We start from the raw sequence: 113,988 nt of genomic DNA on the forward strand, positions 1-113,988 counted from the left end.
CGCCTTCATCGCACATTCTGTACACCCCTCCCGGCACCAAAGGCCAGTTGTTATCCGGGCCGTAAACGCGACGCATGGCTGTCAGTGCATTAGTTAAAGGTACTGAGCCGGCGATGGTATTTCTCCAGCTGATTGCTTGCTGATAATTATATCCAACTGTACTTATATCCAGCCGGAAGATGTTGCTGACATATACGTTGTAAGTAAGAGTGCTTAACTTGTCCTGAACGGTGATGACTACGTTGTTACCGTTGCGAAGGCCGATAACCTTGCCATTCATATCCACTGTAGCGATGGCTGTGTTGCTGGACATATAAGTGACTGGGCTTACTCCATAAGAGGCGGTTCGAGTTGCGGAGTTGTTTAAAAACTCCAAGCCCGTGGTCGCCCATCCGGTGTATATCCGGTAGCCGTTGAGAATCATATTGGATTGGTCAATTTGCAGGGGCTGGTGAACGGTAAGTGACCTGGGTTTTGATGTTGGGTTGTCAGCGTATTGTGCCTTAGCAACAAAGGTGTACCTGCCCTTGGTCAGTTCTGTAAGGGTCAGCCTCCATTCTCCATCTGTCGGACTAGCGACGGGTTTACCTTTTGATACGTCGCCTTCTATTACATCAACTTGTTGGCCTTTGGCGGCTGTGCCGATGAGAATTATTGAGTTTTCTACTGTGTCGTCATTGTCAGGGATTTCGATGTTACTGGGTAAGCCTTTGATTGAGTCTATTGTCGGTTCTACATTCTCCACGGTCCTGACGGTATACACCTGATCCGGAAACCGCGTGGCGCTAGCAAAGTTATTGCTCTTGTCCTCCGACACCCAGAATTCCAGTTTCAACTCCGATCCGTCGTTCAATTCTCTCAGGAAAGCGATGAGCAGCGGTTTATCCCAGAACCTCTGACTGACCCAGGTCGCATTCACCTTGTGGGTGCCACCATTCCAGAATTGCAGGACGTGCGCCGAGCCGTCGGGTTTCTGGCCGGTGAATTTCAACCACACCTGCTGACCGACCTGTAATCCTGTCCAGTCGCGTGCTCGTAGCGTGGCGTCCTGACCTTTCAGTGCGGCCACATCCAGCATGCCGTCCACGGCCTCAAGGATTATCGGCGAGTTGTACACCTTCTGATTTGCAGTGATATTAATCGGGGTCTTCGCCGACTCGTTGTTGTTGGTCAATTGATCGCGCACCGTGGCGAAGACCGAATGGGTGCCGTCGCCAATCAACAGCAGTTCGGCAGCCGTCAAGGTGTGGTTGATCGGGTTTGTGGGGTTGGGAAATGTGATGCTCCAGGTGCCTATGGTGAGCTTGACCGTGTCGTGAGGCCGTGGGTAAGTGACAGTAATCGTGAGGACTGCCGTCTGCCCCGGTACGACGCTGGGTGGATGGCTGACGGTGACGGTAGGCGCCGGGTTGTTGTAAAGCAGCTTGAGTGTGGGTGAGTTATCGTCGTTGCCGCTGGCTCGGGCCACTCTGTAGCGGACATCGTTGACACCGTTTGTGAACCAGCTCGCCGGCACGCGCAAAAGAATGCGTTCCTGCTCCTCACCGGGATAGATGGTTTTGCTGATGCCGGTGCTGACTCCGTTGACAAGAATAGTCACGACGTCAAAAGCCGCCATGACCCAATTCCGCAAGCCGGTTATGGGGTCGATGACAAGTTCTACGCCAGATGGAATGAATGCCGAGAGAGGAAGGCCACCATCAGCAGTACCTGGAGGCAGCACCGGTGTTATCCATTGCGGTGGGTACACGGGATACAAGGCCAGGGCTGCGTTGGCTTCGAGTGAATTGACTTGAACGCTCATTCTGTTCTCCAAGGACAATGGTGACGAACAATGGCAGGCAAGGTTCATCACAACGCAGAACGAGGCGTCCGTCACCTGTCACATCTGACAGGTGGTGATGATTTTCCGACGTGTGGTATTGCTGGGTGGCTGCGCGCCCCTGCCTGCCGTGAGGCAGGCTCGAGCAAGCTGCGTCCCGCAGGATCTTCCGTCGCTGCAAGGTTCGCATCCAAGAGGATCAAAATGTGGGAGCGAGCTTGCTCGAAGAGGCCGGCAGGAGCACCGAATATCTCAGCCTGCCCGCATCACCCCGGGATCTCCAGATTATCCATCACCCGATTCACCGCCAGCTCGCCGAGCATGATCAACTGCGCAATCCCCAACAGCGTCCTGCGCTGCGATGCCGGTATGAGGTGGGCAAAGTCATGGGCGATGGTTCTGGCTGAAGCGAGGGTTTCGCTGGCATCGGCCAGCAGTTCCTCGTTTTTGAAGTCTGCGGTGACGGCGTACATCCGGCGGGTCTTACGCGGTGGTGGCGTGGAGCCGGGTGGGCAGAGGTAGTGATCGAGGGCGCGGTCGGCGGCTTCGTGGAGTTTTTTTGAATCGAGGGATTCGTAGGGGGAGGTGGGGTCGGTTTCGGGTGGGTTGGGTGTTGGTTTGATCATGGTGAAGCTCCTTTGAGGTGGAGCCGCGACAACCTGTCGCTAAACAGGAGAGGTGGCGGCTGTACGCAGGTTAGCGAACCGGTCAAAGGCACCCGGCAGACCCGAGGGTCTCCCGCATACAGCCACCATGACGAAATCGCGAAAATACAGATCCGCAACGAAGCCTGGAACGCTGATGCACCTTTGACTTGAGTTCGAGTCGCTAAACCCGATCGCTGATTCGTCAGCGACCGACCCACAATAGAACCCGCCCCCAAAGCGCACAAGCCGGCGGATTCTGGCGTAGCTGTAGGCAATGGCGCAAGAATTTGTAGCCTGGAAGGCGTGTCTGGAGGTGTCTTTTAAACGCCTGAGTTTAAAAGGCGATTTGCGCTGACTTCACTGGCCCCTTCGCGAGCAAGCTCGCTCCCACATTTGGAATGCATTTCCCAGTGGGAGCGAGCTTGCTCGCGAATGGGCCATCCCGGTCAGCAGAAAAATCTCGATCAAGCCCCGCTCACTGGTTAAATAAATCCGTCCCCCTGTGCGCATCCGCCAGATTGTATTTTCCTCCTCGGGTGTCAGCGCCGTTTGTCTGAAAAACCCGCGCACCTGTTAGTTCTGACAGTGGTCGAATGTTGTCGTGAGGTTTTCAATGGCCTCTGCAGATCCTTGGCAAACCGCTACGGAATTTTTCAGGAGCAGGGCGATGATTGGTTTGATGGTGATGCCGATTGAGGACGATATCGACGATACGCAACATGACATAACCCCTTTTGACTCCAACGGAGGTATGGGGCTTTTTTCGTTGTTCCCGGCCAATATCCCCGGGCAGTTCACAGGTATCGATTTTCCGCCGGCGCAAGTGGGGGCTAACCGCCCCATGCTTTATACGAGTGCCAACGGACTTCGGGTGCTGGTACAGGCCTATCTGAATATGGCCGAAGGCGACACCATTCGACTGTACGTCGGTGAGAATTTGGTTGACACGTCGGTGCTGCCTGCTGACCACGGTAATCTCGATGTGGTGATGCACATCGCTGCGAAGCTGGTTCCGGCCGGCGTGCATACCTTGCGCTACGAGATTCTGCGCAAAAGCGGTCAGCCCCCTGAGGGGGCGCAGATCGAAGTCTGGTTCAAGATCGATCCGCCGGGTGGCAACGATCCCGAGCCGGACTTGCCCGGCCATCAACGACTCAAGCCGGCTCGACTTCAGTTGAAGCCCGGGCAGGTCATTGACGAGGAAGTGGCTGCCGAGGGCGTCACGGCGGTTATCCCTCCCTGGCCCTTCATGACCAAAGGGGACAAGTTGAAACTCTGTTTCCACGGCATTGCTGTCACGCCCTACACGGTGCTGGAAAGCGAGGTCGGAAAAGAGATCAGTGTTTTCATTTCGCCAGAGAATATCCGGGATGCGGGCCCCGCAAATCCGGCGGTGGTGGTCTATCAGATCGAAGATCAGGTAGAGAACGTCAGCGACTTTTCGGAGCGTACGACCGTCATCAGCGATCCAGACAAAAACTGGCTCGATCCGGTATTCGTTCCTCTCGCCGATGAAGATCTGGTCAGCCTTGATGAGGTTGGATTCGACGACCTGGAAGTTCAGATCATTACGCGCACTGGTTTTGTGAAGGGGCAAAAACTCCGGCTTCAATGGACGGCTACGGCGCAAAGCGGAGAGGTGGTCGAGCACAATGAAGAGCAATCGATTACTCGTATCGGGATTCAGTCTTTCAAAATTCCCAATCCGATAGTGCTTGCCAGTGCGTCCGGGCAGGTGCAAGTGGATTACCGGCGCATCAAAGATGAGGGGGAGCCGGATCGTTCAGAGATCTATATTTTCACCTTGCAAGGAAAGACGTTGCGACTGCCGGCGCCGTGGATGACGGATCTGGTGGGCGGCACTCTGGATCCTGCGCTAAGTCAGACCGTGGTGTTGTGCGGTCCCGATGACCGGATCAAAAAGGGTTTCAGAGTCACATTGACTTGGATGGGGACCAGTGCTTCCGGACGCCCGCACCTGTATCAGACGTATCGCGACGTCAGCGACCGGTTGGTAGGGCAGGCCATTGCCTTTAATGTCACTGGCAACAACATCGCTCCATTGATCCGAGGGTCGGTCGGTGTCTCGTATGAGGTCAGCCATGCCACGTTGAATCCTGCGTTGGTATCGGAAAAGCTGTATGCACGTGTAGACGATTTCAAACCTGTCTTGCCTGCGCCGGTGGTCATTAGCGCCATTGATGGTGTGCTCAATCCTGCGCATGTGCCGTACGGAACGGATATTCAGGTTGCAGCAGCTTCGTATACCCGCCTGGGCGATGTGGTGCATGTGGAGGGGCGGGGCGATGCGGGCGGGGTAGTTTTTCGGGACAAGTTGCCGATTGATCAAACCCGGGCAGACAAAGATCTGGAATTTTGGCTGGACGGCGAAGCTATCAAGTTCTATCGGGAGCAGTTTTTCAGTGTGCTCTGGTGGATCGAGCGGCCAGACGAACTGCCGCAATCATCCGCGTTGCTCGAGTTGTATATCGGCGATCCGGCGCAGTCGTTGCAGCCGCCAACTGTACGCCGTGCGCCTGATGGCGTACTTGACCCGCTGGAAAATAATGACGGTGCCCGAGCGCGAGTCCATGTGGCCAGTCCGCGCCCGGGTGATCAAGTGCGTTTGCTGGTCAAAGGGGCGCCGGGGGAGGGTTCGCCGACGTTTGCTCCTCTACCGTTGAATGCTGACAACGTTGCATTCTTTGTGCTGCGGCCTTCATTCATTGCGGAAAATCTGGGAAAACTGGTTGAAGTCCTTTACGAGCTGATCAGAAATGGCAAGACGATCCAGTCCAGGCCGTTGATGTTGACGGTCAAGACAATCAGTGACGGTGATCCCGTCCTGACTCGGCCGCATATCGTCGAAGCCGGTGCTGTACCGCTGATCGATCTGAGAATCATCCAGACTGACCTCACATGTGTGGTCAAGCCGCCGCTGCCGATTGCCGAGGTCGGGCAGCGCGTCTGGATCATGGTCAGCAGCGAGGGCGTTGAGCCGTTGGTATTGCGCCCCGGTACCGCGTTGACTGCCGAAGAAGTGACTCAAGGCATCAGCGTCAAGGCGGCGCGAAGCTGGTTCTACTCTCTGAAGGATCTTTCTGGATGTGCGTTGACCTGCAAAATAGCACTGAAAAGCACGGATGATGAGGACACGGCATTGGTGCTTCCTGTGGCGCGGTATACCGTCAAAGTCACAGAAAAACTGGCAATTGATACGCAAACGATGCTTTTGAATGGCTGGAAACTGTTGGGCGGCACAGCGTATGGATTACGCGAGCGCGAGGTTGTCAACAATGTGCAAGTGCGCGTTCCAACGGGCGGGCGGCCGCCTTACACCTATCGTTCAGCCAATGCGGGCATAGCATCGGTCGATGCCAATGGCAAAGTGTCGGGGCTAAGTAATCAATCAACCACTATCACTGTGACGGATGCCGATGAAAACCAGGTTTCTTATCCGGTGCGGGTGATGAATGTCTACCGGCTGATATTGAACAATACCTTCATGACTGCAGCCGAGGCCGGCGCCTGGTTCAGGCAGTTCGGTGCCGTTAGTATGGACAACAGTGGACAACCCATGGGATGGGGGATTTTGCATAACAACTTTGTTGACGTGACGCCCATCTATGGCGGGCGGGGCTTGTATTACGGGCGGTTTGTGTCGGTCAATCTTTCATACCCGCACTTGTATGCAATCGAACATTCGTTGCTGGTGAGCAACGGGGCCATGGGCAGTCGCAACGTGTTTTTATCTGATGGGGCGACTCGCTCTCGGGCAATGGGGTATTTCCCGACGTAGTCAGATAGGCGTCATGGCTGAAAGTGGCGGCGATCAACGCTTTCAGCGGCTTTCCGGGCGGGGCAAGCCGTTCTGGAGCCATCACTGTGGATCGTTCCCGCGCATAGTACGGGAACGATTTTCTGCACGGTAGTCAGGCGTTAATTCGGCAATTCCAGATTATCCATCACCCGATTCACCGCCAACTCGCCCAGCATGATCAGTTGCGCAATCCCCAGCAGCGTCCTGCGCTGCGACTGCTCCTAGAGTCATTGGAGCTGCCAACGTTCGCTGCGAGACGAATGAAGGTGGCAGCTATACGCGGGTCGCAGACCGGGACTCTAGAACCGGCAGACCCGAAGGTCTCCCACGTACAGCCGCCATAAAAAAAGCGGGTGTTGTGCGTCCAGAGATCGACGGGCTGCGAGACCCGATCGCTGATTCGTCAGCGACCGGACCACAATAGAACCCGACCCCAAGGCGCACAAGCCGGCGGATTCTGGCTTGGCTGTAGGCAATGGCGCAAGGATTTGTAGCCTTGAGACCGTGTCTGCAGGTGTCTTTTAAACAGCTTCGTTTAAATCGAAAAATTTGTGCCGGACATAAGGGCCCCTTCGCGAGCAGGCTCGCTCCCACATTTTGGAATGCATTTCAATCTGACATCTGGAATGCAATCCCCTGTAGGCCTTCGCCTGCTCGCAATGAGGATTTTTCAGTCGATCAATTCGAACCAGACAAACCGCTACCGCGAGCAGGCGAAGGTCTACATTGGTCATGTTTTCTCTCCCCGGTCAAAGTTGGAAAGCTTCTTGCAGTACCCGCCGTGAGCCCGCTCTGGGCGTCAAAAGTTTGCTTTAAAGGAACGGGGAAAACCGGTGGATCGCTCTCAGTTATTCAACACTGCTCGCACAAACGTTGCCGACCTCAGTCGAGGCAATCTGGGCGTGCCGTTGTTGCTGCTGGTCATGCTGGCGATGATGATGTTGCCGGTGCCGCCGTTCCTGCTCGACGTGTTCTTCACCTTCAACATTGCCCTGTCGATCGTCGTCCTGCTGGTCTGCGTGTATGCGCTGCGGCCGCTGGATTTCGCCGTGTTCCCGACGATTCTGTTGGTCGCGACGCTGTTGCGGCTGGCGTTGAACGTGGCCTCGACGCGGGTGGTGATGCTCCACGGTCAGGACGGCCACGCCGCTGCCGGTAAGGTGATTCAGGCCTTCGGTGAGGTGGTGATCGGCGGTAACTACGTGGTCGGTATCGTGGTCTTCGCGATCCTCATGATCATCAACTTCGTCGTGGTCACCAAGGGTGCCGGACGGATTTCCGAGGTGAGCGCGCGCTTTACTCTCGATGCGATGCCCGGCAAACAAATGGCGATCGACGCCGACCTTAACGCCGGTCTGATCGACCAGAACCAAGCCAAGATGCGCCGTCAGGAAGTCGCCCAAGAGGCCGAGTTCTACGGTTCGATGGACGGTGCCAGCAAATTCGTCCGTGGTGACGCCATTGCCGGCCTGCTGATTCTGTTCATCAACCTCATCGGCGGTATGGCTGTCGGTATCTTCCAGCACAACATGAGCTTCGGCGATGCCGGCAAGGTTTACGCCTTGCTGACCATTGGTGACGGTTTGGTGGCGCAATTGCCATCACTGTTGTTATCAACAGCGGCGGCGATCATGGTGACCCGTGCTTCCGGTTCGGAAGACATGGGCAAGCAGATCAATCGCCAGATGTTCGCCTCGCCCAAAGCGCTGGCGGTGGCCGCCGGGTTGATGGCGGTCATGGGCCTGGTGCCGGGCATGCCGCACTTCTCGTTCCTGAGCATGGCTGCGCTGGCCGCTGGCGGCGCGTACCTTTTCTGGAAAAAGCAGAACGTCGCTAAAGTCGTGGCGTTGGAAGAGGTCAAGCGCCAGCAGGATTTGCTGCCGTCGCCGGCCCGCGCCATGGAAACCAAAGAGCTGGGCTGGGACGACGTGACGCCGATCGACATGATCGGTCTGGAAGTCGGTTATCGCCTGATTCCGCTGGTGGATCGCAACCAGGGCGGGCAATTGCTGGCGCGGATCAAGGGCGTGCGCAAGAAGCTCTCGCAGGATCTGGGCTTCCTGATGCCTACCGTGCACATCCGCGACAACCTCGATCTGGCGCCAAGCGCCTATCGCCTGACCCTGATGGGCGTGATCCTCGCCGAAGCCGAGATCTACCCGGACCGCGAACTGGCGATCAACCCAGGCCAGGTCTACGGCACGCTCAACGGTATCAACGCCAAAGATCCGGCTTTCGGCCTCGAGGCGGTATGGATCGAAATCAGCCAGCGCGCCCAGGCACAATCGCTCGGTTACACCGTGGTCGACGCCAGCACCGTGGTCGCGACCCACTTGAACCAGATTCTGTACAAGCACTCCAGTGAGCTGATCGGCCACGAAGAAGTGCAGCAACTTATGCAATTGCTGGCCAAAAGCTCGCCGAAACTGGCAGAAGAGCTGGTGCCGGGCGTGGTCACGTTGTCGCAGCTGCTCAAAGTGCTGCAAGCGCTGCTTGCCGAACATGTGCCGGTGCGCGATATCCGCAGCATCGCCGAAGCCATCGCCAACAACGCCGCGAAGAGTCAAGATACCGCCGCGCTGGTGGCTGCTGTGCGGGTCGGCGTATCGCGCGCCATCGTCCAAAGCATTGTAGGCACTGAGTCCGAGCTGCCTGTGATCACCTTGGAACCAAGGTTGGAACAAATATTGCTCAATAGTCTGCAGAAGGCAGGACAAGGCTCGGAAGAGGGTGTTCTGCTGGAGCCAAGCATGGCCGAGAAGCTGCAGCGTTCGCTCATCGAAGCGGCGCAGCGTCAGGAAATGCAAGGTCAGCCGGTGATCCTCTTGGTAGCCGGCCCGATCCGCGCGATGCTCTCGCGCTTTGGCCGCCTCGCAGTCCCTGGATTGCATGTGCTGGCCTACCAGGAAATACCGGACAACAAGCAAGTGACCATCGTTGCGACAGTAGGGCCCAACGGCTGAGGTAGTGGTTTATGCAAGTTAAGCGTTTCTTTGCCGCCGATATGCGTCAGGCCATGAAGCTGGTTCGTGATGAGCTGGGCGCTGATGCCGCCATCATTGGCAACCGCCGCATTGCCGGCGGCGTCGAGCTGACGGCGGCACTGGATTACAAATTGTCGGCGCTGGCGCCACGGGTTCCGAACATGGAACTCGAGGACGAGCTGCGCAAGACCCAGTCGCGCATCGTCACCGCTCAGGCCGAGTTGAGCCTGCGTGGCGAAGCCGATGGCAATAGCAATCGCCAGATCTTTGCCGGCTTGCCGTTGACGGCTGGCCTGCCGCTGACCGCCGCTGAACCGCTGACCGAGCCGACTTACGCCGCTCCGGCGCGTCCGGCCCCGGCACCTGCACAGTCCTCCGGCGGTGTCGATCCGCGTGCACTGGATTCGATGCGCTTTGAATTGAACAGCCTGCGCGAGCTGATGGAAGTTCAGCTCGGCACCCTGGCCTGGAATCAGCTGCAAGGCAGCCGTCCGGCGCAAGCCAACCTGTATCGCCGTCTGCAACGTATCGGTCTGTCCGGCCCGTTGTCGCGCGATCTGCTGGCGATGATCACCGATATCGAAGAACCGCGTCAGGCCTGGCGCATGTTGCTCGCGCACCTGGCACGGATGATTGCCGTACCGGAAGTCGAGCCGTTGGAAGAGGGCGGGGTGATTGCCATGGTCGGCCCTGCCGGCATGGGCAAGACCACTACACTCGCCAAGCTTGCCGCGCGTTACGTGCTCAAATACGGCGCGCAGAATGTCGCGCTGGTGAGCATGGACAGTTTCCGTATCGGCGCTCAGGAACAACTGAAGACGCTGGGCCGCATTCTCAATGTGCCAGTGACCCACGTCGATCCGGGCCAATCGCTGGTGCAAGCGCTGGATCCACTGCTGCGCAAACGCGTGGTGTTGATCGATACTGCCGGCCTGCAAGCCAGCGATCCGGCCCTGCGCATGCAGCTGGAAAGTCTGGCCGGGCGTGGCATTCGTTCAAAAAATTATCTGGTCTTGGCAACCACCAGCCAGAAACAGGTTCTAACCGCCGCTTATCACAGTTACAAGCGTTGCGGGCTTGCCGGCTGCATCCTGACTAAACTGGATGAAACGGCCAGCCTTGGCGAAGTGTTGAGCCTGGCGATCAGTCATGAATTGCCGGTCGCGTACCTGACCGATGGCCCACGGATTCCGGATGATTTGCATCTGCCGCGCCGTCATCAACTGGTCAGCCGCGCCGTCAGCGTGCAAATGCAGGAAGAACCCAGCGAAGAAGCCATGGCTGACATGTTCGCTGATATCTATCACAGCCCGACCAAGCAGGTAGGCTGAGGTATTCATGAACAGTTTTTGTACCTACATCGATGGTCTGCCATGCATTGTTCCGGTTGTGAACGCGCAGCCAGTAATGTGGCCTCCGTCTATGCAAGACAAGGTAAAGAAATAACATGGGCAGCATGCATCCCGTACAGGTGATCGCGGTGACCGGCGGCAAAGGTGGCGTCGGCAAGACTAACGTGTCAGTGAACTTGTCGCTGGCGCTGGCAGAGCTTGGCCGTCGGGTCATGCTGCTGGACGCCGACCTGGGTCTGGCGAACGTTGACGTATTGTTGGGGCTGACCCCTAAACGCACGCTGGCCGACGTCATCGAAGGCCGGTGCGAGCTGCGCGACGTGCTGTTGCAAGGCCCCGGTGGCATTCGCATCGTGCCGGCGGCGTCCGGCACGCAAAGCATGGTGCACCTGAGCCCGGCGCAACATGCCGGCCTGATTCAGGCGTTCAGCGACATCGGTGACAATCTCGATGTACTGGTGATCGACACTGCTGCGGGTATTGGTGACTCGGTAGTCAGTTTTGTTCGCGCCGCGCAAGAAGTGTTGCTGGTGGTCTGCGATGAGCCGACCTCGATCACTGACGCTTACGCGCTGATCAAACTGCTCAACCGCGATTACGGCATGAACCGCTTCCGCGTCCTCGCCAACATGGCGCAGAGCCCGCAGGAAGGGCGCAACCTGTTCGCCAAGTTGACCAAGGTCACGGATCGCTTTCTTGACGTGGCCCTACAATACGTCGGCGCCGTGCCTTACGACGAAAGCGTGCGTAAAGCGGTGCAGAAGCAGCGCGCGGTGTACGAAGCCTTTCCGCGTTCCAAGTGCGCGCTGGCGTTCAAGGCGATCGCGCAGAAGGTCGACACCTGGCCGCTGCCCGCCAACCCGCGTGGCCATCTTGAGTTTTTCGTCGAGCGCCTCGTGCAGCAAACGGCAGGGCCCGTGCTATGACCGCAAGCGGTATGAACTACTACAAGAAGTCGGCACGTGACGCGCAGTACGAGTTGATCGAGCGTTACGCGCCACTGGTCAAACGCATTGCCTACCACTTGCTGGCGCGCTTGCCGGCGAGTGTGCAGGTCGAAGACCTGATCCAGGCCGGGATGATCGGCCTGCTTGAAGTCTCGACCAAATACGACGCCAGCAAAGGCGCCAGTTTCGAAACGTACGCGGGCATACGAATCCGCGGTGCGATGCTCGACGAAGTGCGCAAAGGGGACTGGGCGCCACGCTCGGTTCACCGCAATACCCGTATGGTCAGCGACGCGATTCGCTCAATTGAAGCTAAAACCGGCCGTGATGCTAAAGATCACGAGGTTGCGGCCGAACTCCAATTGAGTCTCGACGATTACTACGGGATTTTGAATGACACCTTGGGCAGTCGCCTGTTCAGTTTCGACGACCTGTTGCAGGACGGCGAACACGAAGGGCTGCACGAGGATGGCGCGAGTGCTCATATGGAGCCGTCACGCGATCTGGAAGATGAACGTTTCCAGGCAGCGTTGGCGGACGCGATTGCCAATTTGCCGGAGCGTGAGCGACTGGTGTTGGCGCTGTACTACGACGAAGAGCTGAACCTCAAGGAGATCGGTGAAGTCCTTGGCGTCAGTGAATCGCGGGTCAGCCAGTTACACAGCCAGTGCGCGGCCCGTTTGCGGGGGCGTTTGGGGGAGTGGCGAGCGCGCTGAAGGCAGTGTGGGGACACTGCGAACGAGGCTGGTGCGGTGATGAACGGCACCGGTCTTGCTCTGTTGTGCTCCAGACAGTCTTCGAGTGCTGCGCCGATTGATTGAAGTGGCGCGTCCAGGTGCTGGGCGCGTTTAAGACTGCTTGGAGGTCGAATTGAACAAAGACATGAAAATCCTCATCGTTGATGACTTCTCAACGATGCGGCGGATCATCAAGAACCTGCTGCGTGATCTTGGGTTCACCAACACCGTCGAGGCTGACGATGGCGTGACTGCCATTCCAGTGCTCAACAGCGGAAGCATCGACTTTCTGGTAACGGACTGGAACATGCCGGGCATGACCGGTATCGACCTGCTGCGCCACGTGCGTGCCGATGAAAAACTCAAGCACCTGCCAGTGCTGATGGTGACTGCAGAAGCCAAGCGCGAGCAGATCATTGAAGCCGCTCAGGCCGGTGTAAACGGCTACGTAGTCAAACCTTTCACGGCTCAGGCGTTGAAAGACAAAATCGAGAAGATTTTCGAACGCATCGGCTGATGAACGCGCGGGGGAGCTATGGAGCATAACGAATCTTCACAGGGCGATTTCGAGTCGACCCTGAAAAAACACGCGGTCGAACTGGTCGAAAGCCTTGAAAAAGGCAGGTTCGGCGACGCTGTGCAACTGATCCATGAGCTCAATCAGACCCGTGACCGTGGCCTGTACCAGGAAGTCGGCAAGCTCACACGTGAACTGCACAGTGCGATCGTCAACTTCCAGATCGATCCGAACATGCCGCAGGCCGAGGAAGTGTCGCAAATCACCGACGCCACCGAACGCCTGGGCTATGTGGTCAAGCTGACAGAGGCCGCGGCCAACCGCACCATGGATCTGGTGGAAAGCGCCACGCCGGTGGTCAACAGTCTGGCTGATGAAGCGCAGACCTTGAGCGCCGATTGGGGTCGCTTCATGCGACGCGAGGTCGGGGCTGAAGAGTTCCGCGAGCTGGCGCGCCGGGTCGACGGTTTTCTGTCACGCAGCAGCACGGACAACCGTGCGGTGTCGAGCAATCTCAACGACATCCTGCTGGCCCAGGATTACCAGGACCTGACCGGTCAGGTGATCAAGCGTGTGACCCAACTGGTCACCGAAGTCGAAAGCAATTTGCTCAAACTCGTCCTCATGGCCAGTCAGGTCGACCGCTTTGCGGGCATCGAACATGACCGCGCCGCGATGCTTGCAGAAAAAGATCCACAAAAACATCTCTCGCAGGGTGAAGGTCCGCAGATTCATGCCGATAAACGAGAAGACGTTGTGTCCGGTCAGGACGATGTGGACGATTTGTTATCCAGCCTCGGATTCTAGAGTTGTGGAATTTTAGGTTTTTTGGGTTTTTAGACCTGTAGGAGCACCCCATTAATGAGCTTCGGCGCCGATGAAGAGATCCTTCAGGATTTCCTGGTTGAGGCCGGCGAGATTCTTGAGCAACTGTCCGAACAACTGGTCGAGCTGGAAAGCCGTCCGGATGACGCAGATCTGCTCAACGCAATTTTTCGCGGTTTCCACACTGTAAAAGGGGGCGCCGGCTTCCTTCAGCTCAATGAGCTGGTGGAGTGCTGTCACATCGCCGAAAACGTGTTCGACATCCTGCGCAAGGGTGAGCGTCGCGTTGATGCAGAACTGATGGACGTTGTCCTCGAAGCACTGGACGCGGTGAACAGCATGTTCAGCGAAGTCCGTGAGCGTGCACCGATCACCGCTGCCACCCCGGAACTGCTGGCCGCCCTGGCGCGTCTGGCCGAACCGCAATCGGCGGATGCCGCCCCGGCATCGCCGGTGGCCGAGATGATCGAAGAACTGGTCGTCGAAGGCGACGCGTCTGGCGACATCACCGATAACGAATTTGAACAACTGCTGGACTCGCTGAACGCCGTCAAGGCTGAAGCTGAAGCCCCGGCCGCTGTTGCACCTGCGCAAACGGCCGCTGAAGCCGCGAGCGACGAAATCACTGACGCCGAGTTCGAGTCTTTGCTCGATCAGTTGCATGGCAAAGGCCAGTTCGCGGCGGATGCCGTGGCTCCGACCGCAGCGGCTGCGGTAGCCCCGGCGGCGGGCGACAGCTCGGATATCACCGACGACGAATTCGAAGCCCTGCTCGATCAACTGCATGGCAAGGGCAACTTTGCCGTTGAAGCACTGGAATCGGCGATCGCCTCGGCACCGGCTGCGCCAGCCGCGCCGGCAGCCGCCGCAGCCGGCAGCGATCTGATCAGCGATCACGAGTTCGAATCGCTGCTCGACGAATTGCACGGCAAAGGCAAGTTCACTGACGTTGGCGCCGCGACTGCCGGCGCTGCTTCCACGGTGGCTGCGCCTGCCGCCAAGGCTGCGGCCGCTCCGGCTGCTGCGCCAAAGGCAGCTCCCAAGCCTGAGCCGAAAGCCGAAGCGCCGAAACCGGCTGCCGCTGCTGCACCGGCTCCGGCCCGTGCCGCCGCTGCGCCGCCACCGGAAAAACCGGCTAGCGAAGCCGAGACCACCGTGCGGGTTGACACCGCGCGTCTCGACGAAATCATGAACATGGTCGGCGAGTTGGTGCTGGTGCGTAACCGTCTGGTGCGCCTGGGCCTCAACAGCGGCGACGAAGCCATGTCCAAGGCCGTGTCGAACCTCGACGTGGTCACGGCTGACTTGCAGACCGCGGTGATGAAGACGCGGATGCAGCCGATCAAGAAGGTCTTCGGGCGCTTCCCGCGTCTGGTTCGCGACCTCGCGCGTCAGCTCAAGAAAGAGATCAACCTGGAACTGGTGGGCGAAGAAACCGACCTCGACAAAAACCTTGTCGAGGCCCTGGCCGACCCGCTGGTCCACTTGGTGCGCAACGCTGTTGACCACGGCATCGAGTCGCCGGAAGAGCGCGAGGCATCGGGCAAGGCCCGTGGCGGTCGTGTTGTTCTGGCCGCCGAGCAGGAAGGCGACCACATCCTGTTGTCGATTTCCGATGACGGCAAAGGCATGGACCCGAACGTCCTGCGCGCCATCGCGGTAAAACGCGGTGTGATGGACAAGGACGCAGCCGATCGCCTGAGCGATACCGAGTGCTACAACCTGATTTTCGCCCCGGGTTTCTCGACCAAGACCGAGATCTCCGACGTGTCCGGCCGCGGTGTCGGCATGGACGTGGTGAAGACCAAGATTTCCCAGCTCAACGGTTCGATCAACATTTACTCGACCAAGGGCCAGGGCTCGAAGATCGTCATCAAGGTGCCGCTGACCCTCGCGATCATGCCAACCCTGATGGTCATGCTCGGCAATCAGGCGTTTGCGTTCCCGTTGGTCAACGTCAACGAAATCTTCCACCTCGACCTGTCGACCACCAACGTCGTCGACGGCCAGGAAGTGGTGATCGTGCGGGACAAGGCGCTGCCGTTGTTCTACCTCAAGCGCTGGCTGGTCAGCTCCGCCGCTCACGAAGAGCAGCGTGAAGGCCACGTGGTGATCCTTTCGGTGGGCACCCAGCGGATCGGCTTCGTCGTCGATCAACTGGTCGGTCAGGAAGAGGTGGTCATCAAGCCATTGGGCAAAATGCTGCAGGGCACTCCGGGCATGTCCGGCGCCACCATTACCGGTGACGGCCGCATCGCGCTGATTCTCGATGTTCCAAGCATGCTCAAGCGTTACGCCGCACGGCGTATTTGAATCCGGGGCGGCGGGGCGACAACGTCCCGCTGCACCTAATGGAGTGTTTATGGCAGTCAAAGTCCTGGTGGTGGACGATTCGGGTTTTTTCCGCCGCCGCGTCTCGGAAATTCTTTCAGCGGATCCGAGCATCCAGGTGGTCGGCACCGCAACCAACGGTAAAGAGGCGATTGATCAGGCGCTGGCGCTCAAGCCGGACGTGATCACCATGGACTACGAGATGCCGATGATGGACGGCATCACGGCGGTGCGGCACATCATGCAGCGCTGCCCGACCCCGGTGTTGATGTTCTCCTCGCTGACGCACGAAGGCGCCCGGGTCACCCTGGATGCGCTGGACGCCGGCGCGGTGGATTTCCTGCCGAAGAATTTCGAAGACATCTCGCGCAATCCCGAGAAGGTCAAGCAACTGCTGTGCGAGAAAGTGCATAGCATCTCGCGCAGTAATCGTCGTTTCAGTGCTTACAGCGCGCCTGCGCCGGTTGCGGCACCAGCGCCGACGCCTGCTCCGGCAGCGTCGAGCTTCAGCAGCCACAGCACCAGTGCACCAACGCGTCCGGCTCCAGCTCCAGCGCCGACTCGCGCCCCGGCCGCCAGCGCTTCGTCGCCCGCGCCGAAACGCAAGGCCTACAAACTGGTTGCCATCGGTACCTCGACTGGCGGCCCGGTTGCCTTGCAACGCGTGCTGACTCAGTTGCCAGCGAACTTCCCGGCGCCGATCGTGCTGATCCAGCACATGCCGGCAGCGTTCACCAAGGCCTTCGCCGAACGTCTCGACAAGCTCTGCCGCATCAGCGTCAAGGAAGCCGAGGATGGCGACATCCTGCGTCCGGGCCTGGCGTTGCTCGCACCGGGTGGCAAGCAAATGATGATCGACGGCCGTGGCGCGGTGAAAATCCTCCCGGGCGACGAACGTCTGAACTACAAGCCGTGCGTGGACATCACCTTCGGTTCGGCGGCGAAATCCTACGGCGACAAAGTTCTGGCGGTGGTGTTGACCGGCATGGGCGCCGACGGCCGTGAAGGCGCGCGTCTGCTCAAGCAGGGCGGCAGCGCGGTGTGGGCACAGGATGAGGCAAGCTGCGTGATCTACGGCATGCCGATGGCCATCGTTAAAGCCGACCTCGCCGACGCGGTGTACAGCCTCGACGACATCGGCAAGCACATTGTCGAGGCGTGTCTCTGATGGATGTTTTAAGCCTTATCGGGATCATCATGGCGTTCGTCGCCATCATCGGTGGTAACTACCTTGAAGGTGGTCACCTCGGTGCGCTGGCCAACGGCCCGGCGGCATTGATCGTACTGGGCGGCACCATCGGTGCCGCACTGCTGCAATCGCCGATGAGCGCGTTCAAACGCGCCATGCAGATTCTGGCGTGGATCCTGTTTCCGCCACGGGTCGATCTGGCCGGTGGTATCGATCGCGTCGTCAACTGGAGCCTCACCGCGCGCAAGGAAGGCCTGCTGGGTCTGGAAGGCGTGGCTGATGCCGAACCTGACAACTACTCGCGCAAAGGCCTGCAACTGCTGGTCGATGGCGCCGAGCCGGAAGCGATCCGCAGCATCCTCGAAGTGGACTTCTACACCCAGGAAGCCCGCGACATCGAAGCGGCGAAAGTCTTTGAAAGCATGGGCGGCTACGCGCCAACCATCGGCATCATCGGTGCGGTGATGGGCCTGATCCACGTGATGGGCAATCTCGCCGATCCGACGCAATTGGGCAGCGGCATTGCCGTGGCCTTCGTCGCGACCATTTACGGCGTGGCCAGTGCCAACCTGGTGTTGCTGCCAGTGGCGGCCAAGCTGAAGTCAATCGCGTTGCGGCAGTCGCGTTATCGCGAAATGTTGCTGGAAGGGATCTTGTCGATCGCCGAAGGTGAAAACCCTCGCTCCATTGAGTTGAAGCTGCAAGGCTTCATGGATTAAGGGAATAACCTCATGGCACGTCGTCGCCACCAGGAAGAGCATGTAAACCACGAACGCTGGCTGGTTTCCTACGCTGACTTCATCACGCTGCTGTTCGCGTTCTTCGTGGTCATGTACTCGATTTCGTCGATCAACGAAGGCAAGTACAAAGTCATTTCCGAAGCGCTGATCGGCGTCTTCACCGACTCCGACCGCTCGCTCAAACCGATCCCGATTGGCGATGAACGACCGAAGACCGTGACCCCGGCCAAGCCGCTGGTCAAGGACGCTGAGCAGGTTGACGCCGGTATTGCCGGTGCCAGCGATCCGCTGAAAAGCATCGCCGATGACATCAGCGCCGCGTTCGGCGATTTGATCAGCTCCAATCAGATGACCGTGCGCGGCAACGAGTTGTGGGTCGAGATCGAACTCAACTCCAGCCTGTTGTTCGGCAGCGGCGACGCCATGCCGAGTGACATCGCCTTCAACATCATCGACAAGGTTGCAGCGATTCTGAAACCGTTCGATAACCCGATCCATGTCGAAGGTTTCACCGACGATCAACCGATCCGCACCGCGCAGTACCCGACCAACTGGGAGCTGTCCTCGGCGCGCTCGGCGAGCATCGTGCGCATGCTGGCAATGCAGGGCGTCAACCCTGGTCGCCTGGCCTCGGTCGGTTACGGTGAGTTCCAGCCGGTGGCCAACAACGCCACCGCTGAAGGCCGCGCGAAGAACCGTCGCGTCGTACTGGTGGTGTCGCGAAACCTTGATGTGCGCCGCAGCCTGACCGGCACTGGAACCGCTCATGCGCAACCGGATGCTGCGTTGAAGCGTGCTGGCACACAAACTGCACCGACCCCGGTCAAGACGCCGGGACGCGAGAGTGCCGTCAATTCTCCGTCACCCGCATTAACACGCTGAGCTATGTCTCGGTCGAGCATATCGGCCGGGAGGAACGAACCGAATGAGAGTCTGGGCAGTCGCCAATCAAAAGGGTGGTGTCGGTAAAACCACATCTTCCATCGCTTTAGCCGGATTGCTGGCGGAGGCGGGCAAGCGCGTGGTTGTGGTCGATCTCGACCCGCACGGCTCGATGACCAGCTATTTCGGCTATGACCCCGACAGCCTGGAACACAGCAATTACGACCTGTTTCTGCACAAGGGCAGCGTGCCGCAAGGCCTGCCGGGGCAGTTGCTGTTGTCGACCAGCGACGAACGCATTTCCCTGCTGCCATCGAGCACCGCGTTGGCAACCCTTGAGCGGCAGTCGCCGGGACAGAGTGGCTTGGGTCTGGTGATCGCCAAGAGTCTGGCGCAGCTGTGGCAGGACTTTGATTACGCCGTCATCGACAGCCCGCCGTTGCTCGGCGTGCTGATGGTCAACGCCCTCGCGGCGAGCCAGCAACTGGTGATCCCGGTGCAGACCGAACACCTGGCCGTCAAAGGCCTGGAACGCATGGTCAACACCCTGGCGATGATCAACCGCTCGCGCAAACAGGCGCTGCCGTTCAGCATCGTGCCGACCCTGTTTGATCGTCGTACCCAGGCATCGATGCATACCTTGCGCGTGCTGCGCGACAAATTCCCCGACGAGATCTGGCAGGGTTACATCCCGGTCGACACCCGTCTGCGCGACGCCAGCCGTGCCGGTGTCACGCCTTCGCAATTCGACGGCAAGAGCCGTGGCGTGCTGGCGTATCGCGCGCTGCTCAAGCATCTGTTGGCGCAACAACTTGTTCCGCAGGTGGCTTGAATGACGTTGAACCTTGTAGGAGCTGCCGCAGGCTGCGATCTTTTGATCTTGCTTAGTGGCGCTCCTGAAAAGATCAAAAGATCGCAGCCTGCGGCAGCTCCTACAGGGGACTGTGCATGAACCGGCCTTTGAAGTTGACGTCGAAGCCGCAGTTGGCCTTGCAGTCGTATCTGGACAGTTTGCTCCAGGAAATTCCTGACGCGTTGCCGACGCCAGTCGAAGTTGTCGAAGAAAGTACCGAGGCGCTGGACGAGTTTCAGGCCGCAGTGCTGGAAGAGCAGGCGCGTGACGCGCAGAAGGCTGCCAAACCTGTCGCACCGGTTGTTGCGCCTGCCGCCGCACCGGTCGCCAAGGCATCGGTTACATTGATTGAAGAAGCCGAGCCGGTTCGCGCGCCGGTCTCGACATTGGCACCGCTGCTGCAAACCCAATTGCTGAAAACCGCGCCGGAACCGGTAGTGGTCGAACCGGCCCCAGCTCCGGTTGCACCCGCGCCTGTCGAACAGACGCTGGTCCCGCCGCTGGTGGAGGTACATCTGCCGCCGAGCAATACGCCGCCACCGGTGGAAACCGATGGTCGCCCGGCCTGGGCCTCGGAAGCGTTCGAATGCCTGCTGTTCGACGTCGCCGGGCTGACCCTCGCGGTGCCGCTGGTGTGCCTCGGCTCGATCTACTCGCTGGCCGGCCACGAGCTGACGCCGCTGTTCGGTCAGCCGGAATGGTTCCTCGGCATCCTGCCGAGCCAGGCCGGTAATTTGAAAGTGTTGGACACCGCGCGCTGGGTCATGCCGGATCGCTACCGCGATGACTTCCGTCAGGGCCTGCAGTACGTGATTTCGGTACAAGGTTACGAGTGGGGGCTGGCGGTGCATCAGGTCAGCCGCTCGTTGCGTCTGGACCCGAATGAAATCAAATGGAGAAGTCACCGGGGTCAGCGGCCATGGCTCGCCGGCACCGTGATTGAGCACATGTGTGCATTGCTTGACGTTTCCGCACTGGCCGAGTTGATCGCCAGCGGTGGGGCAAAGCACCTCGGCGGCCACAAGCCGCTACATAAACCGACATAGCAGCCGACATAACAATCAGGCGACGGCATTGTTGAATGCCGCCACACAGAACACACACCGCTCAGAGCGGTTTTTTCGAGGGGTCAGGGTATGAGTAGTCAGGCGACGAATGCAAAAGGTTCTGAAGATCCGATCCTGCAATGGGTGACCTTCAAACTGGACAACGAGACTTACGGCATCAACGTAATGCGCGTTCAGGAAGTGCTGCGCTACACCGAGATCGCTCCGGTGCCGGGCGCGCCAAGCTACGTGCTGGGTATCATCAACCTGCGCGGTAACGTGGTCACCGTGATCGACACCCGTCAGCGCTTCGGCCTGAGCACCGGTGAGATCAGCGACAACACCCGTATCGTCATCATCGAAGCCGACAAGCAAGTCGTCGGCATCATGGTCGACAGCGTGGCCGAAGTGGTTTATCTGCGTCAGTCGGAAATCGAGACGGCGCCGAACGTTGGCAACGAAGAGTCGGCCAAGTTCATCCAGGGCGTGTGCAACAAGAACAACGAGTTGCTGATCCTGGTCGAGCTGGACAAGATGATGAGCGAAGAAGAATGGTCGGAACTGGAGAGCATCTGATTGATTCTCGAGGTCGCGGTCATTGTCCTGTTCCTCTTCTGGGCAGGCACACTGGCAATGTTTGTGTCGTACATCAAGGCGCAGCGGGTGATCGCTGCGCAACAGGCTCAGGGCGATGCGTTGCGTGACCAGCGCATCAAAGACTTGGCCAAGCGTGTCGACGACTACCAGAACGGCAACGTGCGCATGGGCGACGCCCTGCACGAGTTGCGCGCGGTGGTGAATCCGTTGCCGGACAAGATTGTCGCGCTTGAACAACGCGACCCGTCGAGCCTGTCATTCGCCCAGGCGGCGAAACTGGTGGGCATGGGCGCAAGCGTGGATGAACTGACTCAGTCGTGTGGGTTGACCCAGGCTGAGGCGGAGTTGATGCGCAAGTTACATAAGGGCAGCTAAGAGCTTCGAGCTTATAGCGGCAAGCAATATCAAAAGATCGCAGCGTTCGGCAGCGCCTACAGGGGAAACGCTAATCCTGATGTAGGAGCGGTCGAAGGCTGCGATCTTTTCATTTATGCATAAAGTACCGCCTGTCGGGACTGTCAGATCTGACAGTAGATAACAATCTTCGATGCTCAACATACTCAAGATGAAATCAACTTCATCAGGGTGTGAATATGAAACTCTTACTGTTCTTGACTTTAGTTTTTTCCGCTGCTGTTAATGCCATGTCTGGTCCGGCGTTAGTGGCAGACTTGAATGCAAAATATCAAAACAATGTTGCGCAGTGTTCAAATGGCACTCCTGCCTATTATTGTTCCGGTGTTCTTTTGCGGGCGGTAGACTACAGCACATTTTTCAAATTCTGGGATTATGGTTCACAGGCGACAAAGCTTGGATCCGTTGCATTCACTTATATCCGCTCGGATGTCGGTAGTACTGCACTTAACGGAAACAGAAAAAGCGGCTTTATCTTGAAGGACCAGACTTCAGCATTGGCGGTGGGTAAGGCCGTGAGTCTGCGTTGTATTTTCCCTTTTCCGACCGAATCACTCAATGAACGGGCAGACCACGGTTGTGGATTTGCACCGAAAGTGGCACAAGCGGATCCTGATCTTGCCAATTGTGCAAAGTTATGGGGCTCTCCCACTACGGCTGCGGCATGGTTGAAAAATTTCAAGGAACATGATTCTTTGCCAAAGAACCAATGTTCGTTAAGTACGGTTGTCGCTGCGCAATTCAAGGCTAGTCTGGAAGCACACAAGCTCATGGATGCAACGTGGACGGCCAAGCCCACTGAGGTCCTGGTTGAAACCTGGGATGAAAGCAAGCCTGAGAAACTTCCAGTCGAGGCCGTGTTTTACGAGGCTTCATCACCGGCTAAATTGGCGGACGCGCAGAAATTTCAACGTGAGTATTATCTTGAGACGTCTTTGTACGTCCCTATTGTGAAAATCAATATGGCCGCAGCCAACAAGCAGATATTCAGTTTTGATGCGAAAGATCAACGATTCGGTCAGTTGGTCGCGGAAAGGCTGAACAGCCGATACAACAATGTTTCAAATAACTGTAGCGCAAAGCCTGCGTATTATTGCAGTGGTGTGATAGTGCGTACCACTGGGGCCAAGCCGTCTTACCATTCCTGGAATCCAAGCCCTACGGCAATCAACAAGAAAGGGGTTCCTTTTTCTTACCTGCGTAAGGATTTAGGCATCACAAAACTGGCGTGGGGAGATCTTCACGGTTTTATTTTCAAGGACTTCGCCACTGCAGAGCGGCTGGGCACCTATCCGATCAGCCTACTGTGCTCGTTTCCTACGGATGCCGCGAGTTGGTACCGCGCAGGCGTTGGTGGTTGTGGAGCGCACAGTTCCTATCCCGCCAACAGTCGTTCCTGCCCCGAAGAAGGTGTCACCACTCTAGAGAAGTGGAAAACACATTATCGATCAGTGGCGGGTTCCGGATCTTTTTCAAACAGAAATAAACATCAATGTGGATTCACTTCTAGTGTTGAACAGTTTGCCATCAGCCTTGAAGCGCGAGCTCATTTTGAGCCGCCTGCGGGTGAGCGCCCACAGCACAACGAGATAATCATGTCTCTTTGGCCCCAGGATATTCCGAAGCAACTACCGCTTTACGCGTTTTTCTATCTTCAACGCCAAGACGGTGGTTCAGGGGTGACGGGGGCCAAGTACATCCAGCAGGACTATTTCAACATGACCGGTGATGTGTTGCCTGTTATCAGAGTGGATCTTGCACCCGGGGCAGCGGCCGCGTTCAGTTTTCATGAAGCAGATCAGGCCACAGCGGTGAAAGGACGTTAAGCGCGCTCGTCGCGATTGAGGTTGAAAGGCATAAGGTGTGGATTATCTGCACTTTATGCCTTTTTTTTCGGGGGGATTCAAAGCGTGACGCGCAATACACGAGAAAACATTAGATTATCGTTAGAGCCTGAGCGGTGAACGCTGTAGTTTATCGGCACGACCTTGCCCGCATTTTCTGTTACCCAGTGTGCCGGAATGTTAAAGGTCATCGACGAACTGTTTTGAATCGGCTGGCTCTCGGTATCCCGGACCACCACGCCATGCCACCTTACTCTTACGGTATAACCGGAAGTCATGTTCAAGAACTTGACGGTTACATTTTTTCTGTCTGCGGAAAGTCGCGGCTGACTGAGATCAAATAGTTGTGGGTCGATACTCAATGAGAGTGATTTGGAAATGAGCAGCGGCGCGCCAGGGGTCGGGCGGACGCTATAGTTGACAGTGACAAGGCTGTCAATGGAATCGATAACTTCCAGGCGAGGAATTCTAAAGTTCAGCTTTCCGGGGATGCCTACGGTCAGTGTCTCGGTGTCATATTTATAACGGCCATTTGTCCAGCGTACCCTCACGGTTTGCCCGCCGAGCATGCCGACGTAGTGTGGCACCTGCACATTGACATGTGTGCTGTTATAAACGTCGTTGAAGTTCAGACGTTTACCGTCAGCACCGTAGGCCTCCAGAACTTTGGGGGCAGTAAGGTCCAATGCATTGAGTTCAGTACTCATCTCTTTAACTCCTTTTGGGGGACATCAAGTGCGCGGCGGATTGCCTGCACTGCTTACAGCTCTACTCTCAATACCTGAGAGAACTGGCTTTGCTCATCGATACCGATCTGATTCACGCTGTAGTTGATCAATACGGTTTTTCCTTTGTTTTCTGATACCCAGTCCGCGGGGATTGAAAACTCTGCAGTGACCCCTGTTTTCATATCCTGCCATTGCGTCCGGCGGGTGATGATTCCGCCGAAACGGACGCGTGCCTGATATCCGTTGGTCATTGCCGGATATCGCACCGTCACTGTGGTTTGGTCGGGGGTAAGCCTTGGAGGGGGCAGCACGAATTCCTGGGCGTCTACCGCCAGGCTGAGCGGATCGGATCGGTGCAATGGGCCGTTCGGGTAGGTACGTACCGTGAAACTGACGGGAACGGTACTGCCTATGGAATCCACAACTTCCATGCGTGGAACGTTCAGGTTCATTGCGCCAACGGCCGTCACCGGTGTGATTGCACTGTCGTAGACATGGCGCGCGGACGCGTAACGGACACGAATGGTCTGCCCAATCGCCATTCCTACATATTGTTCAATCTGAACTGTTATGTGCCTGGCAGTGTAGATGTCGGACATTTTCAGGCGATCACCTTGCGCGCCATAGGCTTCCAGGACTTTGGCGGGCTTCAAGATGATTGTGGTTTTGACTGTGAAGGATTTAGCCTCGGACTCGGGCGATGCACTTCCACGAGCCACGCGCAAGGTGACATTGACCGCGCTTTGGTCGCTTTCGTTGGCCCAAGCCAACGGTATAGGGAACTCTAGTGCTCCGTTTCCTGAATAGGTCTTGGGCGTAGTCTCGCGCTCTATTCGCCCCTGCCAATGAACGCGGACGCTGTCGTCGGCCAATAGACCGGCACCTGAGGCAACAACCTGAATGCTGGAAAGGTAAGCAGGATCCAGTACATCTCCTTGTTCGCCTGTAACCGTGGGTGCAGGTATGCGATTCACGTTTACGCTGACTTCAGTGGGAATGGCCCAAGGGGCAAAGGCATGTGGACGGTTGCCACAGCGATCAATCACCTGGAAGGTAATTGAGTGCTTACCATCCCCCGCACGCTTGATCAGCTTCTCATCGAACAAGATTAAAATCGGATGGTTTTTCGGGTCACTTATTTGCTCAGGAGTGACGGGATAAAACATCACCTGTTCTTCATTGCCCCATCGCGCCATTATGCGGTCGAATGGCGTGATGTTCGGATAAGGTTCGATAAGCATGACAATGCCGTTTTTTGCCATTGCGGCATCGACACCCTTCCCGATATCGGGAATGAAGCTATACAACAGGCGGGGATGACCTTGTGGTTCGGGTTTATCGAGCACACCACCCGGAAGTGTTCGCTTGATCAGAATGTTGAGCTTGAACGAGTCGGCTTCGTTGTGGCTGGAACGGATAATACGATAAAAAACCGGAAACGCCCTTCCATCCAGTATCTGGCCCGCCGGTACATGGAAAAAAACGGGGGCTGTAAGTTTTTCGGAGGTGTCGAGGATTTCCGTCAGTACGGGAGTTACGTCGTCGCCCCAGAAGAGCTGGCACCTTTGGCCTATTGCGTTATCGAGCCACGGATCAACGCTGACGAGCAGATCGGCATTAAGGGGGGCGGCGCCAATGCCGCCGTGGTAACCCTCATTACCACCAATCGGTGAAATCCATGCGGGAATATCTGGTGCTCCTAGGGCCAGCGTATTGCTGTCCGTGGAGTTCTCATCGGTCTCGGGGGGCAAAGTCATCGGAGTGCTCCTGTCAGGGCAGCGCCGAGAACTATTCCATCGGAGCTGTCACTTCATCAGGCGACAACCGCGACTTTTCGCGCAACTGTCAGATCTGACAGTTGCGATGAACGGTATAACTGGGTGGGGCTTCGAGTCAGAGCCGGGGCGATCGCGTCGCTAGAAGATTCAAGCGGCAAGCAAAATCAAAAGATCGTAGCCTTCGGCAGCTCCTACATCAGGATTAGCGTTTCCCCTGTAGGCGCTGCCGAAGGCTGCGATCTTTTGCTTTCAGGGCTTAATAATCATCCCCACGCTCGGTAACATCCTTCTCGACCATCGGCGCATTCGGGTCCTGCCCCTCGGGGAATTTGCCCTTCAGGTTCCACGCAAACGCGATGATTTCGGCGATGGTGCGGTACAACTCTTCGGGAATGCTGTCGCCCAGTTCCATCCGCGCCAGCAAGCGCACCAACTCGGCGTTCTCGTAGATTGGGACTTCGCAATCGCGAGCAATGCGCAGGATTTCTTCGGCCAGTTCGTCATCACCTTTGGCGGTGAGGGTTGGCGCGTGGTTGCCGTCGTATTTGAGGGCGATGGCCTGGCGTGGGGCAGTGGAGTCGTTCATGCGGTTTCGTCGACCCAGCGATGTTCAAGACGGGTTTGGTTGCCTTGCGGCGGAGTGCCATGGTGGCAGTCGATGTCGCCGACGTTCAGCCCGCGATCGAGCAGGCGCTGGCGCAGGGCAAACAGGTTGTTTTCGATGAGTTCGGCGGTGTATGGCCGTTCGGCCCACAGTTGGCTGGACAGGCTGCCGGCGATCAGTTGCGCCTGAATCTGCATCGGCCCGAGCGGTTCCATGTCGAACGCCAGATCGACGCGCCACAGTTGCTGCTTGGGCTCGCGCTCGTCGCGGCGTTCGTTGGGTTGCGGTTCTCGCTCCGGCGCTTGTTCACGCTGAAACTTGACCTGCAACGGCACGATGTCCTGCAGATTGCGCATGGGGATTTCCAGTTGCCAGGTGCTGAGCAGGCGCCCATCGTCGGTGACGCCGGTCTGCTCCAGGCTCGACAGTTGATGGCTTTGCAGGCGCGAAACAGCGGCAGCAGCGAGGCGCAACAACTGTTCCAGATCGCCTTCGCCGTCCAGACTTTGCAGCAGGCGGTCGGGCAGCGGGAAGCTGCTCGGTACAGGTTTGGCGCTGACCTGGCCGAGCATGCCGAGGGCGTTACGGACGAAACTCGGCAGCGCTTGCGCCAGGGTGTTGGCGGCGATGATTGCGTTGAAACTGGTGCTGCTCGGCAAACCGGGGGTCAGTTGTGCGATCAGCTTGAGCAGATCGGCTTTCATGTCCGGTGCCAGCGTCGGGTTCTGCCCGGTCAGCAGTTTGCCTTCGAGGAACACGCCGCTGTTGGCCAGGGCAAGGGCCACGCCTTTGGCGGTGCTCAGTTGTTGCACGTCCGGGAGGCTGGCAAGGAGCTTGTCGACCACCGCGCGTAGATCCGCAGAGGTTTGGTCGGTGGCGGGTGGCAGGTTTTGCAGCGCGTTCAACAACCCGCTCAGTGACGCCTGACGACTTTGCTGGCCGAGCAGTTGCTGACTCACGGCCAGTTGTTCCTGGCGACTGCTCATCGGCAGGAATTTCAGGGTTTGTGCGTCTTCGACCAAGGCCGACAGCAAAGTGCCGATGCGCAGCGGCTGCGGGCTGTCGATGGTCAGTGTGCTGCCGCTCTGCGCGGTGTTGAGCAAACTGACCAGCGAGCGGAACACCGCTGCCTGCCCCGGCGTCTGCGGCAGCGCCTGCGAGGTCAGCACCTTGCCTTGCAGCAGGGTGCCGACCGGCAATTGTGCGGTGTCGATGCGGGTGAGGGTGGCGACGCTGTTGGCAATGGCTTGTTGCACAGTAATCGCCAGATTGCCCGCCGAGGGCTGAGTGATCGCCAGACTGGTGCCTTGGGGTAGCGGCAGATTGCTGGTCGCTTGCACGGTGGTCTGGCGGCCGCCGTCGACGGTCACCTTGAGCAATAACTGAAAAGTCTGATCCGCCTGCTTGAGCGACAACACCTCGGCCTTGGCGCTCTGCCCGGCGCCGATCAGGCCTTCGACCGGGGTCAGCAGCTTGAGCAGCTCACCGACCTGCGGGCGAACGGTCGCCGGGGGGGTGGGCGGGAGCGGGAGGATGTTTATTTCGCCTGTCATACGCGGACACAACCTGAGGAAAATGCACTCTTGAGAGTAAGGCACGACATGTATAATGCCGCCCGTCTTGCGCTTCGAATAAAAAACATAGCAATTGTTTGACCCAGCTCTCTAGATCGAGCCGTCAATGCATCTATGCTGCATCTCTTTAACGGCCGCGCCAGAGCCGACTTGAACCGTATAAGGCCCGTGATCCCTTGACCAGTCCTGTCCTGCAAACCGTTGCCCTCGCGTGTGAACGTGATCTGCGGCTGCTCTTCGAAAATCTCGAATTGAGACTCGCCAGTGGCGATATGGTGCAGATCAGCGGTCCCAACGGCAGCGGCAAGACCAGCCTGTTGCGTCTGCTTTCAGGGCTGATGCAGCCGACCGCCGGGCACGTCCTGCTCAATGGCCAGCCGCTGACCGAACAACGTAGCGAACTCGCACGCAACCTGCTGTGGATCGGCCACGCCGCCGGGATCAAGGATCTACTGACCCCGGAAGAGAACCTGTCGTGGCTCTGCGCCCTGCATCATCCCGCCGAACGCGAGGCCATCTGGCAAGCGCTGGCAGCCGTAGGATTGCGCGGTTTCGAAGATGTTCCCTGCCACAGCCTGTCCGCCGGTCAGCAACGCCGTGTGGCGCTGGCGCGTTTGTATCTGGACAGCCCGCCGCTGTGGATTCTCGATGAACCGTTCACCGCCCTCGACAAACAGGGCGTGGCGCAGCTCGAAGAGCATCTGGCCGGACACTGCGAACGCGGTGGCCTGGTGGTGTTGACCACGCATCACACGCTGAGCCGGATGCCGGCCGGTTATCGCGATATCGATCTGGGGAACTGGGCAGTATGAGTGTGTTTGGCCTGCTGGTTGCCCGTGAATCCCGACTGCTGTTTCGCCGCCCGGCGGAACTGGCCAATCCGCTGATTTTCTTCGCCATCGTCATCGCGTTGTTCCCGCTGGCCGTCGGCCCGGAAACTCAAGTGTTGCAAAACCTGTCCCCCGGGTTAGTCTGGGTGGCGGCGCTGTTGTCGGTCCTGCTCTCACTGGACGGGCTGTTCCGCAGTGATTTCGAAGACGGATCCCTGGAACAGTGGGTCCTTTCGTCGCACCCGTTGCCACTTCTGGTCTTGGCCAAGGTGCTGGCACACTGGCTTTTCTCCGGTCTTGCGCTGGTTTTGCTCTCACCGTTGCTGGCGTTGATGCTCGGTTTACCTGCCGCCTGCCTGCCGGTTTTGCTGTTTTCGTTGCTGCTGGGAACACCGGTGCTGAGCTTGCTCGGCGCGGTGGGCGCGGCACTGACGGTCGGTTTGAAACGTGGCGGCCTGTTGCTGGCGCTGCTGATTCTGCCGTTGTACATCCCGGTGTTGATCCTCGGCAGTGGCGCTTTGCAGGCAGCCCTCCAAGGCATGCCGGCGACCGGGTATCTGCTGTGGCTTGGTAGCCTGACCGCTCTGGCGATCACCCTGACACCGTTTGCAATAGCTGCTGGCCTGAAGATCAGCGTCGGCGAATAATGAGGTCTGGTTAAAATTTAACCAGCAAAGACCCTGAGACTGCTCACACCGATGAGCGGCACCCGTGATGGAAACAGTATGAACTGGACCTGGTTTCACAAGCTCGGCTCGCCCAAGTGGTTCTACGGCATCAGCAGCAAATTCTTGCCATGGCTGAGCATCGCAGCGTTGCTGTTGATTGGCGTCGGCGTCGTTTGGGGCCTGGCCTTCGCGCCGCCGGATTATCAGCAAGGCAACAGCTTTCGCATCATCTACATTCACGTACCTGCTGCGATGCTCGCTCAGTCGATCTACGTGATGCTGGCGGTGTGCGGCGTGGTCGGGCTGGTGTGGAAGATGAAACTGGCCGACGTCGCCCTGCAATGCGCCGCTCCGATCGGCGCGTGGATGACCGCCGTCGCGCTGGTCACCGGGGCGATCTGGGGCAAACCGACGTGGGGCTCGTGGTGGGTCTGGGACGCGCGCCTGACCTCGATGCTGATTCTGCTGTTCCTGTATTTCGGCGTGATCGCGCTGGGCAATGCCATCAGCAACCGTGACAGTGCCGCCAAGGCCTGTGCGGTATTGGCCATCGTCGGCGTGATCAACATCCCGATCATCAAATACTCGGTGGAGTGGTGGAACACCCTGCACCAGGGCGCGACCTTCACCCTGACTGAAAAACCGGCAATGCCTGCCGAAATGTGGCTGCCACTGCTGCTGACGGTGCTGGGTTTCTACTGCTTCTTCGGCGCCGTGCTGTTGCTGCGCATGCGTCTTGAAGTGCTTAAGCGTGAGGCCCGCGCCAGTTGGGTGAAAGAAGAAGTGCAGCACAGTCTGGAGGCCGCTCGATGAGTTTTGCTTCATTCGGCGACTTCCTCGCCATGGGCCATCATGGCCTGTATGTCTGGTCGGCCTACGGCATCTGTCTGGCGGTGCTGATCCTCAACGTGGTGGCGCCGATCGCGGCCCGCAAGCGTTATCTGCAACAAGAGGCGCGTCGTCTGCGCCGGGAGAACGGCAAGTGAATCCGCTGCGCAAGAAACGTCTGATCATCATTCTGGCCATTCTGGTCGGGGTCGGCGCTGCCGTCGGCCTGGCGCTCAGCGCCCTGCAGCAGAACATCAATCTGTTCTACACCCCGACCCAGATTGCCAACGGCGAAGCACCGCAAGACACGCGCATCCGTGCTGGCGGCATGGTCGAGAAGGGTTCGCTGCAACGCTCGCCGGATTCGCTCGACGTCAAATTCGTCGTCACCGACTTCAACAAATCCGTGACTATCACCTATCGCGGCATCCTCCCGGACTTGTTCCGTGAAGGGCAGGGCATTGTCGCCCTCGGCAAGCTCAACGCCGATGGCGTGGTGGTGGCCGATGAAGTGCTGGCCAAGCACGACGAGAAGTACATGCCACCGGAAGTGACCAAAGCCTTGAAAGACAGTGGTCAATCGGCACCAACGCCTGCGAAGGAGGGTTGATCGATGACGTCGACGATTTTTATTCCTGAGCTCGGCCATCTGGCGATGATTCTGGCCCTGTGTTTTGCCCTGGTGCAGGCCGTGGTGCCATTGGTCGGTGCTTGGCGTGGCGACCGTTTCTGGATGAGCCTGGCCCAGCCGGCGGCGTGGGGCCAGTTTGCTTTTCTGCTGTTCGCGTTCGGCATTCTGACCTACGCGTTCATGACCGATGACTTCTCCGTCGCGTATGTGGCGAACAACTCCAATACCGCGTTGCCGTGGTATTACAAATTCAGCGCGGTGTGGGGCGCCCACGAAGGTTCGTTGCTGCTGTGGGCACTGATTCTCGGTGGCTGGACCTTTGCCGTGTCGGTGTTCTCGCGGCAGTTGCCGCAAGTCATGCTCGCTCGTGTACTGGCGGTGATGGGCATGATCAGCACCGGTTTCCTGCTGTTTCTGATCCTGACGTCCAACCCGTTCAAACGCATCCTGCCGCAAATGCCCAGCAATGGCGCCGACTTGAATCCGTTGTTGCAAGACATCGGCCTGATCGTGCATCCGCCGATGTTGTACATGGGTTATGTCGGCTTTTCGGTGGCGTTCGCTTTTGCCATCGCGGCATTGATGGGCGGTCGCCTTGATGCGGCGTGGGCACGCTGGTCGCGTCCATGGACCATCGTCGCCTGGGCCTTCCTCGGCATCGGCATTACCCTCGGTTCGTGGTGGGCCTATTACGAACTCGGCTGGGGCGGTTGGTGGTTCTGGGACCCGGTGGAGAACGCCTCGTTCATGCCTTGGCTGGTCGGCACCGCGCTGATTCACTCGCTGGCGGTCACGGAAAAACGTGGCGTGTTCAAGAGCTGGACGGTGTTGCTGGCGATTGCCGCGTTCTCGCTGAGCCTGCTCGGCACCTTCCTCGTGCGTTCCGGCGTGCTGACCTCGGTGCATGCGTTTGCCTCTGACCCGGAGCGCGGCGTGTTCATCCTGATCTTCCTGTTGTTTGTGGTCGGCGGCTCGCTGACGCTGTTCGCCCTGCGCGCACCAGTAGTCAAGAGTCAGGTCGGTTTCAACCTGTGGTCGCGGGAAACCCTGCTGCTGGGTAACAACCTGGTACTGGTCGTTGCTGCATCGATGATCCTGCTCGGCACGCTGTACCCGCTGATTCTCGATGCCCTGAGCGGCGCCAAGATGTCGGTTGGCCCGCCGTACTTCAACGCGCTGTTCATCCCGTTGATGGGATTGCTGATGGTGGTGATGGCGATCGGCGTGATCGTGCGCTGGAAAGACACGCCGGTGAAATGGCTGGCCGGCATGCTGACCCCGGTATTGCTCGGCAGCGTCGCGCTGGCCGTGGTGGCTGGTGTCGCTTACGGCGATTTCAACTGGGCAGTGATCGCGACCTTCCTGCTGGCCGCGTGGGTGTTGCTCGCGGGCGTGCGCGACATCGTCGACAAGACTCGCCACAAAGGTTTGATCAAAGGTCTGCCGACGCTGACTCGCAGCTATTGGGGCATGCAGATCGCGCACCTGGGCATCGCCGTGTGTGCGTTGGGCGTGGTGTTGTCGAGCCAGAACAGTGCCGAGCGCGATCTGCGTCTGGCGCCGGGCGAGTCGATGGACCTGGCCGGTTATCACTTCATCTTCGAAGGCGCCAAGCACTTCGAAGGGCCGAACTTCACCTCCGACAAGGGCACCATTCGGGTGATCCGCGACGGCAAGGAAATCAGCGTGCTGCACCCGGAAAAACGCCTGTATACCGTGCAGAGTTCGATGATGACCGAAGCCGGGATCGACGCTGGTTTCACTCGCGACCTCTACGTTGCCCTCGGCGAGCCGCTGGACAATGGCGCATGGGCGGTGCGCGTGCACGTCAAACCGTTTGTGCGCTGGATCTGGTTCGGCGGTTTGCTCACAGGTTTGGGTGGTTTGCTGGCGGCGCTGGATCGACGTTATCGGGTCAAGGTGAAAGCCAAGGTGCGTGAAGCACTGGGCATGACGGGAGCGGCTGCATGAGACGTTGGTTGATGCTGGTGCCACTGGCGATTTTCCTGCTGGTGGCGGTATTTCTTTATCGCGGTCTGTACCTCGATCCGGCGGAACTGCCGTCGGCGATGATCAACAAGCCGTTCCCGGAGTTTTCGTTGCCGGCAGTGCAGGGCGACAAGACCCTGACCAAGGCTGACATTCTCGGCAAACCGGCGCTGGTCAATGTCTGGGGCACCTGGTGCATTTCCTGCCGGGTCGAGCATCCGGTGCTGAACAAACTCGCCGAGCGTGGCGTGGTGATCTACGGCATCAACTACAAAGACACCAACGCCGATGCCTTGAAGTGGCTGGCCGAGTTCCACAATCCGTATGCGCTGGATATCCGCGACGAAGAGGGCTCGCTGGGCCTCAATCTGGGTGTGTACGGTGCACCGGAAACCTTCTTCATCGACGCCAAGGGCATCATTCGTGACAAGTACGTTGGCGTGATCGACGAGCAGGTCTGGCGCGAAAAACTCGCCGCCAAGTATCAGGCGCTGGTCGACGAGGCCAAGCCATGAAGCGCTTTCTGGCTGCCGTGGTTTTGGGCTTGAGTCTGGCCGGCGTCGCCCATGCCGCGATCGATACGTATGAGTTCGCCAAAGAAGGTGATCGCGAGCGTTTCCGTGAACTGACCAAGGAACTGCGCTGCCCCAAGTGCCAGAACCAGGACATCGCCGACTCCAACGCGCCGATTGCCGCGGACCTGCGTAAAGAGATTTTCCGCATGCTCGGCGAGGGCAAGGACAACCAGCAGATCATCGACTTCATGGTTGATCGCTACGGTGATTTCGTCCGCTACAAACCGGCGCTCAACGCCAAGACCGCACTGCTGTGGTTCGGCCCGGCCGGGCTGTTGCTCGGTGGTTTGGTGGTGATCGCGGTGATTGTCCGTCGTCGTCGCGGCCAGCGCGCCGAAACCCCGCAAGCGCTGTCCAGCGAAGAGCGTCAGCGCCTCGACCAACTGTTGGATAAAAACCAAGAATGATTGATTTCTGGCTTGCCGCAGGGCTGTTGCTTCTGGTCGCCCTGAGTTTTCTGCTGATCCCGGTTTTGCGTGAGCGTCGCGCCCAGCGTGAAGAGGATCGCACTGCCCTGAACGTCGCGCTGTATCAGGAGCGTGTCGCCGAGTTGCAATCGCAACAGGCTGAAGGTGTACTCGACGCGGCACAAATGGACAGCGGCCGTGCCGAGGCGGCGCGTGAGTTGCTGGCGGATACCGAAGGCGTTGCCGCACCGCGTGTGTCCAAGCTGGGTAAACCCTTGCCGTTGTTGGCGGCTGTGCTGGTTCCGGTGTTGGGCCTGGGTCTCTATCTGCATTTCGGCGCTGCCGACAAAGTCGAACTGACCCGCGAATTCGCCCAGGCACCGCAGTCCATGGAAGAGATGACCCAGCGTCTGGAACGTGCTGTCGCGGCGCAACCGGACTCTGCGGAAGGCCTGTATTTCCTCGGTCGTACTTACATGGCTCAGGAGCGTCCGGCGGACGCAGCGAAGATGTTTGAACGCGCCGCGAATCTGGCCGGTCGTCAACCGGAACTGCTCGGCCAGTGGGCGCAGGCGCAGTATTTTGCTGATGGCAAAAAGTGGTCGGCGAAGATTCAGGCCCTGACTGACGAGGCGCTGAAGGCCGATCCGAAAGAGGTCACCAGCCTTGGTCTGCTCGGCATCGCTGCGTTCGAAGGCGAGCGTTATCAGGAAGCCATCGATTACTGGAACCGCTTGCTGGCGCAATTGCCGCCGGACGACAACTCCCGCGCCGCGCTGCAAGGCGGGATCAAACGCGCCGCCGAGCGTCTGGAAGCCAGCGGTGGCAAGGTTGCTCAGGCGCCCGTAGCCGCGAAAGCCGCGCTGTTGAAAGTCAGCGTCAATCTGGCCAGCGAACTCAGAAGCAAAGTGCAACCGGGCGACAGCGTGTTTATCTTCGCCCGCGCCACCTCTGGCCCGCCGGCACCGCTGGCCGCCAAGCGTCTAACCGTGGCCGATCTACCGGTGACCGTCGAACTGGGCGATGCCGACGCAATGATGCCGCAGTTGAAACTGTCGAACTTCCCTGAAGTCCAACTGGTTGCGCGCATCTCCCGCGCCGGCCAACCGACTGCCGGCGAGTGGGTCGGTCGCAGCGGCCCTCTGGCCAGCAGCACCACTGCGCTACAAAAACTGACCATCGACAGCCCGGACAAATAACCGGACACAACAGGAAAGCACCGCCATGCACACCATCGCCCGAATCACAGTCCTCACACTGGCCCTGGGCTTGAGTGCATGTGCGGTGCAACGACCGGAACCGACGACCAACCTGCCGCCGATTCCGCCGTCACAACCGAGCCCGACGCCGTCGACCTCGCCAACCCCGGGCAAAAGCATCCCGGCGAAACCGGCAAAACCCGTCCCGCGCACCTCAGCCAGCTTCGCCCCACCACCGGGCGGCCACAGCCACTGGGACCAGAAACTCGGCGTCTACGTCCTCGACGACCAGACCAACACCTTCTACCGCCAGCGCACCTACTACCGCTGGAACAACGGCTGGAGCCGCTCGGTCAGCCCCAATGGCCCGTGGGAAGACACCAACATCCACGGCGTGCCACCGGGGTTGGGCAAGCAGTTTGGGCAGTAAACGAAAACGGCGATCTTTGGATCGCCGTTTTGCTGTGTGCCTGCTGGGTTCGCACAGAAATTGCTCAAGGAAGTGCTGCGTAAAGCTCAGGATCTAGCGTTTCAATCACACTCTGTAAAACAACCGGACGTCGCTCTGTGGATTTTCGTGCTTGAGTAAAGATAACTCTAGGGTTACTTTTAATGGGCCGGGGCAAGGAGGCGATTGGTGCAAAGCAGGTTATTGATCAAGGAGCTGGAGGAGGCGGGTTGGACGCTGGACCGGATTACCGGCAGTCATCACATTTTCAGGCACCGTTACAACCCTTACACGATTCCCGTTCCTCATCCGAAAAAGGATTTGCCGTTGGGGACAGTCAAAAGCATCAGGAGACGTGCCGGGTTGTACAACCCGCCAGCCAGTTTCGAAGGAGATCCATAATGCAATATCCAATCTGTATCGAGTGGGGAGACGAGAACACTGCCATCGGTATTCAGATCCCCGATATTCCCGGCGCCGTTACAGCAGGGGATAGCTTTGAAGATGCCTACAAGGCGGCAGTTGAAGTCGCCCACATCATGCTGCAGGAGATTGCGGCGGACGGGGAGTCGATTCCTATGCCGACTTCGGCATCCGCTCATCGCAGTAATCCGGACTTTGCCGACATGGGATGGGGCATGCTCGAGCTGGACATTTCGCCCTATCTCGGCAAGACCGAGAAGGTCAACGTAACGCTGCCCGGTTATGTGATTCAGCGCATCGATCGTTATGTGCGCGAACACAACGTCAAAAGCCGCTCCTCCTTTCTGGCAGACGCGGCGATGGAGAAACTGGTTCGCTATTAAGCTTCATCGCTCCTCCAGGTTCAATCAATAACCTGTGGGAGCGAGCCTGCTCGCGAAGCTTTTGGCGCCTTATGCCGTCGCTAATGAACCACGCTGCGAAACACTCAAAAACCGCAACAACGCCAACAGCGGGAACGCACTTCCCACAGTCACGATCCACAACCAGCCGCCATGCTCGAATACCGCGCTGGCCACCGACGAGCCGAAGGCGCCACCGATGAAGATGCTGGTCATGTACAGCGCGTTCAGACGGCCACGGCTTTTCGCGTCCAGCGAATAGACCGCGCGCTGGCCGAGGACCATGTTCATCTGCACGCAGAAGTCGAGCACCACGCCGGTCACGGCCAGACCGATCACGCTGTAGGCCGGGTGGATGAAGGCGGGCAGGAAGCTCAGGCTGGCGAAGACTATGGCCAGCAGCGAGGCGATGCGGGTGTGGCCAGCGTCAGCCAGACGTCCGCTGATTGGCGCGGCGATGGCACCGATGGCGCCGACCAGGGCGAAGATCGCGATCTCGCTTTGCGACAGACCATGGTTACGCGCCAGTTCCAGCGGCACGGCAGTCCAGAACAGGCTGAACGTGGCGAACATGCAGCCCTGGTAAAACGCCCGTTGGCGCAGTAACGGTTGCTGGCGCAGCAACGTCCACAGCGAACCGATCAGTTGGCCGTAGGTGGCGCTATGATCCGGTTGGCGCTTGGGCACGGTCAGCGCCAGCACTACGCTGATCGCTGCCATCAGCGCTGCGGCAATCATGAACATCGCCCGCCAGCCCAAGTGGTCGGCAACCACGCTCGACACCGGTCGCGCCAACAGAATACCCAGCAGCAAACCACCCATGATCCCGCCGACGACCCGGCCACGGGATTCTTCCGGTGCCAGATGCGCCGCCAGTGGAATCAGGATCTGTACCGACACTGAGCTAAAACCGACCAGCAACGAGATCAGCAGAAACACATTCGGCTGATCGGTAAACGCCGCCGCCAACAGGCTGGCAATCGCCACCACGGTGGTGATGATCATCAACCGGCGGTTCTCCAGCAGATCACCCAGCGGCACCAGAAAGAACAGGCCCAGCGCATAGCCAATCTGCGTCAGCGAGACGATGAAGCTGGCCATGGTGTCGCTCAGGCCGATATCGGGCGCGATGAGGCCGATGATCGGCTGTGCGTAGTAGATGTTGGCAACGATGGCGCCGCAGCAAAAGGCGAACAGCAGCACCATGCCTCGGGTCATTGCGTGAGTGGTGGTGGTCATAAGGTTTCTCGATCCAGCGAAAGAATGCGCTAAGGCTATGGGGCAAACCGGGTGGGCAGAAGACGCCTTCGGTTGATATCAGTTATTCCGTTGCGCAATGACGGGGTGCTAGCGGCGTGTCATCCATCGGCGGACCTTGCGTCCGACCGTTGCGGGTCGATGATACATTCACTTACATCCTGTTCGATAGCGTGCTTATGTTTGCATTGGCTTGTTCAACATTCATGACCGGAGGATTGCAATGTTTCGACAGACGCTTCGCCACACCGCAACGATTGCCCTGATCAGCCTGCTCGGCGCGATGAGCGCACAGGCCGCCGACGCACCGGGGATGCGCCTCGGCGTGCGCGGCGAGATCACCGGGGTCAGCGCCGACAGCCTCAAAGTCCACGTCAACAGCGGTGAGAACGTGGTGATCCAGTTGACTGGTGACACCAAAGTTCGCGCGGTCACCCTGGCCAATATCGAGGACATCAAACCCGGCAGTTACATTGGTTCGGCGGCGATGCCTCAGGAGGATGGAACGCTCAAGGCACTGGAGGTGCATGTGTTTCCGCCGGAACTGGCGGGCAGCGGCGACGGCCATCGGCCGTTCGATCTGGCCAAGGGCAGCAGCATGACCAATGGCAGCGTCGGCGACCTGGTGGTGAGCAACGGGCGGGTGCTGACGGTGAACTACAAGGGCGGGCAGCAGAAGATTCTAGTGCCGGAGGATGTGCCGATCGTCAATCTGGTGCCCGGGGATCGGAGTTTGCTGAAGGTTGGGGTGAAGATTGTTACGTTCGTCACGCAGAGTGCGGATGGCACGCTGACGGCGCAGTCGATTTCTGCGGGTAAGGATGGGGTGACGCCGCCGATGTAAAAGCCCCTCACCCTAACCCTCTCCCAAAAGGAGAGGGGACTGATTGGGGGATGCTTGAGAGGTACACCGACCTGAACGTGCTGTGGTGAATCCATAATCGATAAGGTCTTTCAGGTCGATGTAATTCGCCAGACACCTCGGTTGGCTCCCTCTCCCTCCGGGAGAGGGCTGGGGTGAGGGTAAGGCGGCCACAAAAAAGGCGACCACTGTGGGTCGCCTTTTTATGTCAGCTCAAGCCTTACTGCCCGCTATAAATCTGATCGAAAACCCCACCATCATTGAAGTGAGTCTTCTGCACCGTACGCCAGTCACCAAACGTTTTCTCCACCGAAAGGAAATCAACTTTCGGGAAACGATCGGTGTACTTCGCCAGCACCGCCGGATCACGCGGACGCAGGTAGTTTGCCGCCGCAATCTCCTGACCTTGCGGCGACCACAGGTACTTCAGGTACTCATCCGCCGCTGCACGCGAGCCTTTCTTGTCGACCACTTTGTCGACCACCGATACCGGCGGCTCAGCCTCAGCCGAAACGCTCGGGTAAACCACTTCGAACTGATCACGACCAAACTCGCGGGCAATCATCTCCGCTTCGTTTTCGAAGGTCACCAGCACGTCGCCGATCTGGTTGGTCATGAAGGTCGTGGTGGCGGCGCGGCCACCGGTATCCAGCACCGGCGCTTGCTTGAACAGTTTGCCGACGAAGTCTTTGGCCTTGTTTTCGTCGCCACCGTTCTTCAGCACATAACCCCAGGCCGACAGGTAGGTGTAGCGGCCATTGCCCGAGGTTTTCGGGTTTGGCACGATCACTTGCACGCCATCCTTGAGCAGATCCGGCCAGTCTTTCAGGGCTTTCGGGTTGCCTTTGCGCACGATGAATACGGTGGCCGAGGTGAACGGTGCGCTGTTGTTCGGCAGACGCGTGACCCAATTCTCCGGGACCAGTTTACCGTTGTCGGCGAGGGCGTTGATGTCGGTGGCCATGTTCATGGTGATGACGTCAGCCGGCAGGCCATCGATCACCGAACGCGCTTGCTTGCTCGAGCCGCCGAAGGACATCTGCACGGTGATGTTTTCGTTGTGCTCGGCCTGCCAGTGTTTCTGGAACGCAGTGTTGTAGTCCTTGTAGAAATCGCGCATCACGTCGTAGGAAACGTTGAGCAGCGTCGGGGCTGCCTGAGCGATGTTGGCCAAGGCCAGGCCGGCGGCGAGAAGTGAGGCGCCAAAGAGTTTTTTCACTGCGCATTCCTTGTTGTCTATTTATGTAGGAGCTGCCGAAGGCTCGGGCCGCGTTCGGACGATCTTTTGATTTTGTTTTTACAACATCAAGATCAAAAGATCGCAGCCTGCGGCAGCTCCTACAGGTTCGGGGGTGATGTTCAATTGCCACTGACTATAACGGCGCGCGCATAGTCGTTTAAAGATTAAAAAGCTCTTTGCTTATTCCAGTTTCTTAAACAGCGCATTGCCGCATCGCGAGCAAAACGCGGCGCCATGTTCATGGCTGTTTTTCTTGCACACAGGGCAATCGTGTTGCAGCTGTTCGCCGCGCATGGCGTTGGCCAGTTCGGCGGTGAAAATCCCGGTCGGCACGGCGATGATCGAGTAACCGGTGATCATCACCAGCGACGAAATCACCTGGCCCAGCGGGGTCTTCGGCACGATGTCACCGAAGCCCACGGTGGTCAGCGTGACGATCGCCCAATAGATGCCTTTGGGAATGCTGGTGAAGCCATGCTCGGGGCCTTCGATCACATACATCAAGGTGCCGAACACCGTCACCAGGGTGCAGACGCTGACCAGAAACACCACGATCTTCTGCTTGCTGCCGCGCAGCGCCGACATCAGATAATTGGCTTGCTTGAGGTACGGGCTGAGCTTGAGCACGCGGAAAATCCGCAGCATGCGGATGATCCGGATAATCAGCAGGTACTGCGCATCGCTGTAATACAGGGCGAGGATGCCCGGCACGATCGCCAGCAAATCCACCAGCCCATAAAAGCTGAAGGCGTAGCGCAACGGCTTGGGCGAGCAGTACAGACGCAGGATGTACTCGCCGAGAAAGATGATCGTGAAGCCCCACTCGATGTAGGCCAGCACGTCGGCATAGTTCTGGTGAATGCTGTCGATACTGTCGAGCATCACGATCACCAGACTGGCGAGGATGATCAACAGCAGGATGCCGTCGAAGCGACGCCCGGCGCGGGTGTCGCTCTGGAAAATCATCACGTAAAGCCGTTCGCGCCAACTGTTGCTGCTGTCCATGGATAACGCCTGAATCGAAGATCAGCGCAGCCTAGGTTGATTCTCCCCATGAGCGCAAGGCGCACGCCCGACGCTGGCTTTGCCGAGCATCTGAATCCCGGCGCGGATCAGCCAGCCGGCGAGGATGAACGGCGCGGTCAACGTGGCGAGGCCGACGGCGGCAAACAGCGGTGTAACCAGCAGCGCTAACACGATGCCGACCAGCGGCAGCCACGGTTGTTGGCGTTGCGCGGAGAAGGCGAGGGCGGCGAGCACGGCGTTATAGCTGCCGAGGCCTAAAAGTGCAGCGCTGGTTTCGTGGTGTAGCAGACTGGAGCCGAGGCCGATCGCCGACGCCAGCAGCGCCCAGCAGAATGCACGGCGATCAGCGATCAGCAAACCGACGGCGATCAATGCGCCGGCCAGTGGATGACCGAGGAACATCACCTGACCCAAGCCGCGCAGTTCAGCGGCGAGCAGGTTCAGCGTGTTCATCTCGATGTGCGCCATCGGCGCCGACGGCTCGGCGAACAGTAGCAGGATCCAGCTCATGGCCACGAACGGTGAGGTGTAGGCCGGTATGGAGCGGCTGCTGTAGACGTGTTTGAGCCATTGCTGCGTGACCATTGCGCTCAAGCCGCCAGCGGCAAGAATCAGCGGTGGCAGCATTGGCGACCAGGGGAAATACAGGCTCAGCAGCAGGCCGAGCAGCACGCCGTTGTAGCTGAACAGTCCGGCCTGGCGATCAGCCTTGGCGTAGTTGCGCCGTTGTGCGGTGAGCAAACCGGCGACGGCACCGAGCAGCGCACCGGCGAACAGCACCGGCGCGGTCAGCAGGATCGCCAACAGGCACAGCAGGCCGCACAGCGGATGGCGCTGGAGGAATATTTGACTGAAACCGTTGAGCAAAGCCTCGGCCCAGTCGGGGCAGTGGGTGTTGAAGTGATTGGCAGGCATGGCATGTCATTCGATACTGATCGTTCCCACGCTCTGCGTGGGAATGCCTCATAGGACGCTCTGCGTCTGCTCTTGGGACGCAGAGCGTCCCGGGCCGCATTCCCACGCAGAGCGTGGGAACGATCATGGTGGGGGGCTTAAATCAATGTTTCGATCCGCAGCGAGTTAGTCGACCCAGGCTGCCCGAACGGCACCCCCGCAGTGATCAGCAGTGTGTCGCCGCGCTCGGCCATACCCTGCGCCTGGGCGATTTCCAGCGCGGTGGAGCAAACCTCATCGACCTGACGCAGGCGATCGTTGACCACCGAATGAATGCCCCACGCCACGCTCAAACGCCGTGCGGTCTGCAGGTTCGGCGTCAGGTTGAGGATCGGCGCTTTCGGCCGTTCCCGCGCTGCACGCAAACTCGACGCACCGGACTCGCTGTAGTTGACCAGCACCGCCACCGGCAGCACGTTGCTGATACGACGAATCGCGCAGCTGATCGCATCGGAAACGGTCGCTTCAGCTTTCGGCCGGCTGACGTCGAGTTGGGTCTGATAATCCGGGCCGTTTTCCACCTGGCGAATGATCTTGCTCATCATCTGCACCGCTTCGAGCGGGTATTCACCGGACGCGGTTTCCGCCGACAGCATCACCGCATCGGCGCCTTCGGCCACGGCGTTGGCAACGTCAGTCACTTCGGCGCGGGTCGGGGCAGGGGAGAAGCGCATCGACTCAAGCATCTGCGTCGCCACCACCACCGGTTTGCCGAGTTCGCGGCAGGTGGTGATGATGTTCTTCTGAATCTGCGGCACGCTTTCGGCCGGCACTTCAACGCCGAGATCGCCACGGGCAACCATGATCGCGTCGCTCAGTTCAGCGATTTCGCGCAGTTGCTCAACGGCCGAAGGCTTCTCGATTTTCGCCATCAAAAAGGCTTTGTCGCCGATCAATGCGCGGGCTTCGATGATGTCTTGCGGGCGTTGCACAAACGACAGCGCGACCCAGTCCACACCCAGTTCCAGACCGAAGCTCAAGTCACGACGATCCTTGGCAGTCAGTGGGCTGAGGTCGATCACTGCTTGCGGCACGTTGACGCCTTTGCGATCCGACAACTCGCCGCCGTTGAGCACGGTGGTGTCGATCGCGTCAGCGTATTTGGTGACCACACGCAGACGCAGTTTGCCGTCGTCGAGCAGTAGATCCATGCCGGCTTCCAGCGCGGCAATGATCTCCGGATGCGGCAGATTCACTCGGCGTTCATCGCCCGGTGTTGCGTCCAGATCAAGACGGAACGCCTGACCACGATGCAACTGCACCTTGCCGTCGGCGAACTTGCCGACGCGCAGTTTCGGTCCCTGCAAGTCCATCAGAATGCCCAGCGGGTAGTTGAGCTGGCGCTCGACTTCGCGGATCCACTGATAGCGCTTGGCGTGGTCGGCGTGATCACCGTGGCTGAAGTTCAGGCGGAAGATGTTGACCCCGGCTTCGACCAGTTCACGGATGTCTTCGATGCCATCGACAGCAGGCCCGAGGGTGGCGAGGATTTTGACCTTTTTATCAGGCGTCATGATTTGCAGCTCTCAAGGATCAGGATGGCGCGGAAGTCGTTGACGTTGGTGCGGGTCGGCTCGGTGACGATCAGCGCATCAAGCGCCGCGAAATAGCCGTAGCCGTTGTTGTTATCCAGCTCGTCGCTGGCGCTCAAACCGAGGGCGGCGGCACGGGCGTAGCTGTCCGGGGTCATGATTGCGCCGGCGTTATCTTCCGAGCCGTCGATGCCGTCGGTGTCACCGGCCAAGGCGTAAACCCCGGGCTGGCCTTTGAGGCTGTCGGTGAGGCTAAGGAGGAACTCGGCGTTGCGTCCGCCACGGCCATTGCCGCGCACGGTCACGGTGGTTTCGCCGCCGGAGAGAATCACGCACGGTGCCGCCAATGGCTGGCCGTGATGGATGATCTGGCGGGCGATACCGGCGTGGACCTTTGCCACTTCGCGCGATTCGCCTTCGAGGTCGCCGAGGATCAGCGTGCTGAAACCGGCCTGACGGCATTTCACCGCCGCAGCGTCCAGCGATTGCTGAGGGCGAGCGATCAACTGGAAGTGGCTGCGCGCGAGGCTTGGATCACCGGGTTTGACGGTTTCCGACTCAGGGCTTTGCAGCCAGGTGCGTACCGAAACCGGAATCTCGATGCCGTAGCGTTTGATGATCGCCAGCGCTTCGGCGGAGGTGCTTGGATCGGCCACGGTCGGGCCGGAAGCGATGACCGTGGCGAGGTCGCCCGGTACATCGGAAATCGCGTAGGTGTACACAGTGGCAGGCCAGCAGGCCTTGCCGAGGCGGCCGCCCTTGATCGCCGAGAGGTGCTTGCGCACGCAGTTCATCTCGCCGATGGTCGCGCCGGATTTGAGCAGGGCTTTGTTGATCGATTGCTTGTCGGCGAGGGTGATGCCTTCGGCCGGCAACGCCAGCAGGGCAGAGCCGCCACCGGAGAGCAGGAAGATTACGCGGTCGTCCTCGGTCAGGTTGCTGACCAGTTCCAGCACGCGTTTGGCCACGGCCAGACCGGCAGCGTCCGGTACCGGGTGGGCGGCTTCGACCACTTCGATTTTTTCGCACGGGGCGCCGTGACCGTAACGGGTCACCACCAGGCCTGTGACTTCACCTTCCCAGCAGCGCTCGACCACTTGCGCCATCGCCGCGGCGGCTTTACCGGCGCCGATGACGATCACCCGACCGCTGCGATCAGCAGGCAAATGGGCTTCGAGGACTTGGTTCGGATGAGCCGCGTCGATGGCTGTGGCAAACAGCTCGCGCAGCAGTTGTTGCGGATCGACCGACATGGCGGGCTCCCGGAATTCTTGTTATTGGAGTGGAGCGACAACGGTGCAGCGACCCGGTCCTTGTGGGAGCTGGCTTGCCAGCGATTCAGGCACCGCGGTCATTCAGGCTGACCGAGTCGATGCCATCGCGGGCAAGCCCGCTCCCACAGGGAGCGAGCCATAGGCGCAGATTATTTTTTGTCGCGAATCGAGAAGTTGGCCATGTGTTCCAGACCCTTGATCAGCGCCGAGTGGTCCCAGTTGCTGCCACCGATGGCCGCGCAGGTGCTGAACACTTGCTGGGCGTTGGCGGTGTTCGGCAGGTTGATGTTCAGCTCTTTGGCGCCTTGCAGGGCCAGGTTCAGATCCTTCTGGTGCAGGCTGATGCGGAAGCCTGGATCGAAAGTGCCTTTGATCATGCGCTCGCCGTGCACTTCAAGGATCTTCGAGGAGGCGAAACCACCCATCAGTGCTTCACGCACCTTGGCTGGATCGGCACCGTTTTTCGAAGCGAACAGCAGGGCTTCAGCAACGGCCTGAATGTTCAGCGCGACGATGATCTGGTTGGCGACTTTGGCGGTCTGACCGTCGCCATTGCCACCGACCAGGGTGATGTTTTTGCCCATGGCCTGGAACAGCGGCAGCGCGCGTTCGAAGGCATCGGCGTCGCCACCGATCATGATGCTCAGGGTCGCAGCTTTGGCGCCGACTTCACCACCGGACACCGGTGCGTCGAGGTACTGCGCGCCTTTCTCGTTGATCTTGGCGGCGAACGCCTTGGTCGCGGTTGGCGAGATCGAGCTCATGTCGATGACGATTTTGCCTTTGCTCAGGCCTGCGGCAACGCCGTCGGCGCGGAACAGTACGTCGTCGACCTGCGGGGTATCCGGGACCATGACGATGATGAATTCAGCTTCCTGCGCCACTTCGCGCGGGTTGGCCAGGGCGACGGCGCCAGCGGCGACCAGGTCGGCCGGGGCGGCGTCGTGGTGCGCGGACAGGAACAGGCTGTGACCGGCTTTCTGCAGGTTCGAAGCCATTGGGTGGCCCATGATGCCGGTGCCGATAAATCCGATTTTAGCCATGAGAAAATCCTCTTGTTTTTATTGCTGCTTCAAGCAAAAAGGGAGCTGCTTTTATGTAGGAGTGAGCCTGCTCGCGATTCAGGCGCTGAGGTACATCAGGTGTACCGAGGTGAATTCATCGCGAGCAGGCTCACTCCTACAGGGGATCTGCGTCAGATTGCGTTGTGGGTTTTCAGCCAGCCGAGGCCTGCTTCGGTGGTAGTCAGCGGCTTGTACTCGCAACCCACCCAACCCTGATAACCGATGCGATCGAGGTGTTCGAACAGGAACCGATAGTTGATTTCACCAGTGCCTGGTTCGTTGCGCCCCGGGTTGTCCGCGAGCTGCACATGGTTGATCTCGCCCAGGTGCGATTGCAGGGTGCGGGCCAGATCGCCTTCCATGATTTGCATGTGATAGATGTCGTATTGCAGGAACAGATTGGCGCTGCCGACCTGCTCGCGAATCGACAGGGCTTGCGCCGTGTTGTTCAGGTAGAAACCCGGAATGTCGCGGGTGTTGATCGCTTCCATCACCAGTTTGATGCCCGCTGCCTGCAGCTTGTCGGCGGCGTATTTCAGGTTGGCGACGAAGGTCTTTTCCACCGTGGCATCGTCAACGCCTTGCGGACGAATACCGGCCAGGCAGTTGACCTGGGTGTTGCCCAGCACTTGCGCGTAGGCAATCGCCAGATCGACCCCGGCGCGGAACTCTTCGACCCGATCCGGCAGGCACGCGATACCGCGCTCGCCCTTGGCCCAGTCACCGGCCGGCAGGTTGAACAGCACTTGGGTCAGGCCGTTGGCGTCGAGCCTGGCCTTGATTTCAGCGGAGCTGAAGTCGTACGGGAACAGGTACTCGACACCGCTGAAACCAGCCTTGGCGGCGGCGTCGAAACGGGCAAGGAAATCCTGTTCGGTGAACAGCATGGACAGGTTGGCTGCGAAACGCGGCATGGTGGTCTCCCGTTCTAGATTCTCGTTCCCACGCTCTGCGTGGGAATGCCTCAATGGACGCTCTGCGTCCGCTTTGGGACGCAGAGCGTCCCGGGCTGCGTTCCCACGCAGAGCGTGGGAACGATCAGCGGTCAGCAGTTAATCGAGCAGCGAAATCGCCGTTGGCGCATCGTTGCCGACCAGCGCCAGGTCTTCGAATTCGTTGACGGCGTTGATCTCGGTGCCCATGGAGATGTTGGTTACACGCTCCAGAATGATCTCGACGATCACTGGCACTTTGAACTCTTCGATCATCTGTTCGGCCTTGCGCAGGGCAGGGGCGATTTCCGAGGGCTCGAATACACGCAGCGCTTTACAGCCGAGGCCTTCAGCCACTGCGACGTGGTCAACACCGTAACCGTTGAGTTCCGGCGCGTTCAGGTTATCGAAGGACAGCTGCACGCAGTAGTCCATTTCGAACCCGCGCTGCGCCTGACGGATCAGACCCAGGTACGAGTTGTTCACCACGACGTGGATGTACGGCAGTTTGAACTGAGCGCCGACCGCCAGTTCTTCGATCATGAACTGGAAGTCATAGTCCCCCGACAGGGCCACGACTTTCCGGCTCGGATCGGCCTTCACCACGCCCAGCGCTGCCGGAATGGTCCAGCCCAACGGACCGGCCTGGCCGCAGTTGATCCAGTGACGCGGCTTGTAGACGTGCAGGAACTGCGCGCCGGCAATCTGCGACAGACCAATGGTGCTGACGTAGCAGGTGTCCTTGCCGAACACCTGGTTCATTTCTTCGTAAACGCGCTGTGGTTTCACCGGCACGTTGTCGAAGTGGGTCTTGCGATGCAGGCTGGCTTTGCGCTGCTGGCAGTCTTGCAGCCAGGCACTGCGGTTTTTCAGCTTGCCGGCGGCTTGCCATTCACGGGCCACTTCGATGAACACGGTCAGTGCAGCAGCGGCGTCGGAAACGATGCCCAGATCCGGCGTGAACACGCGGCCGATCTGCGTGCCTTCGATGTCGACATGGATGAACTTGCGACCTTCGGTGTAAACGTCAACCGAACCGGTGTGACGGTTGGCCCAACGGTTACCGATCCCCAACACCACGTCGGATTTCAGCATGGTCGCGTTGCCGTAACGGTGCGACGTCTGCAGACCGACCATACCGACCATCAACGGGTGATCGTCCGGGATGGTGCCCCAGCCCATCAGGGTCGGGATCACCGGGATGCCGGTCAGTTCAGCGAACTCAACCAGCAGATCGCTGGCGTCGGCGTTGATGATGCCGCCGCCGGCCACCAGCAATGGACGCTCAGCCTGATCCAGCAAAGCCAAAGCCTTCTCGACCTGAACGCGGGTCGCGGTCGGTTTGGCCAATGGCAGCGGCTGGTAAGCGTCGATGTCGAATTCGATTTCGGCCATCTGCACGTCGAACGGCAGGTCGATCAGCACCGGGCCAGGACGGCCGGAGCGCATTTCAAAGAACGCTTTCTGGAACGCGTAAGGCACTTGGCCCGGTTCCAGAACAGTGGTCGCCCACTTGGTGACTGGCTTGACGATGCTGGTGATGTCGACAGCCTGGAAGTCTTCCTTGTGCATACGGGCGCGGGGTGCCTGGCCGGTAATGCAGAGGATTGGAATCGAGTCGGCCGAGGCGCTGTAGAGCCCGGTGACCATGTCGGTACCGGCAGGGCCGGAAGTACCGATGCACACGCCGATGTTGCCGGCCTTGGTGCGGGTGTAGCCCTCGGCCATGTGCGAGGCGCCTTCCACGTGGCGAGCAAGGACGTGATCGATGCCACCGACCTTCTGCAAGGCGGAGTACAGCGGGTTGATGGCAGCGCCCGGGATGCCAAAAGCGGTATCAACCCCTTCACGGCGCATCACCAGAACGGCGGCTTCGATTGCTCTCATTTTGCTCATGGTTTTGTGCCTCTTTACGTTTTGTAATTGTATACAAGTGGCTTTGCGCAGAGTGTATTCACGGCGGACGGCGCAGGTCAATCCATTTTCTCAAGCGCCTGTTTCATTCGTCGGAAGCCTGTCTGACTGTGGCTTTTCGTCGCGTGTGGCGCTTTTCGAGAATTATTGTATACAAAAAAATAACTCATTGTGTTCTATTTGTTGCATCGGGCTGCGGCAGAAAACCGCAGGCCCACGACTTTCCCTATAACAAAATGAGGACGGCACCATGAGCGCTTTAACCTTGAAAGTCGCAGTCAACCTGGTCAACCAAGCCATCACTGCAGGGCGCGGCATCAACGCCGCGCCGCTGACCATCGCGGTACTCGATACCGGCGGCCACCTGATCACCCTGCAACGCGAAGACGGCGCCAGCCTGCTACGTCCGAACATCGCCATCGGCAAAGCCTGGGGGGCGATTGCCCTGGGTAAAGGCTCACGCCTGCTGGCACTGGATGCACAACAACGCCCGGCGTTTATTGCCGCACTCAACAGCATGGGCCAAGGCAGCGTCGTGCCGGCACCGGGTGGTGTGTTGATTCGGGATCAGGCGGGGAATGTGCTGGGCGCGATCGGCATCAGCGGGGATTTGTCGGATATTGATGAGCAGGTGGCGATCAGGGCGGTGGAGGCGTTGGAGTTGCGGGCGGATGCGGGGGTGGCTGCCTGAATCTGCGTTGATTGAATAACCGCTATCGCGAGCAGGCTCGCTCCTACGGGGATTTGTGTTCAGACACAAAATGTTTGAACACCCCTGATCCCCTGTAGGAGTGAGCCTGCTCGCGATTGCTATCTACCAGACACATCCTGTCAACAGTTGACCGCTCCATTTGTCTTTCCCGGTACTAGCCTTTTCATGACCTGATCACAGAGGGCAAAGGAATGCCGGATCTACCTGCTGCACATAAATTGCGAGTCGGGCGCTATACCGAAGTCAGTCGAATCTATCTGTTAACCAGCACCACTTATCAACGAAAGCCGATTTTCACGAATTTTGCCTTGGGAAAATTGGTCGCTGATCAATTCCGACACGCGCAAGATTCGGGGCTGGTGAGCTCATTAGCCTGGGTAGTCATGCCAGATCATTTCCATTGGCTGATTGAATTGCGACGAGGTTCATTGAGTGAGGTGATGCAAAAAACCAAATCGCTGAGCACCAAGGCTGTCAGGCACGCTTCCGGTGGAAACAGCGTTCTCTGGCAGAGAGGGTTTCATGACCGCGCGCTGAGACGGGAAGAAGACTTGGTGAGGATGGCGCGTTATGTCGTGGCCAACCCCTTGCGGGCCGGGCTGGTGGAGAAGCTTGGCGACTATCCGCTGTGGGATGCCATTTGGGTTTGAGCTGAAACCGAGTCGCCTCGATCGCGAGCAGGCTCACTCCTACAGGGGAACGCATTCCAAATGTGGGAGCGAGCCTGCTCGCGAAGCGGTCACCGCGGTCTTAGTGATCCGGCTCACACCCCTTCAACACCAACCGGATTATCGTCTGCGCCGCCGCTTCATAATCTGCCTCGTCCAGCTTGTCCTTGCCGGTCACCGCAGAAATCTGCCAGTCGAAGTCGGCGTAGGTCTGGGTCGCGGCCCAGATGCTGAACATCAGGTGATTAGGGTCGATCGGGGCAATTTGCCCGCGGTCGATCCAGCTCTGGATGCAATCGATGTTGTGCTTGGCCTGGCCGTTGAGTTGCTCGACCAGGTCGGCGCTCAGGTGTGGCGCGCCGTGCATGATTTCGCTGGCGAATACTTTCGAGGCGAAGGGCAGGTCGCGGGAGATGCGGATCTTCGAGCGGATGTAACCGCTCAGCACTTCGCTTGGCACACCATCCGGATTGAACGGAGTCGAGGCCTGCAAAATCGGCACGATGATGCTTTCCAATACCTCGCGGTAGAGGTTTTCCTTGGACTTGAAGTAGTAGTAGACATTGGGCTTGGGCAATCCCGCCTTGGCGGCGATGTCGCTGGTTTTGGTCGCAGCGAAGCCCTTGTCGGCAAACTCCTCACTGGCGGCACGCAGGATCAGTTCTTTGTTGCGCTCGCGGATTGTGCTCATAAACCCGGTGGTTCCTTGCCTGTTCTGGCGGTTGCGCATGGTAGCACCGGCCTCGCGCAGCGCTCAAGAATGCCCCGCGTGGTCTAAGGTCGCGTTATGCTTCGCAACATTCATACATAAAAGGAAACAGGATTCATGGCAGGAAGCAGTTTGCTGGTGCTGGTCGACGATATTGCCACCGTGCTGGACGACGTGGCGTTGATGAGCAAAATGGCCGCCAAGAAGACCGCCGGCGTACTCGGCGATGATCTGGCGCTCAACGCCCAGCAGGTCTCCGGCGTGCGTGCCGAACGGGAAATCCCCGTAGTCTGGGCCGTGGCCAAGGGCTCGTTCGTCAACAAACTGATTCTGGTGCCATCGGCGCTGGCGATCAGTGCGTTCGTGCCGTGGTTGGTCACGCCATTGTTGATGGTCGGTGGTGCGTACTTGTGTTTCGAGGGCTTCGAGAAGCTCGCGCACAAGTTTTTGCACAGCGCGGCTGAAGATGAAGCCGAACATGCGCAACTGACTGAGGCGGTAGCGGATCCGGCGACCGATCTGGTGGCGTACGAGAAGGACAAGATCAAAGGCGCGATTCGCACCGACTTCATTCTCTCGGCAGAGATTATCGCGATCACTCTGGGCACCGTGGCAACTGCCTCGCTGACTCAGCAAGTGATTGTCATGTCCGGCATTGCGATTGTGATGACGGTGGGCGTTTATGGCCTGGTGGCGGGCATCGTCAAACTCGACGACCTCGGCCTGTGGCTGACGCAAAAGCCTGGGCAGTTTGCGAAAAAAGTCGGCAGCGCCATTCTCAGCGCCGCGCCATACATGATGAAAACCTTGTCGGTGGTGGGTACGGCGGCGATGTTCCTGGTCGGTGGCGGCATCCTCACCCACGGTGTGCCGGTAGTGCATCACTGGATTGAAGGCGTTGGCGCAGCGGCGGGGAGTGCCGGGTTTGCGGTGCCGATGTTGCTCAATGGTGTGGCGGGGATCATCGCTGGTGCTGTGGTGTTGGCGGTGGTTTCCGTTGTCGGCAAAATCTGGAAAGCCCTGAAAAACTGACATTCAACACAAAACCCTTTGTAGGAGTGAGCCTGCTCGCGATAGCGGTGTGTCAGCACTGCAAATGGTGGCTGGTACACCGCTATCGCGAGCAGGCTCACTCCTACAGTTGATTTGTGTTGTGCCAATAAAAAGGGCCATTCAATTTTCATTGAATGGCCCTTTTTTGTGCCTGCCGTTTTTACTCGGCGATCTGCAACTTACGCGCCTCGGTATACACGTAACGCACCTTCTCGTACTCGAACGGCGAGTTCATCTGGCCGTAGCGGAAGCTGGTCTGGTAGCGCTTGTCGACCGCGCGCAGGGCCCAGATTTCCGGGTGGTTGGAGCTGACTTCCGAGACGTTGAGGAAGTTGATCGCTGATTCGGCGGTGTAATCCACAGCAAGACCGGCGGTGTCGCGGATGTTCGACGGGCCGAGGATTGGCAGCACGAAGTAGGCGCCGCCCGGTACACCGTAGAAGCCCAGGGTCTGGCCGAAGTCTTCGCTCTGGCGCGGCAGGCCCATGGCGGTCGCTGGGTCCCAAAGGCCGGCAATGCCGATGGTGGTGTTGAGCAGCAGGCGCGCGGTGGTTTCCATCGAGCGCTGACCTTTGAACTGCAACAGGCTGTTGACCAGGTTCGGCACGTCACCGAGGTTGTTGAAGAAGTTGCTTACCCCGGTACGCACAAAACTCGGCGTGATGTAGCGATAGCCATCGACCACCGGCAGGAACACCCATTGGTCGAAGCGGTAGTTGAAGTGGTAAACCCGGCGGTTCCACGACTCCAGCGGGTCGTAGACGTTCAGCGCGTTGAGCGTCGAACGCTCGAACTCGCGCTGATCCAGCCCCGGGTTGAACTTGAGTTTGGACAGCGGCTCTTTGAAGCCGTCGCTGTCGACGACGACCGGCGCGTTGGCTTTACTGTTGTCGGCCTGGGCCACGCCTGCGCAGAGGAGCGCTGCCATCAGCAGGAGATATTTAGCCACGGAAGAACTCCAGCATGGCGTCGCTGTTGACGCGGTAGTTAAGGTTGCCACAATGGCCGCCCAGTGGATAAACGGTCAGGCGATCACCGAATGTTTTACGCAGGAAACCGAGGTCGCCCGGGCCCAGGATTACGTCGTCGGCGTTGTGCATCACGGCGATTTTCGGGCTGTCATGCAGGTAATCCTTCAGCGCATACAGACTGACCTGATCGATCAGTTGCAGCAGGCTGCCGCCGTCAGTGCGCGCACGCCACATCGGGATCACCTGTTCGGTCAGGTAGCAGTCGAAGTCGCACTGCAGCGCACGCTTGAGGAACGGCGTGAGGCTGGTGCCTTCGGTGATCGGGAATTTCGGCGGAGTGATCAGGCCGCGGCGGTTGATCAGATCCGAGGTGAAGGCAATGTCGGCCGCCGAGAAGCGGAACGAGGTGCCAATCAACATCGCCATCTGTTCGTTGGTCAGGTGCTGCTTGGACTGCTGGAAGTCGTAAAGCAGTGCATCGTTGAGGTCGATGTAGCCTTTCTGCTGGAAGTAGCGGGTCAGCTTCGACAGCACCAGTTCATAGAACGTGGTGCTGGTGTTGATGCCTTTCACCTCGGTTTGCACCAACTTGTCGAGGTTGGTCACCGAGGTGTAGAGGTTGACCGGCGGATTGAGCAGCAGGACTTTCTTGAAGTTGAAGCTGCGGCGCGTCTCGTCCAGATGCGCTACGAAGGCGGCATCAAGGGCGCCGAGGCTGTAACCGGTCAGGTAATACTCGGTCACCGGCAGTTTCGGGTTCTGCGCGCGCACAGCCTGCATCACCCGGTACATGTCCTCAGCGTCTTCCTTGGTCACGCCTGGGGTGGCGAAGCGGGAGGCGGCGCTGATGAAGTCGAAACTGGTTGGCGAAGACAGCTGCACAACGTGATAGCCGGCCTTGTAGTAGAGCTTTTTCAGGTATTCGTTGAGGGTGCTGTCATAACGCGCGCCGGTGCCGGCGATCAGGAAGATCAGCGGTGCCGGTTTGTCCTGGGTGGCGATGCGATAGGTGAGTTTTTTCACCGCCCAGAAGTTGTCTGGCAGGATGAACTCTCGCTCCGGGCGCAACGTCAGGCTGCGGTCCGACTGATTGATGTCGTCGTCCAGCGGCAATTCCGGGCGCAAGTCCGGCGGCGTCGTGGCGATGGTCGCCTCGAACGGGTTGGTCAGGGGGTAGCCATAACTGGCGGCATCGATATCCACCGCCAGTGCGGACGCACTCAAAATAAGGCCGCTGAACAGCGCGGCGAAGCGCAAGGAACGGAGCATGACTAGATCCCTTAGAGGAAGGTGCCGAATGAAGTTCGCAGGCTATGACCACCGGGGTTGCGCCAAAGTGCCATGCTGCGGCACCAAACAGGCAGAATTCGGAGTAATAGTAGCTGGACGATACACTTTGCACGCCCTGAATGAATAGTTAACAGTTGTTAGTTCTTGCACACGGCTGGCGGCAGATTAAGCTGGCCGCCGATTTCCGAAGATTGGAGTGTTTCATGTCCCGCCGTTTGCCCGTGATTTTGCTGCTCGTTCTGTTGCCGTTGTGGCTGGCCGCCAGTTATGGCGCGCGTTATGGCTTTATGGAAGACGGAAAGTGGGTGGGCATCTGCGTCGACGAGGCCAGCCGCTGGGAATGTCAGGTGCGGTCGAACCTGGGCTTGATGATTCATTTCAAGGTGTTGGGCTGGACGGCGCTGGGCGCGGCGTTGATCGGGTTTGTATTGCCGGGGCGGGCAGGGTGGTGGCTGGCTGTGCTGGCGCTGGCGGTCGGAGTGCCGGCACTGGCGTTGTACAACACCACGTTTGCGGTGTTTGCGTTGGTGATTGCCGGGTTGCGGTTGGTCCGCGAGTCTCGTACTGCCTGATGGAAAAGATCGCAGCCTGCGGCAGCTCCTACATTGAGATGGCGTACACCTTGTAGGAGCTGCCGAAGGCTGCGATCTTTTGATCTTGCTTTTGATCAGTCCTTGCGAACACGCAGGCAGCGCCACAAAGCAGCCACCATCAACACACTCACCAACGCCCAACCCCACGCCTGCTGATTCTGCAACCCTTCCTGATACAGCTGCGGCGCAATTCCCGCGCCGACAATAAACGTCAGCAACGCAATCTCCCGACGCGGCACGCTCACCGGCCGGCACAGATAAACCAGCGCTGGCAGCACAAACGCCATGCTCGCAAAGCTGCGATAACGCGGATCGAAGACCATCTCCAGCATCATCACGGCTGCGGCAAAACCTGCCGCCGCGACCAGCCATCCTGCGCGGCGCTCCAGCAGATTGAACGCCCGCTCACGCCAGCCAGTACGGGCGCTCAGCGTCAACGCCGCGTGTGCCAATACCAACAGATTTAGCGCCGTCAACAAGCCGACCCACAGCCACTCACTGGCAAACCGTGTGGTTACCCGTGCCAGATCACCCCAGGCGCCAATCGAGCAAGCGGCGAGGGCACCCAGCAGCGGCAACACCAGCGCCGAACGCGTGGTGCGAACGCGACCGCCAAGAATCAGCGTGCCAAGAAAAATCAAACCACCGACCGCCAGCCATTCCTTCCAATAGGGGACGTTGGTCACCGGCCCTGCCAGCACGCCCTTGTCCTGACGGTCGGCATCGAACAAGCCCCAATAGCCACCGACTGCGCCTTCACTGCCGCGCTTCCACGGCTGGTCGAAGGCTTCGATCAGGTTGTAATGCCAGCCTTCCTTCTCGGCCATCGCGACAAAACCACGAATGAATTTGGCCTCGTTGACCCGACTCGGCAGGGCGGTCTCACGCTGGCGGCCTTCGCTTGGCCAGCCGGTTTCGCCGATCATCACGTCTTTCGGCGCGAATTTATTACCGAACACCTGGCGCACATCCGCCACATGCTGCAGGGCGACGTCGATGTTCGACGGATCATCTTCCCAGTACGGCAGCAAATGAATAGTCAGAAAGTCCACCGCTGGCGCGACTTCAGGATGCTTGAGCCAGAACTCCCAGACATCGGCGTAAGTGACCGGTTGCTTCACCTGACTTTTGACCTTGTTGATCAATCGGGCCAGTTGCGCGCCGGTGACTTCCTTGCGCAGCAGCGCCTCGTTGCCGACGATCACCGCGCTGACCACATCCGGGTTGGCGTTGGCCGATTTGATCAGCAGGTCGACTTCCTTCTCGGTGTCCACCGGGTTGCTGTTGACCCACGCGCCGATCATCAATTTCAAGCCGTGTTTGCGCGCCAGATCCGGCAGCGCTTCCAGGCCTGTCATCGAGTAAGTGCGTATGCACTCAAAGCGTGTCGCCAGCAATGCGAGGTCGGCGTCCATGCGCTCCGGGCGCAGTTTGAACGGCACGTCGAACGGCGATTGGTCTTTATCGAACGGGGTATAGGAGGCGCACTGCAATTTATGCGTCGGCGTCGCCGCATCCGGCAGAATCACCGGTTGGCCGAGGCCGTACCAGAAGCCACCGAGGGCAAACAGCCCGAGCAGGCAGGCGAAGAGATAAGGCAGAGCGGGGAAACGGGAAGTCGCGGACATGGTCAGGCCGAGTGGCTGCAAAGCGAGGCATGTTACCTGCATTTATAGAGGGGTTGGTGACCTGCATGATTTGCACATGCAAAGTTCGGGCGGATTATTTGGCGTCATTTATATAGTCGCGATTAATGGCCTTCTGATGTCGTTTCTCGTTGCCTTGAGGTCGCTGACAGAGCAGGTCGCCTGCGGCGTCAGGTTGATGATCAGGGCATCAGTACTCCGCTGATGTTCGAGTTGGTTTGCGGTCAGGCGTGATGGGGGCGCTGTGCACCATAACAATACGTTGACGATGCCCGGCATCCGTCGGGCGCAGCATTTCGGGGAAGTAACGATGAAGATGCGACGACTTTTAGGCGCAGGTGCCGCTCTGGTGCTTGCGATGAGTTCCACTTTCGCCAGCGCAGAAAAACAGACCCTGAACATCGGTTACGTTGACGGTTGGTCCGACAGCGTCGCGACCACCCACGTGGCGGCCGAAGTCATCAAACAGAAACTCGGCTACGACGTGAAGCTGCAAGCCGTCGCCACCGGGATCATGTGGCAGGGCGTGGCCACCGGCAAACTCGACGCCATGCTTTCGGCCTGGCTGCCAGTGACCCACGGTGAATACTGGACAAAAAACAAGGATCAGGTCGTCGATTACGGTCCGAACTTCAAGGATGCGAAAATCGGCTTGATCGTGCCGGAGTATGTGAAAGCCAAGTCGATCGAAGACCTGAAAACCGACGACACCTTCAAGAATCGCATCGTCGGCATCGACGCCGGTTCGGGCGTGATGCTCAAGACTGATCAGGCGATCAAGGATTACGGCCTCGACAAGTATTCCCTCAAGGCCAGTTCCGGCGCCGGCATGATTGCCGAGCTGACCCGTGCCGAGAAGAAAAACGAATCCATCGCCGTCACGGGTTGGGTGCCGCACTGGATGTTCGCCAAGTGGAAACTGCGCTTCCTCGATGACCCGAAAGGCGTGTACGGCGCAGCTGAAACCGTAAACAGCATCGGCAGCAAAGAACTCGCGACCAAAGCGCCGGAAGTGGCCAAGTTCCTGAAGAACTTCCAGTGGGCGTCGAAAGACGAAATCGGCGAAGTCATGCTGGCGATTCAGGACGGTGCCAAGCCTGACGCAGCGGCCAAGGATTGGGTCGCCAAGCACCCGGATCGCGTGGCTGACTGGACCAAATAACCGCCACCCCGCCATACCCGTGTAGGAGTGAGCCTGCTCGCGATAGCGTCCCGTCAGCTGATGAAAATATCGACTGATAAAACGCCATCGCGAGCAGGCTCACTCCTACAGTTGTTTTGTGGCGTACCGGAAATTGGCAAAAGTGTCATGGCGTTCTACTACTAAGGTCGTCTGTTACCGCTCCCGCAGCCGCATACATTAGCTATGTTCCAACAATAATCTGTGCTGCGAGGATAAAAACAATGAACGACAGCATTTACCTCTCGATTCAAAACAGTCCCCGATTCAAGGAGCTGGTGCGAAAAAGGGAAAAGTTCGCCTGGATACTCTCGGCGATCATGCTCGGGCTTTACTCTGGCTTCATTCTTCTGATCGCTTACGGGCCGCATATTCTGGGCGCGAAACTCAGTCCGGAATCCTCGATTACCTGGGGAATTCCAATCGGTGTCGGACTCATTCTTTCTGCATTCATCCTCACCGCTATCTACGTGCGCCGCGCCAATGGCGAGTTCGACGACCTGAACAATGCGATTCTCAAGGAGGCTCAGCAATGATCCGGCGTCTACTGGCTTTATTGAGTGTTGCGGCTTTCGCGCCGGGTGTCTGGGCGGCTGACGCGTTGACGGGGGAGGTGGCCAAACAGCCGCTGAACATTCCCGCGATCCTGATGTTCGTGGCGTTCGTCGGTGCGACGCTCTACATCACCTACTGGGCCTCGAAGAAAAACAACTCGGCGGCCGACTACTATGCAGCGGGCGGCAAGATCACCGGTTTCCAGAATGGTCTGGCGATCGCCGGTGACTACATGTCCGCGGCGTCCTTTCTGGGCATTTCCGCGCTGGTGTTTACCTCCGGCTACGATGGCCTGATCTACTCGATCGGCTTCCTGGTGGGCTGGCCGATCATTCTGTTCCTGATCGCCGAGCGCCTGCGTAACCTGGGTAAATACACCTTTGCCGACGTGGCGTCCTACCGCCTCGGGCAAACCCAGATCCGCACCCTGTCGGCCTGCGGTTCGCTGGTGGTGGTGGCGTTCTACCTGATCGCGCAAATGGTCGGTGCCGGCAAATTGATCCAGCTGTTGTTCGGCCTGGACTACCACGTTGCGGTGATTCTGGTCGGTGTGCTGATGTGCATGTACGTGCTGTTCGGCGGCATGCTGGCGACCACTTGGGTGCAGATCATCAAGGCTGTGCTGTTGCTGTCCGGTGCCTCGTTCATGGCGCTGATGGTAATGAAGCACGTAGGCTTCGACTTCAACACGCTGTTCTCCGAAGCGATCAAGGTTCACGCCAAAGGTGAAGCGATCATGAGTCCGGGCGGTCTGGTCAAAGATCCGATTTCGGCCTTCTCGCTGGGTCTGGCGCTGATGTTCGGTACGGCTGGCCTGCCACACATTCTGATGCGCTTCTTCACCGTGAGTGACGCAAAAGAAGCCCGCAAGAGTGTGCTCTACGCCACTGGCTTCATTGGCTACTTCTACATCCTGACCTTTATCATCGGCTTCGGCGCGATCCTGCTGGTCAGCACTAACCCGGCCTTCAAAGATGCGGCTGGCGCGCTGTTGGGCGGCAACAACATGGCGGCGGTGCACTTGGCCAACGCGGTCGGTGGCAGTATCTTCCTCGGCTTTATCTCGGCGGTGGCGTTCGCGACCATTCTGGCGGTTGTGGCCGGTCTGACTCTGGCCGGTGCTTCGGCTGTGTCTCACGACCTGTATGCCAGTGTGATCAAGAAGGGCAAGGCGAACGAGAAGGACGAGATTCGTGTCTCGAAGATCACCACCATTGCCTTGGCAGTGTTGGCGATTGGCTTGGGCATTCTGTTCGAAAGCCAGAACATTGCGTTCATGGTGGGCTTGGCGTTCTCCATCGCGGCGAGCTGTAACTTCCCGGTGCTGCTGCTTTCGATGTACTGGAAGAAGCTGACCACTCGTGGTGCGATGATTGGCGGCTGGTTGGGGCTGGTGAGTGCGGTGGGTCTGATGATCCTCGGCCCGACCATCTGGGTGCAGATTCTGCATCATGAGAAGGCGATCTTCCCTTACGAGTATCCGGCGCTGTTTTCGATGATCATTGCTTTTGTCGGGATCTGGTTCTTCTCGATTACTGACAAGTCGGCGGCTGCGGATAACGAGCGGGCGCTGTTCTTCCCGCAGTTTGTGCGTTCGCAGACTGGGTTGGGGGCGAGTGGGGCGGTTTCGCATTGATGGTTTGATGGTTTTGTAAATGTTGTGCTGAATGCCCCGGTTGAGAGATCGGGGCATTTTTATTGGGCGGTTATCGGCTAGAGCTGTGTACATATCCGTTGCTGCGGTAACGGCGGCTTAGGGTTCCGCCCTTACGGCGGGTCACTTTTTCCAGACGCCGAAAAAGTAACCAAAAAGGCTTGCTCCTACGTGCGGCCCGCTCGCTGGGGCTCGGGGTTCCTTCGCTCCGGGATCGATCCGGGCGCAGCGCCTACGGTTTGCTTCGCTGCACCTCCTCTCGCTGTGTTTGGCTTCGCCAAACGGTCGCTGCGCTCCCACCCCCGGATCAATCCCTCCACTCAGCCTTCCGACGTCGCCTTACAGATCAAGAGCTGCAGCCGAGCTAACGCTCATCCTGTTGAGTGGTGAAGAGCATGCGGTCGGCTTTTGTTCGGTGTTGGATTTGCCCCTCATCGGAACGCCGCCCGCCCAGCCCTCTCCCGAGGGAGAGGGGGCCGATTTGTTTGCTTTTTAGAGCCTGAGTTCACCGCGGTATCGCACGTCGGCGTAACTCTCCCAAACTCCACCGTCAGTCCCCTCTCCCTTCGGGAGAGGGCTAGGGTGAGGGGCTCTTGATCTGGCTTCGGCTTTTGATCTTTTGCCCCATCGGCAGGCCGAGCGGAGGTGTTCATCCGGGGTAGGCGCGCAGCGCCGTGCGGCGTAGCCGCATACATCGAGAGGAGGTGCAGCGAAGCAAGCCGTAGGCGATGCCCCCGGATGGACACCGTAGCGAGGGAACACTGAGCCTCAGCGAAGTGCCGTACGCCGGGGCAAAGCCTTTTTGGTTACCTTTTCGGCGTTTGGAAAAGGTGACTCGCTGTAAGAGCGAAACCGCCAGCGGCACCACCCGCAGCAACGGATATGCCCCCAATCCCAAAACCCCAAATCCCAGACAAACAAAAACGGCCCCTATATAAATAGAGGCCGTTCCCGGTACAACTTAAGACGTTATCGCAAGACAGGTCTTATTTGCGGTCTTCCAGCTTGGAAATATCACGCGACTCGTAGCCGGTGTACAACTGGCGCGGACGGCCAATCTTGTACGGGCTGGAGAGCATCTCTTTCCAGTGGGAGATCCAGCCAACAGTACGTGCCAGCGCGAAAATCACGGTGAACATGCTGGTTGGAATGCCGATCGCCTTGAGGATAATCCCCGAGTAGAAGTCGACGTTCGGGTACAGCGAGCGTTCGATGAAGTACGGGTCGGTCAGCGCGATCTCTTCCAGGCGCATGGCCAGTTCGAGTTGCGGATCGTTATTGATGCCCAGTTCCTTCAGTACTTCGTCGCAGGTCTGCTTCATCACAGTCGCGCGAGGGTCGCGGTTCTTGTAAACGCGGTGACCGAAGCCCATCAGTTTGAACGGATCGTTCTTGTCCTTGGCCTTGGCGATGAACTTGTCGATGTTCGAAACATCGCCAATCTCGTCAAGCATGGTCAATACGGCTTCGTTCGCACCGCCGTGGGCAGGGCCCCACAGTGCGGCGATACCGGCGGCGATACAGGCGAACGGGTTGGCACCCGAGGAGCCGGCCAGACGCACGGTGGAAGTCGAGGCGTTCTGCTCGTGGTCGGCGTGGAGGATGAAGATCCGGTCCATGGCCTTGGCGAGCACCGGGCTGATCGGTTTGATCTCGCACGGGGTGTTGAACATCATGTGCAGGAAGTTTTCCGCGTACGTCAGGTCGTTGCGCGGGTACATCATGGGTTGGCCCATGGAGTACTTGTAAACCATCGCTGCCAGGGTCGGCATCTTGGCAACCAGACGGATCGCGGAGATTTCGCGATGCTGCGGGTTATTGATGTCCAGGGAGTCGTGGTAGAAGGCCGAGAGGGCGCCGACTACACCGCACATGACGGCCATCGGGTGGGCGTCGCGACGGAAACCGTTGAAGAAGGTTTTCAACTGCTCGTGAACCATCGTGTGGTTTTTCACGGTGCTGACGAACTGGGCCTTCTGTTCTGCAGTCGGCAGTTCGCCGTTGAGCAGCAGGTAGCAGGTTTCCAGGTAGTCCGACTTTTCAGCCAGTTGTTCGATCGGGTAGCCGCGGTGCAACAGAATGCCGTTGTCGCCGTCGATATAGGTGATCTTCGACTCGCACGAGGCGGTCGACATGAAGCCTGGGTCGAAAGTGAAGCGGCCCGTGGCCGTCAGGCCCCGAACATCGATTACATCGGGACCAACGGTGCCGGTTAAAATGGGCAGCTCGACGGGGGCTGCGCCCTCGATGATCAACTGCGCTTTTTTGTCAGCCATGTGGCCTCCTATTTATGCTTGAACCATCAGACAGACCCCCCACGCAGGGCCCGCACCACTATAGTGAGATAAATTCGAATGTCAATTTGCCTAAAGTCTTGCTCCAGAAGGCTTTAAGCGCACTTTTTCCTCGAAATTGACTGCCATTTACGCCTTTTATACGACTTGTGCAATCAGCTATTTGGGGTAGGTGATTGCGTTGTCATTAGTAGCCTAACTGTCTATACTCGGCCACCGACCGCCAAGGGCTTTTGGGCTTGCTTTCATTGGGGGTCGCATCCCTGGGTGGTGGTTACCTGACCAGTGCACTCCCCAACAACTTTGCCCTGATTGTTAGGGGCTCTTCAGTGTGAAAAAAAAGCCGTGAAAAGCCAACGACCTGTAAACCTAGACCTAAGGACCATCAAACTCCCAGTCACTGCTTACACGTCCATTCTTCACCGTATCTCCGGTGTCATCCTCTTTGTGTGCCTTGCCATCATGCTTTATGCATTGGACAAGTCGCTCAGCTCCGAGGAAGGCTTCGGTCAGGTGAAAGCGTGTCTGACCAGTCCGCTAGCCAAGCTAGTGATTTGGGGCATCCTGTCCGCTCTGCTGTATCACCTGGTAGCCGGTGTGCGCCATTTGATCATGGACATGGGCATCGGTGAGACGCTGGAAGGCGGCAAACTGGGCTCGAAAATCGTTATCGCCGTTTCCGTGGTGGTAATCGTTCTGGCAGGAGTTTGGATATGGTAACTAACGTCACGAACCTGTCGCGTTCGGGCCTCTATGACTGGATGGCGCAACGTGTGTCTGCGGTCGTTCTCGCGGCTTACTTCATCTTTCTGATCGGATACGTCGTGGCCCACCCTGGCCTCGAGTATGCCCAGTGGCATGAACTGTTCGCCCACAACGGGATGCGTATTTTCAGCCTCCTGGCCCTTGTTGCTCTGGGCGCTCACGCCTGGGTCGGCATGTGGACCATCGCGACTGACTACCTGACGCCGATGGCGTTCGGCAAGTCCGCAACGGCGATACGTTTCCTTTTCCAGGCAGTATGCGGCGTTGCGATGTTCGCTTACTTCGTCTGGGGTGTGCAGATTCTCTGGGGTATCTGAGTCATGGCTAACATTCCAACGATTTCTTTCGACGCCATCATTATTGGTGGTGGCGGTGCCGGCATGCGCGCTGCGCTGCAACTGGCGCAGGGTGGTCACAAGACTGCCGTGATCACCAAGGTTTTCCCGACCCGTTCGCACACTGTATCCGCTCAAGGCGGCATCACGTGCGCGATCGCGTCTGCTGACCCGAACGATGACTGGCGCTGGCACATGTACGATACCGTCAAGGGCTCCGACTACATCGGTGACCAGGACGCTATCGAATACATGTGTCAGGAAGGCCCGGCCGCGGTTTTCGAGCTGGACCACATGGGTCTGCCGTTCTCGCGTACCGAACAAGGCCGTATCTACCAGCGTCCGTTCGGTGGTCAGTCCAAGGACTACGGTAAAGGCGGCCAGGCTGCGCGTACTTGCGCGGCTTCCGACCGTACCGGTCACGCCCTGCTGCACACCCTTTATCAGGGCAACCTGAAAGCCGGTACCACGTTCCTGAACGAGTACTACGCTGTCGACCTGGTGAAGAACCAGGAAGGCGATTTCGTCGGTGTGATCGCGATCTGCATCGAAACTGGCGAAACTTCCTACATCCGCGCCAAAGCCACCGTATTGGCTACCGGCGGTGCAGGTCGTATCTACGCTTCCACCACCAACGCCCTGATCAACACCGGTGACGGCGTCGGCATGGCTCTGCGTGCTGGCGTACCGGTACAAGACATCGAAATGTGGCAGTTCCACCCGACCGGCATCGCCGGTGCCGGTGTACTGGTTACAGAAGGTTGCCGTGGTGAAGGTGGTTACCTGATCAACAAGCACGGCGAGCGTTTCATGGAGCGTTATGCTCCGAACGCCAAAGACCTTGCCGGTCGTGACGTGGTTGCTCGCTCGATGGTTAAAGAAATCATCGCCGGCAACGGTTGCGGTCCGAATGGCGACCACGTGATGCTCAAACTCGACCACCTGGGCGAGGAAGTGCTGCACAGCCGTCTGCCAGGCATCTGCGAACTGTCGAAGACTTTCGCCCACGTTGACCCGGTTGTTGCGCCGGTTCCGGTTGTTCCGACTTGCCACTATATGATGGGCGGCGTTGCCACCAACATCCATGGCCAGGCGATCACCCAGAACGCCGATGGCGTGGATCAGATCATTCCTGGTCTGTTCGCGGTAGGTGAAGTGGCTTGCGTATCGGTTCACGGTGCCAACCGTCTGGGCGGCAACTCGCTGCTCGACCTGGTGGTATTCGGCCGCGCTGCCGGCCTGCACCTGGAAAAAGCCCTGACCGACGGCATCGAATACGACGACGCTACCGAAGCCGACATCGAAGCTGCCCTGTCGCGCCTGAACGCACTGAACAACCGTACTGACGGCGAAGACGTCGCTACCCTGCGTCGCGAGCTGCAGAGCTGCATGCAGAACTACTTCGGTGTATTCCGTACTGGCGAATACATGCAGAAGGGTATCGCTCAGCTGGCCGATCTGCGCAAGCGTATCGCCAACGTGAAGATCAACGATAAGTCGCAGGCGTTCAACACTGCACGTATCGAAGCGCTGGAACTGCAAAACCTGCTGGAAGTGGCTGAAGCTACCGCCATCGCGGCCGAAGTACGTAAAGAGTCCCGCGGTGCTCACGCCCGTGAAGACTTTGAAGATCGTGATGACGAAAACTGGCTGTGCCACACCCTGTACTTCCCGGGTGACAAGCGCGTCACCAAGCGTGCCGTGAACTTCTCGCCGAAGACTGTTCCGACTTTCGAACCTAAAGTCCGGACTTATTAAGGGTGACCGCCATGTTGAATGTCAGTGTTTATCGCTACAACCCTGATCAGGACGCTGCGCCGTTCATGCAGGAATTCCAGGTCGATACCGGTGGTAAAGACCTGATGGTGCTGGACGTGCTGGCCCTGATCAAAGAGCAGGACGAGGGTTTCTCCTATCGTCGCTCTTGCCGTGAAGGCGTCTGCGGCTCCGACGGCATGAACATCAACGGTAAAAACGGTCTGGCGTGCATCACGCCGCTGTCCGCCGTTGTAAAAGGTAACAAGCTGATCGTTCGTCCGCTGCCAGGTTTGCCGGTTATCCGTGACCTGGTCGTCGATATGAGCATCTTCTACAAGCAATACGAGAAGGTGAAGCCTTACCTGCAGAACGACACGCCGGCTCCGGCCATCGAGCGTCTGCAGTCGCCAGAAGAGCGTGAAAAACTCGACGGTCTGTACGAGTGCATCCTGTGCGCTTGCTGCTCGACCTCTTGCCCGTCCTTCTGGTGGAACCCGGACAAGTTCCTGGGTCCAGCTGCACTGCTGCAAGCGTACCGCTTCCTGGCAGACAGCCGTGACACCAAGACCAACGAGCGTCTGGCTTCGCTCGATGACCCGTTCAGCGTTTTCCGCTGCCGGGGCATCATGAACTGCGTCAACGTATGTCCGAAAGGCCTGAACCCGACTAAGGCCATCGGTCACATCCGTAACATGCTGCTTTCGAGCGGCGTGTGATTCAGCTGCTGTAACCGCTGTACCGTAGAGGCTGTGGCGCGGGCTTCAACCCGCGTCATGGCTATAACCAGAGCAGTAGCCACAAGCTGCCGCTCTTATTTTGAAGAAATGAGACAAGCAGGGGCATCCGGGCTGGTACCCGGACTATCAGTGTGATCCTAAGTGGCTTGTTTTAGTCGCTGCATTCGGACTTCTGCAAGTTTGCTCGGTGTCGACATCGATGGTGTTCCCCTAACCGAGGGTGACCAAGCATGCAAGAAAGCGTGATGCAGCGCATGTGGAACAGCGCCTACCTTTCAGGTGGAAACGCTGCCTATGTGGAAGAGCTTTATGAGCTCTACCTGCACGACCCTAACGCTGTGCCAGAAGAGTGGCGCACCTACTTTCAGAAGTTGCCTGCCGACGGCAACTCTGCCACTGATGTTTCGCACTCCACGATTCGCGATCATTTCGTGCTGCTGGCAAAGAACCAGCGCCGCGCCCAACCGGTTTCCGCCGGCAGCGTGAGCAGTGAGCACGAGAAGAAGCAAGTTGAAGTGTTGCGATTGATCCAGGCCTACCGTATGCGTGGCCACCAGGCAGCCCAGCTTGACCCGCTGGGGCTGTGGCAGCGTCCTGCACCTGCAGACCTGTCGATCAATCATTACGGCTTGACCAATGCCGATCTTGATACGACCTTCCGTGCCGGCGACCTGTTCATCGGCAAAGAGGAAGCGAGCCTACGCGAAATTCACGAAGCGTTGCAGCAGACATATTGCCGCACCATCGGCGCTGAATTTACGCACATCACCGATTCCGAGCAGCGCCAGTGGTTCCAGCAGCGTCTGGAAAGCGTGCGTGGTCGTCCGACGTACTCCGCCGACATCAAGAGCCACCTGCTTGAGCGCGTAACCGCCGGTGAAGGCCTGGAAAAATACCTGGGCACCAAATACCCGGGCACCAAGCGTTTCGGTCTGGAAGGCGGCGAAAGCCTGATTCCGATGCTCGACGAACTGATCCAGCGTTCCGGTTCCTACGGCACCAAGGAAGTCGTCATCGGCATGGCCCACCGTGGCCGTCTGAACGTGCTGGTCAACACCTTCGGCAAGAACCCGCGCGAGCTGTTCGACGAGTTCGAAGGCAAGAAGAAGGTCGAGCTGGGTTCCGGTGACGTTAAGTATCACCAGGGCTTCTCGTCCAACGTGATGACCGCCGGCGGTGAAGTTCACCTGGCCATGGCGTTCAACCCGTCCCACCTGGAAATCGTTTCCCCGGTGGTCGAAGGTTCGGTGCGCGCCCGTCAGGATCGTCGTAATGACGCCACTGGCGAGAAGGTTCTGCCGATCTCCATCCACGGTGACGCTGCATTCGCAGGTCAGGGCGTGGTCATGGAAACCTTCCAGATGTCGCAGACCCGCGGTTTCAAGACCGGCGGTACCGTGCACATCGTGATCAACAACCAGGTCGGTTTCACCATCAGCAACCCGCTGGACTCGCGTTCCACCGAGTACGCCACCGACGTTGCGAAGATGATCCAGGCGCCGATCCTCCATGTGAATGGGGATGATCCGGAAGCCGTGCTGTTCGTGACCCAGTTGGCCATCGACTACCGCATGCAGTTCAAGCGTGACGTGGTGATCGACCTGGTCTGCTACCGTCGTCGCGGCCACAACGAGGCCGACGAGCCAAGCGGTACCCAGCCTCTGATGTATCAGCAGATCACCAAACAGCGCACCACCCGTGAGCTGTACGCTGATCGTCTGACCCAGGGCGGTGTGCTGGACGCAGAGCGTGTTCAGGCGAAAGTCGATGAATACCGCAACGCGCTGGACAACGGTCTGCACGTAGTGAAATCGCTGGTCAAAGAGCCGAACAAAGAGCTGTTCGTGGACTGGCGTCCGTATCTGGGCCATGCCTGGACTGCGCGTCACGACACTCGCTTTGATCTGAAGACCCTGCAAGAACTGTCCGCCAAGCTGCTGGAAATTCCGGAAGGCTTCGTGGTTCAGCGTCAGGTCTCGAAGATCTACGAAGACCGTCAGAAGATGCAAGCCGGCGGCCTGCCGATCAACTGGGGTTACGCCGAAACCATGGCGTACGCGACCCTGGCGTTCGAAGGTCACCCGATCCGCATGACCGGTCAGGACATCGGCCGCGGTACGTTCTCGCACCGTCACGCTGTGCTGCACAACCAGAAAGACGCGGGCACCTACATTCCGCTGCAGCACCTGTACGACGGTCAGCCACGCTTTGACCTGTACGACTCGTTCCTGTCGGAAGAAGCGGTACTGGCGTTCGAATACGGTTACTCGACCACCACGCCGGATGCGCTGGTGATCTGGGAAGCCCAGTTCGGCGACTTCGCCAACGGTGCACAGGTTGTAATCGACCAGTTCATCACCAGCGGCGAGCACAAGTGGGGCCGTCTCTGCGGTCTGACCATGTTGCTGCCACACGGTTACGAAGGTCAGGGCCCTGAGCACAGCTCGGCACGTCTTGAGCGTTACCTGCAATTGTGCGCCGAGCACAACATTCAGGTTGCCGTACCGACTACGCCAGCACAGATCTACCACTTGCTGCGTCGTCAGGTGATTCGTCCGCTGCGCAAGCCGTTGATCGTGCTGACGCCGAAGTCGCTGCTGCGCCACAAGCTGGCCATCTCGACCCTGGAAGATCTGGCCGAAGGTTCGTTCCAGACCGTGATCCCGGAAATCGATGCTCTGGACCCGAAAAAGGTCGAGCGCGTTGTTCTGTGTAGCGGCAAGGTCTACTACGACCTGCTGGAAAAACGCCGTGCCGAAGGCCGTGAAGATATCGCCATCGTGCGTATCGAGCAGCTGTATCCATTCCCTGAGGACGACTTGAAAGAAGTCCTGGCTCCATACACCAACGTCAAAAATGCCGTTTGGTGTCAGGAAGAGCCGATGAACCAGGGCGCCTGGTACTGCAGCCAGCACCACTTGCGTCGCAGCATCGGTAACCTCGACAAGTCTCTCGTACTTGAGTACGCGGGCCGTGAGGCTTCTGCTGCCCCAGCTTGTGGTTACGCATCGATGCACGCCGAGCAGCAGGAAAAACTCCTGCAAGACGCGTTTACCATTTAACGCCTTCGCGCACCTGAAACCGAATTTAAGGAACCACAGATAATGGCTATCGAGATCAAAGCCCCCACTTTCCCGGAATCGGTTGCCGATGGCACCGTTGCCACCTGGCACAAACAACCGGGCGACGCCGTCAAGCGCGACGAACTGATCGTCGACATCGAAACCGACAAAGTCGTACTGGAAGTTCTGGCTACCGCTGATGGCGTGCTGGGCGCAATCGTCAAGGGCGAGGGCGAGACCGTCCTGTCCGACGAAGTGCTGGGCTCCATCGTTGAAGGTGGCGCTGCTGCCGCTGCCCCAGCCGCCGCTGCTGCTCCGGCCGCTGCTCCAGCTGCTGCCGAAGGCGAAGACGATCCTGTTGCTGCTCCTGCTGCGCGCAAGCTGGCTGAAGAAAACGGCATCAACATCGCTTCCGTTGCCGGCACCGGCAAGGGCGGTCGTGTGACCAAGGAAGACGTGGTTGCTGCTGTTGCTGCCAAGAAAGCCGCTCCGGCTGCCGCGCCTGCCAAGGCTGCTGCTCCTTCGGCTGCTGCTCCTGTGTTCGCCGCTGGCGACCGCATCGAGAAGCGCGTACCGATGACCCGTGTTCGTGCCACCGTGGCCAAGCGTCTGGTTGAAGCACAGTCGAACATGGCGATGCTGACCACTTTCAACGAAGTCGACATGACTGAAGTCATGGCCCTGCGTTCGAAGTACAAGGACCTGTTCGAGAAGTCCCACAACGGCGTACGCCTGGGCTTCATGTCGTTCTTCGTGAAAGCGGCCACCGAAGCGCTGAAACGCTTCCCGGCTGTCAACGCGTCGATCGACGGCGGCGACATCGTTTACCACGGCTACGCTGACATCGGTGTTGCTGTTTCCAGCGATCGCGGTCTGGTGGTTCCGGTTCTGCGTAACGCCGAACTGATGAGCCTGGCTGAAATCGAAGGCGGCATCGCCACCTTCGGCAAGAAAGCCCGTGACGGCAAACTGTCGATGGACGAGATGACCGGTGGTACCTTCACCATCACCAACGGTGGTACCTTCGGTTCGATGATGTCGACCCCGATCGTCAACCCGCCGCAGGCAGCGATTCTGGGCATGCACAACATCATCCAGCGTCCTATGGCCATCAATGGTCAGGTCGTTATCCGTCCGATGATGTACCTGGCACTGTCCTACGATCACCGTCTGATCGATGGCAAAGAAGCTGTGACCTTCCTGGTGACCATCAAGAACCTGCTGGAAGATCCGGCTCGTCTGTTGCTGGATATTTGATAGAAGCAGCTGCAAGTCTCAAGCTGCAAGCTGCGAGTAACCGCAGTTTGGCTTGAGGCTTGCGGCTTCACGCTTGCTGCAAAAAAGAGGATTTTTGAATGTCGCAGAAATTTGACGTAGTAGTGATCGGTGCTGGCCCTGGTGGCTACGTGGCTGCCATCAAGGCGGCGCAGCTGGGTCTGACCACTGCCTGCATCGAGAAGTACACCGACGCTGAAGGCAAGCAAGCCCTGGGCGGCACCTGCCTGAACGTGGGCTGCATTCCTTCCAAGGCGCTGCTCGACAGTTCCTGGAAATACAAGGAAGCGAAAGAAAGCTTCAACGTTCACGGTATCTCGACTGGCGAAGTCAAAATGGACGTCGCTGCGATGGTTGGCCGCAAGGCTGGCATCGTCAAGAACCTGACCGGCGGCGTTGCCACCCTGTTCAAGGCCAACGGCGTTACTTCGATCCAGGGCCACGGCAAACTGCTGGCTGGCAAGAAAGTCGAAGTCACCAAGCCAGACGGCTCGGTTGAAGTCATCGAAGCTGAAAACGTTATTCTGGCTCCAGGCTCGCGTCCGATCGACATTCCACCGGCTCCGGTTGATCAGAAAGTCATCGTTGATTCGACTGGCGCTCTGGAATTCCAGTCCGTACCTAAGCGTCTGGGCGTGATCGGCGCTGGCGTGATCGGTCTGGAATTGGGTTCGGTCTGGTCGCGTCTGGGCTCCGAAGTCGTTGTTCTGGAAGCACTGGACACCTTCCTGATGGCAGCGGACACCGCTGTTTCCAAGGAAGCGCTGAAAACCCTGACCAAACAAGGTCTGGACATCAAACTGGGCGCTCGCGTAACCGGCTCGAAAGTGAACGGCGACGAAGTCGTTGTGAACTACACCGATGCCAACGGCGAACAGACCATCACTTTCGACAAGCTGATCGTAGCCGTTGGTCGCCGTCCGGTGACCACTGATCTGCTGGCTGCCGACAGTGGCGTGACCCTCGACGAGCGCGGTTTCGTGCACGTTGACGATCACTGCGCGACCACCGTACCGGGCGTTTTCGCCATCGGTGACGTGGTTCGCGGCATGATGCTGGCTCACAAAGCTTCGGAAGAAGGCATCATGGTTGTCGAGCGCATCAAGGGCCACAAAGCCCAGATGAACTATGACCTGATCCCTTCGGTTATTTATACTCACCCGGAAATCGCGTGGGTTGGCAAAACCGAGCAGGCCTTGAAAGCTGAAGGCGTTGAAGTTAACGTCGGCACCTTCCCGTTCGCCGCTTCCGGCCGTGCCATGGCCGCCAACGATACCGGTGGTTTCGTCAAGGTCATCGCTGATGCCAAGACTGACCGCGTATTGGGCGTGCACGTGATTGGCCCGAGCGCTGCAGAACTGGTTCAGCAGGGCGCGATCGGTATGGAATTCGGCACCAGCGCTGAAGACCTGGGCATGATGGTTTTCTCCCATCCGACCCTGTCTGAAGCCTTGCACGAAGCTGCTCTGGCTGTGAATGGCGGTGCCATCCACATTGCCAACCGCAAGAAGCGTTAAGACACAATAAGAAACCACGGCGGTAACGGCCCGTCGTGAGCCTTGCGAGCAAGTCTCACCGCGGAATGTCCGCTGGACGCAGTCTTGCGTAGCTCAGCTACGCAAGCAGCAGTCACAGGTGGCGCGGCACTCAAACGAGCGCAGCGCCGAATGCGCAGTACCTAACGAAGACGGTAAAAAGCATGAATCTTCACGAGTATCAGGGTAAGCAGCTGTTCGCTGAATACGGCCTGCCAGTTTCCACTGGTTACGCAGTAGACACCCCGGAAGCAGCAGCAGAAGCTTGCGACAAAATCGGCGGCAGCGAGTGGGTTGTCAAAGCCCAGGTCCACGCCGGTGGTCGCGGTAAAGCGGGCGGCGTTAAGCTGGTTCGCAGCAAAGAAGACGCCAAAGCCTTCGCACAGCAGTGGCTGGGCAAGCGTCTGGTGACTTACCAGACTGATGCCAATGGCCAGCCAGTCACCAAGATCCTGGTTGAATCGTGCACTGATATCGCTAAAGAGCTGTACCTGGGCGCTGTCGTTGACCGTTCGAGCCGTCGCATCGTGTTCATGGCTTCCACCGAAGGTGGCGTGGACATCGAGAAAATCGCTCACGACACTCCAGAAAAAATTCTCAAGGCCACTATCGATCCACTGGTTGGCGCTCAGCCATTCCAGGGTCGCGAGCTGGCATTCCAGCTGGGTCTGGAAGGCAAGCAGGTTGCTCAGTTCGCCAAGATCTTCGTAGGTCTGGCCAAACTGTTCAAGGATCACGACCTGGCTCTGCTGGAAGTGAACCCGCTGGTGATCAAGGCTGATGGCGATCTGCACTGCCTGGACGCCAAGATCAACATCGACGCCAACGCCATGTACCGTCAGCCTAAGCTGAAGACTTTCCACGATCCGTCGCAAGACGATCCGCGCGAAGCGCACGCTGCCAAGTTCGAACTGAACTACGTAGCACTGGAAGGCAACATCGGTTGCATGGTCAACGGTGCTGGCCTGGCCATGGGTACCATGGACATCGTCAACCTGCATGGCGGCAAGCCAGCCAACTTCCTCGACGTAGGTGGTGGCGCTACCAAAGAACGCGTAACTGAAGCGTTCAAGATCATCCTGTCCGACACCAACGTCGCTGCAGTACTGGTCAACATCTTCGGCGGCATCGTTCGCTGCGACATGATTGCCGAAGGCATCATCGGCGCTGTGAAAGAAGTCGGCGTGAAAATCCCGGTTGTTGTTCGCCTTGAAGGCAACAACGCTGAGCTGGGCGCTAAAGTACTGGCAGAAAGCGGTTTGAACATCATCGCTGCTACCAGCCTGACCGACGCTGCTCAACAAGTTGTCAAAGCTGCGGAGGGCAAATAATGAGCGTCCTGATCAATAAAGACACCAAAGTTATCTGCCAGGGTATTACCGGTTCGCAAGGTAGTTTCCACACCCAGCAAGCCATCGAATACGGCACCAAGATGGTCGGTGGCGTTACTCCTGGTAAAGGCGGCACCGAGCACCTGGGTCTGCCAGTGTTCAACACCGTTAAAGACGCAGTAGAAGCCACTGGCGCTACCGCCAGCGTGATCTACGTTCCGGCTCCTTTCTGCAAAGACTCGATCCTGGAAGCGGCATTCGGCGGCATCAAGCTGATCGTCTGCATCACCGAAGGCATTCCTACCCTGGACATGCTGGACGCTAAAGTTAAGTGCGACGAGCTGGGCGTAGTCCTGATCGGCCCTAACTGCCCAGGCGTTATCACTCCGGGCGAGTGCAAGATCGGCATCATGCCAGGTCACATTCACTTGCCAGGCAAAGTCGGTATCGTTTCGCGTTCCGGCACCCTGACCTACGAAGCTGTTAAGCAGACTACTGACGCCGGTTTCGGTCAGTCGACTTGCGTCGGCATCGGTGGTGACCCGATCCCGGGTTCGAACTTCATCGACATCCTGAAGCTGTTCCAGGAAGACCCGAAGACCGAAGCGATCGTGATGATCGGTGAGATCGGCGGTTCGGCTGAAGAAGAAGCGGCTGCCTACATCAAGGCACACGTGACCAAGCCGGTTGTTTCCTACATCGCTGGTGTGACTGCTCCTCCGGGCAAGCGCATGGGCCATGCTGGCGCAATCATCTCTGGCGGCAAAGGCACTGCAGACGAGAAATTCGCTGCTCTGCAAGACGCAGGCGTGAAAACCGTGCGTTCGCTGGCAGACATCGGCAAGGCCCTGGCCGAGCTGACTGGTTGGGCTGTCAAGTAAGCCTCGCGCTTAACTGACGCTTTACCAAACAAAGGCCACCTTCGGGTGGCCTTTGTCGTTTCTGACATCCGCTGATTTATAGGCTTTCGCCCAATTACATGCAAAAACGCGACACGGAAACGTCGCGTATCGGATAGTTCGCCCTCTAACAGTGCGTTTGCAGGCCAAATTCGTTAGGCTAGCAGCCATTTTTGCGTCTGCCGCCCACAAGGCATGCAACGCGCTTTAAGGGTCAGTCCCATACGGATCGACAGCATTTCCCTAATTACACAGGGCAATCCCCCTCTAAATTCCGATTTCAGTAGTGTGGTATTACCTTAATGAAAGTTTTGAAAGGTCAGGACATCCTGGCACTTGGCTTTATGACATTTGCCCTGTTCGTTGGGGCTGGCAACATTATTTTCCCGCCGATCGTGGGCTTGCAGGCCGGACCTCATGTCTGGATGGCCGCGCTGGGCTTCCTGATCACTGCGGTCGGTCTGCCGGTGATCACCGTCGTTGCACTGGCCAAGGTTGGTGGGGCGATGGATACGCTGAGCAGCCCGATCGGCAAGATTGCCGGCGGCATTCTGGCGGCTGCGTGCTACCTGGCGGTCGGCCCGTTGTTCGCCACCCCGCGTACCGCAACCGTATCGTTTGAAGTCGGTCTAGCGCCGCTCACTGGCGAAAGCCCGCTGGCACTGTTCCTCTACAGCTCGGTGTACTTCCTGCTGGTGTTCTTCATCTCGCTCTACCCTGGGCGGTTGCTGGACACCGTTGGCCGTTTCCTCGCGCCGCTGAAGATCATCGCACTGGCGGTGCTCGGTATCGCCGCATTCGCCTTGCCGGCGGGTGACATCGGCCATGGCACGCCAGAATACGTGGCGGCACCGTTCTCCCAAGGCTTTATCAATGGTTACCTGACCATGGATACCCTGGGCGCGCTGGTGTTCGGCATTGTCATCGTTAACGCGATCCGCTCCCGTGGCGTCGAGTCGCCCGCGCTGATCACCCGTTACGCGATCATCGCCGGGCTGATTGCCGGTGTCGGTCTGGCGCTGGTGTATGTCAGCCTGTTCCGCCTCGGTTCCGGCAGCCACGAAGTGGCGGTGGGCGCGACCAACGGCGCGGCGGTACTGCATGCCTACGTGCAACACACCTTCGGTTCGCTGGGCAGCGGTTTCCTCGCGGTGTTGATCTCGCTGGCGTGCCTGGTGACAGCGGTCGGCCTGACCTGTGCTTGCGCTGAGTACTTCAGCCGTGTGTTGCCACTGTCCTACAAGACCCTGGTGATCATTCTGGCGGCGTTCTCGCTGCTGGTGTCCAACCTGGGCCTGACCAAGCTGATTGCCTTCTCGATCCCGGTGCTGACCGCGATCTACCCGCCGTGCATCGTGCTGGTAGCGCTGAGCTTCTGCAAAGACTTCTGGCATGAGCACGGCCGCATTCTTGGTCCGGTGATGCTGGTATCGTTTGTGTTTGGCACCATCGACGCGCTGAAAGGCGCGGGTCTGGCCGACTGGATGCCATCGCAGCTGTCCCACCTGCCGCTGAGCGAGCAGGGCCTGGCCTGGTTGGTGCCGTGTGTGATGACGCTGGTGGTTGCAGTGGTTTGCGATCGCATGCTGGGCAAGCGCAGCGAAGCGGTTGCCTGACGTTGCCTGACCCGCCATAAGCGGGTCTTCAACGCTTAAACAGAAATGCCCCGTATCAATCGATACGGGGCATTTTTTATGCGCGTCAGGCAGTGTCTTTTTCCCTAGGCTAACGTCGAAGAGTTGCCGAAGTCCTAATGTGGGAGCGAGCCTGCTCGCGAAAGCGTTGTGTCAGCCGCCATCACTGTTGCGTGATACGCCGCTTTCGTCGGAACGCCGCCCGGAGCAGGCTCGCTCCCACAGGTAGCATCCATACTCCACAGGGAATTGCATGTCGTTCATCCAAGCCAACCTGATCCACCTGCTCGCCGCCGTCTGGTTTGTCATCTGCTGGGGTGGTTACACCCGTTATGCCGGCTGGAAAGCCCGCGACACAGCGTGTCTGGCCAGTGTGCTGCACCTGTACCGCGAGGACTGGATGCGCCGTATGTTGCTGCGTGACAACCGCATCGCCGACGCCAGCGTGATTGGCAATCTTGAACGCAACGCCTCGTTCTTCGCCTCAAGCACATTGATTATTCTCGCCGGCATTCTCACCGTGCTTGGCGCGTCAGAGCGGGCGGTTTCGTTGCTGGCGGACATCCCGATGGTGCAACAGGCGTCGCAGGGCATGTCGGAGATCAAGTTGCTGTGTCTGGCGATGGTGTTCGTTTACGCCTTCTTCACTTTTAGCTGGTGCATGCGTCAGTACAACTTTGCTGCCGTACTGGTGGGGTCGGCGCCGATGATCGGCGAGCGGCAGGTGTCGGAGCAGGAGCGTAAAGCCTTTGCCTTGCGGGCGGCGCGAGTGATTTCAATGGCGGCCAACCAGTTCAACTTCGGCTTGCGTTCCTACTACTTCGGCATGAGCATGCTGGCCTGGTTTGTGAGTCCATGGTTGTTCATGTTGATGAGTGCCGGCGTCGTGGTGGTTCTGTACCGCCGGGAGTTTCATTCCGACGTTCTCGATGTCATGGTCTATACCCCTACAGAAGCCCCCCTTCCCGAAACAAACAGAGAGGTCGCTTGATGAGTATTCCGTTCTGGTGTGTGTTTATCAGCGCGCTGTTGATCTATATCGCGCGTATGCCGGTAGGCAAAGCGATGAAAGAGCAGGGTGGTTACAACAATCACCTGCCGCGTCAGCAACAGGCGCAATTGACCGGTTACGGCGCGAGGGCGCTGGCGGCGCATCAGAACAGCATCGAAGCGTTCATGTTGTTCGCAGTCGCTGTGTTGATGGCGCACACCACGCAAACGGCAGGATGGCTGATCGACACATTAGCGATCGTCTTCGTGATCGCGCGACTCTTCTACTTGTGGTTCTACCTGGCCGATCTTCCCAAACTGCGCAGTCTGGTCTGGATAGTTGGCGTATTGTGTTCGCTGTTGCTAATGATTAGTCCGACTTTTAGAACTGTCTTGCTCTAAGGCGACTCTGGCGTTAATTGCCAGGCAAAAGAAAACCCGCACTTGGCGGGTTTTCTTCTTTCTGCAGCAAAAAGCGAATTATTGCTTCTTGGCAGCTTCTTCTTGTGCAGCAGCGTTCGATTCAGCCTGAGCTTTGGCAGCTTCGGCGTTTTCTTTCGCAGCGTCGTTCACTTTATCCTGAGCTTTGTTCATGTCTTGCTGAGCTTGTTCAGCATGTTGGTTGGCATCTTGAGCTTTGTCCTCGGATTTTTTATCGCAGGCAGCGAGACCGAGGGAAGCGGTCAACATCAAGGCAATAGCAAAAGTCTTACGCATGGGGTGTTTCTCCTTATGGAAAATAACTACTGGCCTTAAGAACTCGGCGCTACAGGTTAAGTTCCTCATTTCTTTCAGATATATAAGTTTGTTTTTACACGGAACTTTTGCTGTTTTGCTCACTACTGGCAAAAGGCTCTAACGAGAGTAATTATCAAATGGCCGAAAACACCGTTTTTGAGCGTGCGACGCGGTTTCTATCGGCGCTGCGTCACTGTCAGGTACTCGGTTTGCAGGTGCACAGCGCCTCGGCCGAAGGGCTTACGGTGATCTTGCCGTACAGCGAAAAAATCGTCGGCAATCCCCGGACCGGAGTCATTCACGGCGGGGCGATTACTTCATTGATGGACACCGCCTGCGGGATGTCGACCCTGTGCGTGTTGCCGGAGTTCGAGGTGTGTCCGACCCTCGATCTGCGCATCGATTACATGCACGCCGCCGAGCCGAACAAGGATGTGTATGGCTTTGCCCAGTGCTACCGAGTGACCACCGATGTGATATTCGCCCGAGGCTTTGCTTATCAGGATGATCCCGAACAGCCCATCGCCCATGTGGTCGGCACCTTCATGCGCATGGGCAAGGGCCTCAAAGGCACCAAAGGTTTCGGCGGCGCGATCAAGGGAGAAAGTCAGTGATTGACGACCTCAAGCAACAATTGCAGCAGGCCCATGCAGAGGGTGATTACGCGCCGTTGCTGGAACTGATCCCGTACGCCGGGCTAATCGGTATCGAGTGTTCGCGAGTCGGTGATGAACTGTTGTTCAAGCTGCCGGCGAACAAGGACAACATTGGTAACCCTTTATTGCCAGCGATCCACGGCGGGGTGATTGCCGGATTCATGGAGCTGGCCGCCGCCCTGCATCTGTTGATTTTCACCGGTGCGCCTGGCGTGCCGAAGATTATCGACTTCTCCCTTGATTACCTGCGCGCCGGGCAGTTCCGCGATACCTGGGCCAAATGTCAGGTCTGCCGTCAGGGACGCCGCGTCGCCAACGTTGCGATCACAGCCTGGCAAAGCACTGAAAGCGAACCGATTGCCACCGCGCGTGCGCACTTCAAAATCGAGGAGCCCTTGAAATCCTGAACAGCGCCCCAAACTCACAAGACAACCCGCCGTCGACCATTTCGGGTCGCGGCCACTGCCATCTGATTGGAGTTTGATGACCATGAGTGTGGAAACTCAAAAGGAAACCCTGGGCTTCCAGACCGAGGTAAAGCAGCTGCTGCACCTCATGATCCATTCGCTGTATTCCAACAAGGAAATTTTCCTTCGCGAATTGATCTCGAACGCCTCTGACGCTGTCGATAAGCTGCGCTTCGAAGCCCTGGCCAAGCCAGAGTTGCTCGAAGGTGGCGCTGATCTGAAAATCCGTGTGAGCTTCGACAAGGACGCCAAGACCGTCACCCTCGAAGACAACGGTATCGGCATGAACCGCGACGATGTGATCACCCACCTGGGGACCATCGCGAAATCCGGCACTGCCGATTTCATGAAAAATCTTTCGGGCGATCAGAAGAAAGATTCGCACCTGATCGGTCAGTTCGGTGTGGGCTTCTACTCCGCCTTCATCGTTGCTGACCAAGTTGATGTGTACTCCCGTCGCGCCGGCACCCCGGCCAGCGAAGGCGTGCACTGGTCGTCGAAAGGCGAGGGCGAGTTCGAAGTCGCCACCATCGACAAACCAGAGCGCGGCACCCGCATCGTTCTGCACCTGAAAGCTGCGGAAGACGAGTTCGCCGATGGCTGGCGTCTGCGCAACATCATCAAGAAGTACTCCGACCACATTGCTTTGCCGATCGAACTGCCGAAAGAAGCGGCAGAAGCAGAAGGCGAAGAAGCACCAGCCGTTGAATGGGAAACCGTCAACCGCGCCAGCGCCCTGTGGACCCGTCCGCGCACTGAGGTGAAGGACGAGGAATACCAGGAGTTCTACAAGCACATCGCTCACGACTTTGAAAACCCACTCGCCTGGAGCCACAACAAAGTCGAAGGCAAGCTTGAGTACAGTTCGCTGCTGTACGTGCCGGCCCGCGCACCGTTCGACCTGTACCAGCGTGAAGCGCCGAAAGGCCTGAAGCTCTACGTGCAACGCGTGTTCGTCATGGATCAGGCCGAGTCGTTCCTGCCGCTGTACCTGCGCTTCATCAAAGGCGTGGTCGATTCCAACGACCTGTCGCTGAACGTGTCGCGCGAAATCCTGCAGAAAGACCCGATCATCGATTCGATGAAGACCGCGCTGACCAAGCGTGTGCTCGACATGCTGGAAAAACTGGCGAAAAACGAGCCTGAGCAATACAAAGGCTTCTGGAAGAACTTCGGTCAGGTCATGAAAGAAGGCCCGGCCGAAGACTTCGCCAACAAAGAGAAAATTGCCGGTCTGCTGCGTTTCGCATCGACCAATGGCGACGACGGCGAGCAGATCGTCGGTCTGGCCGACTACCTGGCTCGCGCCAAGGAAGGTCAGGACAAGATCTACTACCTCACCGGCGAAACCTACGCGCAGGTTAAAAACAGCCCGCACCTGGAAGTCTTCCGCAAGAAAGGCATCGAAGTACTGCTGCTGACCGACCGCATCGACGAGTGGCTGATGAGCTACCTCAGCGAGTTCGACGGCAAGACTTTCGTTGACGTGGCACGTGGTGATCTTGATCTGGGCAATCTGGACTCGGAAGAGGACAAGAAAGCTGCAGAAGAAGTCGCCAAGTCCAAAGAAGGTCTGGTTGAGCGTCTGAAAACCGCGCTGGGCGATTCCGTGGCTGAAGTCCGCGTATCGCATCGTCTGACCGACTCGCCGGCCATTCTGGCCATCGGCGAGCAGGATCTGGGTCTGCAAATGCGCCAGATCCTCGAAGCCAGCGGGCAAAAAGTGCCGGATTCGAAGCCAATCTTCGAATTCAACCCAAGCCACCCGCTGATCGAGAAACTCGATGGCGAGCAGAGCGAAGAGCGGTTCGGCGACCTGTCGCACATCCTCTTCGATCAGGCAGCCCTGGCTGCCGGCGACAGCTTGAAAGATCCGGCCGCTTATGTGCGCCGCCTGAACAAGCTGCTGGTTGAACTGTCGGTTTAACCAAGTCGTAGAAAAACCCGCTTCGGCGGGTTTTTTCATTCTGGTGTTTAGCAAATCAGGAGTCAGAAATGAGCGAAGTCACTGTACGTTCCGTGGTCTACCAGATCGACGGCCAGCCTTATGAAGGTCGTCTGGCGTTCGACGCCGAGCACAAAGGCGCGCGTCCGGGTTTGTTGATGGCGCCGAACTGGATGGGCGTCAGCGCCGGTGCCGAAGAGATCGCCAAATCGGTCGCGGCCAAGGGCTACGTGGTGTTGATCGCTGACGTTTACGGTCAGGCTGTGCGTCCGCAGAACGCGGATCAGGCCGGCGCGGCGATGATGCCGTTGAAGGATGATCGCGCGCTGCTGCGCAAGCGTATGCAAGCGGCGTTCGAGCAGTTGCAGAAGCAGGGCGAAGCGGCGGTGGATACTTCGAACCTGGCAGTGTTCGGTTTCTGCTTTGGTGGTTGCTGTGCGCTGGATTTGGCGCGCATCGGTGCGCCGGTGAAAGCGGCGGTGTCGTTCCACGGCACGCTGGATTCGCCGAATCCGGCCGACGCGCAGAACATCAAAGGTTCGGTGCTGGTGCTGCACGGTGCTTCAGACCCGTTGGTGCCAAAAGAGCAATTGCCGGCGTTTGAGGATGAAATGAACGCGGCGAAAGTCGATTGGCAACTGCTGAGCTATGGCGGTGCGGTGCACTCGTTCACTGATCCGCATGCGAATGTGCCGGGCAAGATGATGTACGACGCGAAAACCGCGAAGCGCGCGTTCAAGTCGATGCATGATTTGCTGGATGAAGTGTTCAAGGGCTGAAGCCTGAAAAGCAAAAGCCCCTCACCCTAACCCTCCCGAAACGTCGGACCGCCCGTAGGGAGAGGGGACTGAATGGGGGATGCTTCAGGGTTACGCCGACCTGAAAGTGTCTTGGTGAATCCATAATCGCCAAGATTTTTCAGGTCGATGTATGACGCCAGACACCTCGGTCGGCTCCCTCTCCCTACGGGCGGTCCGACGTTTCGGGAGGGCTGGGGTGAGGGTGCTTTTCAGCGCGGTAACTCGATCCGCTCAACTTCCCCCGGCACCGTCGGCCAATCCCCGGCCGCCCATTTACGCCGTGCTTCATCAATCGCCGCCGGATCGCTCGCGACAAAATTCCAGTTGATCCGCCGCGGCCCGTCCAGCGGCGCGCCGCCGAACACCACCGCGTGCACATCACTTTCGGCAAACAGACTCATCTCTTCCCCGGCCGGCAATACCACCAACGCATGCGGCTCAATCGCTTCGCCATTCAATTGCGCATCCCCACTCAACACATAAACCGCCCGCTCTTCATGCTCGGTCGGAATCAGCAAAGTGGTCGCGGTTTGCATGTTCACTTCCGCATACAACGTAGGAGAAAGCACCGGCACCGGCGATTCCAGGCAAAAGCCTGACCCGGCAATCATGCGGATCTGTACGCCAAGGTTATCGCTGACCGGCAATGTCGCTGCCGGGTGATGGCTGTAATGCCCCGGGCCTTGCTCGTGATCCTTGGGCGACGCCAGCCAGATCTGCAAACCGTGCATCGTGAAACTCTGGTCCCACAACGGTTCCGGCGTGCGCTCGACGTGTGCAATCGCACTACCAGCGGTCATCCAGCTGACATCACCGGCTCTGACTACTTGATCCGAGCCAAGGCTGTCCTTGTGCTGGATCTGACCTTCGAACAGATACGTGAGCGTCGACAGACCGATGTGCGGGTGCTGTCGGATATTCATACCTTTGCCCGTCGGATAAACCGTCTCGAGCATGTGGTCGAAAAACACGAAAGGCCCGACGCTGCGGCATTTGGCTGACGGCAACGGGCGCAGAATCGGCTGGCCTTCGACGTCTTCGGCGCGCGGGCGGATGATCAGAGGTTGCGTGTCCATGGTGCATTCCAGGCTGAGCGGGTGATGCCAGAAGCATAACCCGCCGCTGGCATGAGGAGGATTACTGGCTATCGAAGCCTTGCGGAGCGTGGGTTTCGATCGTCACGTCGCTGGTGGTCATCAGTTTGTGAATCGGGCAGCGATCGGCGACGCGCAGCAGTTCTTCACGCTGGGCGTCGGTGAGTACGCCTTTGAGGGTGAGGGTTACGTGCAGGGCGTATTTGCCTTTCTGCTCTTCACTGTTGTCGCGTTTGACCTCGACTCCGACACCGGTCAGCGGGATGTCTTTTTTCTTCGCGTACATCTTCAGAGTCAACGCTTTGCAGGCGCCGAGGGCCGCATCGAAATAGTCGTGCGGCTCAGGTGCCGAGCCTTCGCCGCCGGCGGTTTTCGGCACGTCGGCAAACAGTTCGTGATCATCAATCTGTACGGTGTGACGAAAACCTTCAGCGGAGACGGTATTGACGGTAACAGTCATGGGAACCTCACAGGCAGTAGGAAAAGTCGTTCGATCAAAAAAGACCTTGCAGTTATAGAGCATTCCCACCGGTACGCGTTCCACTTTCCTGCGGGATGAACCCTTGTCGTCAGGGTGCGGTCTAGGCTATGCCTACTTCCCGGAGATTACTTGTGTCCCTGTATCGTCTGAGTCTTGCCTGTCTTCTTCTGGTTGCCGGCAGCGCGAGCGCCCGCGATTACACCTACAGCGATGCGCACCTGCATTACGTGGATTTTTTCCAGGAAAGCGCAGGCATGGCGAAACTGCTGACAGCCATGCAGGACAATTCCATCGAGCATGTGATGATTTCCGGCATTCCGGTGGCGAAGAAATGGCACGAAGACGAACCCAAGCGTCCGCGTTATTACGCGGGTGACGACGCTGACGCCTACTGGTACAGCGCAACCGATGTGATCGTTGCTGATGCCGTGCAAAAACTCAGCGCCGAGCAGCGCCCGTACTTTCATCCCTTCCTGGCCGGCTTCAACCCCAACGACAAGAACTCCGCCGCACATATCCAGCGCATGCTCGACCTTTACCCAGGGCTTTGGCAGGGCATCGGCGAAGTGTTTACCCGGCATGACGATCTCACGGCGCTGACCTCCGGCGACACGCCGCGGGCCAACAATGAAGCGATGACCAAGATCTATCATCTGGCCGCCGAGAACGATCTGCCGGTGATGCTGCATTCCAACATCACCTCCAAGCGTGAGAAAAATCCGCTGTACCTGAAGGAAATCGAAGAGCCGCTTCGTAATCACCCGCATACACGATTTATCTGGGCGCACGCCGGCACCAGTGCCGAAATTCATCGGCATCAGACACAACTGAAGTTCTTGCTGCCCACGCTGACGCGCATGCTTGAGGCGTATCCCAACCTGTTTATCGACTTGTCCTGGAGCATGCTCACGCCGTACCTGCTGGACGAACAGGGCACGCCGCGCGCGGAGTGGCTGGCGCTGGTCGAGAAATACCCGGAACGCTTCATGCTCGGCTCTGACGTGGTCGGGCGTTTCAATAAGCTCGGTGAAGAAATGCGCAGTTTCAAACCGTTCCTTGATGCGCTGCCGGAAGACGTTGCGCAAAAAGTCGCTCGGGATAACTTCCTGGCAATCTTGCCGCGAACGGTGCTCAAGTCCGGCAAAAGTACGCTGAATCGTTAATGCCAACGGTTCGAAGGATCAAGGCCTTTTGATATCGCCTTTTCGTCTTACGCAAATTTTCGCCGGGCCGATACCTTCTAAAGCAACCAGCTGCAGGGTTGATGCAGCGCTTTTGGAAGGAACCAGAGCAATGAGTATCCGTAGTCTCAATATTGCCCCGCGCGCCGGCCTCGGTTTTGGCCTGTTGGCGCTGATGGTATTTGCCCTCGGGGCGTTCGCTTTGCTGCAAATGTCAAACATGCGCGCGCAGTCCGACGAGGTCGATAACAATTGGCTGCCGAGCGTGATGGCGGTCGGCGAGATGAGTCAGGACATGCTGCGCCTGCGAGCGTTGACCATGCGTCTGTTACTCAATCGTGATCCGCAGGCGCTCGAACAGAACGTTGCCAAACTCAATGAATTGCGCGGTGTGCTTAGTGAGGCGCAGCAGCGTTATGACGTGCTGATCGTGTTGCCCGAGGAGCGCAAGCTGTTCGATCGCTTCAAGGTTGCCGAACACCAGTATCTGGAGTTTCAGGCACAAGTCATGCAGTTGTCTGCGCAGAATCGGGTCGAGGAGGCCGCGACCATTCTCAATGGTCAGATGAGTCCCTTGGCCGACGAAATCGCAGTGCTTTTGCGCGAACTGGTTGAGCTGAATAAACACAATGCCAATCTCGCCACCGAAGCTGCGCGGCTGGTGTTCATGAATTCGCGGGTGTGGGTCGGGGTGATGATTGGCGTGACCGCGCTGATCACCATCGGCCTGGCCCTGTTGCTGACCCGCAGCATCGTGTTGCCGCTGGCGCAGTCGTTGGGCGTGGCCGAGGTGGTGGCGGGTGGCGATCTGACCGGCGACATCAACATCAGCGGCAAGGACGAGCCGGCGCGGCTGTTGCAGGCGCTCAAGAGCATGCAGCACAACTTGCGCGAGACGATTCGGCAAATCTCGGAGTCCTCCAGCCAATTGGCCTCAGCGTCAGAGGAGCTGAGTTGCGTCACGGAAGACGCTACGCGCGGGTTACACCAGCAGAGCCTGGAAATCGAACAGGCGGCCACGGCGGTCAATCAGATGACTGCTGCAGTGGAGGAGGTTGCCAGCAATGCCGTGGCAACGTCAGAAGCGTCGCGGGAATCCGATCGTATTGCCCAGCATGGTCGTGAACAGGTGCATCAAACGGTGTTGTCTATTGAATCGCTTGCCGATGATGTGACGGCCAATGCCAGCCAAGTAGAAGATCTGGCGCAGAAGGTCTATAGCATCAGCAAAGTGCTGGACGTGATTCGTTCGATTGCCGAGCAGACCAATTTGCTGGCGCTGAACGCTGCGATCGAAGCGGCGCGGGCCGGCGATGCCGGGCGTGGGTTTGCTGTGGTGGCGGACGAGGTGCGGGCCTTGGCGCATCGCACCCAGCAATCGACGCAAGAGATTGAGCAGATGATTGGCGGCATTCAGCAGGGCACCGATTCGGCGGTGAGTTCGATGCAGCAGAGCAATGTGCGGGCGCGCTCGACGCTGGAGTTAGCCAAGGCGGCCGGGGCTGCACTTGAAGAGATTGCCTCGGCGTTCACGCTGATCAACGAGCGCAATCTGGTGATCGCCAGTGCCTCGGAAGAGCAGGCGGCGGTGGCGCGGGAAGTGGATCGTAATCTGATGAATATTCGTGATCTGGCGATGCAGACATCGGCCGGGGCCAATCAAACGAGCGCGGCGAGTCAGGAACTGTCGCGGTTGGCGGTGGATTTGAACAGCATGGTCGCCAAGTTCTCGGTTTGAGGTTTGCCTTCAAAAGCCCCTCACCCTAACCCTCTCCCAAGGGGAGAGGGGACTGACCGTGCGATGCGCTGCACATACGTCGACCTGAAACTGCTTGGGTGAATCCATAATCGACTCTGTTTTTCAGGTCGATGCCCAGCGCCAGACATCTCGGTCGGCTCCCTCTCCCTCGGGAGAGGGCTGGGGTGAGGGGCGAAGGTGACACAAAAAGTCGAGTTAAACGCAGGCAAAAAAAAGCCCCGCATTTCGCGGGGCTCTTTGTTCTTGCGGCGGATCAGCTGCCTTTAACGGCTTTGCCGTTGACGGTGCCGTCTTGGAGCATGATGTTGTACTCCTTGCCGTCGGTTTCAACCTGTTGCAGGCGAACCAGCAGGTAATCCCAATCCTTGGCGAACCAGAGGACGGTGATGCGCTTGCTTTGTGTCGGGTCGCGCACGCGCTCGACCTTGATCGCATCAATCTTGCCAGCCTTGGTCTCGACTTTTTCCGAACCCAGCACGCGGAAGTCATAGGTATCGACTTCACCGTCATCGACCACTTGATAGCTCATGGTCTTCTTGCCGGCAGCAACGTCATGTTGCAGTGCCAACTGGTAAGTGGACTTGTCGACCATGCCGCGATTCAGCGGAATCTTCACCGCGTCGCCACGGTCGGTACCGGTGACCATTTTGCTGTTCCAGTCAAAATCCAGATCAGCCTTTTTCGCTTTGCCCAGACCGCCACGTTCAAAATGGTAGGACTGCGGTAGCAGGGTGTCCTTGTCCAGGGTCAGGGTGCTTTCTTCAGTCAGGCTGGCGATCATCATCGAGGCCTTGAAGCTGAGCTTCCAGACGCCGTTGGCTTCCTTGACCAGACTGCGCTCGGCGGTGCCGCTCATGGGCAACTGCTTCCAGTCGGCGGTGTAGCTGGCGGAGAACGGTTGAAGGTCCGCTGCCTGCGCGAAGGGCAGGGCGAGCAGAGCGCAAGCGAAGAGCAGGGCGCGACGCATAATATCTCCTAGTTTCGAATCAAGTGGCCGCTGGCCGCGAGTAACTGGCCGTCCAGCAAAGCACCGTGTTCACCGAGTGCCAGTCTGCCTTCGGCAAACCAGCGTACTGCCATCGGGTAGATCAGGTGTTCCTGAACGTGGACTCGCTGCGCCAGACTCTGCGGCGTGTCGTGCAACTCTACCGGTAATACTGCCTGTACGACCAGTGGTCCGCCATCGAGTTCCTCGGTGACGAAGTGCACGGAGCAGCCGTGCTCAGTGTCACCGGCCTCCAGCGCACGCTGATGAGTGTGTAACCCTTTGTATTTGGGCAGAAGCGACGGGTGGATGTTGAGCAGGCGACCCTGATAGTGGCGAACGAAATCAGCGCTGAGAATGCGCATGAAGCCCGCCAGCACCACAAGTTTCGGTTTGAATTCGTCGATCAGTTCGATCAGGGCAGCATCGAAGGCCTCGCGACCTTCGAATGCCTTGTGATCCAGCGAGCGGGTGGCGATACCCGCAGCACTGGCGCGTTGCAGGCCGTAGGCGTCGGCGCGATTGGAAATCACTGCAGCGATGCGGACCGGGCTGTCGCCGGTCCGCGTGCTGTCGATCAGAGCCTGCAAGTTACTGCCGGTGCCGGACAACAGCACCACGACATCACAGGTTGCGGACATTAATGAGCCTTAAGGTTCTGCAGATCAACCTGGGCAGCGCCTTCGGCAGCGGCAGCGATCTGACCGATGACCCAAGGCTGTTCGCCGGCGTCACGCAGGGTGTTCAGCGCAACTTCTACGTGTTCCTGAGCCACGCAGATGACCATGCCAACGCCGCAGTTCAGCACGCGGTGCATTTCGGTCTCGTCAACGTTGCCTTTTTCCTGCAGCCAGTCGAATACGGCAGGGCGAGTCCAGCTAGCCACGTCAACCACAGCCTGAGCGCCTTTTGGCAGAACGCGCGGGATGTTGTCGAGCAGGCCGCCACCGGTGATGTGGGCCATGGCTTTGACCGCGCCGGTGTCTTTGATCAGCTTGAGCAGCGGCTTCACGTAGATACGGGTCGGGGCCATCAGCAGGTCGGTCAGCGGTTTGCCGTCGAGCTGGATGTTTTCGATGTCGGCACCGGAGACTTCGATGATCTTGCGGATCAGCGAGTAGCCGTTGGAGTGCGGGCCGGACGATGGCAGAGCGATCAGCGCATCACCAGTGGCGACTTTCGAGCCGTCGATGATTTCCGATTTTTCCACGACGCCGACGCAGAAGCCGGCCAGGTCGTAGTCTTCGCCTTCGTACATGCCTGGCATTTCAGCGGTTTCACCGCCTACCAGCGAGCAGCCCGACAGTTCGCAGCCAGCGCCGATGCCGGTTACCACCTGGGCAGCGGTGTCGACATTCAGTTTGCCGGTGGCGTAGTAGTCGAGGAAGAACAGTGGCTCAGCGCCGCAAACGACGAGGTCGTTCACGCACATGGCAACCAGGTCGATACCGATGCTGTCGTGCTTGTTCAGGTTCAGCGCCAGACGCAGCTTGGTGCCGACGCCGTCGGTACCGGAAACCAGAACTGGCTGCTTGTAGCCGGCCGGGATTTCGCAGAGGGCGCCGAAACCGCCCAGGCCGCCCATGACTTCCGGGCGCGCAGTGCGCTTGGCGACGCTCTTGATGCGTTCGACCAATGCTTCACCGGCGTCGATGTCTACACCGGCGTCCTTGTAGCTCAGGGAGGGTTGCTTGCTCATGATCCAGGCCTTTAGGGGAGGGGATTCAGGGGTAACGACCGAGTTCAGCGGGAACGTCGAAATCGAGGGTGGCGATGGCCTCACGCGAGTTTCGAGGTGCCCGGCTGTTGCCGGTCTGCGAAGGCGCGCGATTTTATCAGGCTTGAGGGGCAGCGGCCATCCTCGCACCGACGGGCAGGGCCATATCAGCGGAAATTTTTTGCAATTGAGCCGTATGAACGCCTGTATAAGGTGTGGCGATTAACCGTCTATCGTTATCACTGTGCAAAAACTTACCGCTACCGTGTGAATGTTTTGCGATGGCAGATTGTCACAGCCTTGCTTAACCGGTTCACGCGGCCTGTTCCAGCCGCTCCTGTCGACGGGAATTTTCCATGCGTTTTTGTAAATTGTTGTTTGTGGGTTGTTTGTCTCTGCTCAGCCTGGCGAGTCACGCCGAAAATCTCAAAGGCCTTTATCAAGTGCGTGAGCCGGTCAATGGCCAGGCTCCGGAAGAACGTGATCGCGCCACGCAGGCGGCGCTCGACACGTTGGTGCTGCGTTTGACGGGCGATCCGAAAGCTGCGCAAAACCCGGGGCTGGCGGCGATTCGCAAGGATCCGCAGCAAATTATCAGTCAGTTCGGTTTCGATGCCGGGCCGCCGGAGGTGCTGAAGGTCGATTTTGATCCGGCGACCACCGAGCAGGCGCTGCGTCGGGCCGGCCTGTCGTTGTGGGGCGCCAGTCGGCCGTCGATTCTGAGCTGGTGGCTGAATGATTCGACTGAAGGTTCGAGTCTGGTCGGTGACGGTCAGGCCGCTGCGGCGCCGTTGCGTACGGCTGCGCAACACCGCGGCTTGCCGTTGCGTTTGCCGCTGGCTGATTTGAGTGAGCAGTTGGTTGCCACTGCGCCAGCGCTTGAGGGCACGGATCCGGCGCCACTGCGCGGTGCTTCGGAGCGCTACAACGCTGACGCCTTGCTGGCGGTGCATGCCCGTGAAGAGGGCGGGCAATGGCAGGCCAAGTGGCACTTGTGGCTGGGCGACCAGAAAGAGGCGGGCAGTGTGCAGGGCGCCGATCAGGCCGCTGTCGCTGATGCGGTGATGCTGGCGGTGGCTGAGCGTCTGGCGCCACGATTTGTTGCCAAGCCCGGTGCTTCGGGTCAGCAGACCCTGGAAGTCCAACGCATGAATCTTGAACATTACGCGGCGCTGCTGCGGTTACTCGAACCGTTTGGCGTGCGTCTGCAAAGTGTTGATGGCGATCGTATCGTTTATCGGGTCAATGGCAGTGCCGATCAGATGCGTGCGCAGCTGTCGCTGGCGAAGTTGCAGGAGTTGCCGGCCGAGGCGCCGGCTCCGGTAGCGGCGCCACAACCAGTGGCTGGTGGCGCAACACCTGTCGCGGTGCCAGCCCCGACCCCGGCAGCACCGTCGTTGCGGTTTCGCTGGTAAGTCTTTCCTTATATAGAAGCAACAGGAGTGGTACATGGCCGATACGCGGCGTTGGTTCTGGCTCGGTGGGGTAGTCCTGCTTTGCGCGTTTGTGTGGTTGCTGCACCCGATCCTCACGCCGTTTCTGGTGGCGCTGCTGCTGGCTTATCTGTTCGATCCGTTGGTGGATCGTCTGGAAAAACTCGGGCTGTCGCGAACCTGGGGCGTAATCGCGGTGTTTGCGTTGTTCACGCTGATCGTCACCGCACTGATGCTGGTGCTGGTGCCGATGCTCGCCAAGCAGTTGCTGCGTCTGTACGAACTGGCACCGCAGATGCTCGACTGGTTGCAGCACACAGCTGTGCCGTGGGCGCAGTCGAAGCTGGGGTTGTCGGACGGGTTCTGGAAGTTCGATAAGGTCAAGGCCGCGATCAGCGAGCACATGGGTCAGACCACCGACATTGTCGGCGTGGTGCTGAGTCAGGCAACGGCCTCCAGTCTTGCGCTGATCGGCTGGCTGGCCAATCTGGTGCTGATCCCGGTGGTGAGTTTCTACCTGCTGCGCGACTGGGACGTGATGATGGCCAAGATCCGCAGCCTGCTGCCGCGTGATCGTGAAGAGCGTGTAGTCGCCTTGGCTGGCGAATGTCATGAAGTGCTGGGCGCGTTCGTTCGTGGTCAGTTGCTGGTGATGCTGGCGCTGGGTGTGATTTATGCGGCAGGCTTGATGATTGTCGGTCTGGAGCTGGGGCTGTTGATCGGACTGATCGCGGGGCTGGCGGCGATCGTGCCGTACATGGGCTTCGTGATCGGCATTGGCGCAGCGCTGATTGCCGGGTTGTTCCAGTTCGGTGGTGATCTGTACCCGATGGTCGGGATCGTCGCGGTGTTCATGGTTGGTCAGGCGCTTGAGGGTATGGTGTTGACCCCGTTGCTGGTGGGTGATCGTATTGGTCTGCACCCGGTGGCGGTAATCTTCGCGATTCTGGCTGGCGGCGAGCTGTTCGGTTTCACCGGTGTGCTGTTGGCCTTGCCGGTGGCGGCGGTGATCATGGTGCTGGTGCGCCATGTGCACGACTTGTACAAGGATTCCGAGATCTATAGCGGTGTGGACGAGCCGGAGTTGTAACGGTGCAGGGCGGCCCGGCGATTAGCCGGGTTGGCCCGTGTCCTGCAGGCGCTGGCGCCAAAGAATCTGTCATAAAACCAGCGTGTTAACGCAAACCTTTGATTTTGCTTGAACTCTGTCGCATTGTGCGCTCAGCTTCACGGGTATAAACTTCGCAAACTTTACACAGAGGCCACTAACGGTTCCTTGAGAACTGTTCAGTCAGCATGAAACCGATTCAGCTGCCCCTAGGTGTGCGTCTGCGTGACGACGCCACCTTCATCAACTACTACCCAGGCGCCAATGCCGCTGCACTCGGCTATGTCGAGCGTCTATGCGAAGCCGACGCCGGCTGGACAGAAAGCCTGATCTACCTGTGGGGCAAACACGGCGTAGGGCGGACGCATCTGTTGCAGGCCGCATGCTTGCGCTTCGAGCAGATGGGTGAGCCGGCTGTGTATTTGCCGTTGGCCGAGTTGATGGACCGCGGCGTTGAAATCCTCGACAACCTTGAACAGTACGAGCTGGTTTGCCTGGACGACTTGCAAGTGATTGCCGGCAAGGCTGACTGGGAAGAGGCGATGTTTCATCTGTTCAATCGTCTACGTGACAGCGGTCGGCGCTTGCTGATTGCCGCCTCCACCTCTCCGCGTGAATTGCCGGTCAAACTGGCTGACTTGAAATCCCGCCTGACCCTGGCGCTGATTTTCCAGATGCGTCCGCTCTCCGATGAAGACAAATTGCGCGCCTTGCAATTGCGCGCGTCGCGTCGCGGTCTGCACCTGACTGACGAAGTCGGGCATTTTATTTTGACTCGCGGCACTCGCAGCATGAGTGCGCTGTTTGACTTGCTTGAACAGCTCGATCAGGCCTCCTTGCAGGCGCAGCGCAAGCTGACCATTCCCTTCCTGAAAGAAACCCTTGGCTGGTAGCCATCCCTTTGGTTCTGTGGCTTGTAGCGTGTTTCGGCATATTTCAGGCGCCAGAAAATCCGCTTTCCTGCGAGGTGCGCAGGCCGCGTATCGGTTCAAATGGGCTTAAGCGCTTAGATGTAAACGAGAAACCGAGAAGTCACAAAAAGATCGATTGAATTTGCAAATGAGGCTGATAGCGGGCATAGTCTCGGCTTCTTTACAACTATCAGCCACGGTCGTGCCCATGCTAAAGCGCTTCGCACCCCTCGTGCCTCTCGCACTCGTCACCCTGTTGTACGGTTGCGCTGCTCATTCTCCAGTTCAAGAGCAGCCTCAACAGGTTAAAAATTCTGCCACGGCTCAGTCTTCCGTTATTTACCAGGAAGAGCTGGACACCGAAAAAGAACTCAACGAATTCAATGGCAAGAAGCCTTATCAGCTTCCTGTTCTGGCCGACAGCATCCTCGAACGCGGCATGTCCCTGATCGGTACCCGTTACCGTTTCGGCGGTACCTCTGAAGCCGGTTTCGATTGCAGCGGTTTCATCGGCTATCTGTTCCGCGAAGAAGCTGGCATGAACCTGCCGCGCTCGACCCGCGAAATGATCAACGTTGATGCGCCGCTGGTCTCGCGCAGCAACCTTGAGCCGGGCGATCTGCTGTTCTTCGCCACCAACGGTCGTCGCGGTCGTGTCAGTCACGCCGGGATCTACCTGGGTGACAACCAGTTCATCCACTCCAGCAGTCGTCGCAGCGGCGGTGTTCGCATCGACAGCCTGGGTGACAGCTACTGGAGCAAGACTTTCATCGAAGCGAAACGCGCTCTGGCCAACGCTCCAACCGTCGTCACTGCTCGCAAGTAATTCCCCCGATGTCGCTGCGCTCGCGGCGACAATCAGGCTCCCTGCAATGGAGTAGACGTAGACTTTACAAGGTGAAGTTAAAGTCTTACTTGAAGTTTGCCGCGTAGCCGCTAGAATCCTGTATCTATATTGATGGCAAACCGCCTGCGTGCTCACGCAGGCGGTTTTGTTTTCTGTCCATCGGCAGAAAAAGCCGCAGCCAGATCAGGATGTTCTGCTTATGACGATGACGGCCCGCCTCACATTGATCTTCTTCGCAGCGCTGCTCAGCGCCTGCGCCAGTCGTACACCGCCGCCTGCGCCGGTGGTTCGCGCACCGGTCGTGTTCGGCCCATCCCAAGCTTTTTCACCGGCTGCTGAAGACGTGCTGTTTCGCGCGCTCGGCCTGGTGGGCACGCCGTATCGCTGGGGCGGCAACACGCCGGATTCGGGGTTTGATTGCAGCGGGCTGATCGGTTTTGTCTACCGTGATGCGGCGGGCATCTCTTTGCCGCGTTCGACGCGTGAGCTGATCGTTATGCAGGCGCCGAATGTCGGCAAGGAAGGCTTGCAGACTGGCGACCTGATCTTCTTCGCCACCAATGGCGGCTCGCAGGTCAGTCATGCAGGGATTTACGTCGGCGAAGGGCGCTTCGTGCATGCGCCGGCCACGGGCGGCACGGTGAAGCTGGACAGCCTGTCGAAGGCGTACTGGCAGAAAGCTTATCTGAGTGCCAAGCGGGTGTTGCAGCCGGAGCATCTGGCGCATAACCCGTAGTAAAAATCGCAGCAATCCTAATGTGGGAGCGAGCCTGCTCGCGAAAGCGGTGTATCAGTCAACTCAATGGAGACTGACACTCCGCATTCGCGAGCAGGCTCGCTCCCACAGTTGTTTCAGGTCACATTCAGCATCACTTCGTGGCCGACACTCGCCACACCTTATTGCCAACATCATCCGCCACCAGCAAACCCCCTTGCTGATCGATCACCACGCCTACCGGCCGACCCAAAGCATTCTCGTCCTTGTCGAGGAAACCGGTCAGCACATCCACCGGTTTGCCGCTCGGCTTGCCGCCGGTAAACGGCACGAAAATCACTTTGTAGCCACTGTGCGGTTTGCGGTTCCATGAGCCGTGCTGGCCGATAAACGCGCCTTCCTTGAACTGCGCCGGCAGCGTGTTGCCCTCGGCAAAGCTCAGGCCCAGCGAGGCGGTGTGCGGCCCGACTGCATAATCCGGGGCAATGGCTTTAGCCACCAGGTCCGGATTCTGCGGCGTAACGCGGACATCGATATGCTGGCCGTAGTAACTGAACGGCCAGCCGTAGAAACCACCGTCCTTCACGGAAGTGATGTAGTCCGGCACCAGGTCACTGCCGATTTCATCGCGCTCATTCACTGCCGTCCACAGCGCGCCACTGGTCGGTTCCCAGGCCAGGCCGTTGGGGTTGCGGATGCCCGAGGCGAAGATCCGGTGATTGCCGGTTGCACGATCGACTTCCCAGATCGCCGCGCGGCCCTCTTCCTTATCCAGGCCATTTTCGCCGACGTTGCTGTTCGAGCCGACCGTGACATAGAGCTTGCTGCCGTCCTTGCTGGCAATAACGTTTTTGGTCCAGTGGTGATTCAGCGTGCCGCCGGGCAGATCGACAACCTTGATTGGCTGCGACTTGATCTCGGTCGCGCCGGGTTCGTAGTTAAAGCGCAGCAAGCGATCGGTATCAGCGACGTAAAGATCGTTGCCAACCAGCGTCATGCCGAACGGCGAGTTGAGGTTCTGCAGAAACACCGTGCGGGTCTCGGCAACGCCATCATGATCGGCGTCACGCAGCAAGGTGATGCGGTTCGGACTCGGCACGCCAGCGCCGGCCTTGCCCATGACCTTCTTCATCACCCAGCCACGAATGCCGCTGCTGTCATCAGGCTTGGGTGGAGCGTTGGTTTCCGCCACCAGCACATCGCCGTTGGGCAACACATAGAGCCAGCGCGGATGATCGAGGCCTTCGGCGAATGACGCGACCTGAGTGCCAGCCGCCGCAGTCGGTTTGCCGCCGTCGGGCCAGCCGATCGCCGGGGCAATGTTAACCGTCGGGATCAGGGTCTTGTTCGGTTCGGGTAATTTCGGTGATGGGCCGGTGCCGTCGGAGACTTGCAGGCTGGAGGATTCACCACAGGCGGCGAGCCCTCCGGCGAAGGCGATGACAAAAACGAGCTGGGGCTTGCGCATTGCTGATCTTCCCTATGAATGCATTCCTAATCATAGAGGAGGGCGCAAGCCCGATGGTTCAACTGCTCAGCCGCGGGCTTCCTTGAACAGCACGGCGATGCCCGGGTGATAGTTGCCGGCTTCGCTGCGCAATTTGCGGTAGGCGTAGGGGAAATACCAGGCGACCGCGCAGGTGTGTTCCTTTTGCAGGTCGTCGACCATGTCTTGCAGTTCTTCGGGGCTGGCGCTGTGCTGGGCTTTCTGCGGCGCGACAAACAGGCAGCCGAGCTTGAGGTCGCTGGCATAGCTGATGCGTTTGGCGTCGTTGGTGATGTCCAGCAGGGCTTGAGTCAGATTCAGGTTGGTAACCTTTGGCCAGCGCTGAGTGGCCTGGATAAAGGCGCGGTCTTCGGCACCGGCGAGAAACAGATCGGCGCGGGCATTGCGCTCGCCTTCTTCGTTCTGCTTGCGCGTGGCAGTGTCGTTCAAAGTGACCAGCTCAGCCATCCAGGCTGCGGCCGAGAGCACTCCGAGATTGGCTTTCTCGTCATGCCAGTAAGGGGTGTCGCTGTCGCCGCGCACGGCGTTGTAGCGGTCGATACAGTCAAACCAGCGTTCAAGCACCGGGCGCAGGAATTCCAGGCGCGGGTTGCTGATGATCATGCCTTGCATCGTCATCATCCTTTATTGTTGTAGTGGGCTTTTCGAGAAAAGCATGGCTCTTTGATATCATTTGTATCAGTGTGGCACAAGATTGGCGGCAGATAAGTGATCGGCGGCAGTTATTCGCCCGATGGCCGCCTCTTTAATTGACGCTCCACCCCCAACCCTCTAACCTTCGCGGCTTGTTTCAGGTGCTCTGTGACCTGCGTCGACAGAGTGAAACAGGGAAGCCGGTGAGGGTTGTCTTCGCACGAAGAACCACCACGATCCCGGCGCTGCCCCCGCAACGGTAAATGAGTGAAAACTGCGCCTTGAGCCACTGCCTCGAAAGAAGCGGGAAGGCGCGCAGTCAGGCATGCGCCGCTCATGAGCCCGGAGACCGGCCTGATCCATCCAGCGGCATCACGGTGGGCGATGCCAGGCTTTTTGCCGTCTATTCTTGTGCCTGCCCGCCGTTATCCAGCCTCAACGGAGAGCTCCCCCATGACTGATTCCCCCGAGCGCGACGAACGCCATCTGGCGCGTATGCAGCGCAAAAAAGCCGTGATCGACGAACGCATTGCCAACTCGCCCGACGAGTGCGGCCTGGTGCTGGTGCTCACCGGCAATGGCAAAGGCAAAAGCAGCTCGGCGTTCGGCATGCTCGCCCGCGCCATGGGCCACGGCATGCAGTGCGGTGTGGTGCAGTTCATCAAGGGCCGCAACAGCACCGGCGAAGAATTGTTCTTCCGGCGCTTCCCCGAGCAAGTGCGCTTTCACGTGATGGGCGAGGGCTTCACTTGGGAAACCCAGGATCGTCAGCGCGACATCGCCGCCGCCGAAGCCGCGTGGGCCGTGTCCCGTGAATTGCTGCGTGATCCGTCGATCGGCCTGGTGGTGCTCGACGAATTGAACATCGCCCTCAAGCACGGCTACCTCGATCTTGATCAGGTGCTCAGCGATTTGCAGGCGCGTCCGCCGATGCAGCATGTGATCGTCACCGGTCGCGCGGCCAAGCCGGAAATGATCGAGATGGGCGACACGGTCACCGAAATGGGCATGCTCAAACACGCTTTCCAGGCCGGCATCAAAGCGCAGAAAGGCGTCGAACTTTGAATCAACCACGTCACTGCCCGGCGGTGCTCATCGCCGCGCCGGCCTCCGGTCAGGGCAAGACCACCGTCACCGCCGCGCTCGCCCGTTTGCATCGCAATCAGGGGCGCAAAGTGCGCGTGTTCAAATGCGGCCCGGACTTCCTTGATCCGATGATTCTCGAGCGCGCCAGCGGTGCGCCGGTGTATCAACTGGACATGTGGATGGTCGGCGAGCAGGAAAGTCGTCGCCTGTTGTGGGAAGCCGCTGCCGAGGCGGATCTGATTCTGATCGAAGGCGTGATGGGCCTGTTCGACGGCACGCCTTCCAGCGCCGATCTGTCGCGGCACTTCGGCGTGCCGGTGCTCGGTGTGATCGACGGCACGGCCATGGCACAGACTTTTGGTGCGTTGGCGCTCGGTTTGGCCAGGTATCAGCCGGACTTGCCGTTTGCTGGCGTGCTGGCCAACCGTGTCGGCACCTTGCGCCATGCGCAATTGCTCGAAGGCAGCCTCACCGAAGGCCTGCGTTGGTATGGCGCATTGTCCCGTGAGACGGGCATCGAGTTGCCAAGTCGTCATCTCGGCCTGGTCCAGGCCAGTGAATTGAATGATCTGGATGTGCGTCTCGACGCCGCCGCCGACGCATTGGCCAGCAGTTGCGAGGTAGCGCTGCCACCGGCCGTGGAGTTTGCTGCACCGGACGTGATCGCTGTCGAGCCGTTGCTGAAGAATGTGCGAATTGCCGTCGCCCGTGATGAAGCGTTTGCTTTTACCTACGGCGCGAGTCTCGATCTATTGCGGGCGATGGGCGCCGAGTTGAGTTTCTTCTCGCCGATCCGCGACACGCAATTGCCTGAAGCGGACAGCCTATATTTGCCCGGTGGGTATCCGGAACTGCACCACGTTGCGTTGTCGCAGAACACCGCGATGTGTGAGGCGATTCGCGCGCATCATGCGGCGGGTAAGCCGTTGCTCGCCGAGTGTGGCGGGATGCTGTATCTGCTCGATTCGTTGACTGACGTTGAAGGTACCCGCGCTGAACTGGTCGGGCTGCTTAAGGGCGATGCGGTCATGCAGAAGCGTCTGGCGGCGTTGGCGTTGCAAGCGGTGGATCTGCCGGAAGGTTCGTTGCGCGGGCACACTTATCATCATTCGTTGACGACGACTGAGTTGACGCCGATTGCGCGTGGCTTGAGCCCGAATGGGGGGCGTGGCGCCGAGGCGGTTTATCGTGAGGGGCGGATGACGGCTTCTTATGTGCACTTTTATTTTCCGTCGAATCCTGCGGCTGTCGCTGCACTGTTTGCGCCTGATTCCGAAGGCGCCTTCGCGAGCAGGCCATGACCGACAACACATTCTCCGAAGCCGAGCGCGAAGCGGTTTATAGAGCCATCGCCGAACGCCGCGACATGCGCCACTTCACCGGCGGCAGCGTCGAGCCGGAGCTGTTGCGCCGACTACTGGAAGCCGCCCACCAGGCCCCAAGCGTCGGCCTGATGCAGCCCTGGCGCTTCATCCGCATCAGCGACCGCAGCCTGCGCGGGCAGATCCAGAATCTAGTGGAAGAAGAACGCATCCGCACAGCCGAAGCCCTCGGCGAGCGCAGTGACGAGTTCATGAAGCTCAAGGTCGAAGGCATCAATGATTGCGCCGAAGTGCTGGTCGCCGCGTTGATGGATGATCGCGAAAAGCACATTTTCGGTCGCCGTACATTGCCGGAAATGGACATGGCCTCGCTGTCCTGCGCGATCCAGAATCTATGGCTGGCCTCGCGCGCCGAAGGCCTCGGCATGGGCTGGGTCTCATTATTCGAGCCGCAGGCGCTCGCCGATTTGCTGAAGTTGCCCGAAGGTGCCAAGCCGCTGGCGGTTTTATGTCTGGGGCCGGTCAAGGAATTCTATCCGGCGCCGATGCTGGTACTCGAAGGGTGGGCGCAGGCGCGTCCGCTCAATGAGCTGCTGTACGAAAATTATTGGGGAGTGAGTCAATGAGTGTGGCGTTGTTGAGTGTCGCCGCGGTGGCGCTGGATGCGCTGCTCGGTGAACCGAAACGCTGGCATCCGCTGGTGGCGTTCGGCAATTTTGCCGGGCGCATCGAGCAACGTTTCAACGCCGGTGGCCGGGGTTGGCGCAGCCATGGGGTCACTGCGTGGGTGATCGCGGTGCTGCCGCTGACCTTGCTCGCCACGGCGTTTTCCTGGGCGCCATACGTGGGCTGGGTCGTCGAGATTCTCGCGCTGTATTGCGCCCTCGGCATGCGCAGCCTCGGCGAGCATGTCGCGCCGGTCGCCGCCGCGTTGCGCGCGGATGATCTGGACGAGGCGCGCAAGCGTGTCGGCTATCTGGTCAGCCGTCAGACCGATGAACTCGACAGCACCGCCGTCGCCCGTGCCGCCACTGAGTCGGTGTTGGAAAACGGCAGCGATGCGGTGTTTGCCGCGCTGTTCTGGTTTGTCGTGGCGGGTGCGCCGGGCGTGGTCCTCTACCGCTTGAGCAACACGCTCGATGCGATGTGGGGCTATCGCAACGAACGCTTTGAGCGTTTCGGTTGGGCAGCGGCAAAAATCGACGACGTGTTGAACTACATTCCTGCGCGTCTGGTGGCGTTGACCTACGCGCTGCTGGGTAAAACTCGACTCGCGTTGAAGTGCTGGCGCACACAGGCGCCGAAGTGGGACAGCCCCAACGCCGGTCCGGTGATGGCTGCCGGGGCCGGTGCCTTGGGCGTGGAGCTGGGCGGCGCGGCGATCTATCACGGCGAACTTCACGACCGTCCGCAACTCGGCGAAGGCGCTCCAGCGGATGCCGATTCCATCGACCGTGGCTGGCAATTGGTCCAGCGCGGGGTATGGTTATGGCTGCTGATTCTCTGCGTGGGGGCTGAATTCTATGCTTGAGCACGGTGGCCGGCTGCGCAAGGCTGCACACGATTACGGCATTGCCGAGGCGGACTGGCTTGACCTGTCCAGCGGCCTCGCGCCGTGGCCATTTCCGATCCCGGAAGTCCCGCTACGCGCCTGGGCGCGCTTGCCGGAAACCGATGACGGTCTGGAGCAAGCTGCGTGCGATTACTACGGTGCCGCGCAAGTGCTGCCGGTGGCCGGTTCGCAGATGGCCATCCAGTTGCTGCCGCGTTTGCGCCGGGCCGGCAAGGTCGGCGTGTTGTCGCCGTGTTATGCCGAACACGCCGAAGCGTGGCGGCGCAGTGGTTACATCGTGCGCGAAGTGCTGGAGCAGGAAGTCGAATTCTTTCTCGACAGCCTCGACGTGCTGGTGGTGGTCAACCCGAACAACCCGACCGGCTTGAGCCTGACCCCGGCACGATTGCTCGACTGGCACGCGCGGCTCGCCCGGCGCGGTGGCTGGCTGGTGGTCGATGAAGCCTTCATGGACAACACACCGCAGTTGAGCCTGGCCCCGCATGCGTATCAAGTCGGGCTGATCGTGTTGCGTTCGTTCGGCAAGTTTTTCGGTCTGGCCGGGGTGCGTCTGGGCTTTGTCCTGGCCGAGCGCAAGTTGCTCAAACTGCTCGCCGAACAGGTCGGGCCTTGGGCGGTGAGCGGGCCAACCCGAGTGCTTGGCCAGGCGTGCCTGCAAGACACCGAAGGTCACACCCGCCAACGCATTCGCAGCGATGAGGCCAGCGAACGATTGGCAACGCTGCTTGAGCGCTACGGCTTCAAGCCCCAGGGCGGTTGCGCGCTGTTCCAGTGGCTGATCACCGAGCATGCCGAAACGCTGCACGCATTCATGGCCCGTCGCGGCATCCTCCTGCGCATTTTCACCCACAACAGCAGTCTGCGTTTTGGTCTGCCCGCCGATGCGACTGAAGAGACGCGCCTCGAACAGGCTTTGATAGCCTTCACCAAGGACCACCCATGACCACCCTGATGGTGCAAGGCACCACTTCCGACGCCGGCAAAAGCACACTGGTGACGGCGTTGTGCCGCTGGGCAACTCGTCAGGGCGTTGCGGTCGTACCGTTCAAGCCGCAGAACATGGCGCTCAACAGTGCCGTGACCGCTGATGGTGGTGAGATTGGTCGCGCGCAAGCGGTGCAGGCGCAAGCCGCTCATCTCGAACCGCACACCGACATGAACCCGGTGCTGCTCAAGCCGAACAGCGACACTGGCGCGCAAGTGATCATCCATGGTCGTGCCATCACCACGATGAACGCGGTTGCCTACCACGACTACAAAGCCATCGCGATGCAAGCCGTGCTGGCCTCGCATGAACGACTCAGTGCCGCGTATCCGCTGGTGATGGTCGAAGGCGCGGGCTCACCGGCGGAGATCAATCTGCGTGCCGGTGATATCGCCAACATGGGTTTTGCCGAAGCGGTGGATTGCCCGGTGTTGCTAATCGCCGACATCAATCGCGGCGGGGTTTTTGCTCATCTGGTTGGCACCCTTGAGCTGCTGTCGCCGAGCGAACAGGCACGGGTCAAAGGTTTCATCATCAACCGTTTTCGCGGCGACATCGCTTTGCTGCAACCGGGCCTTGACTGGCTGGAACAGCGCACCGGCAAACCGGTGGTCGGCGTGTTGCCCTACGTGATGGATCTGCATCTGGAGGCCGAGGACGGCATCGATCAGCGCCAGACCGACAAGGCTGAGCAGGTGCTGAAAGTGGTGGTGCCGGTGCTGCCGCGCATCAGCAACCACACCGATTTCGATCCGCTGCGTCTGCATCCGCAGGTCGATCTGCAATTCGTCGGCCCGGGGCAGGCGATTCCTGCTGCCGATCTGATCATCCTGCCGGGTTCGAAAAGTGTGCGCAGTGATCTGGCTTATTTACGTGCCAATGGCTGGGATACCGCGATCAATCGACATTTGCGTTACGGCGGCAAGGTGCTGGGGATTTGCGGTGGTCTGCAGATGCTCGGTGAGCAGGTGCATGATCCGCTCGGCCTTGAAGGTGCGCCGGGTACGAGTGCTGGTTTGGGCTTGCTGGCGTTCGACACCACGCTTGAAGCCGAGAAGCAATTGCGCAATGTGCGTGGGCGGCTGGCGCTGGAAAATGCCGAAGTCAGTGGCTATGAAATTCATGCGGGCGTGACCACGGGAGCGGCGCTGGAGAACGCAGCGGTGCATCTTGATGACGGCCGTTGCGACGGTGCGCAGAGCGCTGACGGGCAGGTGTTCGGCACGTATCTACATGGCTTGTTTGAATCGCCGACGGCGAGTGCAGCGTTGCTGCGCTGGTCCGGGTTGAACGATGTGCAGCAGGTGGATTATCACGGCTTGCGCGAGCGTGATATCGAGCGCTTGGCGGATCTGGTGGAGAAGCATCTGGATACCGGCTTGTTGCGTCAGCTCTGTGGGATTTGAGGTGAATTCAATGGCCTCATCGCGAGCAGGCGAAGGCCTACAGGGTTATGTGTTTTACACAAAATTCATGGTTGCTCGAGATCCCTTGTAGGTCTTCGCCTGCTCGCGATAGCGCCAGTCGGCTCAACCCATAATTTTCAGGATATCCCCCATGCTCCAACTGATCCTCGGCGGCGCCCGCTCCGGTAAAAGTCGTCTGGCCGAAAAACTCGTCAGCGATAGCGGCCTGGCGGTGACCTATATCGCCACCAGCCAACCCCTCGATGGTGAGATGAGCGACCGCGTCGCCCACCACCGCGCGCGCCGTCCCGTCGAATGGGCGCTGATCGAAGAGCCGCTCGAATTGGCCCGCGTCCTGCGCGAATCCGCCAGCGCCGAGCGTTGCCTGCTGGTCGATTGCCTGACCCTGTGGCTGACCAACTTGCTGATGCTCAATGACGCCGAACGTCTCGCCGCCGAGCGCGAAGCCCTGCTCGACTGCCTGGCCTTGCTGCCGGGGGAAATCATTTTTGTCAGCAACGAGACCGGAATGGGTGTCGTGCCGCTGGGCGAATTGACTCGCCGCTACGTCGATGAAGCCGGTTGGCTGCATCAAGCTCTGGCTGAGCGCTGTCAGCGTGTTGTCCTGACTGTCGCCGGCCTGCCCCTGACTCTGAAAGGACCTGCGTTATGACTCAAACCTGGTGGCTGAATCCGTGTAAACCGGTCGATCTGAACGTTGTTGAACAAGCGACGGCGCGGCAACAGCAATTGACCAAACCGGCAGGTTCGCTGGGATGTCTGGAATCGGTTGCGGTGCAACTAGCCGGTCTGCAAGGCCAGGTCAAACCGACGCTGGCGCAGGTCTGGATTGCGATTTTTGCCGGTGATCACGGCGTGGTCGCTGAAGGTGTTTCGGCGTTCCCGCAGGAAGTCACCGGGCAGATGCTGCTCAACTTTGTCAGCGGCGGTGCGGCGATCAGTGTGTTGGCGCGGCAGCTCGGTGCGCAGCTGGAAGTGGTTGATCTGGGCACGGTGAATCCAGCGCTGAACCTGGCGGGTGTGCGCCACTTGAATATCGGCCCGGGCACGGCCAACTTCGTGCGGGGCGCGGCGATGACTCAGGCTCAAGGCGAGCTGGCATTGCAGGCCGGTCGCGACAGTCTGTTGCGGGCGAAAGCCGCACGCACACAGTTGTTCATCGGTGGCGAAATGGGCATCGGCAACACCACCGCCGCCAGCGCCTTGGCCTGTGCTTTGCTCGATTGCCCGGTGGCACATCTGACGGGTCCCGGCACCGGGTTGAATGCCGAAGGCGTCAGCCATAAAGCGCAAGTGATCGAGCGCGCATTGGCGTTGCACGCCGCGCAACGGGGCGATGCCTTGCAGACCCTGTTCAATCTTGGTGGTTTTGAAATCGCGGCGCTGGTCGGCGCGTATCTGGCGGCGGCTCAAGAAGGTGTTGCAGTATTGGTCGACGGCTTTATCTGCACGGTCGCTGCGCTGGTTGCGGTGCGCTTGAATCCGGACTGCCGCGAGTGGTTGTTGTTCGGTCACCGGGGCGCCGAGCCGGGCCATCGCCATGTGCTGGAAACGCTGAAAGCTGAGCCGTTGCTGGAACTCGGTCTGCGTCTGGGTGAGGGCAGTGGCGCCGCGTTGGCGGTGCCGTTGTTGCGTCTTGCCTGCGATCTGCACGGGCAGATGGCGACCTTCGCCGAAGCGGCGGTGGCGGATCGTCCGGCATGACGCTGCAGCTGGATCTGATGCGTCATGGTGAAACTGAACTCGGCGGTGGTTTGCGCGGCAGCCTCGACGATGCGCTGACCGAACGGGGTTGGGCGCAGATGCGTGCGGCGGTAGTCGAAGGCGGGCCGTGGCAGCGGATTGTCAGTTCGCCATTGCAGCGTTGTGCGCGCTTCGCCGCCGAACTGGGCGAACAGCTGAGTCTTCCGGTGCAGCTGGACCAGGATCTGCAGGAGCTGCATTTCGGTGCATGGGAAGGGCAGAGCGCAGCGGCGTTGATGGAAACGGACGCCGAGGCCTTGGGGCTGTTCTGGGCTGATCCGTATTCCTTTACTCCACCGCAAGGTGAGCCGGTCAGCGCGTTTTCCTCGCGAGTGTTGGCAGCGGTTGCGCGCCTGCACACTGCGTACGCCGGTGAGCGGATTTTGCTGATCAGTCATGGCGGCGTGATGCGTCTGCTGTTGGCGCAAGCGCGAGGGCTGCCACGCGAACAACTGCTCAATGTCGAGGTCGGGCATGGCGCAATGTTTGCGCTGACGGTCGAGGTTGACGGTTCACTCAAGGAAGGTCACTGACATGTTGCCGCTGTGGATCGCCCTGCAATTTCTCAGCAGCCTGCCGATTCGCCTGCCGGGGATGCCCGAGCCGGAGCAACTTGGGCGGTCGTTGCTGTTTTATCCGCTGGTGGGATTGCTGTTCGGCGTGATCCTGTGGGCGCTGAATCTCGCCTTGAGCGGCGCGCCGTTGTTGCTGCATGCGGCATTGCTGTTGACGGTTTGGGTGGTGCTCAGCGGCGCACTTCATCTGGATGGTCTGGCTGACAGCGCCGATGCCTGGCTCGGCGGCTTTGGTGATCGCGAGCGTACGCTGACAATCATGAAGGACCCGCGCAGCGGGCCGATTGCGGTAGTGACGCTGGTGTTGGTGTTGCTGCTCAAGTTTGCTGCACTGCTGGCGTTGATCGAGCAAGGGCATGGGCTGGCGTTGATCATTGTGCCGCTGCTCGGGCGGGCGGCGCTGTTGGGGTTGTTTCTGACGACGCCGTATGTGCGTGCGGGCGGGTTGGGGCAGGCGTTGGCTGATCATCTGCCGCGCAAGGCCGGATGGTGGGTGCTGGGCTTGAGTGCATTAGTCTGCGTGCTGATTGCCGGATTCAGTGCCGTCGTTGCGCTGATGATCGCTGTCGGTGTGTTTGTCTGGTTGCGGCAGGTAATGATGCGGCGGTTGGGCGGGGCGACGGGCGATACGGCGGGGGCGTTGCTGGAATTGCTGGAGATGGTGGTGTTGGTTGGATTGGTTTTGATCTGACAGTTTTGGATTGTCTGTGCTGGCCTCTTCGCGAGCAGGCTCGCTCCCACAGGGGGATCGCATTGCAAATGTAGGAGTGAGCCTGCTCGCGATAGCGGTGTGTCAGGCGCCACAAATGTTATGGGTAAACTCATCTGTAACTTGATTTAACATAGTCGCGGGTATATACACGCATCATGCTTCCTTCTCAGTGTTTGTGCACCAACCTGCGTCGCGCCGCTCGTGGCGTCAGCAGGCATTACGACGGCGCTCTCGACGGCTTCGGGATCAACGTTGCCCAGTATTCTTTGCTGTGCAATCTGCAGCGTCTGGATCAACCGAGCATTTCCGAACTCGCCGAAGCGATGGGTCTGGACCGCAGCACCCTCGGGCGCAATCTGCGGGTATTGGAAGGCGAGGGGCTGGTGGCGCTGGCCGAAGGCGAGGACATGCGCAACCGCATCGTCAAACTCACCGAGACCGGCGTGCAACGCCTGGCAGCGGCACTGCCGGCCTGGGAAGCAGCGCAGCAGCGGTTGATCGACCGACTGGGCGCCGAGAAGCGTGAAACCTTGCTCAGATTGCTGGATGAACTGGCCTGAGGCCGGTTTTTTCCAAACTCAAGCGGGTATATACCCGCAAGCGGAGAATAACAATGACATCGATGTGGCGTACGTGCGGTTGGGTGTTGCTGGGGAGTGCGCTGATCCTGGCGTTGTCATTGGGCGTGCGGCACGGCTTCGGGTTGTTTCTGTCACCGATGAGCGCTCAGTTCGGCTGGGGAAGAGAGGTGTTCGCCTTCGCCATTGCCTTGCAGAATTTGATCTGGGGCCTGGCGCAACCGTTTACCGGTGCATTGGCTGACCGCTTCGGCGCGGCAAAAGTGGTGCTCGTCGGTGGGGTGCTCTACGCGGTGGGTCTGGTGTGCATGGGCCTGTCTGATTCGGCGGTGACGCTATCACTGAGCGCTGGCCTGCTGATCGGCATTGGTCTGTCCGGCACCTCGTTTTCGGTGATCCTCGGCGTCGTCGGCCGCGCGGTGCCGCCGGAAAAACGCAGCATGGGCATGGGCATTGCCAGCGCCGCCGGCTCTTTCGGCCAGTTCGCTATGTTGCCGGGTACCCTCGGCTTGATTGGCTGGCTCGGCTGGTCGGCGGCGTTGTTGGTATTGGGCTTGCTGGTGGCGCTGATCGTGCCGCTGGTGAGCATGCTCAAGGACAAGCCGCTGCCGGTGCTTGGCCATGAACAAACCCTGTCCGAAGCGTTGCGCGAAGCCTGCTCGCATTCCGGGTTCTGGCTGCTGGCGTTTGGTTTTTTCGTTTGCGGTTTTCAGGTGGTGTTCATCGGTGTGCACTTGCCGGCCTATCTGGTCGATCAGCATCTGCCGGCCAGTGTCGGCACCACGGTGCTGGCGTTGATCGGGCTGTTCAATATCTTCGGCACCTACACCGCCGGCTGGCTCGGCGGACGCATGTCCAAGCCGCGCTTGCTCACCGCGTTGTATCTGCTGCGCGCAGTGGTGATCGTGTTGTTCCTGTGGCTGCCGGTGACGACCACGTCGGCGTACCTGTTTGGCATGGCCATGGGTTTCCTGTGGCTGTCGACGGTGCCGTTGACCAACGGTACGGTGGCGACCTTGTTCGGGGTGCGAAACCTGTCCATGCTCGGTGGTATCGTGTTCCTCTTCCATCAGTTGGGATCGTTCCTTGGCGGCTGGCTAGGCGGGGTGGTGTATGACCGAACCGGGAGTTATGACTTGATCTGGCAAGTGGCGGTTCTGCTGAGCCTGCTGGCAGCCGCGCTGAACTGGCCGGTGCGCGAGCGTCCGGTCGCACGCCTGCAAGCCGCAGCGAGCGCCGCATGAGCCGATTCTGGCGACGATTGGCCATCACTGCACTCGGCGCCGCTGTGCTGGCGCTGGTGTGGTGGGGCTGGCAGCAGGGCGGCCTGGCCTTGATGCAGTTGGGCATGAGCATTTGCTAGAAGCGGGCATGACGAGTAACGTCGAATCCTGAACGACTGCTCAAGGATGCTCGACATGCTGATGCGCTGGTGTGCTGTTCCCGCGTTGCTGATGGCGTTGACTGGTCTGGCCCAGGCCGCCGACTGTCCCGAATTGCTGCAAGGCTCACTGCCCAAGTTGCGAGCCAAGGAATCCATTGATCTGTGCAAGCAATACGCCGACAAGCCACTGGTGGTGGTCAATACGGCGAGCTTCTGCGGTTTTGCGCCGCAGTTCGAAGGCCTTGAGGCGCTGCATAAACGCTACGAAGGGCAAGGTTTGCAAATGCTCGGGGTGCCTTCCAACGATTTCAAACAGGAGTCCAAGGACAGCGCCGAGACTGCCAAGGTCTGCTACGCCAACTATGGCGTGACGTTCAATATGACCGAGCCGCAGAAGGTTCGTGGTGATGACGCTACGCATCTGTTCCAGATATTGGCGGCACAGAGCAGCGCACCGAAATGGAATTTCTATAAATATGTGGTCGATCGCCAAGGCAAGGTGATCGCCAATTTTTCCAGTCTGACCAAGCCGGATGATCCGGAGTTTATCGCCGCGATCGAGAAGGCTATCGCCTCGAAACCGCTGAAGCCATAGCGCTGGTTTTTTGTGGGAGCGAGCCTGCTCGCGAAAGCGATCTGCCAGTCGACAGGTGTATTGGTTGATACACCGCCTTCGCGAGCAGGCTCGCCCCCACGCGGGAAGTGTGTTGTGGTGGTGAGCAAAATCAAGGCATCAAAAAAGCCCCGCCTCTGCAAAGAGAGCGGGGCTTTTTTGTAGGCGAGGGGTTAGCCTCGCCGTGCAGCATCAGAAGCGGTAAGTAGCGCCGACACCGAAACCGTTTGCCGAGTTTTCATACTTGGCATCGTAGGTCTGACCACGGTTGTTTTCGTTGCGGATCTTGACCGACTCTTCCTTCAGGTACGAGTAGGCGACATCGATGGTCAGGTCGTCGGTCGGGCTCCAGCCGGCACCGATACTGAAGATGGTGCGGTCGCCAGTCGGAATACGTGGCGAACGGTCTTCGTTATTGGTCGGCGACTGGTCGAACGTCAGGCCGGTACGCAATACCCATTCCTTGTTCAACTGATACGACGTACCCACGGCGTAGGCCCAGGAGTCATGCCAGTTCTGGTCTTCGTTGATCGAACCGAACTGACCGGCCAGCAACGGCTGTACCCCGGAGTTCTTGACGGTGATTTTTTCCAGCTGGCTCCAACGGGTCCAGGTGGTACCGGCATAGACGTTCCAGCGATCGTTGATTGCCTGGGTGACCGAGAAGTCGATGGATTCAGGCGTGGTGATCTTCAGCGAAGCGTCGTATTTCTGGTTGGCGCCCAGACCGATTGCGCCGAGCACACCGTAGTTGACCTTGGTGTTGCCTTCGAGCTTGTAGTCGACTTTCGAGTGGTAAGTCAGACCCAGGCGCGTGGTATCAGTGGCTTGTACCAGCACGCCGACGTTGTAGCCCAGCGCGGTGTCGTCACCCTTGATCTTGACCTTGCCGTCCGGGAACGCCGGAGAAATCGACAGATTGGACTCCAGCGAGCCGTCGATGCGGTTGATGGTCGGACCGAAACCGATCGATACCTTGTCGTTGAAGGCGTAGCTGACAGTTGGCTGGAATGTGATCACTTGTACTTCGGACTTGCTGCCGAAGTAACGGCCGGCAAAGCCTTTTTCGTAGTCGGTAATCAGGCCGAACGGCACGTACACGCCCAGGCCGAATGCCCAGTGCTCATCAATTGGTTTGACGTAGAAGCCCATAGGTACAGCGGTGAAGGGCACCATGTCGCCTTTGTTGCTGCCGCCGTTGGGGCTGGAGCTGGCGTTGCTGATATCGGTATGAGCATCGACAACGGCTACACCGCCGGTGGCTTGTTCGCGCTTGATGCGCGACATGCCGGCAGGGTTGCCATAAACAGTGCTTGCGTCGTCTGCAGAAGAAGATCGCCCGGCAAAACCAGTCCCCATCCCACTGATGCTTTGTTCGTTGAGGGCAAAGCCGGCCGCGAAAATTTGAGTGGAGGCAAGGGTAACGGCGAGGCTAAGGGTGGTTTTGAGCATGACTTTTTTCATTATTAGAACTCCTGGTGATCACCGGGGCGAAAATTACCAACATTTTCGCCCTAGCGCTATAGCTCGTATGCCTTGATTTAGAGCGGTTTTGTAGGACAATCCGACCAGATTCGCGACCTGTTGGCAGATCTTTTGAAACCAGACGGTCAGCAAGCGACCTGATTCACCGTTGAAACACAGGTGTGCCAGGCGTAAGTGAAGTCGCGCAGACGACCTTGGGGTTGGAAGGTCTGGCGCCAGATGCGCGCCATTCCCAGTAAATCGCTGGAATCGGGGAGTGTGGGGTTTTGTTCTTCTACCAGCAGCCAGGCAATGGCCGTGGCGTAACGCAGATTTACTGTCAATTCCAGGTGCGGACCCGTCAGGAAGGCATGCTGACTGGCGAGGCCACGAACCAGGCTGGCACGTTCCGGATCGAGCGCCAGATAATCATCCCAAAGGGCCTGGTGGCGATGCTCGGCGATACGGTAGAGGCCGTGGCCACGGCGGTCATGGAGGGCGGAACCCAGGGCAGACTGGCTGGCGGCGATGCCCAGCAGGAGAGATTCGGCGGTCGCGCTGTGGCGTCCCAGATAAATCAGCGTAGGACGGATCACGTAGCGGCACAGTTCGCTGGCAGCGATACCCATAACACCCTCGGTTCTTGTTATTAATGGCGAGTCCTGAAAGGGGGCTTGGCAGCTATGGATCGGTTCAGGCTCGCCGCAAGCGGATCATGCCGCTTGAGTTGAAGTGTAGTGTCATATTCGCGACGTAAAGGACTGTTTTTAAAATATTTCCCGCTGCGGGGAATATCCGTTATATCCGATGGTACTTAGCCGCTGAGGGGTAAAAGCGAAACATCAGGCAATAAAAAGCCCCGCATTGTGTGCGGGGCTTTTGCTTTTGCAGCCTTTTCGGCTCTCAGGCAACCAGTGCCTGACGGGTACGATCGATCACGGCCTGCAGCGGTTCAGCGCTGGAGTACTGATCGGGGTACAGACGCTCGCTGTGGCGGGCGATACCGTGTTCGTTGACCAGTGTGAAGCTGAAGCAGCCTTTGCGAGCGGCCATGATCAGGCAGTTCATTGGTGCAAAAGCGTTGGTTAGGGTGCGAATGGCATCCTGAGTATGGATTTGAGTAGACATAGTTATTAGGTGTTCCTACAAATGACACGGATAAGAACCGTGCAACGTTAAAACGTTCCAGTAACGTCGACCACCATTGGTCGAACGAAGAACCCGACTGGAACAAAGCAGCCAGTTTGAAGCGCTATTAAGTTGGCGCGCTTGGGCTGGCAGGTAGGTACTTAGGAGGGCAGGCATCACAACGAGGGCAAAGGTTCTGGGCCCGGGGTGAAGATCCTGATCAATTTGCAGGTTGGTTCGGTCAGAGTAAGTGTTCTTCGCAACACCCTTCACGTCATTGGAAGGCTGTGTTGTCGCAAGATTTACCTGGAAACCATCGAGGGGTCGTTCCCGCTTTTTTCGGTAGAGCTTCTTGGAAGAAGGCAGACCGTGGGGATGTGTTCGACCGGAATTGACTTTCAGCTTGGTACTAACGCTGCGGATACTAACGGATCGAAACGGGTAAAGCAAACTTCGTGTAGAAAAACATTGCAGACGCCGATTGAGTCTGCTTTGGGGGGGGCGATGAATTGCCCGCATTTAGCGCAGCTAGTGACCGTCGGTCGGTGAAGATTTGTTCATCAAGTCCCGTGCCAGACCGGTTTATCCCCAGACCGGTTAGCAAAACGACCCGAAAAAGCGCATCGATATAACCGGGTAACAGGTACTTGTGCACATTAGTTGCGCAAGCTGTAACGGCACTGTCATACCAATCCTGACTCCACTGGCTGCCTGCATCGAAAGTTTAAGTCAATGAAAAACATCGCTTTTTTTTGTTGGTGAAAAAATCGTCAGTTTGACTGCGAGCCCCATTCCATAAGGCTTTGCGACGGTTGGAGGGCGGTTGTCCACTGAGTTATCCACAGCTTCTGTGGATTGTCCCGAGCGCTTGCTCTAGGACGGGCGTGCCGGGTTGTTTTTCGACTTTACCTGTAAGAAAAAGAGAGTAGAGTGGCGCGCCTTCCGATTCGTCCCACAGTGCTTTATGAAGTTTCGCTCAGTATCAGACTCTGTTACCTCACAACCTTCTCCTGTTACCCCGCCCAAGCGATTTTCTGTTCGCGTCGCAGAATGGCTGCTCGACAGCCCGCGCCTGAGCGACAGTCATAATGCCAAACACATCGCAGGGTGTTTGCTCAAACAACCGGCGCGTGAAGGCGTGGTGGCTGCGCAAAGCCGCCTCGGTCAGTTGATGTGCCGTGAGTGCGGTAACGCCCGGGATCGTCGCATCGGTCAGGATCTGCTGCGCCAGGCCGCTCGCGCCGGTGACCGTCGTGCGCAACAGGAACTCGGTCTGCTCGAAGACTGAGCTGTCCAAGACCTGACACCTTGGTTAACCTTCAGGCTTTATAAGATCGGCGGGAGTGGCTATGGCGATGGACTTGACCAGCGTATTGCTGGGGCTTGCGGGGGCGGGATTGCCACTGCTGGCGCTGGCCTGGCAACTGCAACGCCGGGCGAGCAATGGCCAGGCCGAGGTCGCCTTGCTCGAAGAGCGACTGGCCATGGCGCAACTGACGCAGGACGGACTCAACGCGCAGCTCGACGCGAGCCGCGATGAAGTTGCCGATCTCGGCCAGGCCAACGCCGCCAAGCAGGCTGATCTGGCAGCGCTGCGCCGGGAAGTCGAGCTGCTGCAGATCGAGCGTGATGACGCCCGCGATGCCTCCCACGCCTGGAACCTCGAACGCGCGAACAAGGAAGCTGAGCTGCGCCGCCTCGACGCACAAGCCGCTTCACTGAACGCCGAACTGCGCGAGCAACAGGAAAGCCACCAGCAACGCCTCAACGACCTGCAAGGCTCGCGCGATGAACTGCGTGCGCAGTTTGCCGAACTGGCCGGGAAGATCTTCGATGAGCGTGAGCAGCGCTTTGCCGAGACCAGTCAGCAGCGGCTCGGGCAGTTGCTTGATCCGCTCAAGGAGCGCATCCAGTCCTTCGAAAAACGGGTGGAAGAAAGTTATCAGGCCGAGGCCCGCGAGCGCTTCTCGCTGGCCAAGGAGCTGGAACGTTTGCAGGCGCTCAATCTGCGCCTGAGCGACGAAGCCACCAACCTCACCCGCGCCCTCAAAGGCCAGAAAACCCAAGGCAACTGGGGCGAGCTGATTCTTGAGCGCGTGCTCGAACACGCCGGTCTGGAGAAGGGCCGCGAGTATCAGACCCAAGTTAACCTCAAAGGCCCGGATGGCGAGCGCTTCCAGCCTGACGTGATCATTTATCTGCCGGGCGACAAGCAAGTGGTGGTGGACTCCAAGGTGAGTCTCACCGCCTATCAGCAATACGTTGCAGCCGACGACGACACCCTCGGGCAGATCGCGATCAAGCAGCATGTATTGTCGTTGCGCAATCACGTCAAAGGCCTGGCCGGCAAGGATTACAAACGTCTTGAAGGCCTGCACAGCCTCGATTTCGTTTTGCTCTTCGTGCCGATCGAGGCCGCATTTTCGGCAGCTTTGCAGGCTGAGCCATCGCTGTTTCAGGAAGCCTTCGACCGCAACATCGTCATCGTCAGCCCGACGACGTTGCTGGCGACTTTGCGGGTGATCGACAGTCTGTGGAAACAGGAGCGCCAGAGCCAGAACGCGCGGGAAATCGCCGAACGCGCCGGGTGGCTGTACGACAAGTTCGTGCTGTTCATTCAGGATCTTGACGAGGTCGGCAACCGCCTGCAGCAACTGGACAAAGCCTACAGCTCAGCGCGCAACAAGCTGACAGAAGGGCGCGGTAATCTGGTCAGTCGCAGTGAGCAGCTGAAATTGCTCGGCGCCCGGGCGAGCAAGAGCTTGCCGGCGGATTTGCTGGAGCGGGCGATGACCGATGTCGATGGTCTCGTCGAACTTCCTGAATAAAGATCAAAAGATCGCAGCCTCCGGCAGCTCCTACAGGATGTACGCCATACCAATGTAGGAGCTGCCGGAGGCTGCGATCTTTTGCTTCTATAGCGGCAAGTACCGACTCAACAACGCCCGCAACGCCGCCGGCTTCACCGGTTTGGGCAGATAATCCAGCCCCGCCGCATGCACCTGGGCGACCATCTCCGGTCGCCCGTCAGCGCTGATCACTACCCCCGGCACCGGCTCACCCAGGCTCGTGCGCAACCACGCCATCAGCTCAGTGCCGGTATCGCCGTGGTCGAGGTGATAGTCGACCAACGCCAGTTGCGGCCGCACGCCGTCATTTAACAGCGCAGCACATTCTTCGCGATTGCGCGCTGTCCACACCTGACAGCCCCAGCGACTGAGCAGGCTGTTCATGCCGATCAGAATGCTGTCTTCATTGTCGATGCACAGCACCCGCGCGCCGCTTGGCAACCTGCCATTCATTTCGGCTGCAGCGCTTGCCGGTTGGGCCTGCGAGCGGGCAAGCGGCACGCTGACGCTGAACACACTGCCGCGACCCGGCCACGAGCGCACCCGCAAGGTGTGACCGAGTACCCGGCACAAACCATCGGCAATTGCCAAACCCAGGCCGAGGCCTTTTTCAGCGCGGGTCTGATGACTGTCGAGGCGTTTGAACTCTTCGAAAATCACTTGCTGTTTATCTTCCGGGATCCCCGGCCCGCGATCCCACACCTCCAGACACAATTCGCCGCCGCGCCGCCGCACGCCTAGCAGCACCGGGCCTTTGGCGTAGCGGAAAGCGTTAGTCAGGAAGTTCTGCAAAATGCGCCGCAGCAATTTGATGTCGCTGTCGATACGCAGATGGCTGCCGCGCACCCGGAACTTCAAACCCTGTTCCTGCGCCAGTGCCTTGAATTCCGCGCCGAGCGTGTCAAACAGTTCATTGACCGCAAACGCCTTGCGGTCCGGGTTGATCTTGCCGTTTTCCAGGCGAGAAATATCCAGCAGATCGCTGATCAGGTCCTCGGCCGAACGCAGTGAGCTGTCGAGGTGCTGCACCAGTTTCTGCGCCTCGCTGCTCAAGCCGTCGTCCTGATGGGAGAGGGCGGCGGAGAACAGCCGAGCGGCGTTCAGCGGTTGCATCAAGTCATGGCTGACCGCCGCGAGAAAGCGGGTTTTCGACTGGTTGGCGGCTTCGGCGGTGCCTTTGGCTTCAGTCAGCGCGACATTGAGTTGCGACAGCTCCTGGGTGCGTTCGCTGACCCGTTGTT

107 protein-coding genes, 1 pseudogene and 1 riboswitch (2 of these 109 only partly in view) are annotated in these 113,988 nt (G+C 58.9%); of the genes and pseudogenes, 75 read left to right on the forward strand and 33 right to left on the reverse strand.

Going from position 1 to position 113,988, the window contains the following annotated elements; all coding sequences use genetic code 11:
* Together LOY43_RS07990 and LOY43_RS07995 are read right to left on the reverse strand one after the other, a co-directional pair.
* On the reverse strand, positions 1-1,804 hold the 5' portion of the coding sequence (locus LOY43_RS07990) for a hypothetical protein (protein ID WP_258709436.1). 107 nt of this gene lie to the left of the window's left edge; 1,804 of the gene's 1,911 nt are visible here — the first part of the coding sequence; the start codon lies at positions 1,802-1,804; its stop codon lies off the left edge, out of view.
* A gap of 284 nt (positions 1,805-2,088) precedes the next feature.
* The gene (locus LOY43_RS07995) at positions 2,089-2,448 is read right to left on the reverse strand and encodes a DUF6124 family protein (protein WP_258709437.1); all 360 of its coding nucleotides are present in this window, start codon (positions 2,446-2,448) and stop codon (positions 2,089-2,091) included.
* A gap of 688 nt (positions 2,449-3,136) precedes the next feature.
* Here LOY43_RS07995 and LOY43_RS08000 point away from each other — a divergent pair.
* Complete coding sequence (locus LOY43_RS08000; RefSeq protein ID WP_258709438.1) at positions 3,137-6,268, forward strand: Ig-like domain-containing protein; 3,132 nt, start codon at positions 3,137-3,139, stop codon at positions 6,266-6,268.
* Positions 6,269-6,408: 140 nt separating this feature from the next.
* Here LOY43_RS08000 and LOY43_RS28815 read toward each other — a convergent pair.
* Positions 6,409-6,504, reverse strand: a pseudogene (locus tag LOY43_RS28815) (DUF6124 family protein); the annotation flags it as partial.
* A gap of 618 nt (positions 6,505-7,122) precedes the next feature.
* Here LOY43_RS28815 and flhA point away from each other — a divergent pair.
* From flhA to LOY43_RS08075, 15 genes are all read left to right on the forward strand, one after another.
* Positions 7,123-9,252, forward strand: a complete 2,130-nt coding sequence (gene flhA / locus LOY43_RS08005) for a flagellar biosynthesis protein FlhA (RefSeq protein ID WP_093439768.1) — start codon at positions 7,123-7,125, stop codon at positions 9,250-9,252.
* A gap of 11 nt (positions 9,253-9,263) precedes the next feature.
* Positions 9,264-10,604 carry a flagellar biosynthesis protein FlhF gene (gene flhF, locus LOY43_RS08010; protein ID WP_007920012.1) on the forward strand — a complete coding sequence of 447 codons (1,341 nt, stop codon included), beginning with the start codon at positions 9,264-9,266 and terminating at the stop codon, positions 10,602-10,604.
* 116 nt (positions 10,605-10,720) lie between these two features.
* A complete protein-coding gene (gene fleN / locus LOY43_RS08015; protein ID WP_003222917.1) occupies positions 10,721-11,551 on the forward strand; it encodes a flagellar synthesis regulator FleN in 831 nt (276 codons plus the stop codon).
* On the forward strand, positions 11,548-12,288 hold the full coding sequence (gene fliA / locus LOY43_RS08020; RefSeq protein ID WP_093439777.1) for an RNA polymerase sigma factor FliA: 741 nt from the start codon (positions 11,548-11,550) through the stop codon (positions 12,286-12,288). Before fleN ends, fliA begins: the two co-directional genes overlap by 4 nt.
* Positions 12,289-12,454: 166 nt before the next feature.
* Entirely contained in the window at positions 12,455-12,826 is a 372-nt protein-coding gene (locus LOY43_RS08025; protein WP_161986607.1) for a chemotaxis response regulator CheY, read from the forward strand.
* An 18-nt stretch (positions 12,827-12,844) separates the two neighbouring features.
* A complete protein-coding gene (locus LOY43_RS08030; RefSeq protein ID WP_007920000.1) occupies positions 12,845-13,633 on the forward strand; it encodes a protein phosphatase CheZ in 789 nt (262 codons plus the stop codon).
* 54 nt (positions 13,634-13,687) lie between these two features.
* Positions 13,688-15,964, forward strand: a complete 2,277-nt coding sequence (locus tag LOY43_RS08035) for a chemotaxis protein CheA (RefSeq protein ID WP_095050190.1) — start codon at positions 13,688-13,690, stop codon at positions 15,962-15,964.
* A gap of 49 nt (positions 15,965-16,013) precedes the next feature.
* A complete protein-coding gene (locus LOY43_RS08040; protein ID WP_095050191.1) occupies positions 16,014-17,150 on the forward strand; it encodes a chemotaxis response regulator protein-glutamate methylesterase in 1,137 nt (378 codons plus the stop codon).
* Positions 17,150-17,890 (forward strand): flagellar motor protein, encoded by a 741-nt coding sequence (locus tag LOY43_RS08045; protein WP_003222929.1) that lies wholly within the window; start codon positions 17,150-17,152, stop codon positions 17,888-17,890. The genes LOY43_RS08040 and LOY43_RS08045 overlap by 1 nt, the downstream gene beginning before the upstream one ends.
* Positions 17,891-17,902: 12 nt before the next feature.
* Positions 17,903-18,793: a flagellar motor protein MotD gene (gene motD / locus LOY43_RS08050; protein ID WP_093439795.1), complete on the forward strand. Its 891-nt coding sequence runs from the start codon at positions 17,903-17,905 to the stop codon at positions 18,791-18,793.
* A gap of 43 nt (positions 18,794-18,836) precedes the next feature.
* Positions 18,837-19,625, forward strand: a complete 789-nt coding sequence (locus LOY43_RS08055; RefSeq protein ID WP_008077691.1) for a ParA family protein — start codon at positions 18,837-18,839, stop codon at positions 19,623-19,625.
* A 116-nt stretch (positions 19,626-19,741) separates the two neighbouring features.
* Positions 19,742-20,692, forward strand: coding sequence for a CheW domain-containing protein (locus LOY43_RS08060; protein ID WP_258709439.1), 951 nt, complete (start codon positions 19,742-19,744; stop codon positions 20,690-20,692).
* A gap of 90 nt (positions 20,693-20,782) precedes the next feature.
* Positions 20,783-21,268 carry a chemotaxis protein CheW gene (locus LOY43_RS08065; RefSeq protein ID WP_095050193.1) on the forward strand — a complete coding sequence of 162 codons (486 nt, stop codon included), beginning with the start codon at positions 20,783-20,785 and terminating at the stop codon, positions 21,266-21,268.
* Positions 21,269-21,664, forward strand: a complete 396-nt coding sequence (locus tag LOY43_RS08070; protein ID WP_220558329.1) for a DUF2802 domain-containing protein — start codon at positions 21,269-21,271, stop codon at positions 21,662-21,664.
* A gap of 218 nt (positions 21,665-21,882) precedes the next feature.
* On the forward strand, positions 21,883-23,529 hold the full coding sequence (locus LOY43_RS08075; protein WP_258709440.1) for a hypothetical protein: 1,647 nt from the start codon (positions 21,883-21,885) through the stop codon (positions 23,527-23,529).
* A 77-nt stretch (positions 23,530-23,606) separates the two neighbouring features.
* Here LOY43_RS08075 and LOY43_RS08080 read toward each other — a convergent pair whose 3' ends face one another.
* From LOY43_RS08080 to LOY43_RS08095, 4 genes are all read right to left on the reverse strand, one after another.
* Positions 23,607-24,254: a hypothetical protein gene (locus LOY43_RS08080; RefSeq protein ID WP_095126512.1), complete on the reverse strand. Its 648-nt coding sequence runs from the start codon at positions 24,252-24,254 to the stop codon at positions 23,607-23,609.
* 53 nt (positions 24,255-24,307) lie between these two features.
* Positions 24,308-26,032 carry a hypothetical protein gene (locus LOY43_RS08085; RefSeq protein WP_258709441.1) on the reverse strand — a complete coding sequence of 575 codons (1,725 nt, stop codon included), beginning with the start codon at positions 26,030-26,032 and terminating at the stop codon, positions 24,308-24,310.
* Between the two features lie 277 nt (positions 26,033-26,309).
* Positions 26,310-26,639 carry an EscU/YscU/HrcU family type III secretion system export apparatus switch protein gene (locus LOY43_RS08090; protein WP_095050198.1) on the reverse strand — a complete coding sequence of 110 codons (330 nt, stop codon included), beginning with the start codon at positions 26,637-26,639 and terminating at the stop codon, positions 26,310-26,312.
* On the reverse strand, positions 26,636-28,210 hold the full coding sequence (locus tag LOY43_RS08095; protein ID WP_258709442.1) for a flagellar hook-length control protein FliK: 1,575 nt from the start codon (positions 28,208-28,210) through the stop codon (positions 26,636-26,638). Before LOY43_RS08095 ends, LOY43_RS08090 begins: the two co-directional genes overlap by 4 nt.
* Positions 28,211-28,407: 197 nt before the next feature.
* Here LOY43_RS08095 and ccmA point away from each other — a divergent pair, with 197 nt between their 5' ends.
* From ccmA to LOY43_RS08155, 12 genes are all read left to right on the forward strand, one after another.
* Positions 28,408-29,043 (forward strand): cytochrome c biogenesis heme-transporting ATPase CcmA, encoded by a 636-nt coding sequence (gene ccmA, locus LOY43_RS08100; protein WP_095050200.1) that lies wholly within the window; start codon positions 28,408-28,410, stop codon positions 29,041-29,043.
* Positions 29,040-29,708, forward strand: coding sequence for a heme exporter protein CcmB (gene ccmB / locus LOY43_RS08105; RefSeq protein WP_008083427.1), 669 nt, complete (start codon positions 29,040-29,042; stop codon positions 29,706-29,708). Before ccmA ends, ccmB begins: the two co-directional genes overlap by 4 nt.
* A 78-nt stretch (positions 29,709-29,786) precedes the next feature.
* The gene (locus LOY43_RS08110) at positions 29,787-30,542 is read left to right on the forward strand and encodes a heme ABC transporter permease (protein ID WP_016987487.1); all 756 of its coding nucleotides are present in this window, start codon (positions 29,787-29,789) and stop codon (positions 30,540-30,542) included.
* Complete coding sequence (gene ccmD / locus LOY43_RS08115; protein ID WP_003222944.1) at positions 30,539-30,715, forward strand: heme exporter protein CcmD; 177 nt, start codon at positions 30,539-30,541, stop codon at positions 30,713-30,715. Before LOY43_RS08110 ends, ccmD begins: the two co-directional genes overlap by 4 nt.
* Positions 30,712-31,167 carry a cytochrome c maturation protein CcmE gene (gene ccmE, locus LOY43_RS08120; RefSeq protein ID WP_085699419.1) on the forward strand — a complete coding sequence of 152 codons (456 nt, stop codon included), beginning with the start codon at positions 30,712-30,714 and terminating at the stop codon, positions 31,165-31,167. The genes ccmD and ccmE overlap by 4 nt, the downstream gene beginning before the upstream one ends.
* Before the next feature lie 3 nt (positions 31,168-31,170).
* Positions 31,171-33,159, forward strand: coding sequence for a heme lyase CcmF/NrfE family subunit (locus LOY43_RS08125; RefSeq protein ID WP_220558332.1), 1,989 nt, complete (start codon positions 31,171-31,173; stop codon positions 33,157-33,159).
* The gene (locus LOY43_RS08130) at positions 33,156-33,692 is read left to right on the forward strand and encodes a DsbE family thiol:disulfide interchange protein (protein WP_093439831.1); all 537 of its coding nucleotides are present in this window, start codon (positions 33,156-33,158) and stop codon (positions 33,690-33,692) included. Before LOY43_RS08125 ends, LOY43_RS08130 begins: the two co-directional genes overlap by 4 nt.
* On the forward strand, positions 33,689-34,159 hold the full coding sequence (locus tag LOY43_RS08135) for a cytochrome c-type biogenesis protein (protein WP_095050203.1): 471 nt from the start codon (positions 33,689-33,691) through the stop codon (positions 34,157-34,159). The genes LOY43_RS08130 and LOY43_RS08135 overlap by 4 nt, the downstream gene beginning before the upstream one ends.
* The gene (ccmI, locus tag LOY43_RS08140; protein ID WP_095050204.1) at positions 34,156-35,358 is read left to right on the forward strand and encodes a c-type cytochrome biogenesis protein CcmI; all 1,203 of its coding nucleotides are present in this window, start codon (positions 34,156-34,158) and stop codon (positions 35,356-35,358) included. The genes LOY43_RS08135 and ccmI overlap by 4 nt, the downstream gene beginning before the upstream one ends.
* A gap of 25 nt (positions 35,359-35,383) precedes the next feature.
* Positions 35,384-35,788 (forward strand): hypothetical protein, encoded by a 405-nt coding sequence (locus LOY43_RS08145; protein ID WP_258709443.1) that lies wholly within the window; start codon positions 35,384-35,386, stop codon positions 35,786-35,788.
* Between the two features lie 207 nt (positions 35,789-35,995).
* A complete protein-coding gene (locus LOY43_RS08150; RefSeq protein WP_095050205.1) occupies positions 35,996-36,208 on the forward strand; it encodes a type II toxin-antitoxin system HicA family toxin in 213 nt (70 codons plus the stop codon).
* The gene (locus LOY43_RS08155) at positions 36,208-36,612 is read left to right on the forward strand and encodes a type II toxin-antitoxin system HicB family antitoxin (RefSeq protein ID WP_064390887.1); all 405 of its coding nucleotides are present in this window, start codon (positions 36,208-36,210) and stop codon (positions 36,610-36,612) included. The genes LOY43_RS08150 and LOY43_RS08155 overlap by 1 nt, the downstream gene beginning before the upstream one ends.
* A 69-nt stretch (positions 36,613-36,681) precedes the next feature.
* Here the strand turns inward: LOY43_RS08155 and LOY43_RS08160 are convergent, their stop codons facing one another.
* A complete protein-coding gene (locus tag LOY43_RS08160) occupies positions 36,682-37,869 on the reverse strand; it encodes an MFS transporter (RefSeq protein WP_258709444.1) in 1,188 nt (395 codons plus the stop codon).
* Positions 37,870-38,110: 241 nt separating this feature from the next.
* On the opposite strand from LOY43_RS08160, the gene LOY43_RS08165 reads away from it, so the two are divergent.
* Complete coding sequence (locus tag LOY43_RS08165) at positions 38,111-38,731, forward strand: DUF5666 domain-containing protein (RefSeq protein ID WP_258709445.1); 621 nt, start codon at positions 38,111-38,113, stop codon at positions 38,729-38,731.
* 238 nt (positions 38,732-38,969) lie between these two features.
* On the opposite strand, the gene LOY43_RS08170 is transcribed toward LOY43_RS08165, so the two are convergent.
* The 8 genes from LOY43_RS08170 to gcl form a co-directional block, all read right to left on the reverse strand.
* On the reverse strand, positions 38,970-39,968 hold the full coding sequence (locus LOY43_RS08170) for a sulfate ABC transporter substrate-binding protein (protein ID WP_095126517.1): 999 nt from the start codon (positions 39,966-39,968) through the stop codon (positions 38,970-38,972).
* Positions 39,969-40,169: 201 nt separating this feature from the next.
* Entirely contained in the window at positions 40,170-40,994 is an 825-nt protein-coding gene (locus LOY43_RS08175; RefSeq protein ID WP_007919942.1) for an ion transporter, read from the reverse strand.
* 21 nt (positions 40,995-41,015) lie between these two features.
* Positions 41,016-41,930 carry an urea transporter gene (locus LOY43_RS08180; protein ID WP_095050208.1) on the reverse strand — a complete coding sequence of 305 codons (915 nt, stop codon included), beginning with the start codon at positions 41,928-41,930 and terminating at the stop codon, positions 41,016-41,018.
* Between the two features lie 137 nt (positions 41,931-42,067).
* Entirely contained in the window at positions 42,068-43,483 is a 1,416-nt protein-coding gene (gene pyk, locus LOY43_RS08185; protein WP_258709446.1) for a pyruvate kinase, read from the reverse strand.
* On the reverse strand, positions 43,480-44,754 hold the full coding sequence (locus LOY43_RS08190) for a glycerate kinase (protein WP_095126518.1): 1,275 nt from the start codon (positions 44,752-44,754) through the stop codon (positions 43,480-43,482). The genes pyk and LOY43_RS08190 overlap by 4 nt, the downstream gene beginning before the upstream one ends.
* A gap of 170 nt (positions 44,755-44,924) precedes the next feature.
* Positions 44,925-45,818, reverse strand: coding sequence for a 2-hydroxy-3-oxopropionate reductase (locus LOY43_RS08195; protein WP_129391024.1), 894 nt, complete (start codon positions 45,816-45,818; stop codon positions 44,925-44,927).
* Positions 45,819-45,970: 152 nt separating this feature from the next.
* On the reverse strand, positions 45,971-46,753 hold the full coding sequence (gene hyi, locus LOY43_RS08200) for a hydroxypyruvate isomerase (protein ID WP_095050211.1): 783 nt from the start codon (positions 46,751-46,753) through the stop codon (positions 45,971-45,973).
* Between the two features lie 138 nt (positions 46,754-46,891).
* Positions 46,892-48,667, reverse strand: coding sequence for a glyoxylate carboligase (gcl, locus tag LOY43_RS08205; RefSeq protein ID WP_007919935.1), 1,776 nt, complete (start codon positions 48,665-48,667; stop codon positions 46,892-46,894).
* A gap of 268 nt (positions 48,668-48,935) precedes the next feature.
* Here gcl and LOY43_RS08210 point away from each other — a divergent pair, with 268 nt between their 5' ends.
* Positions 48,936-49,376 (forward strand): heme-binding protein, encoded by a 441-nt coding sequence (locus tag LOY43_RS08210; protein WP_095050212.1) that lies wholly within the window; start codon positions 48,936-48,938, stop codon positions 49,374-49,376.
* A gap of 212 nt (positions 49,377-49,588) precedes the next feature.
* Positions 49,589-50,047 (forward strand): REP-associated tyrosine transposase, encoded by a 459-nt coding sequence (locus LOY43_RS08215; RefSeq protein WP_095126519.1) that lies wholly within the window; start codon positions 49,589-49,591, stop codon positions 50,045-50,047.
* Between the two features lie 100 nt (positions 50,048-50,147).
* Here the strand turns inward: LOY43_RS08215 and LOY43_RS08220 are convergent, their stop codons facing one another.
* Positions 50,148-50,756 (reverse strand): TetR/AcrR family transcriptional regulator, encoded by a 609-nt coding sequence (locus tag LOY43_RS08220; RefSeq protein ID WP_258709447.1) that lies wholly within the window; start codon positions 50,754-50,756, stop codon positions 50,148-50,150.
* Positions 50,757-50,891: 135 nt separating this feature from the next.
* Between LOY43_RS08220 and LOY43_RS08225 the strand changes: the two genes are divergently transcribed.
* Positions 50,892-51,806 (forward strand): DUF808 domain-containing protein, encoded by a 915-nt coding sequence (locus LOY43_RS08225; protein WP_095050214.1) that lies wholly within the window; start codon positions 50,892-50,894, stop codon positions 51,804-51,806.
* Positions 51,807-51,987: 181 nt separating this feature from the next.
* Here the strand turns inward: LOY43_RS08225 and LOY43_RS08230 are convergent, their stop codons facing one another.
* Positions 51,988-52,776, reverse strand: a complete 789-nt coding sequence (locus LOY43_RS08230) for a VacJ family lipoprotein (RefSeq protein ID WP_034151542.1) — start codon at positions 52,774-52,776, stop codon at positions 51,988-51,990.
* On the reverse strand, positions 52,769-54,067 hold the full coding sequence (locus LOY43_RS08235; protein WP_007919928.1) for a serine protein kinase PrkA: 1,299 nt from the start codon (positions 54,065-54,067) through the stop codon (positions 52,769-52,771). Before LOY43_RS08235 ends, LOY43_RS08230 begins: the two co-directional genes overlap by 8 nt.
* 224 nt (positions 54,068-54,291) lie before the next feature.
* On the opposite strand from LOY43_RS08235, the gene LOY43_RS08240 reads away from it, so the two are divergent.
* Entirely contained in the window at positions 54,292-54,660 is a 369-nt protein-coding gene (locus LOY43_RS08240) for a hypothetical protein (protein ID WP_095050215.1), read from the forward strand.
* A 95-nt stretch (positions 54,661-54,755) separates the two neighbouring features.
* On the opposite strand, the gene LOY43_RS08245 is transcribed toward LOY43_RS08240, so the two are convergent.
* Positions 54,756-56,351: a beta (1-6) glucans synthase gene (locus LOY43_RS08245; RefSeq protein ID WP_258709448.1), complete on the reverse strand. Its 1,596-nt coding sequence runs from the start codon at positions 56,349-56,351 to the stop codon at positions 54,756-54,758.
* Positions 56,352-56,637: 286 nt separating this feature from the next.
* On the opposite strand from LOY43_RS08245, the gene LOY43_RS08250 reads away from it, so the two are divergent.
* From LOY43_RS08250 to LOY43_RS08260, 3 genes are all read left to right on the forward strand, one after another.
* Positions 56,638-57,489 carry a glycine betaine ABC transporter substrate-binding protein gene (locus LOY43_RS08250; protein ID WP_095050217.1) on the forward strand — a complete coding sequence of 284 codons (852 nt, stop codon included), beginning with the start codon at positions 56,638-56,640 and terminating at the stop codon, positions 57,487-57,489.
* Positions 57,490-57,731: 242 nt separating this feature from the next.
* Positions 57,732-58,043, forward strand: a complete 312-nt coding sequence (locus tag LOY43_RS08255; protein WP_007919908.1) for a DUF485 domain-containing protein — start codon at positions 57,732-57,734, stop codon at positions 58,041-58,043.
* Positions 58,040-59,698, forward strand: coding sequence for a cation acetate symporter (locus LOY43_RS08260; RefSeq protein ID WP_095050218.1), 1,659 nt, complete (start codon positions 58,040-58,042; stop codon positions 59,696-59,698). The genes LOY43_RS08255 and LOY43_RS08260 overlap by 4 nt, the downstream gene beginning before the upstream one ends.
* Positions 59,699-60,702: 1,004 nt before the next feature.
* Here LOY43_RS08260 and gltA read toward each other — a convergent pair.
* Positions 60,703-61,992, reverse strand: a complete 1,290-nt coding sequence (gltA, locus tag LOY43_RS08265; protein ID WP_007919904.1) for a citrate synthase — start codon at positions 61,990-61,992, stop codon at positions 60,703-60,705.
* 363 nt (positions 61,993-62,355) lie between these two features.
* On the opposite strand from gltA, the gene sdhC reads away from it, so the two are divergent.
* The 12 genes from sdhC to LOY43_RS08325 all read left to right on the forward strand — a co-directional run bounded on the left by sdhC (position 62,356) and on the right by LOY43_RS08325 (position 76,733).
* Positions 62,356-62,730, forward strand: coding sequence for a succinate dehydrogenase, cytochrome b556 subunit (sdhC, locus tag LOY43_RS08270; RefSeq protein ID WP_016773673.1), 375 nt, complete (start codon positions 62,356-62,358; stop codon positions 62,728-62,730).
* Positions 62,724-63,092 carry a succinate dehydrogenase, hydrophobic membrane anchor protein gene (gene sdhD, locus LOY43_RS08275; protein WP_003222999.1) on the forward strand — a complete coding sequence of 123 codons (369 nt, stop codon included), beginning with the start codon at positions 62,724-62,726 and terminating at the stop codon, positions 63,090-63,092. The genes sdhC and sdhD overlap by 7 nt, the downstream gene beginning before the upstream one ends.
* 3 nt (positions 63,093-63,095) lie before the next feature.
* Positions 63,096-64,868 carry a succinate dehydrogenase flavoprotein subunit gene (sdhA, locus tag LOY43_RS08280; RefSeq protein WP_093439913.1) on the forward strand — a complete coding sequence of 591 codons (1,773 nt, stop codon included), beginning with the start codon at positions 63,096-63,098 and terminating at the stop codon, positions 64,866-64,868.
* An 11-nt stretch (positions 64,869-64,879) separates the two neighbouring features.
* Positions 64,880-65,584 carry a succinate dehydrogenase iron-sulfur subunit gene (locus tag LOY43_RS08285; protein WP_095050238.1) on the forward strand — a complete coding sequence of 235 codons (705 nt, stop codon included), beginning with the start codon at positions 64,880-64,882 and terminating at the stop codon, positions 65,582-65,584.
* A 251-nt stretch (positions 65,585-65,835) separates the two neighbouring features.
* Positions 65,836-68,667 carry a 2-oxoglutarate dehydrogenase E1 component gene (locus LOY43_RS08290; protein WP_093439917.1) on the forward strand — a complete coding sequence of 944 codons (2,832 nt, stop codon included), beginning with the start codon at positions 65,836-65,838 and terminating at the stop codon, positions 68,665-68,667.
* Between the two features lie 42 nt (positions 68,668-68,709).
* The gene (gene odhB, locus LOY43_RS08295) at positions 68,710-69,924 is read left to right on the forward strand and encodes a 2-oxoglutarate dehydrogenase complex dihydrolipoyllysine-residue succinyltransferase (RefSeq protein ID WP_258709449.1); all 1,215 of its coding nucleotides are present in this window, start codon (positions 68,710-68,712) and stop codon (positions 69,922-69,924) included.
* 98 nt (positions 69,925-70,022) lie between these two features.
* Positions 70,023-71,459, forward strand: a complete 1,437-nt coding sequence (gene lpdA / locus LOY43_RS08300; RefSeq protein ID WP_007919881.1) for a dihydrolipoyl dehydrogenase — start codon at positions 70,023-70,025, stop codon at positions 71,457-71,459.
* A gap of 182 nt (positions 71,460-71,641) precedes the next feature.
* Positions 71,642-72,808 carry an ADP-forming succinate--CoA ligase subunit beta gene (sucC, locus tag LOY43_RS08305; RefSeq protein ID WP_007919879.1) on the forward strand — a complete coding sequence of 389 codons (1,167 nt, stop codon included), beginning with the start codon at positions 71,642-71,644 and terminating at the stop codon, positions 72,806-72,808.
* Positions 72,808-73,689 carry a succinate--CoA ligase subunit alpha gene (sucD, locus tag LOY43_RS08310; protein ID WP_008082972.1) on the forward strand — a complete coding sequence of 294 codons (882 nt, stop codon included), beginning with the start codon at positions 72,808-72,810 and terminating at the stop codon, positions 73,687-73,689. Before sucC ends, sucD begins: the two co-directional genes overlap by 1 nt.
* A 320-nt stretch (positions 73,690-74,009) precedes the next feature.
* On the forward strand, positions 74,010-75,323 hold the full coding sequence (gene brnQ, locus LOY43_RS08315) for a branched-chain amino acid transport system II carrier protein (RefSeq protein ID WP_095124981.1): 1,314 nt from the start codon (positions 74,010-74,012) through the stop codon (positions 75,321-75,323).
* A 271-nt stretch (positions 75,324-75,594) separates the two neighbouring features.
* Positions 75,595-76,332 (forward strand): DUF599 domain-containing protein, encoded by a 738-nt coding sequence (locus LOY43_RS08320; protein WP_095050220.1) that lies wholly within the window; start codon positions 75,595-75,597, stop codon positions 76,330-76,332.
* Positions 76,332-76,733, forward strand: coding sequence for an MAPEG family protein (locus LOY43_RS08325; protein WP_095050221.1), 402 nt, complete (start codon positions 76,332-76,334; stop codon positions 76,731-76,733). Before LOY43_RS08320 ends, LOY43_RS08325 begins: the two co-directional genes overlap by 1 nt.
* Positions 76,734-76,811: 78 nt before the next feature.
* On the opposite strand, the gene LOY43_RS08330 is transcribed toward LOY43_RS08325, so the two are convergent.
* The gene (locus LOY43_RS08330; RefSeq protein ID WP_007919867.1) at positions 76,812-77,048 is read right to left on the reverse strand and encodes a hypothetical protein; all 237 of its coding nucleotides are present in this window, start codon (positions 77,046-77,048) and stop codon (positions 76,812-76,814) included.
* 158 nt (positions 77,049-77,206) lie between these two features.
* Here LOY43_RS08330 and LOY43_RS08335 point away from each other — a divergent pair, with 158 nt between their 5' ends.
* From LOY43_RS08335 to LOY43_RS08350, 4 genes are all read left to right on the forward strand, one after another.
* Positions 77,207-77,683: a PaaI family thioesterase gene (locus tag LOY43_RS08335; protein WP_095050222.1), complete on the forward strand. Its 477-nt coding sequence runs from the start codon at positions 77,207-77,209 to the stop codon at positions 77,681-77,683.
* On the forward strand, positions 77,680-78,132 hold the full coding sequence (locus LOY43_RS08340; protein WP_220558339.1) for a PaaI family thioesterase: 453 nt from the start codon (positions 77,680-77,682) through the stop codon (positions 78,130-78,132). Before LOY43_RS08335 ends, LOY43_RS08340 begins: the two co-directional genes overlap by 4 nt.
* Before the next feature lie 82 nt (positions 78,133-78,214).
* A complete protein-coding gene (gene htpG, locus LOY43_RS08345) occupies positions 78,215-80,119 on the forward strand; it encodes a molecular chaperone HtpG (RefSeq protein ID WP_258709450.1) in 1,905 nt (634 codons plus the stop codon).
* A 68-nt stretch (positions 80,120-80,187) separates the two neighbouring features.
* The gene (locus LOY43_RS08350; RefSeq protein ID WP_258709451.1) at positions 80,188-80,916 is read left to right on the forward strand and encodes a dienelactone hydrolase family protein; all 729 of its coding nucleotides are present in this window, start codon (positions 80,188-80,190) and stop codon (positions 80,914-80,916) included.
* Between the two features lie 230 nt (positions 80,917-81,146).
* On the opposite strand, the gene LOY43_RS08355 is transcribed toward LOY43_RS08350, so the two are convergent.
* A complete protein-coding gene (locus tag LOY43_RS08355; RefSeq protein WP_095124977.1) occupies positions 81,147-82,013 on the reverse strand; it encodes a pirin family protein in 867 nt (288 codons plus the stop codon).
* A 61-nt stretch (positions 82,014-82,074) separates the two neighbouring features.
* Positions 82,075-82,491, reverse strand: coding sequence for an OsmC family protein (locus LOY43_RS08360; protein WP_095050226.1), 417 nt, complete (start codon positions 82,489-82,491; stop codon positions 82,075-82,077).
* Between the two features lie 128 nt (positions 82,492-82,619).
* On the opposite strand from LOY43_RS08360, the gene LOY43_RS08365 reads away from it, so the two are divergent.
* Both LOY43_RS08365 and LOY43_RS08370 read left to right on the forward strand, forming a co-directional pair.
* Positions 82,620-83,675 carry an amidohydrolase family protein gene (locus LOY43_RS08365; RefSeq protein WP_095124975.1) on the forward strand — a complete coding sequence of 352 codons (1,056 nt, stop codon included), beginning with the start codon at positions 82,620-82,622 and terminating at the stop codon, positions 83,673-83,675.
* Positions 83,676-83,805: 130 nt separating this feature from the next.
* The gene (locus tag LOY43_RS08370; protein ID WP_095124973.1) at positions 83,806-85,431 is read left to right on the forward strand and encodes a methyl-accepting chemotaxis protein; all 1,626 of its coding nucleotides are present in this window, start codon (positions 83,806-83,808) and stop codon (positions 85,429-85,431) included.
* Positions 85,432-85,705: 274 nt separating this feature from the next.
* Here the strand turns inward: LOY43_RS08370 and LOY43_RS08375 are convergent, their stop codons facing one another.
* Genes LOY43_RS08375 through purM form a run of 3 tightly spaced genes read right to left on the reverse strand, consistent with a single transcriptional unit; the run spans position 85,706 to position 88,136 of the window.
* Positions 85,706-86,419 carry a DUF3108 domain-containing protein gene (locus tag LOY43_RS08375; RefSeq protein WP_095050229.1) on the reverse strand — a complete coding sequence of 238 codons (714 nt, stop codon included), beginning with the start codon at positions 86,417-86,419 and terminating at the stop codon, positions 85,706-85,708.
* Positions 86,420-86,427: 8 nt separating this feature from the next.
* Positions 86,428-87,078 (reverse strand): phosphoribosylglycinamide formyltransferase, encoded by a 651-nt coding sequence (gene purN / locus LOY43_RS08380; protein WP_258709452.1) that lies wholly within the window; start codon positions 87,076-87,078, stop codon positions 86,428-86,430.
* Complete coding sequence (purM, locus tag LOY43_RS08385; RefSeq protein WP_007919839.1) at positions 87,078-88,136, reverse strand: phosphoribosylformylglycinamidine cyclo-ligase; 1,059 nt, start codon at positions 88,134-88,136, stop codon at positions 87,078-87,080. The genes purN and purM overlap by 1 nt, the downstream gene beginning before the upstream one ends.
* Before the next feature lie 374 nt (positions 88,137-88,510).
* Here purM and LOY43_RS08390 point away from each other — a divergent pair, with 374 nt between their 5' ends.
* From LOY43_RS08390 to LOY43_RS08410, 5 genes are all read left to right on the forward strand, one after another.
* Positions 88,511-89,569, forward strand: a complete 1,059-nt coding sequence (locus tag LOY43_RS08390) for a DUF2066 domain-containing protein (protein ID WP_258709453.1) — start codon at positions 88,511-88,513, stop codon at positions 89,567-89,569.
* 34 nt (positions 89,570-89,603) lie between these two features.
* The gene (locus LOY43_RS08395; RefSeq protein ID WP_093440003.1) at positions 89,604-90,677 is read left to right on the forward strand and encodes an AI-2E family transporter; all 1,074 of its coding nucleotides are present in this window, start codon (positions 89,604-89,606) and stop codon (positions 90,675-90,677) included.
* 206 nt (positions 90,678-90,883) lie between these two features.
* Positions 90,884-91,588 (forward strand): DnaA regulatory inactivator Hda, encoded by a 705-nt coding sequence (gene hda, locus LOY43_RS08400; protein WP_007919828.1) that lies wholly within the window; start codon positions 90,884-90,886, stop codon positions 91,586-91,588.
* Positions 91,589-91,814: 226 nt separating this feature from the next.
* Positions 91,815-92,432: a C40 family peptidase gene (locus LOY43_RS08405; protein ID WP_007919826.1), complete on the forward strand. Its 618-nt coding sequence runs from the start codon at positions 91,815-91,817 to the stop codon at positions 92,430-92,432.
* A gap of 220 nt (positions 92,433-92,652) precedes the next feature.
* Entirely contained in the window at positions 92,653-93,189 is a 537-nt protein-coding gene (locus LOY43_RS08410; RefSeq protein WP_095050233.1) for a C40 family peptidase, read from the forward strand.
* Positions 93,190-93,322: 133 nt separating this feature from the next.
* Here the strand turns inward: LOY43_RS08410 and LOY43_RS08415 are convergent, their stop codons facing one another.
* Positions 93,323-94,636 carry a sorbosone dehydrogenase family protein gene (locus LOY43_RS08415; protein ID WP_258709454.1) on the reverse strand — a complete coding sequence of 438 codons (1,314 nt, stop codon included), beginning with the start codon at positions 94,634-94,636 and terminating at the stop codon, positions 93,323-93,325.
* Between the two features lie 66 nt (positions 94,637-94,702).
* Positions 94,703-95,287 carry a hypothetical protein gene (locus LOY43_RS08420; RefSeq protein ID WP_095051078.1) on the reverse strand — a complete coding sequence of 195 codons (585 nt, stop codon included), beginning with the start codon at positions 95,285-95,287 and terminating at the stop codon, positions 94,703-94,705.
* 163 nt (positions 95,288-95,450) lie between these two features.
* Positions 95,451-95,681: riboswitch (cobalamin riboswitch) on the forward strand.
* 80 nt (positions 95,682-95,761) lie between these two features.
* Between LOY43_RS08420 and cobO the strand changes: the two genes are divergently transcribed.
* The 14 genes from cobO to LOY43_RS08490 all read left to right on the forward strand — a co-directional run bounded on the left by cobO (position 95,762) and on the right by LOY43_RS08490 (position 107,288).
* The gene (gene cobO, locus LOY43_RS08425) at positions 95,762-96,373 is read left to right on the forward strand and encodes a cob(I)yrinic acid a,c-diamide adenosyltransferase (protein ID WP_003223053.1); all 612 of its coding nucleotides are present in this window, start codon (positions 95,762-95,764) and stop codon (positions 96,371-96,373) included.
* Complete coding sequence (locus LOY43_RS08430) at positions 96,370-97,695, forward strand: cobyrinate a,c-diamide synthase (RefSeq protein ID WP_258709455.1); 1,326 nt, start codon at positions 96,370-96,372, stop codon at positions 97,693-97,695. The genes cobO and LOY43_RS08430 overlap by 4 nt, the downstream gene beginning before the upstream one ends.
* A complete protein-coding gene (gene bluB, locus LOY43_RS08435; RefSeq protein ID WP_093440025.1) occupies positions 97,692-98,342 on the forward strand; it encodes a 5,6-dimethylbenzimidazole synthase in 651 nt (216 codons plus the stop codon). Before LOY43_RS08430 ends, bluB begins: the two co-directional genes overlap by 4 nt.
* A complete protein-coding gene (cbiB, locus tag LOY43_RS08440) occupies positions 98,339-99,247 on the forward strand; it encodes an adenosylcobinamide-phosphate synthase CbiB (protein ID WP_258709456.1) in 909 nt (302 codons plus the stop codon). The genes bluB and cbiB overlap by 4 nt, the downstream gene beginning before the upstream one ends.
* A complete protein-coding gene (cobD, locus tag LOY43_RS08445; RefSeq protein WP_258709457.1) occupies positions 99,240-100,232 on the forward strand; it encodes a threonine-phosphate decarboxylase CobD in 993 nt (330 codons plus the stop codon). Before cbiB ends, cobD begins: the two co-directional genes overlap by 8 nt.
* Entirely contained in the window at positions 100,229-101,680 is a 1,452-nt protein-coding gene (locus tag LOY43_RS08450) for a cobyric acid synthase (protein ID WP_258709458.1), read from the forward strand. The genes cobD and LOY43_RS08450 overlap by 4 nt, the downstream gene beginning before the upstream one ends.
* Positions 101,681-101,831: 151 nt before the next feature.
* Positions 101,832-102,353 carry a bifunctional adenosylcobinamide kinase/adenosylcobinamide-phosphate guanylyltransferase gene (gene cobU, locus LOY43_RS08455; protein WP_258709459.1) on the forward strand — a complete coding sequence of 174 codons (522 nt, stop codon included), beginning with the start codon at positions 101,832-101,834 and terminating at the stop codon, positions 102,351-102,353.
* Positions 102,350-103,405, forward strand: a complete 1,056-nt coding sequence (gene cobT, locus LOY43_RS08460; RefSeq protein ID WP_258709460.1) for a nicotinate-nucleotide--dimethylbenzimidazole phosphoribosyltransferase — start codon at positions 102,350-102,352, stop codon at positions 103,403-103,405. Before cobU ends, cobT begins: the two co-directional genes overlap by 4 nt.
* The gene (cobC, locus tag LOY43_RS08465) at positions 103,402-103,977 is read left to right on the forward strand and encodes an alpha-ribazole phosphatase family protein (RefSeq protein WP_095051085.1); all 576 of its coding nucleotides are present in this window, start codon (positions 103,402-103,404) and stop codon (positions 103,975-103,977) included. The genes cobT and cobC overlap by 4 nt, the downstream gene beginning before the upstream one ends.
* A 1-nt stretch (position 103,978) precedes the next feature.
* Positions 103,979-104,710: an adenosylcobinamide-GDP ribazoletransferase gene (locus LOY43_RS08470; protein ID WP_095051086.1), complete on the forward strand. Its 732-nt coding sequence runs from the start codon at positions 103,979-103,981 to the stop codon at positions 104,708-104,710.
* 176 nt (positions 104,711-104,886) lie between these two features.
* Positions 104,887-105,291: a MarR family winged helix-turn-helix transcriptional regulator gene (locus tag LOY43_RS08475; protein WP_007919794.1), complete on the forward strand. Its 405-nt coding sequence runs from the start codon at positions 104,887-104,889 to the stop codon at positions 105,289-105,291.
* Positions 105,292-105,344: 53 nt separating this feature from the next.
* Positions 105,345-106,553 (forward strand): MFS transporter, encoded by a 1,209-nt coding sequence (locus LOY43_RS08480; RefSeq protein WP_093440060.1) that lies wholly within the window; start codon positions 105,345-105,347, stop codon positions 106,551-106,553.
* A complete protein-coding gene (locus LOY43_RS08485; RefSeq protein WP_256573964.1) occupies positions 106,550-106,672 on the forward strand; it encodes a hypothetical protein in 123 nt (40 codons plus the stop codon). The genes LOY43_RS08480 and LOY43_RS08485 overlap by 4 nt, the downstream gene beginning before the upstream one ends.
* Before the next feature lie 55 nt (positions 106,673-106,727).
* A complete protein-coding gene (locus tag LOY43_RS08490; protein ID WP_095051087.1) occupies positions 106,728-107,288 on the forward strand; it encodes a glutathione peroxidase in 561 nt (186 codons plus the stop codon).
* A 210-nt stretch (positions 107,289-107,498) separates the two neighbouring features.
* Here LOY43_RS08490 and LOY43_RS08495 read toward each other — a convergent pair whose 3' ends face one another.
* The 3 genes from LOY43_RS08495 to LOY43_RS08505 form a co-directional block, all read right to left on the reverse strand.
* The gene (locus LOY43_RS08495) at positions 107,499-108,770 is read right to left on the reverse strand and encodes an OmpP1/FadL family transporter (protein WP_258709461.1); all 1,272 of its coding nucleotides are present in this window, start codon (positions 108,768-108,770) and stop codon (positions 107,499-107,501) included.
* Between the two features lie 146 nt (positions 108,771-108,916).
* Positions 108,917-109,399: a hypothetical protein gene (locus LOY43_RS08500; RefSeq protein ID WP_095051089.1), complete on the reverse strand. Its 483-nt coding sequence runs from the start codon at positions 109,397-109,399 to the stop codon at positions 108,917-108,919.
* Positions 109,400-109,673: 274 nt separating this feature from the next.
* Positions 109,674-109,898: a hypothetical protein gene (locus LOY43_RS08505; protein WP_003214941.1), complete on the reverse strand. Its 225-nt coding sequence runs from the start codon at positions 109,896-109,898 to the stop codon at positions 109,674-109,676.
* Between the two features lie 964 nt (positions 109,899-110,862).
* Between LOY43_RS08505 and LOY43_RS08510 the strand changes: the two genes are divergently transcribed.
* Together LOY43_RS08510 and rmuC are read left to right on the forward strand one after the other, a co-directional pair.
* Positions 110,863-111,186, forward strand: coding sequence for a hypothetical protein (locus tag LOY43_RS08510; RefSeq protein ID WP_095051090.1), 324 nt, complete (start codon positions 110,863-110,865; stop codon positions 111,184-111,186).
* A gap of 175 nt (positions 111,187-111,361) precedes the next feature.
* Positions 111,362-112,726 carry a DNA recombination protein RmuC gene (gene rmuC, locus LOY43_RS08515; protein ID WP_177409299.1) on the forward strand — a complete coding sequence of 455 codons (1,365 nt, stop codon included), beginning with the start codon at positions 111,362-111,364 and terminating at the stop codon, positions 112,724-112,726.
* A gap of 87 nt (positions 112,727-112,813) precedes the next feature.
* Here the strand turns inward: rmuC and LOY43_RS08520 are convergent, their stop codons facing one another.
* On the reverse strand, positions 112,814-113,988 hold the end of the coding sequence (locus LOY43_RS08520; RefSeq protein WP_220558347.1) for a PAS domain-containing hybrid sensor histidine kinase/response regulator. Its footprint extends 2,296 nt past the window's final position; the window shows 1,175 of its 3,471 coding nt (coding positions 2,297-3,471); its start codon lies off the right edge, out of view; the stop codon is at positions 112,814-112,816.

This window comes from Pseudomonas sp. B21-041, from assembly GCF_024748675.1.
GTDB classification, from domain to species: domain Bacteria; phylum Pseudomonadota; class Gammaproteobacteria; order Pseudomonadales; family Pseudomonadaceae; genus Aquipseudomonas; species Aquipseudomonas neuropathica.

Bases quoted from the DNA above. Each gene is read 5' to 3' on its own strand.
- LOY43_RS08335 (WP_095050222.1), top strand. From the start codon at position 77,207: ATGGCCGAAAACACCGTTTTTGAGCGTGCGACGCGGTTTCTATCGGCG.
- sucD (WP_008082972.1), top strand. From the start codon at position 72,808: ATGAGCGTCCTGATCAATAAAGACACCAAAGTTATCTGCCAGGGTATT.
- cobO (WP_003223053.1), top strand. From the start codon at position 95,762: ATGACTGATTCCCCCGAGCGCGACGAACGCCATCTGGCGCGTATGCAG.
- LOY43_RS08210 (WP_095050212.1), top strand. From the start codon at position 48,936: ATGAGCGCTTTAACCTTGAAAGTCGCAGTCAACCTGGTCAACCAAGCC.
- cobC (WP_095051085.1), top strand. From the start codon at position 103,402: ATGACGCTGCAGCTGGATCTGATGCGTCATGGTGAAACTGAACTCGGC.
- LOY43_RS08475 (WP_007919794.1), top strand. From the start codon at position 104,887: ATGCTTCCTTCTCAGTGTTTGTGCACCAACCTGCGTCGCGCCGCTCGT.
- LOY43_RS08505 (WP_003214941.1), bottom strand. From the start codon at position 109,898: ATGTCTACTCAAATCCATACTCAGGATGCCATTCGCACCCTAACCAAC.
- LOY43_RS08420 (WP_095051078.1), bottom strand. From the start codon at position 95,287: ATGCAAGGCATGATCATCAGCAACCCGCGCCTGGAATTCCTGCGCCCG.
- hyi (WP_095050211.1), bottom strand. From the start codon at position 46,753: ATGCCGCGTTTCGCAGCCAACCTGTCCATGCTGTTCACCGAACAGGAT.
- purM (WP_007919839.1), bottom strand. From the start codon at position 88,136: ATGAGCAAGCAACCCTCCCTGAGCTACAAGGACGCCGGTGTAGACATC.
- LOY43_RS08190 (WP_095126518.1), bottom strand. From the start codon at position 44,754: ATGTCGGTCGATCCGCAACAACTGCTGCGCGAGCTGTTTGCCACAGCC.
- LOY43_RS08090 (WP_095050198.1), bottom strand. From the start codon at position 26,639: ATGAACGACTCCACTGCCCCACGCCAGGCCATCGCCCTCAAATACGAC.
- lpdA (WP_007919881.1), top strand. From the start codon at position 70,023: ATGTCGCAGAAATTTGACGTAGTAGTGATCGGTGCTGGCCCTGGTGGC.
- LOY43_RS08240 (WP_095050215.1), top strand. From the start codon at position 54,292: ATGTCCCGCCGTTTGCCCGTGATTTTGCTGCTCGTTCTGTTGCCGTTG.
- odhB (WP_258709449.1), top strand. From the start codon at position 68,710: ATGGCTATCGAGATCAAAGCCCCCACTTTCCCGGAATCGGTTGCCGAT.
- flhF (WP_007920012.1), top strand. From the start codon at position 9,264: ATGCAAGTTAAGCGTTTCTTTGCCGCCGATATGCGTCAGGCCATGAAG.
- LOY43_RS08450 (WP_258709458.1), top strand. From the start codon at position 100,229: ATGACCACCCTGATGGTGCAAGGCACCACTTCCGACGCCGGCAAAAGC.
- LOY43_RS08215 (WP_095126519.1), top strand. From the start codon at position 49,589: ATGCCGGATCTACCTGCTGCACATAAATTGCGAGTCGGGCGCTATACC.
- LOY43_RS08055 (WP_008077691.1), top strand. From the start codon at position 18,837: ATGAGAGTCTGGGCAGTCGCCAATCAAAAGGGTGGTGTCGGTAAAACC.
- LOY43_RS08470 (WP_095051086.1), top strand. From the start codon at position 103,979: ATGTTGCCGCTGTGGATCGCCCTGCAATTTCTCAGCAGCCTGCCGATT.
- LOY43_RS08095 (WP_258709442.1), bottom strand. From the start codon at position 28,210: ATGACAGGCGAAATAAACATCCTCCCGCTCCCGCCCACCCCCCCGGCG.
- LOY43_RS08085 (WP_258709441.1), bottom strand. From the start codon at position 26,032: ATGACTTTGCCCCCCGAGACCGATGAGAACTCCACGGACAGCAATACG.
- sucC (WP_007919879.1), top strand. From the start codon at position 71,642: ATGAATCTTCACGAGTATCAGGGTAAGCAGCTGTTCGCTGAATACGGC.
- sdhA (WP_093439913.1), top strand. From the start codon at position 63,096: ATGGCTAACATTCCAACGATTTCTTTCGACGCCATCATTATTGGTGGT.
- LOY43_RS08355 (WP_095124977.1), bottom strand. From the start codon at position 82,013: ATGGACACGCAACCTCTGATCATCCGCCCGCGCGCCGAAGACGTCGAA.
- LOY43_RS08350 (WP_258709451.1), top strand. From the start codon at position 80,188: ATGAGCGAAGTCACTGTACGTTCCGTGGTCTACCAGATCGACGGCCAG.
- LOY43_RS08235 (WP_007919928.1), bottom strand. From the start codon at position 54,067: ATGCTCCGTTCCTTGCGCTTCGCCGCGCTGTTCAGCGGCCTTATTTTG.
- brnQ (WP_095124981.1), top strand. From the start codon at position 74,010: ATGAAAGTTTTGAAAGGTCAGGACATCCTGGCACTTGGCTTTATGACA.
- LOY43_RS08155 (WP_064390887.1), top strand. From the start codon at position 36,208: ATGCAATATCCAATCTGTATCGAGTGGGGAGACGAGAACACTGCCATC.
- LOY43_RS08360 (WP_095050226.1), bottom strand. From the start codon at position 82,491: ATGACTGTTACCGTCAATACCGTCTCCGCTGAAGGTTTTCGTCACACC.
- LOY43_RS08225 (WP_095050214.1), top strand. From the start codon at position 50,892: ATGGCAGGAAGCAGTTTGCTGGTGCTGGTCGACGATATTGCCACCGTG.
- hda (WP_007919828.1), top strand. From the start codon at position 90,884: ATGAAACCGATTCAGCTGCCCCTAGGTGTGCGTCTGCGTGACGACGCC.
- LOY43_RS08490 (WP_095051087.1), top strand. From the start codon at position 106,728: ATGCTGATGCGCTGGTGTGCTGTTCCCGCGTTGCTGATGGCGTTGACT.
- LOY43_RS08285 (WP_095050238.1), top strand. From the start codon at position 64,880: ATGTTGAATGTCAGTGTTTATCGCTACAACCCTGATCAGGACGCTGCG.
- LOY43_RS08075 (WP_258709440.1), top strand. From the start codon at position 21,883: ATGAAACTCTTACTGTTCTTGACTTTAGTTTTTTCCGCTGCTGTTAAT.
- purN (WP_258709452.1), bottom strand. From the start codon at position 87,078: ATGTCCGCAACCTGTGATGTCGTGGTGCTGTTGTCCGGCACCGGCAGT.
- LOY43_RS08135 (WP_095050203.1), top strand. From the start codon at position 33,689: ATGAAGCGCTTTCTGGCTGCCGTGGTTTTGGGCTTGAGTCTGGCCGGC.
- LOY43_RS08130 (WP_093439831.1), top strand. From the start codon at position 33,156: ATGAGACGTTGGTTGATGCTGGTGCCACTGGCGATTTTCCTGCTGGTG.
- LOY43_RS08255 (WP_007919908.1), top strand. From the start codon at position 57,732: ATGAACGACAGCATTTACCTCTCGATTCAAAACAGTCCCCGATTCAAG.
- fliA (WP_093439777.1), top strand. From the start codon at position 11,548: ATGACCGCAAGCGGTATGAACTACTACAAGAAGTCGGCACGTGACGCG.
- LOY43_RS08415 (WP_258709454.1), bottom strand. From the start codon at position 94,636: ATGCGCAAGCCCCAGCTCGTTTTTGTCATCGCCTTCGCCGGAGGGCTC.
- cobU (WP_258709459.1), top strand. From the start codon at position 101,832: ATGCTCCAACTGATCCTCGGCGGCGCCCGCTCCGGTAAAAGTCGTCTG.
- LOY43_RS08250 (WP_095050217.1), top strand. From the start codon at position 56,638: ATGAAGATGCGACGACTTTTAGGCGCAGGTGCCGCTCTGGTGCTTGCG.
- LOY43_RS08000 (WP_258709438.1), top strand. From the start codon at position 3,137: ATGATTGGTTTGATGGTGATGCCGATTGAGGACGATATCGACGATACG.
- LOY43_RS08025 (WP_161986607.1), top strand. From the start codon at position 12,455: ATGAAAATCCTCATCGTTGATGACTTCTCAACGATGCGGCGGATCATC.
- LOY43_RS08330 (WP_007919867.1), bottom strand. From the start codon at position 77,048: ATGCGTAAGACTTTTGCTATTGCCTTGATGTTGACCGCTTCCCTCGGT.
- LOY43_RS08220 (WP_258709447.1), bottom strand. From the start codon at position 50,756: ATGAGCACAATCCGCGAGCGCAACAAAGAACTGATCCTGCGTGCCGCC.
- LOY43_RS08045 (WP_003222929.1), top strand. From the start codon at position 17,150: ATGGATGTTTTAAGCCTTATCGGGATCATCATGGCGTTCGTCGCCATC.
- LOY43_RS08160 (WP_258709444.1), bottom strand. From the start codon at position 37,869: ATGACCACCACCACTCACGCAATGACCCGAGGCATGGTGCTGCTGTTC.
- LOY43_RS08365 (WP_095124975.1), top strand. From the start codon at position 82,620: ATGCCTACTTCCCGGAGATTACTTGTGTCCCTGTATCGTCTGAGTCTT.
- LOY43_RS08375 (WP_095050229.1), bottom strand. From the start codon at position 86,419: ATGCGTCGCGCCCTGCTCTTCGCTTGCGCTCTGCTCGCCCTGCCCTTC.
- pyk (WP_258709446.1), bottom strand. From the start codon at position 43,483: ATGACGCCTGATAAAAAGGTCAAAATCCTCGCCACCCTCGGGCCTGCT.
- motD (WP_093439795.1), top strand. From the start codon at position 17,903: ATGGCACGTCGTCGCCACCAGGAAGAGCATGTAAACCACGAACGCTGG.
- cobD (WP_258709457.1), top strand. From the start codon at position 99,240: ATGCTTGAGCACGGTGGCCGGCTGCGCAAGGCTGCACACGATTACGGC.
- LOY43_RS08065 (WP_095050193.1), top strand. From the start codon at position 20,783: ATGAGTAGTCAGGCGACGAATGCAAAAGGTTCTGAAGATCCGATCCTG.
- LOY43_RS08180 (WP_095050208.1), bottom strand. From the start codon at position 41,930: ATGCCTGCCAATCACTTCAACACCCACTGCCCCGACTGGGCCGAGGCT.
- LOY43_RS08030 (WP_007920000.1), top strand. From the start codon at position 12,845: ATGGAGCATAACGAATCTTCACAGGGCGATTTCGAGTCGACCCTGAAA.
- cobT (WP_258709460.1), top strand. From the start codon at position 102,350: ATGACTCAAACCTGGTGGCTGAATCCGTGTAAACCGGTCGATCTGAAC.
- LOY43_RS08320 (WP_095050220.1), top strand. From the start codon at position 75,595: ATGTCGTTCATCCAAGCCAACCTGATCCACCTGCTCGCCGCCGTCTGG.
- LOY43_RS08510 (WP_095051090.1), top strand. From the start codon at position 110,863: ATGAAGTTTCGCTCAGTATCAGACTCTGTTACCTCACAACCTTCTCCT.
- ccmD (WP_003222944.1), top strand. From the start codon at position 30,539: ATGAGTTTTGCTTCATTCGGCGACTTCCTCGCCATGGGCCATCATGGC.
- gltA (WP_007919904.1), bottom strand. From the start codon at position 61,992: ATGGCTGACAAAAAAGCGCAGTTGATCATCGAGGGCGCAGCCCCCGTC.
- LOY43_RS08485 (WP_256573964.1), top strand. From the start codon at position 106,550: ATGAGCCGATTCTGGCGACGATTGGCCATCACTGCACTCGGCGCCGCT.
- LOY43_RS08325 (WP_095050221.1), top strand. From the start codon at position 76,332: ATGAGTATTCCGTTCTGGTGTGTGTTTATCAGCGCGCTGTTGATCTAT.
- LOY43_RS07995 (WP_258709437.1), bottom strand. From the start codon at position 2,448: ATGATCAAACCAACACCCAACCCACCCGAAACCGACCCCACCTCCCCC.
- LOY43_RS08040 (WP_095050191.1), top strand. From the start codon at position 16,014: ATGGCAGTCAAAGTCCTGGTGGTGGACGATTCGGGTTTTTTCCGCCGC.
- LOY43_RS08125 (WP_220558332.1), top strand. From the start codon at position 31,171: ATGACGTCGACGATTTTTATTCCTGAGCTCGGCCATCTGGCGATGATT.
- htpG (WP_258709450.1), top strand. From the start codon at position 78,215: ATGAGTGTGGAAACTCAAAAGGAAACCCTGGGCTTCCAGACCGAGGTA.
- bluB (WP_093440025.1), top strand. From the start codon at position 97,692: ATGACCGACAACACATTCTCCGAAGCCGAGCGCGAAGCGGTTTATAGA.
- cbiB (WP_258709456.1), top strand. From the start codon at position 98,339: ATGAGTGTGGCGTTGTTGAGTGTCGCCGCGGTGGCGCTGGATGCGCTG.
- LOY43_RS08290 (WP_093439917.1), top strand. From the start codon at position 65,836: ATGCAAGAAAGCGTGATGCAGCGCATGTGGAACAGCGCCTACCTTTCA.
- fleN (WP_003222917.1), top strand. From the start codon at position 10,721: ATGGGCAGCATGCATCCCGTACAGGTGATCGCGGTGACCGGCGGCAAA.
- ccmI (WP_095050204.1), top strand. From the start codon at position 34,156: ATGATTGATTTCTGGCTTGCCGCAGGGCTGTTGCTTCTGGTCGCCCTG.
- LOY43_RS08410 (WP_095050233.1), top strand. From the start codon at position 92,653: ATGACGATGACGGCCCGCCTCACATTGATCTTCTTCGCAGCGCTGCTC.
- LOY43_RS08080 (WP_095126512.1), bottom strand. From the start codon at position 24,254: ATGAGTACTGAACTCAATGCATTGGACCTTACTGCCCCCAAAGTTCTG.
- LOY43_RS08390 (WP_258709453.1), top strand. From the start codon at position 88,511: ATGCGTTTTTGTAAATTGTTGTTTGTGGGTTGTTTGTCTCTGCTCAGC.
- LOY43_RS08035 (WP_095050190.1), top strand. From the start codon at position 13,688: ATGAGCTTCGGCGCCGATGAAGAGATCCTTCAGGATTTCCTGGTTGAG.
- LOY43_RS08110 (WP_016987487.1), top strand. From the start codon at position 29,787: ATGAACTGGACCTGGTTTCACAAGCTCGGCTCGCCCAAGTGGTTCTAC.
- LOY43_RS08245 (WP_258709448.1), bottom strand. From the start codon at position 56,351: ATGCAGGTAACATGCCTCGCTTTGCAGCCACTCGGCCTGACCATGTCC.
- sdhD (WP_003222999.1), top strand. From the start codon at position 62,724: ATGGTAACTAACGTCACGAACCTGTCGCGTTCGGGCCTCTATGACTGG.
- LOY43_RS08370 (WP_095124973.1), top strand. From the start codon at position 83,806: ATGAGTATCCGTAGTCTCAATATTGCCCCGCGCGCCGGCCTCGGTTTT.
- LOY43_RS08260 (WP_095050218.1), top strand. From the start codon at position 58,040: ATGATCCGGCGTCTACTGGCTTTATTGAGTGTTGCGGCTTTCGCGCCG.
- LOY43_RS08060 (WP_258709439.1), top strand. From the start codon at position 19,742: ATGAACCGGCCTTTGAAGTTGACGTCGAAGCCGCAGTTGGCCTTGCAG.
- gcl (WP_007919935.1), bottom strand. From the start codon at position 48,667: ATGAGCAAAATGAGAGCAATCGAAGCCGCCGTTCTGGTGATGCGCCGT.
- LOY43_RS08165 (WP_258709445.1), top strand. From the start codon at position 38,111: ATGTTTCGACAGACGCTTCGCCACACCGCAACGATTGCCCTGATCAGC.
- LOY43_RS08395 (WP_093440003.1), top strand. From the start codon at position 89,604: ATGGCCGATACGCGGCGTTGGTTCTGGCTCGGTGGGGTAGTCCTGCTT.
- LOY43_RS08405 (WP_007919826.1), top strand. From the start codon at position 91,815: ATGCTAAAGCGCTTCGCACCCCTCGTGCCTCTCGCACTCGTCACCCTG.
- LOY43_RS08480 (WP_093440060.1), top strand. From the start codon at position 105,345: ATGACATCGATGTGGCGTACGTGCGGTTGGGTGTTGCTGGGGAGTGCG.
- ccmB (WP_008083427.1), top strand. From the start codon at position 29,040: ATGAGTGTGTTTGGCCTGCTGGTTGCCCGTGAATCCCGACTGCTGTTT.
- LOY43_RS08195 (WP_129391024.1), bottom strand. From the start codon at position 45,818: ATGGCTAAAATCGGATTTATCGGCACCGGCATCATGGGCCACCCAATG.
- LOY43_RS08495 (WP_258709461.1), bottom strand. From the start codon at position 108,770: ATGAAAAAAGTCATGCTCAAAACCACCCTTAGCCTCGCCGTTACCCTT.
- LOY43_RS08145 (WP_258709443.1), top strand. From the start codon at position 35,384: ATGCACACCATCGCCCGAATCACAGTCCTCACACTGGCCCTGGGCTTG.
- LOY43_RS08500 (WP_095051089.1), bottom strand. From the start codon at position 109,399: ATGGGTATCGCTGCCAGCGAACTGTGCCGCTACGTGATCCGTCCTACG.
- LOY43_RS08175 (WP_007919942.1), bottom strand. From the start codon at position 40,994: ATGGACAGCAGCAACAGTTGGCGCGAACGGCTTTACGTGATGATTTTC.